Here is a 115,343-nt window from a genome sequence, read left to right as displayed (position 1 = left end):
TTCACCTCGGCGTTCGAGCAGGTCGACGCGCTGATCTCGCCGACCACCCCGTTCGTCGCGTTCCCGCTCGGGGCGCGCACCGCCGACCCGTACCAGATGTACCTGGCCGACCTGTTCACCATCCCGACGAACCTGTACGGCGGGCCGGGCATCTCGGTGCCGTGCGGGCTCTCCGACGGGCTGCCGGTCGGCTTCCAGATCATGGCCCCGACGATGGCCGACGACCGGATGTACCGGGTCGCCGCCGCGCTGGAGAGCGCCGTCGGCACCTTCACCCCACCGGCACTGTGAGGCAGGAGCTCAGATGACGACGACACTGCCCGCGTACGACGAGGTAGTCGCGCGCTACGAACCGGTGATCGGCCTGGAGACCCACGTCGAGCTGGGCACGAACACCAAGATGTTCTGCGGCTGCCCGACGGACTTCGGCGGCGAGCCGAACACCCGGGTCTGCCCGGTCTGCCTGGGCCTGCCCGGCTCGCTGCCGGTCGCCAACCGGGCCGCCATCGAGGCGACCATCCGGATCGGCCTGGCGCTGAACTGCTCGATCGCCGAGTGGTGCCGCTTCGCCCGGAAGAACTACTTCTACCCGGACATGCCGAAGGACTTCCAGATCAGCCAGTACGACGAGCCGCTGTGCTTCGAGGGCTACCTGGACGTCGAGGTCAACGGCGAGCTGGTGCGCATCGGCATCGAGCGGGTGCACCTGGAGGAGGACACCGGCAAGACGCTGCACGTCGGCGGCGCCACCGGTCGCATCCACGGCGCCACCGAGTCGCTTGTCGACTACAACCGGGCCGGCATCCCGCTGGTGGAGATCGTCACCAAGCCGGTCCCCGGCACCGGTGCGCTCGCCCCCGAGGTGGCCCGCGCGTACGTCACCGAGCTGCGCGACGTGATCCGCTCGCTGGGCGTCTCCGACGTGCGGATGGAGGAGGGGTCGCTGCGCTGCGACGTGAACACCTCCCTCAACCTGCCCGGCGAGGAGTGGGGCACCCGGACGGAGACCAAGAACGTCAACTCGCTGCGCTCGGTCGAGCGGGCGGTCCGGTCGGAGATCATCCGGCAGGCGTCCGTCCTCGACGCGGGCGGCCGGATCACCCAGGAGACCCGGCACTTCCACGAGGACACCGGCGACACCACGCCGGGCCGGTCCAAGGAGACCGCAACCGACTACCGGTACTTCCCGGAGCCCGACCTGGTGCCGCTGGCGCCGGACACCGCCTGGGTCGCCGAGCTGAAGGCCGCCCTGCCCGAGCTGCCCCGGCTGCACCGCCGGCGGCTCCAGGAACAGTGGGGCCTCTCCGACGCGGACATGCAGTCGGTGCTCAACGCCGGCGCCGTCGAGCTGATCGAGGCCACGGTCGCCGCCGGCGCCACCCCGGCCGCCGCCCGCAAGTGGTGGCTGGGCGAGCTGTCGCGGCGGGCCAACGAGACCGGCGTGGAACTGGCCGACATCGGGGCCACCCCGAGCCAGGTCGCCGAGCTCCAGGGCCTGGTCGACGCCGGCAAGCTCAACGACAAGCTGGCCCGTACCGTCCTGGAGGGCGTGGTGGCCGGTGAGGGCTCGCCGACGCAGATCATGACCAACCGGGGCCTGGAGGTCGTCTCCGACACGGGCGCGCTCACCGCCGCCGTGGACGAGGCGATCGCCGCCAACCCCGACATCGCCGAGAAGATCCGCAGCGGCAAGGTCGCCGCGGCGGGAGCCCTGGTCGGCGCGGTCATGAAGACCACCCGTGGCCAGGCCGACGCCAAGACCGTCCGCGAGCTGATCCTGGCGCGCCTCTCCGCCTGACCGGTGAGGAAGGGCACCTTTCTGACGTTTTCCGTATCGGAAGGTGCCCTTCCTGACAACCTGAGCCGCCGCGTGCGTCCGTCGTGCGCGGCGGCTGCGCACGCCGCGCAGCCCGCCCGCCCCCGACCGGCCGTCAACGGTGACTGCCGGACCCCTGGAGTCGACCGTGAACCGTACCGACCTCGACGTCCTCGACGAGATCCAGCAGCGGGTGCTCTGGCTCGCGACCCGGATCGTGGACGCGGCCAACCACGACCGGGACACCGGCGACGGGGTGAAGGTCGGCGGGCACCAGGCGTCCAGCGCCTCGCTGGTCACCGCCATGACGGCGCTGTGGTTCGCGCACCTCGACGCCGAGGACCGGGTGGCGGTCAAGCCGCACGCCTCGCCGGTCTTCCACGCCATCCAGTACCTGCTGGGCAACCTCGACCGCTCCTACCTGACGACGCTGCGCGCCCGGGGCGGGCTCCAGTCGTACCCGTCGCGCACGAAGGACCCCGACGAGGTCGACTTCTCCACCGGCTCCGTCGGGCTCGGCGCGGCGGCGCCGCTCTTCGCCGCCGCGACCCGCCGTTACGTCGACGCGCACTTCGGCGCCCGCCCGCACTCCCGGTTCGTCGCGCTGATCGGCGACGCCGAGCTGGACGAGGGCAACATCTGGGAGGCCGTCGCCGACCCGGCCACCACCGGCCTGGGCAACGTGACGTGGCTGGTCGACTTCAACCGGCAGTCGCTGGACCGGGTGGTGCCCGGGGTGCGGATCAACCAGTGGCGGGGCCAGTTCGAGGCCGCCGGCTGGCACGTGGTGGAGGTCAAGTACGGCCGCCGGCTCGCCGAGGCGTACGCCCGGCCGGGCGGCGAGGCGCTGCGCGACTGGATCGACGCGATGCCCAACGAGCAGTACCAGTCGCTGTTCGGGCTCACCGGCGCGGCGCTGCGCAAGCAGTTCCTCGACGGCGCGCCCGACGGCATCGAGGCGTTCATCGCCGACGTCGGCGACGACGAGCTGGGGCCGCTCGTCACCGACCTGGGCGGGCACGACATGGCGGCGATGCTCGACGCGTACGCCCAGTGCGACGCGGTCACCGACCGGCCCAGCGTGGTCTTCGCGTACACCGTCAAGGGGTGGGGTCTGCCGATCGCCGGCAATCCGCGCAACCACTCGGCGCTGCTCACCGCCGAGCAGGTCGACGCGCTGCGCACCGCGCACGGGCTGACGCGCGAGACCGAGTGGGACCGCCTGGACCCGGCGTCGGAGGCCGGCATCTGGGCCGGCGAGCGCCGGGAGGCGCTGTCCCGCGCGCCCCGCGAGCGGGCGCTGGGCGTCACCGTTCCGGACACGACGCGGGTACGCGCGAACAAGCCGATCTCGACGCAGGAGGTCTTCGGCCGGGTGCTGGTCGAGCTGGCCCGCAACCCGGAGGTGGGCCGCTACCTGGTGACCACCGCGCCGGACGTGGCGACCTCCACCAACCTGGCCGGGTTCATCAACAAGACCGGTGTCTTCGCCCCGACCGAGCAGCGCTCCTGGACCGAGGACCGGATGCTGCGCTGGACGGAGAGCCCCGCCGGGCAGCACATCGAGCTGGGCATCTCGGAGATGAACCTGTTCCTGCTGCTCGGGCAGCTCGGCCTCGCCTGGGACCTGTCGGCGCAGCCGCTGCTGCCGGTCGGCACGGTCTACGACCCGTTCGTGCTGCGTGGCCTGGACGCGTTCCTCTACGGCACCTACTCCGGCTCCCGGTTCGTGGTCGCCGGCACCCCGTCGGGCATCACGCTCGCCCCGGAGGGCGGCGCCCACCAGTCGACCATCACCGCCTCGGTGGGCCTGGAACTGCCCGGGGTGACGTTCCTCGAACCCGCGTACGCGGCCACCCTGGACTGGCTGCTCTGCGACGCCCTGGGGCAGATCGCCGGCGGGGCCGCCCCGTCGGCGACCGCCGCTCCGGCCGAGGACGGGGCGTACTACTTCCGGCTCAGCACCCGCCCGATCGACCAGGCGCCGTTCGAGGCGGCGCGGGCCCGCCTCGGCGACGCGGTGCTGCGCCGGCAGGCGGTCGCCGGGGCGTACCGGCTGGTGGACGCCCACGAGGCGTACCCGCACCTGGCCGACGCCCCCGTGGTGCAGCTCGCCGCCTCCGGCGCGGTGCTGCCCGAGGTGCTCGCCGCGGCGGCGGAACTGGCCGAGGAGGGCATCGCCGCGCACGTCGTCGACGTCACCTCGCTGGACCGGCTCTACCGGGCCTGGCAGCGCACCCTGCGCCAGGGCGTCCGCACGGCGACCGTGCCGAGCGTGCCGGGCGCGCTGCGCTCGGCGTTCGTGGACCGGGTGCCGGTGGTGACGGTGCACGACGCCGCCTCGCACGCCATGGCCTGGCTCGGGTCGGCGCTCGCCGCCCCGGCGGTGCCGCTGGGCGTGGACGAGTTCGGCCAGTCCGGCAGCGTCCACGAGCTGTACGACCTGCACGACCTGCTGCCCGGCAGCATCGTCAACGCCGCCCTCGCGGCCCTGTCCCTGCGCTGAGCCTGCGCTGTCCCTGCGCTGACCCGCAGGAGCCTGTCGCGGCCCGTCACCCGCCGCGCGGGCGTCCGGCACCACGGGGACTGGCACGGAGGGTCGTCCGTTGCTTCCGCATGGCCGGCAGGGCGGCGGTTGCGGCTGCTGGGCGCGGTTGCGGGTGGACGGCGGCGGCTGGGCGGGCCTGCGGCGTGGGTGCAGGAGGGCGGCCGGGACCCGGTCCCCAACCTTGTGCTGCGAGACGCTCGATCCATTGCCGAGGAGCGTCAAGGCCTCCTACGGTCATCCGGCGCAGGGCCAGCCGACGATCGCGGAGCTGATTACCGACAGTAATTCAGGCTCCGTGTGACGGAGTGTGACGGCGAGCGAGAGGTGCGGCAGTGCCGCCTTGCGCCCTTTGCTCTGCAGCCACGGATGCACCATGCCTCTGACCAGCTACGGTGCAAATCACGCCCGGCGAATGCCGACAGCGGATCGTTGCTGTCAGTCACTGGTGCATCCGTGGCTGCAGAGCAAAGCGTCCGAGGGCGTGGTTGGCCCCGAACGAGGTCGCTTACTGAGGGTGACGGCCGCAGGTGGCGGGCGGCGGCGCGGTGACGGCCAGGAACAACCGCTCGATGCCGTCGATGGCCAGCATCACGACCGCGGCCACGTCGGCGTGCGCGACGACTCGGGGACCAAGGCCGGGCGAGCAGGGCAGGGCAGGGCAGCCGGAGCCGCGGCGGTCAGGCGGGTGCGATCCCACGCGCGGCGTTCAGGGCGTGCCGGGTCGACACGGCGGCGGTCAGCGGGTCGGGGTGGGGGTGACCGGGACGGGAGCGCCGGCCTTCGGGTCCTCCACGACGTGCCGCTCCAGGTTCACCTGCGCCTGCCCCGTGCCGCCGACGGTGATGTCGTCGTACGCCTGGAGCAGCTTGTCCTTGTCGAAGTAGAGCACCGTCATCGACAGCGGGGTGGGCTTCTCGCCCTCGAGGCCGCGCAGGCCGGCGCCGCCCGTGGACCCCTGCACCATCAGCTGGGTGGGCCCCTTCCCGGGCACCTCGGGCAGCTTCGAGACCTGCCGGGAGTGGGTGTGCCCGGCGAGCACCAGCGGGCACGCGCCCGACAGGGGTCCGGCGGAGGCCGGGTCGTGCACCAGCGCGATGTTCACCAGGCGCGGCGAGCTGCGTACGGTGGCCGCGAGCTGGTCGCCGACGCCGATGAGCTGGTCCGCGGTCTGCTGGGTGAGCCCGCTGCCCGCCGGCGAGGTGTTCTTGTCGGGGGTGAAGCGCGGGTCGCCGATGCCGGCGATGGTCAGCCCCGCGACCGTGGTGGTCGTGTTGCTCAGCACGATCGCGTTCGGCTGGCGGGCCACGGCCGCCGCGGTACGCCCCGAGTCGTGGTTGCCCCGGATGTAGACGTACGGCTTTCTGAGCAGGCCGATCGAGCCGACGTACGAAGCCTCCGGCTCGGAGCCCCAGTCGGTGATGTCCCCGGTGTCGATCACCACGTCGATGCCGAACTGCTCGACGACGGTGCGGATGAGCTGCCAGCCGGTCGGGTTGAGGTGCATGTCGGAGACGTGCAGCACGCGGGTCGTGCCGGGGGCGGGCTCGTAGACCGGCAGCGACGACACGGTGGTGTAGAGCTGGCTGACGTTGCCGACGATGCGCTGGAGCTGCTCGGCGTACCGGGTGTAGTCGTTCGCGATCCGCCGGGCGTCACCGACGATCGCGGGGGCGTTGACCAGCAGCCCCTCATAGCGCGGCTCCTCGATCGACTCCGGCCGGATGGTGGTCGCGGCGGTGCCGAGGCTGGTCGCGGTGATCACCAGCGCCAACCCGCCCGCCCAGGCCGCCCGGCGGGTGTCGCGGAAGAGCAGCAGCGCCAGCAGCAGGGTGACCAGCACCGTCGAGGCGAGCGTCCGCAGGCCGAGGCGCAGCACGCCCTCGCGGACGTCGTCGACGGCCGACTGGCTGGCCCGGTTGATGCTCGCCGGATCGTCGAGCAGCGCCTCCGTGCGGCTCTGGTCCAGCGCGCCCAGCTCCACCGTCAGGTGGGTCGGCCCGTCGTGGCTGTCGAGCAGCAGCGCGCCCAGCGGCGGGATGTCGACGGTGGTGCCGCCGCCCAGCGCCGGCGCGACCGTGAGGTCGGCCTGGAACGGGCCGATGTCCGTGCTGACCCGGCCGCCGGCGAGCACGCCGATCACCACGCCGACCAGGGCGACGACGAGGACCGCCAGGGTCCACCCGGTCGCGCGGAGGGCTCGCCGGCCGGTCCGGTCGGCGCCACCCCGCCGCAGCGCCGGGCGCGGGGCGGGACCGGTCGCCGGGGCGTCCTCGCCCCGGTTCGCGTGCTGTTCGTTCTCCTGGCCGTCCATGGTGAGATTCTGACCTGCCCACTGAAGGATCTTGGGAAACCCGGACGAGCCGGTGCGTCAGCTCCGGCCGGCTCCGCCGCCCGCGAAGACCAGCCGCAGCAGCCGGTCGTCCTCGGGTTGCGGCTGGCCCCGCCCGTCGTGGTTGGAGGTGCTCACCCAGATCGAGCCGTCGGGAGCGGCGGCCACGGCACGCAGCCGCCCGAAGCGGTCGGTCAGCAGCTCGCGCGGCTGGCCGAGCACGGTGCCGGTGTCGGTCAGCTCGACCAGCCAGAGTCGCTTGCCGCGCAGGCACGCGGTGACGAGCAGCCGGTCCACGGCGGTCAGCCCGGAGCAGGACGCGTCCGACGTCGGCCACTGGGCGACGGGGTTGACGAAGCGCTTGTCGTCGCCGCGCCCCTCGACCGTCGGCCATCCGTAGTTGCGCCCCTTGGTGACCTGGTTGATCTCGTCCCAGGTGTTCTGGCCGAACTCCACGGCGTACATCCGCTTGCCGGCGTCCCAGGCGATGCCCTGGACGTTGCGGTGGCCCAGCGACCACACGGGGGAGTTCGGGAACGGGTTGCCGGGCGCCGGCTTGCCGTCCTTCGTGATCCGCAGGATCTTGCCGCCGAGGCGCTTGGCGTCCTGCGCCTGCGGCCGGTCGCCGGCGTCGCCGGTGCTCGCGTAGAGCAGGCCGTCCGGGCCGAAGGCCAGGCCGCCGCCGTTGTGGATGCCGGCCTTGGGGATGCCGGTGAGGATCGGGGCCGGCGTGCCGCCCAGCTCCAGCCGGGCGATCCGGTTGTCCCGCTCGGTCGTGTAGTAGACGAAGACCGACTTGTCGCGCTGGTAGTCGGGCGAGACGGCGATGCCCATCAGCCCGCCCTCGCCGGAGGCCGCCACGTCGGCGATGGTCTGCACCGGGGTGACCTTCAGCCCGTCGGGCCCCGACTCGGGGCCGACCCGCAGGATCCGGCCGTTGTCGCGCTCGGTGACCAGCGCGGCGCCGTCGGGCAGGAAGGCGATCCCCCACGGCACCCGCAGGCCCTTGGCCAGCACGGTGGTGACGACCTCCTGGCCGGCGCCGCCGGGGCTCGCCGTCGCCGACGGTGTCGGGAAGGTAGGCGGCTCACCGGCCGGGTCGGGCTCCGGCTCGCCGAGGCTGCAACCGGCGGTCGCCAGCAGCAGCGCCGCGCACGAGGCCGCCAGGGCCGTCCGGAGACGGTGGGTGCGGGGGTACGGGGGACGGGCGCTCACCCGGCCCAGGGTAGCCCGCCGGAACGTCCCACCGGGGTCGACGGATCGGACCGACTCCGTGGGGTGGTCAGATCGCCCGGACGGCCAGCAGCGCGACGTCGTCCTCCCGGTGGGGCGCGGCGGTCAGCAGCAGGTCGCAGAACTCGCCCAGCGGCAGCCGGTCCGTACCGCCCAGCCGGGCGACCAGCTCGGCCATCCCCTCGTCGATGGACCGGTCCCGTCGCTCGATGAGGCCGTCGGTGTAGAGCAGCAGGGTGTCCCCGGCGGCCAGGTGGGCGTGCCGGCTGGTCCGCCGCACCGGACGGTTCAGCCCGAGCAGCGGCTCCGGCGTCCCGGCGAGCACCTCCACCGTGCCGCCGGCCCGGACCACGAGCGGCGCGGGGTGGCCCGCGTTGCACCAGGTGACCCGCTGGCCGCCGGCGTCGTCGGCGTGCAGCCGCACCAGGGTCGCGGTGGCCGCGGCGGGGATGCGCAGCCCGCGGATCGTCTCGTCCAGGCGGCTCATCAGCTCGCCGACCGCGTCGGGCCGGCCGTACGCGTTGCCCCGGACGAGGTTGCGCAGCTGTCCCATGGTCGCGGCGGCCTCGATGTCGTGCCCGGCCACGTCGCCGATCGCCGCGATCAACTCCCCGCCGGGCTGACGGAAGGCGTCGTACCAGTCGCCGCCGACCTCGACCCGGTCCGCCGCCGGCTGGTAGCGGGCGGCCAGTTCGAGGTCCCGGGTGACCGGCAGTTCCGGCAGCATGCTGTGTTGCAGCACGTGCGCGACGTGCCGCTGTTCGCCGTACATCCGGCTGTTGCCGATCGCCTGACCGGCCCGGCGGCCGATGTCCTCCGCGATGAGCAGGTCGCTGTCGTCGAAGTCGCGCCGCTGCCGGCCGTTGATCAGGGTGATGCAGCCCAGCACCCGCCCGGCGTCGGTGATCGGCACGCTGAGGTGCGAGGAGAAGCCGAGGCGGGCGGCGAGTTCCGGCATCTCCGGGCCGATCGCGCCCCGGCGCACGTCGTCGAGGGTGGCCGCGGCGGCCAGTACGGGCCGGCCGGTGCGCAGCACCGCCCGGGTGATCGAGTCGGGGCTCAGCCCCGTGCGCATCAGCTCGGCGAAGCGGGCGACGTCCGGGGCGCGGGACGGGTCGCGGTGCGCGGCGGTCACGTCGCGTGGCGCCCCGTCGGGCCCGACCAGGGTCACCAGCGACCAGTCGGCCAGCAGCGGCACCATCGTGTCGCGCAGGTGGCGCAGCGCGGTGGCCACGTCGAGCGTCCCGGCCAGGGTCCCCGCCAGCCCGGCCAGCAGCTCCAGCCGCCCGTTGGCCTCCTCCGCGCGCCGCCGGGCCTGCTCGGCGCCCTCCAGCGCGATCCGCAGCCGCAGCTCCGAGGAGCAGGCGGCGGCCAGGTCGGCGAGCGTCCGTAGCTGCTCGGCGGTCCAGTCGCGCGGCTTGTCGTCGATCGCGCAGAGCGACCCGAGGACGTGTCCCTCCAGGTCGGTCAGCGGCATCCCGGCGTACGCCACCACGCCCAGCTCGGGCACGGCGAGGTTGTCCCGCAGGGCGGGGTGGAGCCGGGCGTCCGGCAGCACCATCGGGGTGCCGAGGCCGACGACGTGCTGGCAGAACGAGTGGCTCAGCGGGGTCTGCCGCCGGTCGGCCCACGGTGGGGCCAGGCCCACCTCGCCGGGGAAGAACTGGCGCTCGGCGTCGACCAGGGAGACCAGCGCGACCGGCACGTCGAGCAGGTCCCCGACCAGCCGGGCGAACCGGTCGAACGCCTCGTCGGGGGCGGCCGACAGCCGGGTCTCGGCGAGGGAGCGCAGCCGATCGGGATCGCGGAGCGCCGAGATCGGGTCGGCACGCTCCGGGGCGTCGTCGCGGGAGCCTTCGGTCATCGACCACCTGTCCGTGCCGATGGAGGCCGACCGGCACTCCGGTCCTCCCTTATACCCCCTCCGGACCGGAATCGACGCGGTCGCCGGACCGTCGCCCTGGTCACTCGCCCGCGTCGGGCGGGGGCCGTCCGGGTGTCGGGAGCCGCCCCGCCCGGCGTACGCCACCGCCGGGGGCTATCGTCGGCGGGCGTGAAGGTATGGATCCCGCACCAGGCCGGCCGGACGCTCCTCGGTGAGCTGCCGCCGGAGGTCACGGTCGAGGTGGCCGAGGACGTCTCCCGGCTCCCCTCGGAGACTGCCGGCGTCCGGTTCTGGGTGCCGCCCTTCCTCGCCGGCGGGGACGCCACCGCCCTGCTGGGCGAGCTGCCCGACCTGGCGGTGGTGCAGCTCCTCTCCGCCGGGGCGGACGCGTGGGCCGGCCGGGTCACGCCCGGCGTGACGCTCTGCGACGCCAGGGGGGTGCACGACCCGTCCACCGCCGAGTGGGTGGTCGCGGCGATCCTCTCCCAGCTGCGCGCCTTCCCCGCCCTCGCCCGGGCGCAGGCCCGGCGCGACTGGGCGTACGACGAGGTGGCCCCCACCGACGAGCTGACCGGCAAGCGGGTGCTGATCGTCGGGGCGGGCTCGATCGGCACGGCGGTACGCGACCGGCTCGCGCCGTTCGAGGTGAGCTTCACGCTGGTGGCCCGGACGGCCCGCCCGGAGCAGGGCGTGCACGGCGTGGCGGAGCTGCCGGGGCTGCTCCCCGAGGCCGACGTGGTGGTGCTGCTGGTGCCGCTGACCGAGCACACCCGGGGGCTGGTGGACGAGAAGTTCCTCGCCGCCATGCGGGACGGCGCGCTGCTGGTCAACGCCGCCCGTGGGCCGGTGGCCCGGACCGAGGCGCTGGTCGCCGAGCTGCGTACCGGCCGGATCTCGGCCGCGCTGGACGTCACCGACCCCGAGCCGCTGCCCGCCGACCACGAGCTGTGGACGATGCCGAACGTGCTGCTCACCCCGCACGTGGCCGGATCGGTGCGCGGCCTGCTGCCGCGCGCGTACCGGCTGGTCGGCGACCAGGTCCGCCGGTTCGCCGCCGGCGAGCCGCTGATCAACACGGTGGTGGACGGCTACTGAGCGGTGCCGGCGCGACGGTGCTCAGCCGGTCGCGCCGGGCAGGCTCTGGCCGGTGGCCGAGATCAGCCTGGGCAGGTCGGTGCCGCGTACGGCCGGCAGCGTGACGCGCTGGCCGTCGTCGAGCCGGGCGACCGCTCGGCCGCGCGGGTCGGCGGCCAGCTCGACGACCCGGTCCCAGCTGATCCGGCGCTGCCCGACCAGCGCCCGCAGGCGCAGCTCGCGGGCGTCCGCGTCGGTGCCGGCCCGCCACGCCCACACCGTGACGGCGAGCGGGACGAGCAGCACCGGCAGCAGGTACCACCGGGCGCCGGCCACCGGCAGGGCGCCGAAGAAGGCGACGATCGCGGCGGCCAGGATGGCCTGGTTGTGCCGGAAGTGGACGGTGTCGGAACTGCTCACCCCCCGATGATCCCACCCCCGCCGGCCCCGGTACGCGCCGGGCGGCACCGGCGTGGACCCGAGCGTCGGTGACGGGGATCACTGTCGACTCGGCGTCACCGACTTCGTGGTCCGCTCGTTGGCGACTGATGGGCAGTGGACCAACCCCGGGTCCGCGGCCCCGCACCGTCGCACCGCCCGTGCCCCCTCACGAAGGCGACCGCCGTGCCCCTCGCGTACCCGCAACGCGCGTCCATCCCCCGTCCCGCACTGCCGGACACCCTCGTCCTCGCCGCCGTCGCGCTGCTCCTGCTCGCCGGCGCGGCCGGTCGGGTGCCCGCCCTGGCCGTCGTGGCGCTGGCCGGCGCGGCCAGCTGCGCCCTGGCCGGCGCGCGGCTCTCCCGGCTCACCGCCGCGCCGCCGCCGACCCCCGCGCCGGTTGCCACCCGGTCCCGCGCCGCCCGCCGGCGTGCGGCGCCGCCCCGACGCGTCGCCGTGCTGCTCGACGCCGCGGTGGTGACGGCGGGGCTCACCGCCGCCGTGCTCCCGCTCGCCGAGCCGGGCCGACGCTCCGCCGTCGTCGTGTCGGGGCTGGCCGCCTCCGCCGCGTTGTTCGTCGCGGGTCTGCCTCCGGCGGCGCGGCAGCCCCGCCCGTCCACCCGGGTCCGGCTCCGTGGGGTCGCCGACGCGACCGCCGCCGGCCTGGGGCTGGTCCTCGCAGGCTGGCTGCTGCTGCCCCGCGACCCCCTCGACCCGCCGGTGCGGTTCGCCGTGGCCGTGGCCCTGGGCGGGCTCGCGCTCGCCGCGCTCACGGTGCTGACCGGGCCGCACCGGCGGACCGGCGCGGCCCGCTGCCGGGGCGGGGCGGCGCTCACCCTGTCCGGGCTGGTGGTGCTGGCCGCCCTGCAGACGGGCACGGCACCGGAGCGGGCGGCGCTGGTGTCCGTACCCCCGCTGGTGGGTGGGGTGCTGCTGACGGCGGCGGGGGCGCGGCGGGCGACCCGCCCCGAGCCGGCCCCGCCGGCCCCGCCGACCAGGGTGTGGCCCCGGGCCGTGGTCCCGACCGCCGCGGCCGTGGCGGCCGTCGGTTGGCAGCTCCGCGACGGCGCGCCGCCGGACCTCACCGCGGTCCTGCTCGCGCTCGCGCTGGCCCCGCCGCTGGTGCTGCGCGACCTGCTCCGGGCGGACGACCCGGCGCGGCCGACCGCTCCCGGCGACCCGCCGGCCGGGCAGCGCCCGGCGGACCCGGACCGGTCCGGCGTGCCCGTGGACCGGCCGGCGCTGCTGCGGGCCCTCGCCGCCCTCCGGGACGCGCCGGCCCCCGCCGGCGCGCTGCTCGTCGTCGACCTCGACGGACCCGGCCCCGCCCCCGACGGGCACCAGGGCCGCGAGGACGTGCTGGCCGAGGTGCTCCGCCGGGCCCGCGCGGTGGTCGGCCCCCGGGACCTGCTCGCGGACGTCACCGCCACCGGCTTCGCCGTGGTCACCGAGGTCGGGCCGGTGCTGGCGTACGCGCTGGGCACCCGGCTGCTCGCCGCGCTCACCGAGCCCTACCCCGCGGCGGGCGGCTCGCTGCGGCTGCGGGCCGGCATCGGGCTCGCCGAGATCGGCAACGGCGGCCCGGAGGACGTGCTGCGCCAGGCGGACCTGGCCCGGCGGCGGGCCGTGCAGCTCGGCCGGGACCGGGTCGAGTGGTACGACGCCTACCTGGAGGAGCAGCTCGTCCGCCGGCTCGACCTGGAACGGGAGCTGCCCGGGGCGGTCGCCCGGGGCGAGCTGGACCTCGTCTACCAGCCGGTGCTCGACCTGGCCGACCGGCAGCCGGTCGGCACGGAGGCGCTGCTGCGCTGGCGCAGCCCGGTGCTCGGCACGGTGCTTCCCGCCGAGTTCCTGCCGGTGGCCGAGGACCTCGACGTCGTGGGCGAGCTGGGCTGCTGGGTGCTGGACCGGGCCTGCCGGCAGCTCGCCGCCTGGTCGGCGGGCAGCCGGCAGCTCTGGATGGCGGTGAACGTGACCGTCCGGGAGCTGGCCTCCCCCGACTTCGTACCGCGGACGGCGGCCGTGCTCGACGCGTACGGGTTGTCGCCGGACCGGCTGGTGGTCGAGGTGGCGGAGCCCCGGGTGGGCGCCGAGTTGCCGACGGTGGTGGCCCGGCTGGCCGGGCTGCGCTCGCTGGGCGTGCGCACCGCGCTGGACGACTTTCGGGCCGAGCACGCCTCGCTGGCCCAGCTCCGGCGGTTGCCGATCGACCTGCTCAAGGTCGGCCCGCAGCTGGTGGACCCGGCGGACCCGCAGCGCCCGCTGATCGACGTGGTGGTGAACGTGGGGGACCGGCTGGGGCTGGACATCGTGGCCGAGGAGCTGGAGTCGGCGAGCCTGGTCGACGGCGCGCGGCGGGCCGGCTGCCGGTACGGGCAGGGCTTCGCGCTGGCCCGCCCGGCCACCGCCGAGCGGGTCGAGGCGTACTTCGAGGAGTTCCCGTCGGCCTCGCGCTGAGCGGGCCGGCATTCCCCGCCCTCGCCTGGTTGACTCTGACACCGTGTCAGGGCCGAACGTGTGAGGGGCCATGTTCACCATCGGAGACTTCGCCAGGCTCGGCCGCGTGTCGGTCCGCATGCTGCGTCACTACGACAGCATCGGGCTGCTCCGCCCGGCCGCCGTCGACCCGCACACCGGGTACCGGTCCTACCGGGCCGAGCAGCTCCGCCGGCTCAACCGGGTGATCGCCCTCAAGGAACTGGGACTCACCCTCGGGCAGGTGCGGGCGATCATCGACGACGCCGTCGAGGTCGCCGAACTGCGCGGCATGCTGCGGCTGCGCCGGTCCCAGCTGGAGGCTCAACTGGCGGCCGACACCGCCCGCCTGGCCGGGGTCGAGGCGAGGCTCCGCATGATCGAGACGGAGGGTCGGATGACCAGCCAGGACATCGTACTCAAGGAACTGCCCGCGGTCCGGGTGGCGGAGCTGACCGGGATGGCCCGCAGCTACGAGACGCCGGACATCTCCACCGTGATCCAGCCGCTCTACCCGGAGCTGTTCCGGCGCCTCGCCGCGGCGGGCGTCGTGCCCTCCGGCCCGGGGCTGGCCTGGTACGAGGCGACGGGGGAGGGCGAGTCCGTCGTGGTGCACGCCGGGGTGACGGTGGCCGTCGACCCCTCGGCGGCCCGGGACTTCGGCGTCGTCGACCTGCCCGCGGTGCCCACCGCGGCGACGATCATCCACCACGGGCCGATGGACGAGGTGGGGGGCAGCATCCAGGCGCTCGCCACCTGGATCGAGGCGAACGGCTGGCGGGCCGACGGGTACACCCGCGAGTTGTACCTGGACTACTGCCCGGACGAGCCCGAGAAGGGCGTCACCGAACTCCAGTTGCCGGTGGTCGCGGCGTGAGCGGCGGCCCGACCCGGGTGCGGGTCGGGCCGCCGGCGGTGGGGGGGGGGGGCGGGGCGGGGGCCCCCCCCCCCCCCCGCGCCCCCCCCCGCGGGGGGGGCGGGCCCCCCCGCCCCGCCCGGGCGCGCGCCCCCCCCCCCGGGGGGGGGGGGGGGGGGGGGGGGGCGGGGGCCCCCGGCGGGGGGGGGGGCCGCGCCCGGGGGGGGGGGGGGGGGGGGGGGGGCCGGCCCCCCCCCCACGCCGGCGTCACCGCAGGTAGGGGCCGGTGTCGCCGACCTTGCCCGGCGCCGGGTTGCCCGGCAGGTCCAGCACGTACACCCGCAGGTTGCCCTGCCCGCTGACCGTCGCCGTCAGGGTCCCGTTGGTGACCGTCCGGACGTCGCCGGTGACCGCGTCGACGTACCGGCCGTTGGGCACGCCGGTGAACGTCGCGCTCCCGGAGACCGTGACCAGCGCGAAGCTGTCCACGCCGCCGGCGGTGAAGCGCCGCTTGTACGCCATGGCGCCGCTGATCCCCTCGGTCGAGTACTGCCCCTTCTGCAGGGCCGGCACCGCCCGGCGGATCTGGTTGAGCCGCTGCACGTGCTTGACCAGCGGCTTGTCCAGGGTGCTGGCGACCGGCCCGGTGGCGGCACTGACCCGGCCGAAGTCGGCCGCGGTGACCGTGCCCTGGAGGTGGCCGCCGTAGTAGGCCCGGCCGGTGGTGGCCAGCGGGCAGGTCGGCCCGCAGTCGATCTTCGCGCCCTTCTGGAACTCGATCTCGGAGCCGTAGTAGAGCGTCGGGATGCCCCGGAACGTCCACATGAGGCTCATGTTCTCCGCCCAGGCGCCGGTGCCCCCGGTGTAGCGGGTGTTCGACTTGTTCGGGCCGTAGTCGTGGCTGTCGACGTACACGACGTTGTAGGTCGCGTCGTTGTAGCTGTCGTCGGAGTCCTTGCCGTTGCCGAAGGCGTTGTTCGCGTCGCCGAAGTTCATGTGCATGCGCATGTCGATGACGTTCATGCCGGAGAACTTCGAGTGGTCCGGCGCGTGGTAGGTGTTCCCGCGCAGGAACGCGTTGTCGCTGGTCGGCTGCCCGTTCGGGCCGAGCAGCTGCTCGTGGTCGTACTGCTCGATGGCGGCGCGCACGTCGTCGGGGCTGTACTCCTTGCGCTCCTTCCAGGTGAAGAACTGCGCCGAGTGGTTCACCGAGCCCCGGTTCCACTTGTCGTTGACGAACGCGGCGACCTCGCCGAAGACGTAGAAGTCCCGGCCCTTCTCGCCGTGCCTGGCCAGCGCGTGCTGCTGGATCGCCGGCAGGAAGCGCCGGTTCCAGGTGACCCGGGGGATGTGCACGGCCGTGTCGATGCGGAAGCCGTCGACCCCCATGTCGATGAACTTGTTGTACGTGTCGATCAGGTACTTCTGCACGGTGGCGTTCTCGGTGTTGAAGTCGGCCAGGTCCTCGTGCAGCCAGCAGCTGCGTGAGTCCTCGCCCTCCCAGTTGCCGATCCAGCACTGGTGGTACAGGTCGGCCGGGAAGAGCTTGCTGGTCGGGGTCGGCCACTGGCACTCGTAGAGGCGGAAGCCCTCGGGGCTGGTGCCGGCCGGGGCGCCCCAGCGCGGGCACTGGTTGCCGGTCGGCGCCGTGGTCGACCAGACGTCGCCGTTGTAGGGCCGCCCCTTGGCGAGGGCGTTCTGCGCCGGGGTCAGCTCCGGGTCGGTGCCGGGGTGCTCGACCATGGGGTCGTACGCGCGGCCCGGCTCCTGCTTGCTGTACATCCACTTCCACTGCTCGTCGCGGGTGCCGTACACCGTGGGGGTGAACAGGCCCTTGGCGCCCCAGCGGGAGCTGTGGTTGTAGACCACGTCCTGGAAGACCTTGATGCCCTTGGCGTGCGCGGCGTTGATCAGGTCCTGGTAGCTCGCGCCGGGGCTCTCCAGCCGCGGGTCGACCCGCTGGAAGTCCCAGCCGTGGTAGCCGTGGAAGTCGTAGTCGGACCGGTTCAGCACGACAGGGGTGATCCAGAGGGCGGAGAAGCCGAGCCCCTTGACGTAGTCGAGCTTGTCGATCAGGCCCTTGAAGTCGCCGCGGAACATCGGGTCGTCGTTGGCCGCGTTGCCCGACTTGACGTGCTGGCTGCCGCCCCGGTTGTTGGTGGCGTCGCCGTCGGCGAACCGGGCGGTCATGACGAAGTAGATGCTGTCCTCGCGGGGGTCGCCGCCGAGCGGGGTGCCGGCCGCGGGCGGGGGCGTGGTGGTGCCGGTGGTGACCGCCACGGGGGCACTGGCCGGGGAGGTGTTGCCGGCCGCGTCGTACGCCCGGACGGTGTACTCGTAGCGGGTCTGCGGGCTCAGCGCGTCGTCGACGTGGCCGGTGCCGGCGGTGGTCACCGTGACGGTGCCCTGCGACCCACCGGTGCGGGTGAGCCGGTAGCCGGTGACCCCGCGGTCGTCGGTGGCCGCGGCCCAGGAGACCGCGACGCGCAGCCCGTTCGCGGTCGCGCCCAGTCCCGTGGGAGTGGACGGCGCGGTGGTGTCCGGCGTGTCGGGCTGGCACGGTGCGGCTGCGCCGGCGGTCACCACCCCCGCCTTGACGGTGCTCACCCCGGAGCCCAGGGTGTAGTCCGCGCCGTTGTTGTTGTCCCAGGCGCCGGCGCCGTTGTTGAAGGCCGCCCGGAGCGTGGCGGCGGTGCCGAGGTCGACCACCCGGCGGGCCCATCCGGCGCAGCCCGCCTGCATCGGCACGCCGGGGACGGTGGTCCAGGCCCCGCCCGCGGGCTGGTAGTGGATGTTCGCGGCGGCCCAGCCCCTGGTCCCGACGTGGTACCACACGTCGGCCGTCCGGCCGGTCGGCGGGTCCGACGGGGTGGGCGTGGGCGAGGGGGTGCCGGCGCAGGGGTCGCCCGTGCCGACCACGCCGTCCGCGACGGTCACCGTCCCGGTGCCGGTGCGGTAGTTCGCGCCCCGGTTGTTGTCCCAGGTGACGCCGTTGTGGTTGAACACCACCTGGAGGCCGGTGGCGCTACCGGCGTCGATGGTGCGTTTGCGCCAGCCGGCGCACGCCGCCTCCATCGCCACCCCGGGCACGGCCGTCCACGCGCCGCCGTCCGGCGCGTAGTGGACGTTGACCTGGCCGGTCCAGCTGGCGGCGGGTCGGTAGTAGACGGTCACGGAGTTCGCGGCGGAGGCCGTGCTGAGCGGGGCCAGCCCGACGGCGATCCCGGCGGCCAGCGCGGCCGCGATCGTCCGTCGTCTTCGTCCGGTGCTGGGATGCATCGGAGCTCCTCGGGGGTGGTTGTCGGCGGGGGCCGAGGGGACGGGGTGCCTTGCGTGACAGTCGTTGACTGTGGGGGATTGCCCGGACCGGACAGTGACGTGACGGATTGCGTCACAGGATGACGAATGTTTCTGCAAGGTCTTGCAAGTGGCGAGAAAGTTACCACCATCAACGTCTCGACACCAGACGTTCACACTGATCGGACGAAGCCCCGCCGGCCCCGGACGTGCCGAGCCGGGCGGGCGGGTGGCCCGGGGCGCCGCAGCGCGGCCCGGAGGGATCGATCAACCGGTTAAGGTGGGCCGGTGCCTACGGCTCCTGCCGTCGCCCCGGCCGGGAGGCCGGCGGGCGGGGCGCCCGGGTCGGCGCGGTCCGGCTCAGCCCGCGCGCGGCGGGGCCGTGCTGCCCCGGGGCGTGAGGTGGGCGGTCCCGTCCTGCACCTGCCGGGCCGGCGCGCCGCCGATCACCGCCAGCAGCTCCCGGGCGGCGTGCGCGCCGTACGCCGGGATGTCCCGGCCGAGCGCGGTCAGCGGCGGGTGCACCAGCTGGCAGAGCGGCGAGTCGTCCCAGGCCACGATGGACACCTCGCCCGGCACGGCGAGGCCCATCTCCTGGGCCACCGACAGCCCCGCTATCGCCATCACGTCGTTGTCGTAGATCACGGCGGTGGGGCGGCCGGCCGAGCTGAGCAGCCGCCGGGTGGCGCGCGCCCCCTCCTCGCCGGTGTAGTCCGACGGCACCGTGACCGCGTCGGCCAGGCCGAGCCGGCGGCACACCTGGGTGAACGCCTCGGTGCGGATCTCGGTGTGCAGCAGGGCGGGCAGGCCGCCGACGCGGGCGATCCGGCGGTGGCCGAGGGCGACCAGGTACTCCACGGTCTCCACCAGCGCCGCCGCGTCGTCGGACCAGACGCTGGCCAGCCCGCCGGTGCCGCCCGGGCCGCCGATCACCACCGCGGGCAGGCCCAGCTCCTCCAGCACCGGCACCCGGCGGTCGTCGGCGCGCAGGTCGCAGACGAGGACGCCGTCGACGCGGCGCTCACCCCACCACCGGCGGTAGACCGCGACCTCCGCCTCCTGGTCGGCCACCACCTGGAGGGTGAGCGCGTACGACCGGGCGGAGAGTTCGGCCTCGACGCCGCTGATCAGCTCCATGAAGAACGGCTCGATGCCGAGCGTGCGGGCGGGGCGGCAGAGGGCGAGGCCGACCGCGTCGGCGGTGGCCCCGGAGAGGGAGCGGGCGGCGCGGCTCGGGTTGAAGCCGATCTCGGCGGCGATGGCGAGGATCCGCTGCCGGGTGGCCTCGGAGACCCCGGGCTGGCCGTTCAGCGCGTAGGAGACCGCCCCCTTGGACACCCCGGCGCGCCGGGCGACGTCGGCGATCGTGGGCCGCTTCACCGGCGTACTCCTCCACTCTCCCGCCCGGGCGGGTGTCACCACGAGGCCGGGGCGACCGGCGGCGGTCCACGCTACTGCACCGGCCCCGGAAAGGGTCGGCACGACCGGTGCGCGGCATCGGGCCGGTCGCCGGCTTTCCCGGTTAAGTGATCTGGTGTGGCTCGGCTCGGTCCCGGACCGTGCCGCAGGACCGCGCCCCGGTGTCTCGCAGGAATGCCTCCACCTCTCATGATCGCGCTCCCACGGCAGGTGCAGATTACCGCGATGCACCGATCGTGACTGCCCGTTGACAGCGCCGAAACCGGACCGTACGGTGGCGGAACTTATCCGGTTCAGTCAACGACTCTCGATGTCGGGAGCGTTCCCATCTGGCGCGGAGGATGACATGAGACGGTCCTTGACGCACTGGGCCACGGCGGCCGCCGTCGGCGCGGTCAGCCTGGTCATGGTCGCGGCGTGCAGTGGCAACAGCGGAGGTGGCGGCGACTCCCAGGCGGGCGGCCAGGTCACCCTGAAAATCAACTTCTGGGGCGACTTCGGGCTCGACGAGCTCAAGACGAAGTACGAGGACGCGAACCCGAACGTCAAGATCAGCCTGAACACCGGCGAGTACAACGCCCAGCACGAGGACCTCCAGAAGAAGCTCGTCGCCGGCTCCGGCGCGCCGGACATCGCCGCCGTCGACGAGGGCTTCGTCGTCCAGTTCCGCGGCCAGGCCGACAAGTTCGTCAACCTGCTCGACAAGGGCGCCGGCACGTACGAGCAGAAGTACCTGCCGTGGAAGTGGAAGCAGACCCTGACGCCCGACGGGAAGACCCAGATCGGCCTCGGCACCGACGTGGGCGGCCTGGCCATGTGCTACCGCACCGACCTGTTCAAGGCCGCCGGCCTGCCCACCGGGCGCGACCAGGTCTCCGCGCTCTGGCCCACCTGGGACAGGTTCATCGAGGTCGGCCAGCAGTACACGGCCCGCAGTGGCAAGAAGTTCATCGACGCCGGCACCAACATCTTCAACCCCGTCCTCGGGCAGCAGCCGGTCGGCTTCTACGACGAGAGCGAGGCGCTCAAGATGGACGGCGGCCCGAAGGTCGCCTTCGACGTGGCGGCCCGGACCATCGCCGCGGACCTCTCGGCCAACCTCACCGCGTTCTCCCCCGAGTGGAACAGCGGCTTCGTCAAGGGCAACTTCGCCGTGCTCGCCTGCCCGGCCTGGATGCAGGGGCACATCAAGAACACCGCCCCCGGCACCAGCGGCAAGTGGGACGTGGCCGCGATCCCCGGCGGGGGCGGCAACTGGGGTGGCTCGTTCCTGACCATCCCCAAGCAGGGCAGGAACGTCGACGAGGCGTACAAGTTCGTCGAGTGGCTGATCCAGCCCGAGCAGCAGATCGAGATCTTCAAGAAGGTCGGCAACCTGCCGTCCCAGCCGGCGCTCTACCAGGACCCGGCGATCAGGGACTTCACCAACCCCTTCTTCAACAACGCCCCGGTCGGCCAGATCTTCTCCAAGACGGCGGAGAGCCTGACCCCGCAGTACCTCGGCAAGCGCAACGGCCCGACCCGGGTGGCGGTGGAGAACGTGCTGAACCGGCTGGCCACCGGAAACCTGAAGGGCAAGCCCGACCAGGCGTGGACCGAGGCGGTCAAGGAAGCCGAGAAGGCCGCCAGGTCCTGACCGCCCGCCGGTCGGGGCGGGGTTCGTGCCGCGCCCCGACCGGCCCTCCCTTCGGTGCCTGGAGGTGCCCCGATGTCCACCACCCGCGCCGCCCCCACGGCGCCCCGGCCCGGCCAGAAGCCCGGCGCGACGGCCGAACGCCGGGGCCGCCGACCAGAGCCGGGCGGCTGGCGTACCCGGTTGTACCGCTTCGACGTGCGCTACGTGCCGTACCTGCTGATCGCCCCGTTCTTCCTGCTCTTCGCCGTCTTCGGGCTCTTCCCGATCGTCTTCAACGGCGTCGTCGCCCTGCGCCACTGGCGGCTCGACGACCCGATGCTCACCGGCTGGGCCGGGCTGGAGAACTTCCGCCGCCTCTTCACCGACGACGACTTCTTCAACGCGCTCGCCAACACCTTCGGCATCTTCCTGCTCTCCACGGTGCCGCAGCTGCTGCTGGCGCTGATCGTCGCGTCGCTGCTCAACCGGAAGCTGCGGGCCCAGACCTGGTTCCGGGTCGGGGTGCTGCTGCCGTACATCACCCCGGTGACGGCCTCCACGCTGATCTTCTCCGTGGTCTTCGCCCGGGACACCGGCATCGCCAACTGGGCGCTGTCGCTGCTCGGCATCGGCGAGACCGAGCCGATCGACTGGCGGTCCGCGAAGTGGTCCTCGTGGATCGCCATCGCCACCATGGTCAACTGGAAGTGGATCGGCTACAACGCGCTGCTCTACCTGGCCGCCATGCAGTCCATCCCGCGCGACGTCTACGAGGCCGCCGCCGTCGACGGGGCCGGGCCGTGGCGCCAGCTGTGGCGGATCACCGTGCCGATGATCCGGCCCGTGGTCATCTTCACCGTCGTGCTCTCCACCATCGGCGGCCTGCAACTGTTCACCGAGCCGATGCTCTTCGACGCCAATCCGGCCCTGGGCCTCGGCGGCGACGACGGGCAGTGGCAGACCGTCGCGCAGCTCATCTACAAGGTCGGGTGGCGGGACCTCAACCTCGGCTACGCCGCCGCCATGTCCTGGGCCCTCTTCCTGGTCATCCTGATCGTCGCGGCGATCAACGCCATCATCACCAACCGCCTGGGAGGTGGGAAGAAATGAGCGCCTCGACTTCCCGGCGGGGGGCGCTGACGGGTCGGGCGCCGCAGCACATGCCCGGCAGCGTCTGGACCTACCTGTTCCTGAGCGTCGTGATCGCGTTCTCGGCGTTTCCGCTCTACTGGATGTTCGTCATCGCCACGAACACCGACGAGGCGCTGGCGCAGATCCCGCCGCAGGTGCTGCCCGGCGGTCAGCTCGTCACGAACCTGCGGGAGGTCTTCTCCATGCAGGACGTGTTCTTCCTCCAGTCGCTCGGCAACAGCGTGATCGTGTCGTCGGTGGTGACGGCGTCGGTGCTCTTCTTCTGCGCGCTGGCCGGCTTCGCCTTCGCCAAGCTGCGGTTCAAGGGGCGCAACGCGCTGATGGTCATGGTCGTCCTGACCATGACGGTGCCGAACCAGCTCGGCGTCGTCGCCCTCTACATCCTGATGGGCCGGATGCCCGGCGAGGGCGGTTGGAACGGCACCCTCCTCGCGGTGATCGTGCCCGGCCTGGTCACTGCGTTCGGCGTCTTCTACATGCGGCAGTTCATCCTCGACGCGGTCCCCGACGAGCTGGTCGAGGCCGCGCGGATGGACGGCGCGAGCACCATGCGGATCTTCTGGAGCGTGGTGGTGCCGGCGGTCCGGCCCGCCATGGCGGTGCTCGGCCTGCTGACCTTCGTCGCCACCTGGAACGAGTTCCAGTGGCCGCTGATCACCCTCGGCGGCACCGACTACCCGACCTCGATGGTCGCGCTCTCCGACCTCGCGAGCGGCAACTACGTGCTGTACCGGCGGGTGCTGGCCGGCGCCCTGGTCGCCACCCTCCCGCTGCTGGTGATGCTCTTCATCGGTGGCCGTCAGATCGTCCGCGGAATCATGGAAGGTGCGGTGAAGTCGTGACCCGGCAAGCGTTGCACGAGGGCTGGACCCTGCGGGCGGTGGAGGGGCCGCAGGTGCCGGCAGGGATCGCGGGCCGCGCGGTGCCGGCCACCGTTCCCGGCTGCGTGCACACCGACCTGCTGGCCGCCGGCCTGATCCCCGACCCGTACCTGGACGACAACGAGAAGCAGCTCGCCTGGATCGGCCGCACCGACTGGGTCTACGAGACCACCTTCACCCATCGGCCGGGCGGCGACGAGCGGGTCGACCTCGTCTGCGCCGGCCTCGACACCGTCGCCACGCTCACCCTCAACGGCACCGAGGTCGGCCGCGCCGAGAACATGCACCGCGGCCACCGCTTCGACGTCCGGTCGCGGTTGGTCGCCGGGTCCAACACCCTGGTCGTACGCTTCGACTCCGCCTACGGCTACGCCGAGGCGCAGCGGGACCGGCTCGGGGACCGGCCGAACGCCTACCCGGAGCCCTTCCCGTTCATCCGCAAGATGGCCTGCAACTTCGGCTGGGACTGGGGGCCGACCCTGGTCACCGCCGGCATCTGGCAGGAGATCGGGCTGCACGCCTGGTCCACGGCGCGGCTGGCCGTCGTACGTCCCCTGGTGACCGTCGAGGCCGGCCACGGCCGGGTGGAGCTGCACGTCGAGGTCGAGCGGGCCGGGGACGCGCCGCTCACCGTGCGGGCGACCGTCGCCGGCGCGGCGGCCGAGGCGACGATCCCGGCGGGGGAGCGCACGGCCGTGCTGACCCTCACCGTCCGCGACCCGGCGCTCTGGTGGCCCAGGGGGTACGGCGACCAGCCGCTGCACCCGCTGGACGTGACCCTGCACGACGCCGACGACCACCCGCTCGACACCTGGTCGCGGCGGATCGGCTTCCGCTCCGTACGCCTCGACACCACCCCCGACGCGCACGGCACCCCGTTCGCCCTGCACGTAAACGACACCCCGGTCTTCGTCCGGGGGGTCAACTGGATCCCCGACGACGCCTTCCCCACCCGGATCACCCGGGACCGGCTGGCGCACCGGTTCCGGCAGGCCGCCGACGCGAACGTCAACCTGCTGCGCGTCTGGGGCGGCGGCCGGTACGAGTCGGACGACTTCTACGACCTCGCCGACGAGCTGGGCCTGCTCGTGCAGCAGGACTTTCTCTTCGCCTGCGCCGCCTACCCGGAGGAGGAGCCGCTGCGCGCCGAGGTGGCCGCCGAGGCCACCGAGCAGGTGCTCCGGCTCGCCCCGCACCCGTCGCTGGTGCTCTGGACCGGCAACAACGAGAACATCTGGGGCTGGCACGACTGGGACTGGCAGGAGCCCCTCGCGGGGCGCACCTGGGGACGCGGCTACTACCTGGAACTGCTGCCCCGGATCGTGGCCGAGCTGGACCCGACGCGGCCGTACTGGCCCGGCAGCCCGTGGTCCGGCCGCGAGGAGATCCACCCCAACGACCCGGCGCACGGCACCACGCACATCTGGGACGTCTGGAACACCGACGACTACACGAAGTACCGCGAGTACGTGCCGCGCTTCGTCGCCGAGTTCGGCTACCAGGCCCCACCCGCGTACGCGACGCTGCGCCGGGCACTCTCGGACGAGCCCCTCGCACCCGACTCGCCCGGGATGGCGCACCACCAGAAGGCCATCGACGGCGACGCCAAGCTCCGGCGCGGGCTCGACGCGCACCTGCCGGCCCCGGCGGACTTCGACGACTGGCACTGGCTGACCCAGCTCAACCAGGCGCGCGCGATCCAGCTCGCCGTCGAGCACTTCCGCTCCCACCGGGACGTCTGCGCGGGCACGATCGTCTGGCAGCTCAACGACTGCTGGCCGGTGACCTCCTGGTCGGCCGTCGACGGCGACGGCCGCCGCAAGCCCCTGTGGTACGCGCTGCGCCGGGCGTACGCCGACCGGCTGCTGACCGTCCAGCCCCGCGAGGGCGGCCTGGCCCTGGTCGGGGTCAACGACGGGGCGACCCCGTGGCGGGCGACGGCATCGGTGACCCGGCTGACCCTGGCCGGCGAGCCACGGGCGAAGTCCACGCTGGAGCTGGACGTCCCCGCGTACGCCAGGCTGGAGCTGGCGCTGCCGGCGGAGCTGGCGCGGCCGGAGGAGGCCCGGCGTGAGCTGCTGGTGGCCGAGGCGGGCGGGACGGCGGAGCGGGCGCTGTGGTTCTTCGCCGAGGACCGCGACGCCGACTGGCCGGCGGCCCGGTACGACGCGGCGGTCGAGCCGGTCGACGGCGGCCAGCGGGTCCGGGTCACCGCCCGCACGGTCCTGCGGGACCTGACGCTCTTCCCGGACCGCCTCGACCCGGCGGCCGAGGCCGACGGGGCGCTTGTCACCCTCCTGCCGGGTGAGTCGGCCACGTTCACGGTGCGCGCGGACGCCCCGCTGGACCCGGCGGCCCTGACCACCCGCCCCGTCCTACGCTGCGTCAACGACCTCGCCGGCTGACCCGGCGCCGGTGCGCACGACGGAGATCTTGGCAAGATCCGGCCACCGGAGGGGCCGTTCCGTACCAAGATCTCCGTCGTGCGCACCCCCGGGGGCAGGCGGCCCGGTGTCTGGGGAGCGCTGATCGACTATCCGCTGGTCCACGTGGTCGCCTCCCTGGTGACAGCGGCGGCGCTGGCGGCGCTGGCGGCGGTGCCCGCAGCGGTAGCCGCCCTTGCCGACCCTCGTCGCCCCGGATGGGGCGGGCACGGTCGACGTTGCGAGTTGAAGATTTGTGCAAGTGCTAAAGTCGGCAATCGGATGTGGCGTCGCGTGACGGAGGCTGACGTGTCGGTACCGCTCTACCAGGCGAAGGCGGAGCTGTTCCGCACCCTCGGCCACCCGGTGCGGATCCGGGTGCTGGAGCTGCTCCAGGACGGGCCGAAGCCGGTCCGCGACCTGCTGGCGGCGATCGACGTGGAGGCGTCCAACCTGTCCCAGCAGCTCGCGGTGCTGCGCCGGGCCGGCATGGTCACCTCCAGCCGCGACGGCGCCCTCGTCGTCTACGCCCTCAGCACCCCGGACGTGGCGGACCTGCTGGCCGCCGGTCGCCGCATCCTCGGCGCCGTCCTCACCGACCGCGACGCGCTGTTGGACCAGCTTCGGGCCGACGGGCGGGACCGGTGAGCACACTGTCGGTGCGTGACCGGTTCGTCGGGCTGCTGCCACCACGCGCCGACTGGCTGGCGGTGCGCCGCGCGCCCCGGCGCGACCTGCTCGCCGGGCTGACCGTGGCCGTGGTGGCGCTGCCGCTGGCCCTGGCCTTCGGCGTCACCTCCGGGCTCGGGGCCCAGGCCGGGCTGGTCACGGCGGTGGTGGCCGGCGCCGTCGCCGCCGTCTTCGGCGGCTCCCACCTCCAGGTCTCCGGGCCGACCGGGGCGATGACCGTGGTGCTGGTGCCGGTGGTCCAGCAGTTCGGCCCCACCGGGGTGCTGATGGTCGGGGTACTGGCCGGGCTGGTGCTGATCGCACTGGCCCTCGCCCGCCTCGGCCGGTACGTCCACTACCTGCCCGTCCCCGTGATCGAGGGGTTCACCGCCGGTATCGCGGTGGTCATCGCCCTGCAACAGGTGCCAGCCGCGCTCGGGGTCACCGATGCGCACGGCGACCGCGTCTGGGCCGTCGCCGCCGACGCGGTCGTCCGGTTCGTCGCGGATCCACGGCCGGTCCCTGTCGCGGTGGCCCTCGGCGTGGCGGCGATGATGCTGCTCGGTGCCCGATGGCGTCCCGGCTTGCCGTTCTCCCTGCTCGGGGTGGCCGCCGCGACCGTACTGGCCGAGACCGCTCCGGTCGACCTGGTCCGCATCGGCACCCTGCCCTCCGGCCTGCCCGCGCCCTCGCTGGGCTTTCTCGACCTCGACGCCGTCGGGGTCCTGCTGCCCTCCGCCCTCGCGGTCGCGGCGCTGGCCGCGTTGGAGAGTTTGCTCTCCGCCACCGTGGCCGACCAGATGACCGTGGGCCAGCGCCACGACCCCGATCGCGAACTCTTCGGCCAGGGGCTGGCCAATCTCGCCGCCCCCGTGTTCGGCGGGATCCCGGCCACCGCCGCCATCGCCCGTACGGCGGTGAACGTGCGCGCCGGCGCGAGTTCGAAGTTGGCCTCGCTCACCCACGCCGTCGCCCTCGCCGGGATCGTGCTGGCCGCCGCGCCCCTGGTGGGCCGGATCCCGCTCGCCGCGCTGGCCGGTGTCCTACTGGCCACCACGGTCCGGATGGTCGAGGCCGGGGTCCTGTGGGCGCTGGCCCGTGCCACCCGGGGCGACGCCCTCGTGCTGGTGCTCACCTTCGCGGTCACGGTGGCGCTGGACCTGGTCACCGCCGTGGCGGTCGGGGTGGGTGTGGCGATCGTGATCGCGCTGCGCGCGGTGGCCCGTACGGCCCGCGTGGAACAGGTTCCCCTCGACCCCGGCGAGCACAGCGCCGAGGAACAGGCCCTGCTCGCCGACCACATCGTGGCCTACCGGCTGGACGGCCCGCTCTTCTTCGCCGCCGCGCACAACTTCCTGCTCCAACTCTCCGACGTGGCCGACGTCCGCGTGGTCATCCTGCGGATGTCGCGCGTGAGCACCCTCGACGCGACCGGCGCGCAGGTGCTCGGCGACGCCATCCTCCGGCTCCAGGAACGCGGCATCACCGTCCTGCTCTCCGGCATCGTCCCCGGCCACGACCAGGTGTTGGCCACTCTCGGCGTGGCCGACCAGCTGCGCCGCGACGGCCTGGTCTTCCCCGACACCCCGGCCGCGATCCGGTACGCCCGCACCGTCGTGCTGCCCGGCAGGGAAGGCCTGGCCGGCGACGACGCTCAGGAGGCGGCCAGGGCTGGGTGAGCAGCGTCGGCACGCTCCGGCTGAGGAGGAAAGTGCGAGCGGAGGCGACGAGTTCGGGGTGGTGACCGGCGGCCCGTGCCCGCCGCTACCAGACGATCACGTCGAAGGTGAGCGTCTTCCCTGGTTCGTAGCGCTTGACGGTCAACCACGCCCAACGTTTCTCTGTTGTCCGCACACAGAAGGACTGGTCTGTCCGGAGTTGTTCGCTGAGGATGTCGTTCTGCCGGGTGACGGACGTCTCGCAGGCGCTTTCGGACGGCGTCCCGTCGACCACGACGACGTCGCCAGGGGTCCGCACCGGTGGGGACCCGCGGTTCAGATACACGTCCAGGCCCTGGCCGAGCGAATAACCGTACTGGACTTTCCAGTTCGTGACCGTGGAGTCGAGGTCGAGGGAGTAGCTCATCGAGAGGGTGACCCCCTTTTCGGTGCGACTCGGAGGCTTCACGCCGTCGGAGGTCGGGCTCGCGGTGGTGCTCGGATCGGGGGCCTCGGTCGGGTCGGTGGGACGGCCGGTCGGTGTCGCCGGGGAGGTCGGCGCTGAGGTGGGGGACGTCGGGACAGCGCTGGTCGGTCGGTCGTCGGGGGTGGGGGTCGCCGCGACCGTCGTGGGTTTACCCGTGCTCCGGCCCACGATGCGGTCGGTGGCCGCGCCGGTCACCGCCGACAGGACCACCAGGATCAGCACCACCACGGTGGCGAGTACGGGGCGGCGCTGCATCCAGAGCCACCCCAGCGCCCAGCAGGCCGCGGCGAGGCCGGCGAGCCCGACCGCCACCACGGCCCAGGCGCCGGCGCTGGTCAGCCACTGCATGACGCCCGCCACCGCGCCCACCACGCCGGCAGCCGTCGACACCAGCACGACCCGTCTGTCCGAAGGTGGTGGACTCGGCTGGTTCACCGCGCCGCTCCGGGTCGCTCACCGGTGCCGGGGCAAAGATCGGGGGACATGGCTCCATTCGACGCCGCACTCCTCAGTGGAGCCAGGGAGTGTTGCCCATCCGACAGTCCTGCTCGGGGCGCGGTCACGGGATGGACAAACATCCTTGCTGCGTCTCATTGCATCGACAGTCAACAATGACGAGGTATCGACGTCTCTCTCGGGAGGTATTACATGAGTCGTTTTCGTCGCATACTGCTCACGATGGCGCTCGTCGTCACTGCGGCGCTGCTGGTACCGGCCACACCAGCCAGTGCCGCTGGCCAACCGGTGAAGATCTGTTTCCAGGTTGGTGAGTTCGGCGGTCGGCCGATCTTCGACTGTCATGAGATCGTGCTGCCGGAGTTCGAACCGAGACCGATCGGGCCGATCGAGTGTCTGAGTTGCCCGCCGGTCTACGAGTTGTGGGACCGGATCGACCCGGAGAAGCGATTCGAATATCTGCACCTGCTGGGTCGAGGCATGTCGCTGCTGGGGGAGGCGGCGCAGGCCGCGGACCCGGTCAAGGCGGAGCGCCTGCGGGAGTTGGCGACGGAGAGCTTCTGGTCGTCGGCGAAACTGCTGGAGGGTTCAGAGGTCAAGCTCCGCCAGCTCGGCTGGGCGGACCTGAAGAACGAGAAGTTCCACGGCGACCCGGATCCGCAGCCGTCGCTGGTGGCGAGCGGGGAGAACCTGGTTGGCGGGCTCGAACTGATGCAGAAGGCGCTCGGTGATCCGCAGCCAGAGCCCAACATCGCGGCGGCGATGGCCCGCTTCGACCAGGCGTACAAGGACCTCGGAACGCTGTTCGCCGGCTGAGCCTTCGGTTGCCACGGGTGCGACGTTCCCAGGTGCGTCGCACCCGGTGCACGACACCGTTGTCCTTCTGACGGCGTGGACGACTCACCGCCGGCTGGTGGCGCGGCGCGGCCCGGACGTCACCCGCCTGATGTCACCAACGACCCAGCTCGAAAGCGTCCGCACGACCCTTCGCCCCCGGCGAAGGGCCGTACGGCGTCACCGTCCCGGGAGCACGGACACCCGCTCACGAAGACGGCCCGCCGCGGCGGCTACTCCGGGACGCGGCGGTAGGCGCCGTCGCTGGCCGAGGTGGCCATCGAGGCGTACGCGCGCAGCGCCGCGGACACCGGCCGCTGCCGGTCGACCGGCGTGTACGGCCTGTCGCGCTTCTCCTGCGCGATGCGCCGGGCCTCCAGCACGTCCGGGGCCACGTTCAACGCGATCGAACGGCCCGGGATGTCGATGACGATCTCGTCGCCGGACTCGACGAGGGCGATCAGCCCGCCGGAGGCCGCCTCCGGGGAGACGTGCCCGATGGAGAGCCCGGAGGTGCCGCCGGAGAAGCGGCCGTCGGTGAGCAGCGCGCAGGAGCGGCCCAGCCCCCGGCCCTTGAGGAACGAGGTGGGGTAGAGCATCTCCTGCATGCCGGGGCCACCCTTCGGGCCCTCGTAGCGGATCACCACCACGTCGCCGGCGACGATCCGCTTGTTGAGGATCGCCTCGACGGCGTCGTCCTGGGACTCGTAGACCTTGGCCGGGCCGCGGAAGGTCAGGCACTCCTCGGGCACCCCGGCGGTCTTCACCACGCAGCCGTCCGGCGCCAGGTTGCCGTGCAGGATCGCCAGCCCGCCGTCGGCGCTGTAGGCGTGCGCGAGGTCCCGCACGCAGCCCTCGGCGGCGTCGGTGTCCAGCGACGACCAGCGGTTGGTGGTGGAGAACGGCTCGACGGTGCGCACCCCGCCCGGGGCGGCGTGGAACAGCTCGACCGCCTCCGGCGTCGGCGAACCGCCCCGGACGTCCCAGTCGGCCAGCCAGCGCTCCAGGTTGGGGGAGTGCACCGCGTGCACGTCCCGGTGCAGCAGGCCGGCCCGGTCCAGTTCGCCGAGGATGGCCGGGATGCCGCCGGCCCGGTGCACGTCCTCCATGTGGTAGTTCGGGGAGTTCGGGGCGACCTTGGCCAGGCAGGGCACCCGGCGGGAGACGGCGTCGATGTCGGCGACGCCGAAGTCCAGCTCGGCCTCGCGGGCGGCGGCGAGCAGGTGCAGGATCGTGTTGGTCGAGCCGCCCATCGCCACGTCGAGCGCGACGGCGTTCTCGAACGCGGCCCGGCTGGCCACCGCGCGGGGCAGCACGGAGGCGTCGTCGCCGTCGTACCACCGCTTGGCGATCTCCACGGCGGTGCGGCCGGCCTCGACGAAGAGCGACCGGCGCGCGGCGTGGGTCGCCAGCGTCGAGCCGTTGCCCGGCAGCGCCAGGCCGATCGCCTCGGTGAGGCAGTTCATCGAGTTGGCGGTGAACATGCCGGAGCAGGAGCCGCAGGTCGGGCAGGCCGACCGCTCGATCTCGCCGAGCTGGTCGTCGGTGACGGCCTCGTTGGAGGAGGCGATCATCGCGTCGATCAGGTCGATCTTGGAGTGCACGACACCCTCGATCGCCACGGTCTTGCCGGCCTCCATCGGCCCGCCGGAGACGAAGACGGCCGGGATGTTCAGCCGCAGGGCGGCCAGCAGCATGCCCGGGGTGATCTTGTCGCAGTTCGAGATGCAGACCAGGGCGTCGGCGCAGTGCGCGTTGACCATGTACTCCACCGCGTCGGCGATCAGCTCCCGGCTGGGCAGGGAGTAGAGCATGCCGCCGTGGCCCATGGCGATGCCGTCGTCCACGGCGATCGTGTTGAACTCGCGGCCCACCCCGCCGGCCTCCGCCACCGCCTCGGCGACCAGCCCACCCATGTCCTTGAGGTGCACGTGACCGGGTACGAACTGGGTGAAGCTGTTGGCGATGGCGACGATCGGCTTGCCGAAGTCGTCGTCGGTCATCCCGGTGGCCCGCCAGAGGGCCCGGGCGCCGGCCATCGTCCGACCGTGCGTGGAGGTCTTCGACCGCAGCTCAGGCATGCCCACAAGTGTTACACCGCCGCCGGGACGCCCGGCCGCCGTGCGCGACGTGTCCCAAAGGTTGCACACCCGGGCCCCCACGCCGCGCGCGCATCCGGCACAGTTGGGACGTGCAGTTCCCCCCGGGCATGGTCGCGGTCGCGGTGCTGTGCGGGCTGGTCGCCGCGGCGGCCGCCGCGCTGTCGGCCGTCGGCGCCCGGCGCAGCGCCGGGCCGCACCGGCAGGCGTACGCGCTGCTCGCCGCCGCGTCCGGGGTGGCGCTGGTCACCCTGCTGGTCGGGGCGGCCGTGGCGCTCGCCACCGCCGGGCACGCGGGGCACGCCCCGGACGGGCACACCGGCTGGGCCGGCGTCGTGGCGATCGGCACGGCGACCAGCGGGCTGCTCTTCTCCGCCGGGCTGCTCCAGCTGCCGGGCGTGGCCGCCACGGCGGCGGCCACCGTCCGGCTGGCGCTCGACGGCCTGGTGATGGCGACGGCGTTCTGGTTCGTCGGCTGGGTGGTCTTCTCCGAGCCCACCCGGCTGCTCGGCGACGCCACCCCGGTGGCCTGCGTGCCGATCCTGCTCGCCACGGTCAGCGCGGTCCTGACGGCCGGGCTCGCCCTGATCGTGGCCTTCCGTGCCCCGCCGCCGCGCGGTCGCGCCGCCTGGGTCGGCGCCGGGGCCACCGCCGTGACCTGCGGCGGGCTCGGCATCGCCACCGGTCTCTGCCAGGCCGGGCCGGGCATGGCGCTGGTCGGGGCGGGAGTGCTCGCCGCCGGCCTGGTCGCCGCCGCGTCGGCCGCCCGCCGCCCGGACGCGGCGGACCGGCCGCCCCCCGACCTGATCCGCCGCGACGGCGCGTACGCGTTCGTCCCGATGTTCGCCATGGCCGCCTCGGCGATGTACCACCTGCTCCAGGACGGCCGGTTCGACGCGCTCGGCATCGTCGCCGGCAGCGTGGAGGGCTTCGCCCTGGTGACCCGGCAGTACCTCACGCTGCACGACGTGCGCGGCTATGCCCGGCGGCTGGCCGAGCGGGAGGCGCACTTCCGCGAGCTGGCACACACCGACCAGCTCACCGGGCTGGCCAACCGGCGGGGGCTGTTGCAGGCGCTGCACCGGTGTGCCGAGGCCGGCGCCCCCTGCGTGCTGCTCGGGCTCGACCTCGACGGCTTCAAGCACGTCAACGACATGCGCGGCCACGACGTGGGCGACGCGGTGCTGGCCGAGGTCGGCGAGCGGCTGCGCGCCAACCTGCGCCCCGGCGACGTGGCGGCCCGGCTCGGCGGCGACGAGTTCGCGGTGCTGATGCACGGCCAGCCGGCCGACGCGGACCGGGTCGCCGAGCGCCTGCTCGGGGTGCTCGGGCGCGCCTACGAGCAGCCGGAGGGGCCGGTCTTCCTGTCGGTGAGCATCGGGGTGGCCGGCTGGACGGGCGAGCCCGACGTGGAGCTGCTGCTGCGCCACGCCGACCTGGCACTGCGCTACGCCAAGCAGCGCGGCAAGAACCGGATCGAGCGCTACGACGCCGCGTACGACCAGCTGCTGCGCCGGCGTACCACGCTGGAGCACGAGCTGCGCGGCGCGATCGAGCGCGACGAGCTGCGCCTGGTGTTCCAGCCGGTCGCCTCGCTGCCCTCGGTCCGCCCGGTCGGCGCGGAGGCGCTGCTGCGTTGGCGGCACCCGGTGCTGGGCAAGGTCGGCCCGGACGAGTTCATCCCGCTGGCCGAGGAGTGCGGGATGATCGCCAAGCTGGGCGCCTGGGTGCTGCACCAGGCGTGCCACCAGCTCTCCCGCTGGCTGGCCGACGGCCACGACGTCTGGGTCTCGGTCAACGTGTCCCCCCGCGAGCTGCACGCCCCGGAATACGTGGTCCAGGTCGCCGAGGCGCTGCGTGCCCACCGGGTGCCGCCGCAGCGGCTGGTGCTGGAGGTCACCGAGCACGCCGTCGCGACGGACCTGGACGAGCTGATCCGGCGGCTGACGGCGCTGCGGCTGACGGGTGTCCGGATCGCGCTGGACGACTTCGGCGCCGGATACTCCTCGCTCGGCCAGTTGCGCCGTCTGCCGATCGACATCCTCAAGATCGACCACGGGCTGGTCGCGGAGCACGAGCCGGTGCGTCCGGTGGGCCGGGACGGCCCGGCGTTCGCGCCGATGGTCGACATCGTCATGCGCCTCGGCCACCAGCTCGGCCTGGAGGTCATCGCCGAGGGGGTGACCACGCCGACGGAGCTGGCCGCCGTGGTCGCCGCCGGCTGCCGGTTCGGCCAGGGAGCGCTCTTCGGCTGGGGCGTGCCGGCCGAGCACCTGGAGGCGATGCTGGAGGCGGCCACGTCCCCGGGGGCCCGCCCGGCCCCGACGCCCGCCCCGGCCGGCCCGCCCGCGGCGCCGCCGCCCCGGCGGCTGCCGACGCTGCCCGCCCCGCGCTCCTCCGGGCCGGGGTCCGCGCAGGTGGAGCAGGGTTCCTAGCGCCCCGGACGGGTGAAAGCCGGCGGTCCGTGAACCAACATGTGGGATCAGTTGACTCATCGCGTGAGATGCGTCAGGCTTGCCGCATGTCGTCGTACCGGTCGCTGCGAGTACTTACCTGAGCGCACTCTCCATGTCGAGAGTGCGCTGGCCCCGTGCAACCTGCACGAGGGCTTTTTTGTTGCCGTCGGACCCATCGACGCCGGGCGTCGCCCGCGTCACCCGCTCGAACAGCCGCACCCACTCCAGCCGAAGGCCTGAACCGCCATGACGAGACCCACGCCAGAGACACTCGCCCACTCCGCCCGGCGGGCCCGCACGATCGCCGAGCCCGCGAGCGACGCCGAGCACGCCGGCGCCGCCCGCACCGCGGCCACCCCGGCCGTCCCGGGAGTACGCACACCCGCTCCGGCCCAGGTCAGCGGCGCCGGTTCGCTCGTGCGGTCCCTCGAGGCGCTCGGCGTCGACGTCGTCTTCGGCATCCCGGGCGGCGCCATCCTGCCGGCGTACGACCCGCTCTACGACTCCACCGTCCGGCACATCCTGGTCCGCCACGAGCAGGGCGCCGGGCACGCGGCGACGGGCTACGCCCAGGCGACCGGCCGGGTGGGGGTCTGCATGGCCACCTCCGGTCCCGGCGCGACGAACCTGGTCACCCCGATCGCCGACGCGTACATGGACTCGGTGCCGATCGTGGCGATCACCGGTCAGGTCGCGCGGCCCTCGATCGGCACGGACGCCTTCCAGGAGGCGGACATCCAGGGCATCACCCTGCCGGTCACCAAGCACAACTTCCTGGTGCAGGAGGCCGAGGAGATCCCCCGGGTGCTGGCCGAGGCGTTCCACCTGGCCGCCACCGGCCGGCCCGGGCCGGTCCTGGTCGACATCCCCAAGGACGTCCTCCAGGCGCCCACCACCTTCACCTGGCCGCCGACGCTGGACCTGCCCGGCTACCGCCCGACCCTGCACCCGCACGGCAAGCAGATCCGCGAGGCGGCCCGGCTGATGGCCACCGCCCGGCGCCCGGTGCTCTACGTCGGTGGCGGCGTGCTCAAGGCCGGCGCCACGGAGGGGCTGCGCCGGCTGGCCGAGCTGACCGGGATCCCGGTGGTCACCACGCTGATGGCCCTCGGCGCGTTCCCCGACTCGCACCCGCAGCACCTGGGCATGCCCGGCATGCACGGCACGGTCTCCGCGGTCTACGGCCTGCAGAAGGCCGACCTGATCGTGGCCCTGGGCGCCCGCTTCGACGACCGGGTCACCGGCAAGCTGGACTCGTTCGCCCCGGACGCGGCGGTGGTGCACGCCGACATCGACCCGGCCGAGATCGGCAAGAACCGGCACGCGGACGTCCCGATCGTCGGCGACGCCCGGCACGTCATCGACGAGCTGATCGCGGCGGTGACCAACGAGCAGGCGGCCGGCCGGCGTGCCGATCTCGCCGACTGGTGGACCCAGCTCGACGACCTGCGCAAGCGGTACCCGCTGGGCTACGAGGAGCCGGCCGACGGCACCCTCTCCCCGCAGTACGTGATCAAGCGGCTCGGCGAGCTCGTCGGCCCGGACGCGATCTACGTCGCGGGGGTCGGCCAGCACCAGATGTGGGCCTCGCAGTTCATCTCCTACGAGAAGCCGTACACCTGGCTGAACTCCGGCGGCCTCGGCACGATGGGCTACGCGGTGCCGGCGGCGATGGGCGCCAAGGTCGGCAAGCCCGACACGGTGGTGTGGGCGATCGACGGCGACGGCTGCTTCCAGATGACCAACCAGGAGCTGGCCACCTGCGCGCTGGAGGGCATCCCGGTCAAGATCGCCGTGATCAACAACGGCAACCTCGGCATGGTGCGGCAGTGGCAGACCCTGTTCTACGGGGAGCGCTACTCCAACACCGACCTCGGCACCCACAAGCACCGCATCCCCGACTTCCTAAAGCTCGCGGAGGCGCTCGGCTGCGTGGGCCTGCGCTGCGAGAACGCCGAGGACGTCGACGCGACCATCGCCGCCGCGATGGCGATCGACGACGCCCCGGTGGTCATCGACTTCGTCGTCGGCAAGGACGCCATGGTGTGGCCGATGGTCGCCGCCGGCACCAGCAACGACGAGATCATGTTCGCCCGGGGCGTCCGCCCGGCCTTCGACGAGGATGACATCTGATGACCATGCACACCCTGAGCGTCCTGGTGGAGAACAAGCCGGGCGTCCTGGCCCGGGTCTCCGGGCTGTTCTCCCGGCGCGGCTTCAACATCGACAGTCTCGCCGTCGGGGAGACCGAGAACCCGGACGTCTCGCGGATCACCATCGTGGTCAACGCCGAGTCGTCCCCGCTGGAGCAGGTCACCAAGCAGCTCAACAAGCTGGTCAACGTGCTCAAGATCGTCGAGCTGGACCCGCAGGTCTCGGTCGCCCGCGAGCTGCTCCTGGTCAAGGTGCGCGCCGACCGCGCGGCCCGGGCCCAGGTGCTGGAGACGGTGGGCCTGTTCCGGGCCCGGGTGGTCGACGTGGCGCCGGACACGCTGACCATCGAGGCCACCGGCACCCCGGACAAGCTCGACGCGCTGCTGCGCGACCTCGAACCGTTCGGGATCAAGGAGATGGTCCAGTCCGGGCTGGTGGCGATCGGGCGCGGCTCGCGCTCCATCACCGCCGGACCCTCGCTCCGGGCCGCCTGACCCCGACCCGGCCGGCGCCCGCGCCGGCCGGGACCGCCCGACCAGTGCCGGCGCGTGGCGCCGCCTGGGACCGACACCGCACAGATCCACGACGGGCCGCCCGGGCCGCCGTACGAAAGGGAAATCATGAGCGTTGAGGTGTACTACGACGACGATGCCGACCTGGGCCTGATCCAGGGCCGCAAGGTGGCGGTGATCGGGTACGGCAGCCAGGGCCACGCCCACGCGCTGTCGCTGCGCGACTCCGGGGTCGACGTGGTGATCGGTCTGCCGGAGGCCTCCAAGAGCCGGGCCAAGGCCGAGGAGCAGGGCCTGCGGGTGCTCACGCCGGCCGACGCGGCGGCCGAGGCCGACGTCATCATGATCCTCGCGCCGGACACCGCCCAGCGCAGCATCTACGCCGAGTCGATCGCGCCGAACCTGGCCCCGGGCAAGGCGCTCTTCTTCGGCCACGGCTTCAACATCCGCTACGGCCTGATCAAGCCGCCGGCCGACGTCGACGTGGCGATGGTCGCGCCGAAGGGCCCGGGCCACCTGGTCCGCCGCCAGTACGCCGACGGCAAGGGCGTGCCCTGCCTGGTCGCCGTCGAGCAGGACGCCAGCGGCAGCGCCCTCGCGCTGGCCCTGTCGTACGCCAAGGGCATCGGCGGCACCCGGGCCGGCGTCATCCGGACCACCTTCACCGAGGAGACCGAGACCGACCTCTTCGGCGAGCAGGCGGTGCTCTGCGGCGGCGCGGCGGCGCTCGTGCAGACCGGCTTCGAGGTGCTCACCGAGGCGGGCTACGCCCCCGAGGTGGCCTACTTCGAGTGCCTGCACGAGCTGAAGCTGATCGTCGACCTCATGTACGAGGGCGGCATCGCGAAGATGCGGTACAGCATCTCCGACACGGCCGAGTACGGCGACCTCTCCCGCGGCCCGCGCGTCATCGACGCCCGGGTCAAGGAGGAGATGCGCAAGATCCTCAGCGAGGTCCAGTCCGGCGAGTTCGCCCGGGAGTGGGTGGCCGAGGACGAGGCCGGCCGGCCCAACTTCAGCAAGTGGCAGGCCGAGGGCGCGGCGCACCCGATCGAGGAGACCGGCAGCAAGCTGCGCGGCATGATGAGCTGGGTCGACCGCCCGATCACCGAGACCGCCTGACGCACACCCCCGGCGGCCCGGCCCGGGCGCTCTCCCCGGCGCCCGGACCGGGCCGCTCCCTGTGCGCACCGCCACGCCGCGCGTCGTCCACCGGCGCGTCGTCACCCGTTGTGAGGGCACTCACCCCGTAGTCCGGGACATGCCGGCCGGCCGGCCCCCTACGATCGCGGGGTAGGTGCGTAGCCGGCACCTGACGGCCATGGCCTGGATCAGCGCAGGGCGCAGCGCGGCGTCCCGCAGCCCGGCCCACCTCTGACGACAACTACGAGGACCAATGACTCCTGTCGTACTGATCGCCGAAGAACTCGCCCCCGCCGCCATCGAGGTGCTCGCCCACGACTTCGACGTCCGTCACGTCGACGGCACCGACCGTCCGGCCCTGCTCTCGGCGCTCTCCGAGGCCGACGCCGTGATCGTGCGCAGCGCCACCCAGATCGACGCCGAGGCGATCGCCGCCGCGCCCCGGCTGAAGGTCGTCGCCCGGGCGGGCGTGGGTCTGGACAACGTCGAGGTGCCGGCCGCCACCGCGCGGGGCGTCATGGTCGTCAACGCCCCCACCTCCAACATCGTCTCCGCCGCCGAGCAGGCCCTCGCGCTGCTGCTCGCCGTGGCCCGCAACACCGCCAGCGCCAGCGCGGCGCTGAAGGCGGGGGAGTGGAAGCGGTCGAAGTACACAGGCGTCGAGATCCAGGGCAAGACCGTCGGCGTGGTCGGCCTCGGCCGCATCGGCGTGCTCTTCGCCCAGCGGATCGCCGCCTTCGGCACCCGGCTGATCGCGTACGACCCCTACATCCAGCCGGCCCGCGCGGCCCAGCTCGGCGTCCGCCTGGTGGGCCTGGAGGAGCTGCTGCGGGAGAGCGACTTCATCTCGATCCACCTGCCGAAGACCCCGGAGACCGTGGGCCTGATCGGCGAGAAGGAGCTGGCCGTCGTCAAGCCCGGCGTCCGGATCGTCAACGCCGCCCGGGGCGGGCTCGTCGACGAGCAGGCCCTGGCCGACGCGATCGCCGAGGGCCGGGTCGCCGGCGCGGGCGTGGACGTCTACGCCAAGGAGCCCTGCACCTCCTCGCCGCTGTTCGCGTTCGACAACGTGGTCGCCACCCCGCACCTGGGCGCCTCCACCGGTGAGGCGCAGGACAAGGCCGGCCTGGCCGTGGCCAAGAGCGTGAAGCTGGCGTTGCAGGGCGAGTTCGTGCCGGACGCCGTGAACGTGCAGGCCGGCGGCGTGGTCGCCGAGGACGTGCGCCCGCTGCTGCCGCTGGCCGAGAAGCTCGGCCGGGCCTTCACCGCCGTCGCGGGCGGGGTGGCCGCCAGCGTCACCGTCGAGGTGCGCGGCGAGATCGTCAACCACGACGTGTCGGTGCTGAAGCTCGCCGCCACCAAGGGGCTGTTCAGCTCGGTGGTCGAGGAGCAGGTCACCTACGTCAACGCGCCGCACCTGGCCGCCGAGCGCGGCGTCGAGGTCACGCTGGTCGCCCAGTCCGACTCGGTCGACCACCCCAGCCTGGTCACCGTCCGCGGCGCGCTGCCCGACGGCCGTACGGTCAGCGTCTCCGGCACGGTGACCACCGCCGGCGGCCGCGACGTCCTCAAGCTCACCGAGGTCGACGGCTTCGACGTGGAGATCGGCGCGGAGGGCATCCTGGTCTTCCTGCGCTACGTCGACCGCCCGGGCGTGGTCGGCACGGTCGGGACGCTGCTCGGCGAGGCCGGCGTCAACATCGCGGCGATGCAGGTGGCCCGGCGCGAGGCCGGCGGCGAGACCCTGATGACCCTCACGGTCGACCAGGCGCTCGGCGCGGACCTGCTCACCTCGGCGGCGGAGTCGATCGGCGCGGGCGCGGCCAGCGCGGCGGACCTGCGCGACGAGTGACCTGAGCGTGCGACAGCAGGGGCCCGGCGATCCGCCGGGCCCCTCGTCGTCTCCGGGAAGTGGTCAGCCGGGCAGCCGCGCCGGCGGCGGGTAGACCGAGCCGTCCTGCGCGTCGAAGAGCATCAGGTCGTACGCGCCGGCCAGCCGTTCGATGTCGAGCAGCACCTGGTCCTCGCAGGTCGGGTGCAGGTTCAGCTCGACGTGGTCGCTGGCCGCGTGCAGCGGCGCCACCGCCCACGGGGTGCCGGGGCCGGCCGGCCGGTCCGGGTAGCTGCCGGTGATGGCGCGGTAGAAGGCCACCACCCGCGGGTCCGGGTACCGGTCGACGTGCTGTCCCTGCCGGCACCGCAGCACCGCCGCCCGTACGTCCTCGGGTGTCGCCCCGTCCGCCAGGGCCCACACGCTCAGGTCGAAACTCACGGCGGACAGCGTGCCATCCGACGATCTCCGCGTCGAAATCGGCCCGCCGGCCCGGATCGGCACGCTCCAGTCACGACGGTCCGCTGTGGAGACCCTTGCGTTGAGTTGCGTCGATTCGCTAGCGTATCTGTGCGGTCACTGGCCGAGCTCGCGGCGTGGGCCCGTCTTCGGGTGACGAGGTCGACGTCCGGCTGACCGGCCCGCACCCCTCGATTGCGCGAGCCACGCGCACTCGTCGCTGACCGGCCCTCACGGTCGTTGCCGAGACCGTGGGGGCCGATCGCGCGCCCGGCCCACCCGCCGGGCCGACGCGGGACCGGCTCAGCGGCGGTGGGCGAAGAGCACGCGGTAGTCCGACCCGTCGCGGAACCAGTCCAGCCCGGCCGGCCCGGCGGCGTAGAGCGCGGTGGCGTAGGCGTCGGCGACGGCGAGGTCCGGCCCGACGACCGTCGCGGCGGCCAGCTGGTCGGCGGGCTCCCCGGTGTGCGGGTCCACCACGTGGCCCTGCCGGCCGCTCACCCCCGAGGTGCCGACCGCGCCCGCGGTCATCTCCAGCACGAGCGGCGCCCGGTGCTGGTCCGTCGGGTGGTGCACCGCCACCCGCCACGGGCCGCCGTGCGCCGCGTGCCCGCGGACGACCAGGTCGGCGCCGCTGAGCACGGCGTAGTCGTGGATGCCGGCGGCGCGCAGCCGGGCGGCGGCCCGCTCCACCGCCCACCCGCCGAGCAGGCCGCCGGGGTCGAAGCCGCCGGGCACCGCCCAGGCGTCGAACCAGCCGTCGGTGGCCGCCCGCATCGCCGCGCAGCGGTCCACCAGGTCGGCCAGCGGCGGGTACGAGTCGGGGCTGATCTCGCCCCGGCGTAGCCGGGAGACCAGGCTCTCCGGCCGGCTCGGGCCGTAGGTGAGGTCGATGGCCCGCAGTTCCGCCACCGCGTCCCGCAGCGCCTCCCCGACACCGCGACGGCCCAGCCACTCGGGGGCGTTGAGCAGCAGCGAGTATTCCGCCGTGGAGGTCCGCACGGTGTGCTGGACGGCGATGCGGTCCTCGCCGACCGTGCCGGAGCGGTCCACGCGGTGACTGCGGGCGCCCAGCCGCAGGTCCGGCCGGCGCGGCTGGAAGGCCGACTGGTCCACCCATCGGGTCCGTGGCTGCTGGTCGATCCGCATGACACTGCTCCCTCGCTGACGCCGGCCGCGTCCTCGCGGCCTCCGTCACGGGCCCCCGTTGACCCGCTCGTCATCACGCTAGGCAGCGGAGATGACCTCCCCATGAATGCCACCTGGGAGGATCCTGTGCATCCTCCTTTCCCGCATTCTGGAAGGTCCGTACCGGGAGGCGGGACGGCGGCGTACGGTCGGACGAAACGGCTAGGCGAGGGAGCACAGGGACGTGGCACGGATCGCGGTGGTGGCCGGGGACGGGATCGGACCCGAGGTGGTCGCGCAGGCCCGCAAGGTCATCGACGCCGTGCTGCCGGGGGTGGACGCCACCGAGTACGACCTCGGCGCCGCCCGCTGGCACCGCACCGGCGAGGTGCTGCCCGACTCGGTGCTCACCGAGCTGGCCGGGCACGACGCGATCCTGCTCGGCGCCGTCGGCGACCCGACCGTGCCGCCGGGCGTGCTGGAGCGGGGCCTGCTGCTCAAGCTGCGCTTCGCCTTCGACCAGTACGTCAACCTGCGCCCGTCGCGGCTCTGGCCCGGCGTGCCCGGGCCGCTGGCCAGCGTCAAGCCCGGCGAGGTCGACCTGGTGGTGGTCCGCGAGGGCACCGAGGGCCTCTACGCCGGCGCCGGCGGCGCGCTGCACCGGGGCACCCCGGCGGAAGTCGCCACCGAGGAGAGCCTGAACACCCGGCACGGCGTGGAGCGGGTGATCCGCGACGCCTTCGCCCGCGCCACGCGCCGGGAGCGGCGCAAGGTCACCCTCGTGCACAAGACCAACGTGCTCACCCACGCCGGTTCGCTGTGGGCGCGCGCGTTCGAGGCCGTGGCGGCCGAGCACCCCGACGTGACCACGGAGTACCAGCACGTCGACGCCGCCGCGATGTTCCTGGTCACCCAGCCGCAGCGCTACGACGTGGTGGTCACCGACAACCTGTTCGGCGACATCCTCACCGACATCGCCGCCGCCGTCACCGGCGGGATCGGGCTGGCCGCCAGCGGCAGCATCAACCCCGAGGGGGCGTACCCCTCGATGTTCGAGCCGGTACACGGCTCCGCGCCGGACATCGCCGGGCGCGGCGTGGCCGACCCGGTGGCGGCCGTACTCTCGGCGGCCCTGCTGCTCGACCAGCTCGGGCACGCCGACGCCGCCGCCCGGGTCACCGCCGCGGTGGGCGTGGAGCTGGCCGCCCGGACCCCGGGCGCGGCACTGCGCACCGAGGAGGTCGGCGACCGGCTGGCCGGGTACGCCACCTCCTGAGGCCGCCGGCCACCCACCCCGAGGTCCCGACGACGCCGCCGGCCGCACCCCGGTCCGGCGACGCCGCCCGGCCGCACCTTGGTCCGGCGGCGCGCACCCGCCCGGCGCTGCCGGTACGCCGGGCGGCGCTACCCGCTGAACGACCGTTCGGGGTAAGTTTCTCGCACCAGTTTTCTCGGCATGCGGACCCGTGTGCCGTAGTCCCGCAGGGAGGTCAGCGCGATGAGCGGTGGTGACAAGCTCGACTTCGAGATCCGTCCGAATCCCGCGCCGGTATCCGTCGCCGACCGGGCCGCCCTGCTGGCCAACCCGGGGTTCGGGCGGGTCTTCACCGACCACATGGTCACCATCCGCTACGCCGACGGCAAGGGCTGGTACGACGCCCGGGTCGAGGCGCGGGCGCCGATCCCGATGGACCCGGCCGCCGCGGTGCTGCACTACGCGCAGGAGATCTTCGAGGGGCTGAAGGCCTACCGGACGGCCGACGGCGGGGTCACCATGTTCCGCCCGGAGGCCAACGCCGCCCGGTTCGCCGCCTCCGCCCGGCGCATGGCGATGCCGCCGCTGCCCGAGGAGACGTTCGTCGACTCGCTGCGTCAGCTCGTGGACGCCGACCAGGGCTGGATCCCCGAAGGCGAGGACGGCAGCCTCTACCTGCGGCCGTTCATGTTCGCCAGCGAGGTGTTCCTCGGCGTCCGGCCCGCCAACGAATACCTCTACGTGGTGATCGCCTCGCCGGTCGGGGCGTACTTCTCCGGCGGGGTGAAGCCGGTGACGGTCTGGGTCTCCCCGGACTACACCCGGGCCGCCCCGGGCGGCACCGGCGCCGCGAAGTGCGGCGGCAACTACGCCGCCTCGCTGGTGGCGCAGGCCGAGGCGATCGAGCACGGCTGCGACCAGGTGGTCTTCCTGGACGCGGTGGAGCGTCGCCACGTCGACGAGCTGGGCGGCATGAACGTGTTCTTCGTCTACGACGACGACACCGTGGTCACCCCGCCGCTGACCGGCACGATCCTGCCCGGCATCACCCGGGAGTCGGTGCTCACCCTGGCCGCCGACGCCGGGCACCGGATCGAGGAGCGGCCGGTGAGCTTCGCCGACTGGCAGGCGGACGCCGCGAGCGGCCGGCTCCGCGAGGTGTTCGCCTGCGGTACCGCCGCCGTCGTCACCCCGATCGGGCGGGTGCGCTTCCCCGACGGCGAGTTCCTGGTGGGCGGCGGCGAGCCCGGCCGGGTCACGACGGCCCTGCGCCAGCAGCTCGTCGACCTCCAGCGGGGCAAGGTCGACGACCCGCACGGCTGGGTCCGCCGCATCCTCTGATCCGCCCCCCGACGGCACCGTCCCGCCCCCGCGCCGCCCGGCGTGGGGGCGGCGCCGTCTCGCAGGAGGGTGGGGTCAGGCCAGCAGGTGGTCGCGCAGCGCGGCGAGCTGGGCGTCGGTGACGCCGGCGTGGCGCAGGTAGCCCTCCACCGAGCCGTGGGCCTCCCGCAGCTCGGCGAGGAAGAGCGTCATGGCCTCGGCGGGGCAGGTCAGCGCCGGCAGGGTGTGCCCCGCCCGCTGGCCGGTGGCCTCGAACCAGGCGCGGTACCGCTCGCCGGCCTCGGTGCTCAGGGCGTAGTCGGCGGCGATCTCGTCGTCGGCGACGCCGAGCACCGCGAGGGTGAGCCCGCAGACGATGCCCGTGCGGTCCTTCCCGGCGACGCAGTGCACGACCACGGGGGCGCTGGCGTCGTCGGCGATCAGCCCGATCGCCTCGGCGAGCCCGGCGGTGCCCGTCCCGGCGAGGTCGGCGTACCGGTCGGCCAGGTAACGGGCCAGGTCGGTGCCGGGACGGTAGGGCCGCTCGCCCCACTCCGCGTGCTCCGGGTGGATGTTGCGCCAGGTCAGGCCGTCGAAGTGGGGGACGCGGCCGTCGCGCTCCACCTCGTACGGGCGGCGCAGGTCGATGACCGTGCGGACGCCGAGGGCGGCGAACGCCTCCCGGTCGGTGTCGTCGATGCGGTGCAGGGAGTCGGAGCGGTAGAGCCGCCCCGGGCGCACCGTGCGACCGTCGTGGCCGACGTGGCCGCCCACGTCGCGGAAGTTGAACGTCGTGGAGAAGGGGATCCGGCGACCGACCTCGATGGAGTCCACGCTGACACGGTAACGGCCTCCCACGATCTGCGGGAGGCCGTCGCGCGCCGTGCCGGTCAGCGGGCGGTGCCGGGCGGGATGGCCGAGTACGTCTCGTCGTAGTAGCCGCCGAGGCGGTCCCGGTAGGTGGGGTCGGTGTCGGCGGTCTCGTCGTACTCCGGGGCGGCCTTGATCTGGTCCTTGCTCCGGTCGACGTGCACCTTGCGCTCGTCGTGGTCGACGTGGTTGACGGTGCCGGCCGGGATCATGACCTTCCGGCCGAAGATCCACGGCCCGGTGTCCACCACGAGGTAGCTGTCGTTGACCTCGTGACTGGCGCTGTCGATCTTGCCGATGCCGCCGTCGGTGGCCTCGACCTTGTAGCCGACCAGGTCGGCGTCGGCGACCCTCGCGGTGTCGCGGTAGCGCCACGGGTCGAACGTGCCGGCCGGGGCGCCGCCGGCGAACTCGCCCTGGCCGCCGCCGCGCAGCGGGTCCGGGCTGCCGTGGGTGCTGTGCGGGTCGAGCCTGTCCATCTGACAACTCCTGCCCCGACTGTCGCCAGTCGTCTCGCCGGTCCGGGTGTCTCTCGTCTGCTCCCGAGGAGCTACCCGGGCCGTCGCCACCGGAAACGGCGGGGCGGGCGCCGGGGACGACGCGGGGCCGGTGCCGGAGCCGACGCGGGGCCGGTGCCGGGGACGGCGCAGGGCCGGCGCCGCATCGCGGCACCGGCCCTGCGTGTGGTACCCGTCAGGCGAGCGCGGCCTGGGCGTCCAGGGTCACCGCGGCGGCGTGCACGACGGCGGCGATGCGCAGTCCCTCGTGCACCTGCTCGCGGCTGAAGCCCGCGTTGCGCAGGGTCTTCTCGTGCGACTCCAGGCACACCCCGCAGCCGGTGATCGCCGAGACCGCCAGGCACCAGAGCTCGAAGTCGGCCTTGTCCACGCCCGGCTTGGCGATGATCTGCATCCGCAGCCGCGCCGGGATCGACTGGTACTGCTCGTCGCCGATCAGGTGCTTGGCCCGGTAGTAGACGTTGTTCATCGCCATGATCGCGGCGGCGCCCTTGGCGGCCTCGACCGCCTCCGGCCCGAGGTGGGTGGCCGCCTCGGCCGCGATCTCGCGCAGCACCACCGGGTTGCGCGCCGCGACGGCACAGGCCAGGGCGGTGCCCCACGCCTGCTCCGGCTTCAGCGTGCTGGTGGCGATGGTGGAACCGAGGTTGAGCTTGATGTCCTTGGCGTACTCGGGCAGAGCCGCCTTGACCGCGTCCAGACCCATGGTCAGGCCCCGGCGCCGGCGAGGAGCTTGGTGGCGTCCAGGGTCTCGCCGCCCTTGTTCCAGTTGCACGGGCAGAGCTCGTCGGTCTGGAGGGCGTCGAGCACCCGCAGCACCTCGGAGACGTTGCGGCCGACCGAGCCGGCGGTCACCATGACGAACTGGATCTCGTTGTCCGGGTCGACGATGAAGGTCGCCCGCTGGGCCACGCCGTCCTCGCCGAGCACGCCGCAGGCGGCGGTCAGCTCACGCTTGACGTCGCTCAGCATCGGGAACGGCAGCTCGCGCAGGTCCGGGTGGTCCTTGCGCCACGCGTAGTGGACGAACTCGTTGTCCACCGACACGCCGAGGACCTGGGCGTCCCGGTCGGCGAACTCCTCGTTCAGCCGGCCGAACTCCGCGATCTCGGTCGGGCAGACGAAGGTGAAGTCCTTCGGCCAGAAGAAGACGACGCGCCACTTCCCCTGGTGCGACTTGTGGTCGATCGACTCGAACGCCTTGTCGGCGTCCAGCGACACGCAGGCGGTGAGTTCGTACTCGGGGAAGCGGTCACCGACAGTGAGCACAGGTCCTCCTTGACAGCGGCACGAGGCCGGTAACTGGATCGGTTCCAGATACTTCCGCAGCTCTGTTTCCGCCGGTCGGCGGCCGGGTGACTTGTGAAGTCGATCACCGGCGGCGGGTCGTGCCGGCGGGCCGGTCACCCGTGCGGTATCGGGACCCTCCGTCACCGTCCCGCCATGTGGATTACGCCTCCCAAAACCGGGTCCCGGATGGCAGAGTGGCGATCGTGACCAGCACCGACCTGATTATTCGCACCTAGCGCGCCGGCCTCCCCTCCGCCGAGCGCGCAGACCTCCCGCATCCGCGGGGGGTCTTTTTGTTGCTCCCCGAAAGGACTCCCTGATGACGTTCCAGGTGTACGACACCACGCTGCGCGACGGCGCCCAGCGCGAGGGGCTCAGTTACTCGGTGGTCGACAAGCTCGCGGTGGCCCGCCTGCTCGACGAGTTCGGGGTCGGCTTCATCGAGGGAGGCTGGCCGGGCGCGGTGCCGAAGGACACGGAGTTCTTCCGTCGGGCGCGCGCCGAACTCGACCTGAAGCACGCGCTGCTGGTCGCGTTCGGGGCCACCCGGCGGGCCGGGGTGCCCGTCGGCGAGGATCCGCAGGTCCGCGGCCTGCTCGACGCGCAGACGCCGGCGATCGCCCTGGTCGCCAAGGCGGACCTGCGGCACGTCGAGCGGGCGCTGCGCACCACCGGATCCGAGAACCTGGCGATGGTCCGCGACACGGTGGCGCACCTGGTGGCCGAGGGGCGCCGGGTCTTCGTCGACGGGGAGCACTTCTTCGACGGCTACCGCTCCGACCCGGCGTACACGGCCGCCGTCGTGGAGACCGCCCTCGCCGCAGGCGCCGAGCGGGTGGTGCTCTGCGACACCAACGGCGGGATGCTGCCCTCCCAGGTGACCGCCGCCATCGCCGACCTGACCGCGCGGCTCGGGGTCGGCCCGGAACTGCTCGGCATCCACTGCCAGAACGACACGGCCTGCGCGGTGGCCAACACCGTCGCCGCCGTGGAGGCGGGGGTGCGCCACTTCCAGGGCACCGCCAACGGCTACGGCGAGCGCCCCGGCAACGCCGACATCTTCGCCGTGGTCGCCAACCTCCAGCTCAAGCTCGGGCTGCCCGTCCTACCGGAGGGCTGCCTGGGGCAGATGGTGCGGGTCTCCCACGCCATCGCCGGGATCGCCAACATCGCCCCCGACACCCACCAGGCGTACGTCGGGGCCGCGGCCTTCGCCCACAAGGCGGGGCTGCACGCGAGCGCGATCAAGGTGGATCCGCTGCTCTACAACCACGTGGACCCACAGGTGGTGGGCAACGACATGCGGATCCTCGTCACCGAGATGGCCGGCCGGGCCAGCGTCGAGCTCAAGAGCCGTGAGCTCGGCCTGGACCTGGCCGGCCATCCGGAGGCGCTGTCGCGGGTCACCCGGCGGGTCAAGGAGTTGGAGGCCGACGGCTGGTCGTTCGAGGCCGCCGACGCGTCGTTCGAGCTGCTGGTCCGCTCGGAGCTGGACACCGCCCCCGCCAGGCCGTTCGCGCTGGAGTCGTACCGGGTGCTGGTCGAGCACCGGGAGGACGGCGCGGTGGTCTCGGAGGCGACCGTCAAGATCCGCGTACGCGGTGAGCGGGTGATTGCCACCGCCGAGGGCAACGGTCCGGTCAACGCCCTGGACGAGGCGCTGCGGGTCGGGCTGGCCCGGCACTACCCGGAGCTGCGCGACTTCGAGCTGGCCGACTACAAGGTGCGGATCCTGGAGGGCACCCACGGCACCGGCGCGGTGACCCGGGTGCTGCTGGAGACGGTCGACGGCAGCAACCGCGACTGGACCACGGTCGGCGTGCACCCCAACGTCGTCGAGGCGTCCTGGCACGCCCTCGTCGACGCGCTCACCTACGGCCTCGACCGCGCCCGGGTCTGAGCCGCCCCGGCCCCCGCGCACCGGCAGCCGGGGGCCTCACCCGACCGGGAGGCGCAGCTCGGCGAGGACGGCGCGGTGGTCGCTGCCCCGCAGGGGGTGCACGGTGACCGCGCGCACCGCGATCCGCCGGTCGACAAGCACGTGGTCGATGGTCACCGGCGGGATCGGGTCCCCGTCGTACGGGCCCCACGTGCCGACCAGGCCCGCGCCGACCTGGTCGGCGGCGTCGACGTAGCCGGTGTCCAGCAGGGCGCGCAGCGGGGCGTGGTCGAGGGTGGCGTTGAAGTCGCCGGCGAGGATCCGCAGCGGCCCGTCCGGGGTGGCGGGCGGCTGCGCCGCCAGGTCGGCGCGCCAGTGGCCGACCTGGTCCACCGCGTACGGGGCCGACGGGTGCGCCGACTCGACCCGGACCGCCGGCGCCCCGGGGACCGCCACCGTGCCGTAGGCCTGGTCGAAGCCCCAGCCGCCGCGGTTGTGCCGGACGCCGCCGTCGCTGATCGGGAACCGCGCGTAGAGGCCGGAGCCGACGGTGCCGGTCTGCGGGTGGAGCTGCCGGTGGGGGAGCAGGCCGGACAGGCCGAGCCGGTCCAGCTCCGCCTCGGCGTCCGGGGTGAACTCCTGAACGGAGAGCACGTCGACCCGGTGCCGCCGGACCAGGTCGACCAGTGCCCGCGCGTCGCCGGCCCCGGCGAGCAGGTTGGCGGTCAGCAGCCGCACCGTCGGCCCGCCGGCCGGGGGCTGGCCGGACGGCAGTGCCCGGGGCACCACCACGGCCACCAGGGTCGCCGTGACCAGAGCCGCGACCACCGCGGGCCACCGGCGCCGCAGGGCGAGCGCGAGCACCAGCGGCAGGAGGCTCCCGGCGGCGGCGTACGGGGTGAAGGCGAGCAGCTGCACCAGCGGCCCCCGGTCGAGACCGCCCAGTCGTACCGCCGCCCAGGCGACCCCGGGCGCGACGGCGGCCCAGCAGAGCGCGGTGCGCAGCCGCGCCGTCCGGCGGCCCGTCGCCGGCTCCGCGGTCTCGATGATCACGGCCGGAGGATAGCGCCCGAGCGCCCGGCCGGCGGTCCCGAACGCGCCCACGCGGCGGCCCCGGAGCAGTTCGCGTGGCACGCTCGTGAATGGCCCAGCGTTCGCTTCTCACAATTATGTGATCCCGATTCGAGTAATTGACGGGGCGTGATCGACTATTGACCCACGGCATTTTGTGGTGCTACCTTCCAGTGGGTTGAGACGTCGAAACTCTGAGTAGTAACACCAGCTCAGAGCCGGTGAAAATCGTTGAAGCGGCAACATCTAGGTGCGGCCTGAAGGCGTGGGCTCCAGGCGGTTGTCGCTATTTCCCGGCCCGAAAGAATGGAAGTCGACCGTCCCGCGTTCTGTGGGTCCGGTCGAATCCGCACGGTCAACAAAAGGGAGACCTGTCATGACCACACTCTTCCGACGCAAGGCGGTGGCGGTGGCGTTCGCCGCGCTGGCGCTCGCCCTGACCGGAGGCGGCATCGCCGTCGCCCAGCCGGCGGCGCAGGCGCCCGCCGAGGTCGCCCAGCCGGCCGCCCGTCAGCCCGGCTCCGGCGGCCAGCCGGCGGTGACCCCCGCCGAGGCGCGCAAGGCCAAGGCCGCGCTGGCGCAGGGCCCGTCCGCGCTGGCGAGCGCGCCGGGCACCGTCGCCTCCGCCGTCGTCGCCAGCAACGGCACACTGCTCCGCGGCTCGCCCGAGGTGGTCTCCGCCACCCGTTACGGCCCCGGGCAGTACCAGGTGCTGTTCAACTACAACGTCTCGCTGAAGGCGTTCCACGCCACCATCGGGACCACCGACCCGTACAACGTTCCCCCGGGTGGCGAGATCTCCGTCGCGCCGCGGCTCCAGACGCCGAACGCGGTCTTCGTCCAGACCCGCAGCTCGTCGGGGAACGCGTCCGACCGGCCGTTCCACCTGGTCATCGCCAACTGAGCACCGCCTGACGACGCCGGCCCCCTCACCTGGGTGCGGGGGCCGGCGCCGCCGCGCCGCCGTCGCCCGCCGACGCGGGGCTCTCAGGGGCGTGGGCGGCGCGGGCTCGGGGGGTGGGTGCCGGGTCGGGAGGGTTGTCCCGGTTCGGGCCGCTAAGGGCCGCCCCCGCGCCGATAATCCGACGTTTGTCCGACGGTCGGCACGGGAAGCAAGCACCGTGACGGACATCTCGGACACCCTGGCCAGCGTGCCCAGCCCGGCCGATCCCGATGCGACCCCGGCCGAGCTGGAACAGACGCTCTTCGAGGTCAAACGCGTGATCGTCGGGCAGGATCGGCTCGTCGAGCGCCTGCTCACCGCCCTCATCGCGGACGGGCACTGCCTCCTGGAGGGCGTGCCCGGGGTGGCCAAGACGCTCGCCGCGCAGACCCTGGCCACCGTGGTCGGCGGCACCTTCTCCCGGATCCAGTTCACCCCGGACCTGGTCCCCTCCGACATCGTCGGCACCAGGATCTACCGCGCGTCGCGCGAGGACTTCGACATCGAGCTGGGCCCGATCATGGCGAACCTGGTGCTCGCCGACGAGATCAACCGGGCCCCGGCCAAGGTGCAGTCCGCCCTGCTGGAGGCGATGGCCGAGCGGCAGGTATCCATCGGCGGGCGCAGCTTTCCCGTGCCCGAGCCGTTCCTGGTGCTGGCCACCCAGAACCCCATCGAGTCGGAGGGGGTCTACCAACTGCCGGAGGCGCAGCGCGACCGGTTCATGATGAAGGTCGTAGTCGACTACCCGAGCGACGCCGACGAACTCGCCATCCTCTACCGGATGAGCGCCGACCGGCCCGTCGCCCGGCGGGTGCTCGACCCGCAGCGGCTGCGGGACCTCCAGGCCCGCGCCGCCCACGTCTTCGTGCACCACGCGATCGCCGAGTACGTGGTCCGGCTGATCTTCGCCACCCGGGACCCCGGCCGGTTCGGCCTGCCCGAGATCGCCCCGCTGCTCGCGTACGGGGCCAGCCCCCGGGCCACCCTCGGCCTGGTCCGCGCCGCGCGGGCCCAGGCGCTGCTGCGCGGTCGCGGGTACGTGCTGCCCGAGGACGTCCGCGAACTCGCCGTCGACGTGCTCGCCCACCGGCTGGTGCTCTCCTTCGACGCGGTCGCCGACGGGGTGGCCGCCGAGGCGGTGGTCCGGCGGCTGGTGGAGGTCGTGCCGCCGCCGCGCGTCGCCACCGCCCACCCGGAACCCGCGGCCGACCTGGCGGCGGCATGAGGTGGCGCGGGGCCACCGCGCCGGCCCCCGGGCCGGCCGACCCGGGACTGGCCGACCTCACCGGGGACCGGCGGCTGCGCCGGCTGGAGCTGACCGTCACGCGCCGGCTCGACGGGCTGCTGCACGGCCGGTACCGCGGCCTGCTGCCCGGGCCCGGCAGCGAGACCGCCGGCAGCCGGGAGTACCGGCCGGGTGAGGACGAGGTGCGCCGGATGGACTGGGCGGTGACCGCCCGCACCACGGTCCCGCACGTGCGCGAGGTCGACGCAGACCGGGAGCTGACCACCTGGCTGCTGGTCGACGCGAGCCCCAGCATGGAGTACGGCACCGCCGAGCTGGACAAGCGGGAGTTGGCCGTGGCGGCGGTCGCGGCGGTCGGCTTCCTCACCGGCGGCGTGGGCAACCGCCTCGGCGCGCAGGTGCTCGGCCCGGACGGGCTGCGCCGGTTCCCGCCCCGCAGCGGACGTACCCATCTGCTCGGGCTGCTCCGGGCCCTGCTGACCGCCCCGCGCGTCGGCGGCCACGACCGGGACGAGCCAACGCCGGCGGGCCCCGACCTGGCCGACGGGCTGGCCGCCGTGCACCGGGTGGCGCTGCGCCGCGGCCTCGTCGTGGTGGTCTCGGACTTCCTCGACGGACTGCCCGACGACCCACGGCAGGCGCCGTCCTGGGAGGTGCCCCTGCGCCGCCTCGCCACGCGGCACCAGGTGCTCGCCGTGCAGGTCACCGACCCCCGGGAGCTGGAGCTGCCCGACGTCGGCCTGGTCACCCTCGTCGACCCGGAGACCGGGCGGCGGCGCGAGGTGTGGACCGGCGACCGCGCGCTGCGCGAGCGCTACGCCGCCGCCGCGACCGCCCAACGCGAGCAGGTACGCCAGGCGCTGCGCCGCAGCGGCGCCACGCACCTGCCGCTGCGCACCGACCGGGACTGGGGCGCCGACATCGTGCGGCACGTGCACGCCCAACGGCGCCTCGCCGCCGCCCCGGCGCGGACGGCCCGGGGAGGTGCGGCGTGATCTGGCAGTCGCCCGCCCGGCTCTGGCTCCTGCTCGGGGTGCTCGCCCTGGCCGTCGGCTACCTGCTCATGCAGCGCCGCCGCAGCCGGTACGCCGTCCGCTTCACCAACCTGCGGCTGCTCGACCGGGTCGCGCCGCACCGCCCGGCCTGGCGGCGGCACGTGCCGGCCGGGCTCTTCGTGGCCATGCTGGCGCTGCTGGTGGTCGGCTTCGCCCGGCCCACGGCGGAGGTCCGGGTGCCCCGCGAACGGGCCACGGTGATGGTCGCCGTGGACGTCTCCACCTCGATGCTCGCCGGCGACGTGGAACCGGACCGGCTCAGCGCCGCCAAGGAGTCCGCCCGGCGCTTCGTCGACGGCCTGCCGGACGAGTTCAACGTCGGGTTGGTCGCCTTCGCCGGTAGCGCGGCGGTGCTGGTGCCGCCGAGCACCGACCGGGAGGCGCTGCACGAGGGCGTCGAGCGGCTGGTCGAGGGGGCCACCGGGGTGCAGGGCACCGCCATCGGAGAGGCGATCAGCACCTCGCTCGGCGCGGTGAAGGGCTTCGACAGCCAGGCGGCGAAGGACCCACCGCCGGCCCGGATCATCCTGCTCTCCGACGGGGCGAACACCTCCGGCATCGACCCGATGGAGGCCGCGTCCGAGGCGATCGACATGAAGGTGCCGGTGCACACCATCTCCTTCGGCACCCCGAGTGGCACGGTGGACCGGGGCGGCCGGCCGATCCAGGTGCCCGTCGACGGGCAGACCCTGCGCGCGGTCGCCGAGGAGACCGGGGGCGTGTTCCACGAGGCCAGCACCAGCGACGAGCTGCGCGCCGTCTACGACGACATCGGCACCTCGGTCGGCTACCGCATCGAACGGCAGGACGTCTCGGCCCGGTTCATCGGTCTCGGGCTGGTGTTCGCCATGGGCGCGGCGGCCGGCTCGATGCGCTGGTTCGCCCGGCTGCCCTGACCCCGTACGGCCGCCGCCGAGAAGGACACGTGAGGAGCGTACGCATGGCAGTGCAGACCGGGCTGGGCGAACCGCGCGGCCCCTGGTTCATCTCCCCGGAGCTGGATCCGGACGGGCGGACCCGGTGGGGCGGGTCCGACCCCGACGGTGGCCCGGCTGGCCGCGGCCCGCGCGGGCGGGTGCTGGCGGCGCTTGCGGTGGTGGCCCTGTCGACCGCCTCCGGGGCGGTGGCCGGCGGCATCGTGGCCGGCCGCGACGACGCCCCGGGCCCGGCTGCGGCCTCGGCGGCCCCCGTCCCGGCGGAACTGGTGACCGCCGCCGGGAAGACCGTGCCGGGGGTGGTCTCGGTGCTGGTCGGCGGGGCCGGCGGCGCCTCGGCCTCCGGCTCCGGCTTCGCCGTCGACGACCAGCAGCACATCATCACCAACGACCACATCCTGGCCAAGGGGCGCGGCGGCTCGGTGACGGTGGAACTGCCCGACGGGCGGCGGTTCGCCGCCGAGGTCGTCGGGCGGGAGCCGCGCAGCGACCTCGCCGTGCTGCGGGTGCCGCCGTCGGCCGGCCTGGCGGCGTTGCCCCTGGCGAAGCCGGGATCCACCCGGGTGGGGGAGCCGGTGCTGGCGGTCGGCTCGCCGCTCGGGCTGTCCGGCACCGTCACCGCCGGCATCGTCAGCGCCCTCGACCGGCAGGTGCGCCTCGGCGACAACCGGCACACCGCCGTGCAGACCGACGCCTCGATCAACCCGGGCAACTCGGGCGGCCCACTGGTCAACGCGCGCGGCGAGGTGGTCGGGGTGAACACGGCCATCGCCACGATCGACGGGAACGGCTCGATCGGCATCGGCTTCGCCATTCCCATCGAACAGGTGCAGCAGACCGCCGACACGATCATCGGGAAGGGTGGCTGAGCTGCGGGCCCGCCGTCCGGGGCGGCCCGGGAATGTGAAAACTGTCGGATACCCGGCGCGGAATGATCGGCCAATGGAAATATCACGCTGAGTATGGATAACTGGCTCGGGTGGAGCGTCCTGGAATCGTGGTCCTCCTGCTGGTGGGCCTGTTGATCGGTACCGGTGTGGGGTCGGCGTACGCCCGGGCACGACGCGGGTGGGCCGACTACCAGACCGTCAAGAAGACCGTGCCCGGCGCCCGGAGCGCCGCGTGGCTGCTGATCAAGGTGGCCACCACGAAGATCGGGGTGATCGCCCTGCTGCTGGTGGGGGCGGTCGCCTATGCCGCCGCCGACCCCGACGACAGTCCCGACCCACCCGCGCAGACCCCGGGACCGTCCGCGACCCCGAGCGTCCGGCAGGGGCGCTAGCCTCGGGGGGTGGACGACGGACTGCGGGTGAACGACCGGTGGACCGTTCCCGCCGCCGAGCTGCGGGAACGGTTCTCCCGGTCGTCCGGGCCCGGTGGTCAGGGCGTCAACACCACCGACTCGCGCGTCGAGCTGAGCTACGACCTGGCCGCCTCGCCCGGCGTGCCCGAGCCGCTGCGGGCGCGGGCGCTGGAGCGACTCGCCGGCCGGCTGGTCGACGGCGTGCTCACCGTGGCCGCCAGCGAGCACCGGGCGCAGCTGGCCAACCGGGAGGCCGCCCGCGAACGGCTGGCCGCGCTGCTGCGCGAGGCCGCCGCCCCGCCGCCCCCGCCCCGCCGGCCCACCCGCCCGTCGCGGGGCGCGAAGGAGCGCCGGCTGGCCGACAAGAAGCGCCGGTCACAGCGCAAGCGCGACCGCCGCGTCGACGGCGACTAGCCCGGGAGCAGTGTCGCGCAGACACCGATGAGCCGGGCGCGTAGCTGGCCGGCACGCTGTGCGAACTCGCGTTGCCGCGCCGCGTACTCGGCCTTGCCCTCCGGCGTCTCGATGGCCACCGCGGGCTGCCCGTAGGAGGAGAAGTCGTACGGGGACGCCTGCATGTCGAGTAGCCGGATGTCCCTCGCCAGCTCGAAGCAGTCGAGCGCCAGGTCCCCCGGAACCGCGGGGCCCAACTTGGTCGCCCACTTGTGGCAGTCCATCGATGCGTGCAGGCAGCCCGGCTGGTCGAGTTCCACCTGGCTCTCCCTCGTGGGTCGGAGCCGGTTGAGGCCGACCGCGTCCGGGGTGAAGAAGCGGTACGCGTCGAAGTGCGTGCAGCGGATCTGGTGCGACTCGACGACCGCGTCGGTGCCCTCCTGCCCGAGTCGCAGGGGGAGCAGGTGTCGATGCTCCCGTTGGCGGTACACCATCGCCCATTCGTGCAGGCCGAAGCAGCCGGTGAAGGCCGGTCGCGACGCGATCGCGGACAACAGGCGGTGGATGAAGCGCACCGACTCGGCCCGGTCGACGAGGAACGCCGCGACGTCGAAGCTCACCGAGCCGTCCGCCGCCGTCGCGTACCAACGCCACTGCCGGTGCGGGGCGGAGCCGTCCGGCCCCGGCGCCAGGGAGACGCCCACGCCCGGGTGCCACCGGCGGAGCACGGAGGGCCGGGTGCCGTAGTAGTCGTACAGGAAGTCGTCGATCGCGTGGCGTTCCCCCGTGGCCCTGCGGGCGCGGTGGCCCGCGGTGAGGGCGTCCGCACGCCTCTCGTGCGCCTCCAGGAGGGCAACCCAGGTCGGCGGGGCGAGGGCGGCGGTCACGAAGCCAAGGGTACGACCGCCGCCCGGCGCCCGGTCAGGGCACGTCCACCCGGACCCCGGCGGAGAACACCCCGCTGCGCAGCTCGAGCTGCTCCGGCGGCGCCTTCCCGGCGACGGTGAAGACCAGCGGCAGCACCGTCCGGCTGCCGGCCGCCATCGGCTGGGCGAAGACGTCCCGGCCCTGGTTGGCCGCCCGGGTCGCCTGCTCGTCGGTGCTGACGAAGTTGCCGTCGGGCAGGTACGCCCGTTGCAGCCGGCCGTGCCAGCTCTGCTGCTCCGGGGTGAGGTTGCGCACCCCGACCGTCGCCTCGCACTGCCGGGCCGCGGCGCCGGGCTCGCACGCGACTCGGTACACGGTGAACTCGAACGCCGACTCGCGCAGCGGTTCGCCGACGGCGCCGTTGACCCCCTGGCCCAGCCACGCGCCGCCGGTCGGCTGGCTGTCGGTGTCGACGGCGGCGACCTGCCGGGTGGCCGTCCAGGCGGCGGTGCCCACCGTGCCGGCGAGCACGACGGCGGCCACCGGGACGATCAACCAGACGGACGGCTTGCGGCGGAGCTGTTCCGGTCGCGGGGCGGCCGGGCGCGGGTAGACCGTCCCCGGATGCTGGCCGGAGAGGGCCGCGGCGACCGGTCGGCGGCGCCGGCGCCAGGTCCAGACCCCGCCCACCGCGAGCGCCGTCACCGTGCCGAGCCCGGCCAGCAGCACCGGCGTCCGGCGCCACGGCGGCGCCTCGGAACGCTCGGGCGCGGCGGCCGGTACGCCCGCGTTCCAGGTCGCTGTCGCGCAGTCGTACGGCCGGCTGCCGTCGCGGGCGTAGGCGCAGGCCGGCGCGGTCAGCGGCCGGGCCGGGGCGGCGGCGGTGAGCGCCGTGCCCAGGGTGGTGGTGCTGCGGGCGGGCAGCTTCAGCTGCCAGGTCACCTCGGTGGCCGACTGCCCGGTGCCCCGGGTGGCCCGGCCCCCGGCGGTGATGGCGGTCGCCGAGGCCCCGGGCGGCAGCTCCTGCCGGACGGTGGTGTCCACCGGCGTGCCACCGCTGTTGCGGACCTGGATCCGGTAGCGCGGCGCCGGCGTGCTCTCCGGCACCACCGCGACCGTGACCGGCGGCTTCGCCACCGGCGGGGCGGCCCGGGTCGGGGTGGGCACGGCCGGCGGCGCCGACGGCATCGCCGGCTCCGGGGTAGGCGCGACCACCGGTGGTGGCGCGGCCGCCGCGGGTGGCGCCGCCGCCGGCAGTGCCGGCACGGCGGAGAGAATGCCGAGGCAGTGTACGAACACTGCGAGGGCCCTGTGGTGTCGTGTCGATGCAGGCATACGAACGAACCTCCGGAGCCGACGCTAGGGGCGCGACGACACCGGGCGGGTACGAAGTCGTGAACTCCGCCCCCGCGAGCGGACGGTGTCGTAGGGTGCGCCCTCCCGGCGTCCCGGGGCGCGCCTGACTGCGGCCTCGGCCGGGCCGCGGGTCGCCGGGGCTAGATTGGCCTGGTGCGTATCGCTCGTTTTGCTCATGCCAAGGGAATGTCGTTCGGGGTCGTCGAGGGCGAAGCGGAGGCGGGCCCGCAGGGCCTGACCATCGCCGAGATCGAGGGCCACCCGTTCGGCCAGATCACCTTCAGCGGTGCCCGCTGGGCGCTGTCGGACGTCCGCCTGCTCTCGCCGATCCTGCCCAGCAAGGTCGTCTGCGTCGGCCGCAACTACGCCGAGCACGCCGCCGAGCACGGCAGCGAGGTGCCGAAGGAGCCGCTGCTCTTCCTCAAACCGTCCACCTCCGTGATCGGGCCCCGCGACGCGATCCGGCTGCCGATCTTCTCGAAGCAGGTCGAGCACGAGGCCGAACTGGCCGTGGTGATCGGCGCGCCGGGCGCCCGCCGGGCCGACCGGGCCGCCGCGGAGCGGGCCATCTTCGGCTACACCTGCGCCAACGACGTCACCGCCCGGGACCTCCAGCGTTCCGACGGCCAGTGGACCCGCGCCAAGGGCTTCGACTCGTTCTGCCCGATCGGGCCGTGGATCACCACCGGGCTCGACGTCCGCGACCTGGAGATCCGCTGTGAGGTGGGTCGCAATCCGGAGGAGATGGAGGTCCGCCAGCTCGGCCGGACCCGCGACATGGTCTTCGACGTGCCGGCCCTGGTGTCGTACGTCTCGCACGTGATGACGCTGCTCCCCGGCGACGTGGTGCTCACGGGCACCCCGGCGGGGGTTAGCCCGCTGCTGGACGGGGATACGGTCACCGTGCGGATCGAGGGGATCGGAGACCTCACCAACCCGGTGGTGCCCGTCGCCTGATCCGCGTCGAGGCCCCGTTTCCGCAGTTCAGGGGCGGTTTGGGGGACTCGATTTGGCCTGCTGGCACCGGGAGGGTAAAGTTTGATCCCGGCACCGCAAGGGGCCAATGGGGTATGGGGTAATTGGCAGCCCGACTGATTCTGGTTCAGTTAGTCTAGGTTCGAGTCCTGGTACCCCAGCGCAGCCGAGGTTCGCAAGAGCTTCGAGCGCTGGATCTCGTAGGAGACGACTCCGGTTCCCGTTCAGGGGATCGGGGTTCTCTCTGATAGAGTCCAGCGGCGCCGCTCGGCAGAGCGGTGCCGCAAGTCAGGTTCTGGCCCCGTCGTCTAGCGGCCCAGGACGCCGCCCTCTCAAGGCGGTAGCGCCGGTTCGAATCCGGTCGGGGCTACATCTCAGAACGGCCCGTTCCACTCCGGTGGGGCGGGCCGTTTCGCATGTCCCGCGCCGACGCTCCTCGTTGCCGCGTGGTTGCCCGCCGCCGCGACACGGGTGGCCACGCCGACGGCTGCGCCCCGCCGTGTGCGGCTCGGTCCGCCTCTGCTGGTCGACCGGTTTCCGCCCCGCCCGGTCGTGGCATCGGCCGAAGCCTGGTCTCCGGTGGTCCGATCCTGGTCGTCCGGGTGGTGGAGTGCCGGGACGACCGTCCGGTCGCCCCGATTTCCGTCTCCGGATGGGACGCCGCTAGACTACAGCGGCACCGCTCGCAAGGGCGGTGGAAGCAGTGAAGTCTTGGCCCCGTCGTCTAGCGGCCCAGGACGCCGCCCTCTCAAGGCGGTAGCGCCGGTTCGAATCCGGTCGGGGCTACATCCCAGAACGGCCCGTTCCACTCCGGTGGAACGGGCCGTTCGGCATTCCACCCTTCCGTCCTGTCCCGCCCCGGCTGCACCCCGGCCCGGACCACGCCGCTGCCGGTCGTGTCGATCAAGAAGTTCTCGCTCGGCCCGGGGTCGAACCCGGGCGCAAACTTCTTGATCGACGCGGGGCCGATGGGTGGGGGGGGTGGGTGGAGGGGGTCAGAGGCCGGAGAGGCGTTGGCCGGCGCGGACCACGGCCATCGCGTGGCGTTCGCCGGGGCGACGTCCCAGGCGCTCGATGGGCCCGGAGATGCTGATCGCGGCGATGACCCGACCGGTGCGGTCGCGGATCGGCGCCGAGACGCTCGCCACACCGGCCTCGCGTTCGGCGACGCTCTGCGCCCAGCCCCGGCGGCGTACCTCGGCCAGGGTGCGGCCGGTGAACTTCGACCGGGGGAGCAGCGGCATCACGGCCTCAGGCGGCTCCCAGGCGAGCAGGATCTGCGCCGCGGAGCCCGCCGTCATCGGCAGCACCGAGCCGACCGGCACGGTGTCCCGCAGGCCGCTGGCCCGCTCGGCGGCGGCCACGCAGATGCGCTCGTCGGCGCGGCGCAGGTAGAGCTGGGCGCTTTCGCCCGTCGCGTCCCGCAGCGCCGCCAGCAGCGGCTCTGCCGCCGTCAGGAGCACGTCCGGGGCGGCATTGGCGAGCTCACCCAGGCGCGGGCCGGGACGCCAGCGACCCTGGGTGTCCCGGACCAGCATCCGGTGGATCTCCAGCGCCTGCGCCAGCCGGTGCGCGGTGGCCCGGGGCAGCTTGGTGCGTTCAACGAGTTCGGCCAGGCTGGCGCCGTCGACGCAGGCGGCCAGGATGACCACCGCCTTGTCGAGAACGCCGACACCGCTCATACTGTGTCCCACAAGCCGAAACTTACCTCCCAGAATTTAGGATGTCCAGATGGTGGGAGTCACTACTACCGAGCCGAGGACCCTGGCCGAGAAGGTCTGGGACGCGCACGTCGTACGGTCCGCCGAGGGCGAGCCCGATCTGCTCTTCATCGACCTGCACCTGCTGCACGAGGTGACGAGCCCGCAGGCCTTCGACGGGCTGCGCCTCGCCGGGCGCCGGGTGCGCCGCACCGACCTCACGCTCGCGACGGAGGACCACAACACCCCGACGGGGTACGCCGACCCGTCGTTCCGCCTGCGGCGCGGCGATCTGCTCACCATCGCCGACCCCACCTCGCGTACGCAGATCGAGACGCTGCGCCGCAACTGCGCCGAGTTCGGGGTGCGGCTGCACCCGCTGGGCGACGAGAACCAGGGCATCGTGCACGTCATCGGCCCACAGCTCGGCGTCACCCAGCCCGGCATGACCATCGTCTGCGGGGACTCGCACACCGCCACCCACGGCGCGTTCGGCGCGCTCGCGTTCGGCATCGGCACGAGTGAGGTCGAACACGTGCTGGCCACCCAGACGCTGCCGCAGAGCCGGCCGAAGACGATGGCGGTGAACGTGACCGGGCGGCTCGCCCCGGGGGTCACCGCCAAGGACCTGGTGCTCGCGCTGATCGCCCAGGTGGGTACGGGCGGCGGCCGCGGGCACATCGTCGAGTACCGCGGCGAGGCGATCCGGTCGCTGTCCATGGAGGGACGGATGACGATCGCCAACATGTCCATCGAGTGGGGCGCCAAGGCCGGCATGATCGCGCCGGACGAGACCACCTTCGCGTACCTGAAGGGGCGGCCGAACGCCCCCAAGGGCGCCGACTGGGACGCGGCGCTGGCCTGGTGGCGGACCCTGCCCACGGACGAGGGCGCCACCTTCGACGCCGAGGTGACCCTCGACGCCGGCGCGGTCACCCCGTTCGTGACCTGGGGCACCAACCCGGGCCAGGGCGCGCCGCTGGGCGCCGTGGTGCCGACCCCGGAGGAGTTCGTCACCGAGGCCGAGCGGACCGCCGCCCGGCGCGCGCTTGAGTACATGGACCTGCGCCCGGGCACCCCGCTGCGCGACCTCGCCGTCGACGTGGTCTTCGTCGGGTCCTGCACCAACGGCCGGCTGGAGGACCTCCGGGCCGCCGCCGACGTGCTGCGCGGGCAGCGGGTCGCCGACGGGGTGCGGATGCTGGTGGTGCCCGGTTCCGCCGCCGTGCGCGAGGCGGCCGAGTCGGAAGGGCTGGACAAGGTCTTCACCGACGCCGGCGCCGAGTGGCGCTTCGCCGGCTGCTCCATGTGCCTGGGGATGAACCCGGACACGCTCTCGCCGGGCCAGCGCTCCGCCTCCACCTCCAACCGCAACTTCGAGGGCCGCCAGGGCCGGGGCGGACGCACCCACCTGGTCTCCCCGCCGGTCGCCGCCGCCACCGCCGTGGCCGGCCGGCTGGCCGCTCCCGCCGACCTGTAGAAGGGCACCCAGATGGAGAGGTTCACCACCCACACGGGCACCGCCGTGCCGCTGCGGCGATCCAACGTGGACACCGATCAGATCATCCCCGCCGTGTACCTCAAGCGGGTGACCCGGACCGGTTTCGCGGACGGCTTGTTCAGCGCTTGGCGGGAGGACCCGGAATTCGTGCTCAACGATGTCGCCCATTCGGGTGCGTCGATTCTTGTGGCCGGTCCGGAGTTCGGCACCGGCTCCTCCCGGGAGCACGCCGTCTGGGCGCTGCGCGACTGGGGGTTCCGTGCCGTGATCGCGCCCCGTTTCGGCGACATCTTCCGGGGCAACGCCCTCAAGGAGGGGCTGCTCCCGGTCGAGCTGGAATTGAAGGCGGTCGAGGAGATCTGGGACCTGGTGGAGGCCGACCCGACCACCCCCGTCACCGTGGACCTGACCGCCCGCGAGGTGCGTGTCGGCGAGGCCACCTGGTCGTTCCCGATGGACGACTTCAGCCGTTGGCGGCTGCTGGAGGGCTTGGACGACATTGGACTCACCCTCCGCCACGAGGCGGAGATCAGCGCCTTCGAGGCCGACCGGCCGCCGTTCCTGCCCTCGGTCGCATAGCCGTACGCCCGATCCCACAGCGGTTTCCGCCCCCGCCGGTCTCACCGGTGGGGGCGAATCCGTTACGACACAAGGGCTTTTTTCGACCGAATGTTTGTGTCCCGGCAGCACAGGGCATACCGTGCGCGCAGAATGGCTCGCGTCGAGTCAGTTGCACAATCGGGAGGAAGTCGTGAACAAGGCCGAGCTCATCGAGGCGCTCGCCGTTCGCCTGGGGGACCGGAAGACGGCGACGGCCGCGCTCGACGCGGTCCTCGCTGAGGTCCAGGCGGCGGTCACCAAGGGCGAGAAGGTGGCGATCACCGGATTCGGAGCGTTCGAAAAGCGCGTCCGGGGCGCCCGAACAGCGCGCAACCCACGGACCGGCGAGGCGGTGAAGGTCAAGAAGACATCCGTCCCGACCTTCCGGCCCGGCGCCGGATTCAAGGAGATGGTGGCCAGCGGCAAGGTGCCGAAGGCCACGGCGGCGGCGAAGAAGACCACGGCTGCCGCCGCCAAGACCACGGCCGCCGCCAAGACCACCGCGGCGGCCAAGACGACGGGTGCCAAGGCCACCGGGGCGAAGGCCACGGGTGCCAAGGCGACCGGGACCAAGGCCACCGGTGCCAAGGCCACGGGCGCGAAGGCGGCCGGGACCAAGGCGACCGGGACCAAGGCGACCGCGGCGGCCAAGAAGGCCCCCGCGGCGAAGGCGACCAAGACCACCGCGGCGAAGAAGACCGCGACCACCAAGGCCGCCCCGGCGAAGAAGACCACCGCGGCGAGCAAGGCCACGGCGGCGAAGAAGACCGCCGCGACGGCGAGCAAGAGCGCGGCGGCGAAGAAGGCGCCGGCAAAGAAGGCGGCGGCGAAGAAGACCGCCACCAAGCGCTGAACCTGGCGGTACGGCAAGGGCGTCCACCGACGGTGGGCGCCCTTCGCCGTGTCCACCCCCACCCGTTGACCCCGACCGTGCCCCGCCCGCAGAATCGCCGCACCCCTTCCGGTCGGCGAAAGGCAGCCCGGTGCGCTACCGCCACCTCTCCACCGTCACCCTCGCCCTGGGCGTCGTGCTCCTCGTCGACGTGCTGCGCGTCTTCCTGCCGGCGGTCATCACCATCTTCGGGCAGGCCGCCTCGACCCCCGCCGAACTGCTGGGGGCGTTCGCTTTCGGCTGGTTCCTGCTGGCCCTGGCCGCGCCCGCGCTGATCCGTCGCGTCGGCGCCCGCCCCGTGACGCTCGTCGCCGCCGTGCTGCTGGTCGTGGCGCGGCTCGCCGTCAACGGCCAGCCGGGCGGGCGGCTCCAGCTCTGGCTCGCCACGGCCGGGCTGCTCGCCGGGCTGGTCTGGCTCGCCGGTGCCGCCGCCGGCACCGACCGCCCCGTGCCCGGGTTGGCGCTCGGGCTCGCGGTCGGGGCCGTCCTGCACACGGTGCTGGACACGTACCGCTCGGCGTTCTTCGGGGACTGGCCGGCGTGGTTGGCGGCCGTCGGGGTCGCGGGGCTCTTCCTGGCGGGGCAGGCGCGGCCCGCGCCGCCGGCCGGGGCGGGCGGCGTACGGAGCTGGCTGCTGGCCGGGCCGGCGCTGCTGCTCGCCGGCATGGTGGCGCTCTCCCCGGCGGTCGCCCGGACGGCGACGTCGTACCAGTTCGGTCTGCTGCGGTCGGATCCCGCCGACGAGGTGGGGGTGGCCACCGTGCCGCTGTTCGGCCCCGCCCCGCTCGCCGTGGCGGTCGGCGGGTTCCTGCTCGCCGCGCTGGCCCCGCCCCGCCGGGGCGCCTGGCGGTGGCTCGGGCCGGTGGCCCTGGTCGGCGGGGCCGTCCTCGTCACCCTCGGACGCGGGGAGTTGCTGCTGCCGGCCGTCCTGCTCACCGCCGTCGGTCTCGGCGCGTGCCTGGCGTCGGCCGGTGCGGCGGACGGGCGGGGCGACGACGGCGCGGACGAAGCCCGCACCCCGGTCCCCGGCGGCGCTGGGCAGGACCCGGCGCGGGCGGCCAGTGGCGCCTCGGACCCGGTGCGGGCGGCCGTCGGCGGGCAGGGTCCGGCGCTGGCGGCCGGTGACGGGCAGGACCCGGTGCGGGCGGCCGGGCGGCGCGGGTACGCCGCCGTCGCCGGGATGCTCGTCTTCGCCGTCGCGGCGGTGGCCTACTACTCCGCCTACGACCTCGGCCACCCCAACGCCGGAGTGCCGGTGGCGGTGGCGGTGCTGGTCGCCGCCGTCGCGCTGGCGAGGCGTCCCGCCCCGGGGCCGGCCCGGTCGCCGCTGCCGCCGGTGTGGACGGCCGCCACCGCCGCCGTGGTGACGCTGCTGGCCGCGGTCGCCAGCGACGAGCTGCTCTCCGCCACCAACCGGGACGGGCCGCCGGAGACGGTGCGGGTGGCGGCGTACAACGTGCGGATGGGGTTCGGGATGGACGGCCGCTTCGACCCGGACGCGCTGGCGCGGGCCGTCGCCGGGGCCGACGTCGTGGCACTCAGCGAGGTGGACCGGGGCTGGCTGCTCAACGGCGGCCACGACACGCTCGACCTGCTGGCGGAGCGGCTGGACATGCCGTACGTCTTCGCGCCGGCCGCCGACCCGCTCTGGGGTGACGCCGTGCTGAGCCGGTGGCCGCTGGACGCGGCGCGGACCCGGCCGCTGCCGGCGGTCGGCGCGCCCACCGGGGCGCAGGCCCTCGGCGTCACCGTGAACTTCAGCGAGGGCGTCCGCCTGGCGGTCGTCGCCACCCACCTGCAACCGCCGCCCGGCGAGGACCCGGTGGTCCAGGCCCGCGCGGTCGCCGACTTCGCCGTGCGGTACGCGGCCGGCCGGCCCCTGGTGGTCGCCGGCGACCTGAACACCGAGCCGGGCGACCCGGCGTTCGCCGAGTTCACCCGGGCCGGTCTGGTCGACGCGCTCGCCGCCGCCCGCCCCCTGCCGACCAGCCCGGCGGACGCCCCGCGCCAGCAGATCGACCACGTCTTCGTCACGCCCGGCCTGGCCGCCGCCGACGCGGCGGCCCCGCCCGGGACGGCCAGCGACCACCTGCCGGTCGCGGTGACGCTGACCCTGCCACCGGCCTGACCCCGCCGCCCGACGGGCCGGTCTGACCCCGCCGCCCAGCGGGCCGGTCGGGACCGGCCGGTCCCGGTGGACGCGCGGTCAGAGGCGGTCGACGGCGAGCAGGCGGTCGCCGGCGAAGGCGAGCAGCCAGCCGCCGCCCTTCGGGGTGGTGAAGTCGCCCGGCCGCCCGCTGAGCCGGGCCAGGGCGCCCGGGATCACCTTGCCCTGGCTGCACACCCCCACCGGCTCGCCGGTGGCCGCCAGCGCGGCCAGGCGGGCGGCGGCGGCCAGCGCGCACTCGTCGGGCTGCTGGCCCGGCCGCGGCTCGTCCAGGTCGCCGTCGATCTCGATCGGCAGGTCGAGCAGCGCCGCCGCCGGGTCGAGGGTCTGTACGCAGCGGCGGGCCGAGGCCGACAGCAGGCGTACCGGGCGGAGCAGCGCCACCAGCGGGGCGAGCGCGTGGGCCTGCGCCCAGCCCCGGGCGTCGAGCGGCCGGCCGGTGTCCGGGCCCGACCAGGTTGCCCGCTTGCCGGCGTGGGCGTGCCGGACCAGCGCCACCGTCCCGGTGACCGTCGGCAGGGCCGCGAACGCGGCCAGCACCTCGGCGTCGTGCGGGTAGCTGACCAGCCGGACCGCCTCGTCCACGCCGAGCCAGCGCACGTCGTCGACCTCGGTGCCCGGCTGGAAGCCGCCGGCGGCCACCGCCCGCATCGACCAGTAGTCGACCACCTTCGGGCGGCCCTCGCTGCGGTAGCGCACGGTGGGCAGCCGCACCTGCGGCACCGCCCGGACGTCGGTCTCCTCGGCCACCTCCCGCACGGCGGCGCGCAGCGGATGCTCGCCCGGCTCCAGCTTGCCCTTGGGCAGCGACCAGTCGCCGTAGCGGGGCCGGTGCACGAGGCAGACCAGCACCCCACCGCGCGGGGCGGCGCCCGTGCTCCCGGCGGCCGGCCCCCCGACCGGCCCGGGGTCGTCGGCGGGGCGCCACACGACACCACCCGCCGCCCGGATCGGGGGCGCGGCGTCGGGGAACCCGGGCGGCCGGCCCCGGCCGGGGCCGGTCGCGTCCCGCTCATCCAGCATCAGGTCAGCCTATGCGGGTACCGGTCAGCCCGCCGTGCCACCGACGCGACGCAGCAGCAACTCCTGGAGGTGGACCCGCGGTTCCTCGGCCGTGCCGGTACGCCGGCTCCAGGTGCCGTCCGCCGCCAGCTCGAACGCGTCCACGTCGGGGCTCATCGCGGCGGTCAGCACGTGGTCCAGCTCGGCCCGGGCGACGGGGTCGCTCACCCGCACCAGCGCCTCCACCCGGCGGTCCAGGTTGCGGTGCATCAGGTCGGCCGAGCCCATCCAGAACTCGGCGTCGCCGTCGTTGCCGAACCGGAAGATCCGGGAGTGCTCCAGGAACCGGCCCAGGATCGAGCGGACCCGGATGTTCTCCGACAGGCCGGGCACCCCCGGGCGCAGCGTGCACATGCCCCGGATCACCAGGTCCACGTGGACGCCGGCCCGGGAGGCCCGGTAGAGCGCGTCCGTGATCTTCTCGTCGACCAGCGAGTTCACCTTGATCTGCACGAGGCCGGGCATGCCCAGCCGGACGTGCGCGATTTCCCGCTCGATGCGTTCGATGAGGCCGCTGCGGATGCCCTGCGGCGCCACCAGCAGCCGGCGGTACGCGGTCTGCCGGCTGTAGCCGGTGAGGACGTTGAACAGGTCGGTCAGGTCGGCTCCGATCTCCGGGTCGGCGGTGAGCATGCCGAAGTCCTCGTAGAGCCGGGCGGTCTTCGGGTGGTAGTTGCCGGTGCCGATGTGGCAGTAGCGGCGGATCTGGTTGCCCTCCTGGCGTACCACCAGGGCGGTCTTGCAGTGCGTCTTGAGCCCGACCAGGCCGTAGACGACGTGGCAGCCGGCGCGCTCCAGCTTGCGCGCCCAGCCGATGTTGGCCACCTCGTCGAAGCGCGCCTTCAGCTCGACCAGCACCACCACCTGCTTGCCGGCGGCCGCCGCGTCGACGAGCGCGTCCACGATCGGGGAGTCGCCGCTGGTGCGGTAGAGGGTCTGCTTGATGGCCAGCACGTCCGGGTCCGCGGCGGCCTGCTCGATGAAGCGCTGCACGCTGGTGGCGAACGAGTGGTACGGGTGGTGGACCAGGATGTCGCCGTCGCGCAGGGTCGCGAAGACGCTGCGCGGCACCTCGCCCTCGGTGAGGCGGGGGTGGGTGGCCGGCACGAACGGCGGATCCTTCAGGTCCGGCCGGTCGGCCTCGTCGTAGAGCTGCCAGAGCGCGGAGAGGTCGAGCAGGCCGGGCACCCGCAGCACCTCCTGATCGTGCATGTCCAGCTCGCGGACGAGGAGCTCCAGCACGTGGTCGGAGACCGAGGCGGCCACCTCCAGCCGCACGGGCGGGCCGAACCGGCGCCGGGCCAGCTCCCGTTCCAGGGCCTGGAGCAGGTCCTCGTCGCGGTCCTCGTCGACCTCCACCTCGGCGTTGCGGGTGACGCGGAACAGGTGGCACTCGACCACCTGCATGCCGGAGAAGAGCTGCCCCAGGTGCACCGAGATCAGGTCCTCCACCGGCAGCATCCGCACGCCCGGCAGGTCGCGGTGCACCCGGACGAAGCGGGGCACGTTGTTCGGCACCTTCACCCGGGCGAAGAACTCCGAGCCGCCGTCCGGGTCGCGGACCGCCACCGCGAGGTTGAGCGACCGCCCGGAGATGTACGGGAAGGGGTGCGCCGGGTCCACCGCCAGCGGGGTCAGCACCGGGAAGATCTGCTCCCGGAAGTACGTGCGCAGCCGTTCCCGCTCGGGGTCGTCCAGGTCGGCCCAGCGCAGGATCCGGATGTCCTCGGCGGCCAGCTTCGGCAGCACCTCGTCGGTGAAGCAGGCCGAGTGCCGGGCCACCAGCGTCGCGGCCTTCCCGGCGACCAGTTCCAGCTGGGTGCGCAGCGGCATCCGGTCCCCGCCGCGTACCGGCAGGCCGGCCTGGAGCCGGCGCTTCAGCCCGGCGACCCGCACCATGTAGAACTCGTCGAGGTTGCTGGCGAAGATGGCCAGGAACTTGGCCCGCTCCAGCAGCGGCGTGCGCGGGTCCTCGGCGAGCGCCAACACCCGGGCGTTGAAGTCGAGCCAGGAGAGTTCCCGGTTGAGGAAGCGGTCCTCCGGCAGCGGCGGCGCCGCGGGGGGCTCGTCGACGAGGTCGGGCGCCGGCGCCTCGGCGGGCGGCGCCGCATCCAGCACCTCCTCCAGCCCGGCGGAGGCGGCCGCACCGCCGGCACCGGCGGCGTCGGCCGAACCGGTCGCTGCGGACCCTCCGCCCGGGGTCGCTGCGGACGCTCCGCCGAGGGTCGCGGCCGGCGCCGCCTCCGGGGTCGCGGCCGGCGGGTCGGCGTGGAAGCGGCCGTCGGCCCCCCGGGACCGGGTGCCGTTGCGGGGGGCGGCCGGGTCGGTGGACGGGCGGTTGGCGGGGGGCTTGCGAGGGGTGCTCACCTGCCCATAATCACCCGGATGCGGTTAACGCAAAATGAACTTCGACCAGCCGCTCAGGCCATCGTCGGCAATGTCACCCGGACCACCGCGCCGGTGTCGTCGGTCTCGACGCGCAACCGCTGGCCGAGGCGGAGCAGGCGCAGGCCGGAGGCGTCGAACGCCCGGGCCGGGAAGGCCAGCTCGGTGCCGTCGTCGAGGAGCAGCGTCCCGCTGCGGGTCGCCGCGTCGTAGGTGGCCACCGTGCCCTGCATGACCCGCACGCTACACGCCCTCAGGCCGGGCAGGAGGCGGCGGCCAACGCGGCCGTGCGGGGCCCCAGCCCGAGCCGGGCCGCCGCGGCCAGGTCGGCGGCGGTGTCCACGTCCCGGCGCAGGCTCGGCCAGTCCCCGGTGAGGGCGAGCGCCCCGCTCGCGGCGTGCGAGGCGGCCGAGCCGACCCCGAAGCGGGGATCCAGGGCCACGCCCGGCGGCGCGGCCAGCAGCACGGTGCCCTGGCCGGGGGCGTCGGCCACGTACCCGCGTACGCCCGGGGGCGCGGCCTGGGCCGCCCGCAGCGCCGCCGCCAGCTCGGCCGGGCGCAACGCGGGCAGGTCGGCGGTGAGCCCGGCCACCCAGCCGCCGCCCGCGACCGACGCGCCGTGCCGGAAGGCGGCGTTCAGCCCGGCGCCGGGGGCGTCGGCCAGTGCCCGGGCGCCCGCGCGGCGGGCGGCCTCGGCCACCCGGGCGTCGTCGGTGACGACCAGCACCCCCGCCACCGCCGGGCAGGCCCGCACCGCGGCGACCGTGTCGGCGGCCAGGGCCAGCGCCAGTTCCTCGTGCGGTACGGCCGGCAGCGCCCCCCGCAGCCGGCTCTTCGCGGCGGCCAGGCGCTTCACGGGCACCACCACGGTCCACCTCGGCTGACTCACACCGCCATCCTGCCAGCCGTCCGGCGGTACCCTCTCTGGCCGGACCCGGGTCGAGCAGGCATGATTTCCGCTGCGGGCGTCACCGGGTGCGGATCCGGTGCGGGGCGGGGTGGCACGAGGAGGCGCGGTGACACGGCGGAGGCTGGGGTTCTGGCAATGGTTCGCCGTGGTGCTGGTCAAGCCGGTGATGACCGTCTGGACCCGGCGCACCTGGCGCGGCATGGAGCACCTGCGCGGCGACGGCGGCGTGATCATCGTGCCGAACCACATCTCGCACGCCGACCCGCTCGTCGCGGCCCACTTCGTCTACGACTCCGGCCGTTGGCCGCAGTTCCTCGGCAAGGCCAGCGTGTTCCGGGTCCCGGTGATCGGCTGGATCCTGCACCGGTGCCGGCAGATCCCGGTCGAGCGCAACACCGTGGACGCGGTGCGGTCGCTGGACCACCTCGTCGCCGCGCTCGCCCAGGGCGGCGCGGTGGTGATCTACCCGGAGGGCACCATCACCCGCGAACCGGAGCTGTGGCCGATGAAGGGCAAGACCGGCGCCGCCCGCCTCGCGCTCGCCACCGGGGCGCCGGTGGTCCCGCTCGTCATGTGGGGCCCGGAGCGGATCTTCGACCCGCGCCGGTCCCGGCTGGACCCGCGCCCCCGGATCCCGGTGACCGTGGTCGCCGGACCCCCCGTCGACCTGGGCCGATGGGCCGGGTCGACCCCGACGAAGGCCGTCCTCGAGGAGATGACCGACACCATCATGCTGCGCCTTCGTGACATGCTCACCGAGATCCGGGGCGGCACCCCGCCACCACTGTGGGAACGGACGGCGCGCCCCGCCGTCGATCGGCGGCGGCCGGGGGCGGCGGCGTGAGCGGGCACGTCGCGGTCCTGGGTGCCGGCTCGTGGGGCACCGCGTTCGCCAAGATCCTCGCCGACGCCGGGCGGGACGTCACCGTCTGGGCCCGCCGCCAGGCGGTCGCCGACACGATCCGGGCCGAGCGGCGCAACCCGGAGTACCTGCCGGACGTGCTGCTGCCGGCGCGGGTCACGGCGACGGGCGACGCCGCCGAGGCGATCACCGGGGCCGAGCAGGTGGTGCTGGCCGTACCGTCGCAGACGCTGCGCGGCAACCTGGCCGAGTGGACCGCGCACCTGCACCCGGACGCCACCCTGGTCTCGCTGATGAAGGGCATCGAGCTCGGCACCACCAGGCGGATGAGCGAGGTGATCGTGGAGACCGCCGGGGTGGCGGCGGACCGGGTGGTGGTGGTCTCCGGCCCCAACCTGGCCCCGGAGATCGCCGCCGAGCAGCCCGCCGCCACCGTGGTCGCCTGCACCGACCAGGACCGGGCGACGCTGGTGCAGCGCTCCATCACCACGCCCTACTTCCGCCCGTACACCAACGACGACGTGATCGGCTGCGAGCTGGGCGGCGCGGTGAAGAACGTGATCGCCCTGGCGTACGGCATCGCCGTGGCGATGGGGTTCGGCGACAACACCCGGGCCATGCTCGTCACCCGGGGACTGGCCGAGACGGCCCGGCTCGGGGTGGCCCTGGGCGCCGACCCGCTCACCTTCGCCGGCCTGGCGGGGATGGGCGACCTCGTCGCCTCCTGCTCGTCGCCGCTGGCCCGCAACCGCACCTTCGGCGAGCACCTGGGCCGGGGCGCGACCCTGGAGGAGGCCCGCGTCGCCACCCGGCAGACCGCCGAGGGCGTCAAGAGCGCGCTGGCCCTGCGCGACCTGGCCCGGGCGCACGCGGTGGAGATGCCGATCACCGAGCAGGTCGAGCTGGTCTGCCACGAGGGGATGGACCCTCGGCTCGCCGTCGAGGCGCTGATGAGCCGCACCACCAAGCCGGAGTGAGCGACGTGACCGAGCACCACGACGGCACCCGCTGCGTCCGCGCCGGCCTGCCCGAGCCGGCTCCCGGCCAGCCGTTCCTGCCCGGTCCGGTGTTCGCCGCGCCGTACCACCTGGACCCGTGGGCGGGGCCGGCGGCGGCGCCCGACGGCTACGGCCGGCCGGACAACCCCACCCGGCGGCTGCTGGAGGCGGCCGTCGGGGAGCTGGAGGGGGGCGACTGCCGGGTCTTCGCCAGCGGGCAGGCCGCGATCACCGGGCTGCTGCTGACGCTGCTGCGGCCGGGGGACACCGTGGTGCTCCCGTCGGACGGGTACTTCGCCGTCCGGGCCTTCGCCGCCGACACGCTGGAGGGCATCGGCGTACGGGTGCTCCTCGCCCCGACCGCCGGCCCGCACCCGGCCTTCGACGGCGTACGCCTGGTGCTGCTGGAGACCCCGGCCAACCCCGGCCTGGACGTCGCCGACGTGGCGGCGCTGGCCGCCCGGGCGCACGCCGCCGGCGCCCTGGTGGCGGTCGACAACACCACGGCGACGCCGCTCGGGCAGCGCCCGCTCGACCTGGGCGCCGACATCGTGGTGGCCTCCGGGACGAAGGCCCTCACCGGGCACTCCGACCTGCTGCTCGGCTACGTCGCGACCCGCTCGACCGAGCTGCGGGACGCGGTCACCGCCTGGCGGAACGTCACCGGGGCCGTGCCGGGCGCGTTCGACGCCTGGCTCGCGCACCGGTCGCTGGCCACCCTCGACCTGCGGCTGGCCCGGCAGACCGCGAACGCGCAGGCCCTCGCCGGGCTGCTCGCGGGGCGCGACGACGTGACCGGGCTGCGCTGGCCGGGGCTGCCCGGCGACCCGGCCCACCCGGTGGCGTCGGTCCAGATGCGACGGATCCCCGGGGTGCTCTGCTTCGACCTCGGCGACGCCGGGCGGGTGGCGCGGTTCCTCGACGCGGCCCGGCTGGTGGCCGCGGCCACCTCCTTCGGTGGCCTGCACACCACCGCCGACCGGCGGGCCCAGTGGGGCGACGACACCCCGCCCGGCTTCGTCCGGCTCTCCTGCGGGGTCGAGGACGCCGTCGACCTGGTCGCCGACGTGACCGCCGCACTGGACGCCAGCCGCTGAGCACCGGACACCGGCCCGGAGGTGCGCCGTGACCGTCTTCTCCTTCCGCCCCGACCGGCCCGCCCTCGTGCACCGGCTGCGCGCCGCCGGCTGCGTCTACGCCGAGGACGAGGCGGAGCTGCTGATCGCCGCCGCCGACTCGGCCGAGGCGCTGGCCGACCTGGTCGACCGCCGGGTCGCCGGGCTGCCACTGGAGTACGTGCTCGGCTGGGCCGAGTTCTGCGGCGAACGGATCGCCATCGACCCCGGCGTGTTCGTGCCGCGTGCGCGTACCGCCCTGCTGGTCGACGTCGCCGTCGCGGTGACCGGCCCGGCGGCGGCCGTGGTGGACCTGTGCTGCGGCTCCGGCGCCACCACCGTGGCGCTGGCCCGCCGGCTCGCGCCGCGCTGGCTGGCCGCCGCCGACGTGGACCCCGCCGCCGTCGCCTGCGCCCGGCGCAACCTGGCCCCGCTGGCCGTGCCGGTCTTCGAGGGCGACCTGTACGACCCGCTGCCGGTGCGCTGGCAGGGGCGGCTGGACCTGGTGCTGGCCAACGCCCCCTACGTGCCGACGGCGGCGGTGGCGCTGATGCCGCCGGAGGCGCGGCTGCACGAGGCGCCGGTGGCCCTCGACGGCGGGCCGGACGGCCTGGCGGTGCTGCGCCGCGTCGCCGAGGGCGCGGCGCGCTGGCTGGCCCCGGGCGGGCACCTGGTGGTCGAGGCGGGGGAGGCGCAGGTGGAGGCGCTCCGCGCGGCGCTGACCGCCGTGGGCCTGCACCCCACGGTGACCCGGGACGACGACCGGGACGCCACCGCCGTCTCGGCCCGCCGCCCGGGCTGACCCTCGTTGGTCGCCGCGGCCTGGCGGGGGCGGGGAAGGGGAACTAGCCTCACGGCAGGCGTGGCGGCGGAAGGCGGTTGTCGTGGGTGGTGCGGACGTGCCGGTGGTCGTCGGGCTGGACAACGGGGGGACCAGCAACAACGCCACGGTGCTCACCGTGGACGGCCGGTTCCTGGTGGACGGCCTGGTGGAGAACCCGAGCGAGGTACGCGCCGGCCCGGCGGCGGCGATCGAGGCGCTGGCCCGCGCGTTCGACGGGGTGCTGGCGCTGACGGGGGTGCCCCGCACGGCGGTGCGCGCGGTCGGGCTGGACACGCCCGGTCCGGCGAGCGCGACCGGGGTGATCTCGTCGCGCGGGTCGACCAACTTCTCCCAGCCGGCCTGGCGCGGCTACGACGTGCGGACGGCCCTGGAACGGCGGCTCGGCCTGCCGGTGCTCTACCACAACGACGGCAACGCCGCCGCGCTCTACGCCCACCACGCGCACTTCGGCGCGGAGGCGATGCGCCGCTCGTCGGTGTCGGCCATCGTCGGCACGGGGCTGGGCGGCGGTGTGGTCGAGGCGGGCCGGGTGGTCGCCGGGGCGGCCGGGATGGCCGGCGAACTGGGGCACGTGCACATCCCGCTGACCGGGCTGCTCGCGCCGGACCAGCCGGTGCCCACGTGCGCCTGCGGCTTCGCCGGGGACGCCGAGAGCGTCGCCTCGCTGACCGCCATCGGGCGGAACCTGCTGCCGTACTGGCTGGGGCGCTTTCCGGAGCATCCGCTGGCCGCCGAGCCGCCGGAGCGGGCGGCGAAGCTGGTCCGGGGCTACGGCGAGCGCGGCGACGCGCTGGCCCGGGAGGTGTTCACCCAGCAGGCGATGGCGCTGGGTCGACTCTTCACCGTGGCGGCCAACTTCACCGATCCGCACGCGTACTTCGTCGGGGGCGGGGTGGTGGAGGCGGCCCCGGAGTTCCGGGACTGGTTCCTCGCGACGGTGCGGGAGCACACGGTGCTGCGGGAGGAGCAGGCCGCGTCGGCCACCTTCGCCCTGGTGCCCGAGCGGGACATGGCCGGCGCCCGGGGCGTGGCCATCGCGGCGCTGGAGGCGCTGCGCGCCGGCCCCGCACCCCGCCCGGTCGTCGCGGGCTGACCGCCCGCCTCCCCGCCGGGCGACGGCCCCACCGGCTCCCATCGGTGGGACCGCCGCCGGCAGAGCACCGGCGCGACGGGTCAGCGGCCGCGCCGGCGCCCCCGGAGGGAGGGGTCAGTGTCCGGGCGGTGCCCCGACGAAGGCGGCCCAGGCGGCCGGCGGGAAGAGCAGCGCGGGGCCGGACGGGTCCTTGGAGTCGCGGACGGCGACCGTGCCCGGGACCACCGCCATCTCCACGCACGCCCCCTCGTCGCCGCTGCGGCTGCTCTTGCGCCACCGCGCCACGGCCAGCGCCGCGCTGATCGTCGGTGTCATGGTCCTACCGTCCCTTCAGGAGTTGGAGGAGCTGGTCGCGGCTGTCCGCCGGGCTGAGCGCGACGGTCCGCAGGTGCTCCATGATCTTGGTGCAGGTACGCAGGTCGCCCGGCCGGTCGAGGACCATCTGCCCGGCCACCGTCTCGACCGAGGCGATGATCGGGTCCTCCGGGTCTGCGAACTCCAGGATGTGCAGCGAGCCCCGGGTGCCCCGGTGGTAGCCGGCGGCGAGCGGGATCACCTGGACCGTGATGTTGGGCAGCTCGCCCATCTTGACCAGGTGGTGCAGCTGCGACTCCATCACCGACCGGTCGCCGACGGGCCGCAGCAGTGCGCCCTCGTCGATGATGGCGTCCAGGATCGGCGGCTGGTCACTGATGAGCCGCTGCTGCCGGTCGAGCCGGAACTGGACCCGCTGCTCCACCTCGTCGTCGCGCAGGGTGTGCGGGCCGCCGCGCATCACGCCCCGGACGTAGTCGGCGGTCTGCAACAGCCCCGGCACCACCGAGGGCTCGAAGTTGGCGATGCCGGTGGCCTCGGCCTCCAGCGCGATGAAGTCGATGGTGCGCCGGTCGAGCAGGTGCGAGTACGACACCCACCAGCCGGGTTTGCGCGCGTCCTTGGCGAGCTGCACGGCGGCGGCCACCTCGTCGGCACCGACCCCGTAGAGGGTGAGCAGGGCGCGCACGGTGGCGGGGCTGACCAGCGTCTGCGCGTTCTCGTAGCGGGACAGGGTGCTGCGGGTGCTGCTGATCTCGTCCGCCGCCGCCTCCAGCGTGAGGCCGGCGGCTTCCCGGTGGGTGCGCAGCGCGATGCCCAGTCGCCGGGCACGGGCGGTCTTCGGAGCCATGCATCGATCGTCGCACATCTTCCCGGGAACGTGTAGATGAGAGAACGTCGATGAGAGTTGCATTCATGGCTGTAGACATGCCAATCTGTCATCGCGTCCTCACTGCCGGTTGTCGTGGCGACGGCGGTGGTGAGCGACCGGAGGGGAAGGGGCGCGCGGCGATCGGGTTTCTCCCCCGTACCCGATCGCCGCGTGCCACGCCCCGTGGCCCGTCAGCCGGAAGGGACCCGACGTGCGTACTGCCCGACAGGCCCACGCCGACCGCCCCGGCGGGCACCGATGACGCGGTTCCTGGTGGTGCTCACCGACGTGCGGCCGGCCGAGGGCGCCGGACGCGACGAACGCAACTGCCCCGAGCGCCGCCGTCAGGTGGTCGGGGCGAGCAGCCGCGAGGCGGCGGACCGGATCGCGGGCGCGTTCATGGCGCTGGGCATGGTGCGGGCCGGCCGGCAGCGGGTCAAGGTGATCGCCATCGGCCGGCGGCACGCGCGCGGCTGACGCCGCCGAGGGCGGTGCGGTCGCGGGAGGCGGCCCCGCCGGGTGGGAGGGCCGCCCGGCAGGCGGCCCGGCCCGGCGGGAGGCGCGGCCCGGCGCCCCGCCGGGCCGTCCGGCGTCACAGCATCCGGCGCCGCTTCAGGTAGGCGACGAGGTCGTCGTAGACGCCCCCCTCGTTGGCGAACATCGCCACGTTGCGGGCGGTGGCCATCCACGGCTTCGTCGACGGCCGGACCTCCTTGACCGCCCGCTCCAGGTCCCGGTGCTCGATCATCCGCACCTCGCCGCTGCGTACCGAGTCGGCCATCGCGAACTCGGCGGCCGTCTCGCAGAGGTGGGCCAGGTCGGCGCCCGAGTAGTCCTCGGTGGCCGCCACGATCTTCCGCAGGTCGATCCCCGCGATCGGCCGCTCCCGCAGGTGGTACTCCAGGATGGCGCGGCGCGCCTCGGCGTCCGGCGGCAGCACCAGCACCACCCGGTCGAGCCGCCCGGGACGGCGCAGCGCCGGGTCGACGTCCCACGGGGTGTTGGTGGCGGCCAGCACGAAGACCCCCTCGTTGCTGCCCTCCATCCCGTCCAGCTCCGCCAGCAGCTGGTTGCCCAGCGTCCGCATCGAGCTGGAGCCGACCTGCGAGCGCTTGTGCCCCAGCGCGTCGACCTCGTCCAGGAAGAGCACGCAGGGCGCGTTGCGGCGGGCCGCCTGGAACAGCTCGTGCAGGTTGCGCTCCGAGTTGCCCATCCACATGTCCAGCACATCCACGATGGACAGCGAGATGAACTTCGCGCCCATCTCCCCGGCGACCGCCCGGGCCAGGAACGTCTTGCCGCAGCCGGGCGGGCCGTAGAGCATCAGGCCGCCGCGGAGGCTCTTGCCGTACATCCTGCGCAGCTCCGGGTTGCGCAACGGGCCGAGGAAGGCCAGCTCGAGGCGCTCCTTGACCGCCGACATGCCGCCCACGTCGGCCAGCCGGATGCCGGAGGCCTCCACGTCGTACACCCGGTCGGAGTGGCCGGCGACCGGCTCCGGCTCGTCGCCGGCGCGGGCGAACCGCGGCGGCACCACGTCGGCCAGTTCCTGCTCGTAGGCGGCGAGGGGATCCTGGTCGGCGGTCGCGGCGGGGCCGCCGGGCCCGGCGGCGGGCGCGGGCCGCTGCGGCGTCGTCGGGGCCGGCGTGTGCGGCGGGGGTACGGCCACGCCGAGCGCCCGCTGCATCAGGGCCTGGGCCTGCTCGTTGCCCGGGTCCCGGGCGAGCGCCTGCCCGATCTGCGCGATCCCTTCCGGCCCCCGCCCGGCGTCGAGCAGCAGCCCGGCCAGGTGCAGCCGCAGCGGCAGGTCGTCGGGGCGGCCGTCGAGGGCGGCCAGCAGGCTGTCGATGAGGGCGTCGGAGCTCATAGGTGCAGCAGCGTAGCGACCGTTCCCGCCGCTCCGCTCACCCTCGTGCCCCCGCCCCGGCCGCGTCGCCCCGGCGGCCCGTCCGCCGCCGCCCTCCGTGCAGCAGCAGCGCCGTCCGGTACAGCAGCCGCACGACGACGGTCGACACCCAGCCGGTCACCAGCCCGTAGAGCCGGACCGTCAACGTGACGACGGTGATCATCACCCCGAGGATCGCGAGGTTGCCGGCGACGGAGTCCTCCGCCGGCCGGTACCCGCCGAGGACCGAGGCGACCGCTGCGGCGACCACGGCCGCCGCCCACAGCAGCACCGCCGGCTGGCGGCGGTCCGCCCGCACCTTCAGCCGGACCGCGAGCGGTTGGGCGCGCCACACCCACCGGAACAGCAGGGCGAAGGCGGCCAGGAGCAGGACCGCCGCGCCGAGGGCGAGCGGCCGTCGCCACGGCCCGAGCGTGCCCGCGACCAGCGCGAAGACCACGAGGTGCCCCACCGTGGCCGCGGCGAGGACGTCGTAGAGACGCCACAGGACCGCCCGGGCGCCCTGGCCGTGTGCCGTGCCGGTGGTCCGGTCGCCGGGGGCGAGGGCGAGCGCGGCGCTGAAGCCCCGACCCGCGCGGCCCAGGCGTTCCCGGCGCAGGTCGACCACCGCGAGGTCGTGCAGTGCCGCCTGGTTCTGCGGGTCCAGCTCCAGCGCGCGTACGCAGGCCCGCCGGGCCAGGGTCAGCTCGCCGGCCCGCAGGCACACCTGCGCGTCGACGACGTGGGCGTCTGCCTCGTCCGGCGCCAGCCGGAGCACCGTGTCCGCCGCGTTCCGGGCGAACACGAGCGCCCGGACACCGGGCTGGTGCAGCAGCACCTCGGCCAGCGTCGCGTGGGTCCGCCACTCGTGTGGCGCGGCGGCCACCGCGGCCCGCGCGCACAGCAACGCCTCCCGCCTGCGCCTCATCGCCACCAGCGCCATCGCCCGCTGCCGCAGCGCCCACTCGTGCCCGGGCGCGACCGCGAGGACGCGCCCGGTGGCGGCCACCGTGCCGGGCGGGTCCCCGGCCAGGTCGTAGCAGCGGGCCAGCAGGCAGCCCGCCTCGACGTCGTCGGGGCGCTCGCGCAGCACCCGGCTCAGCTCGTGGAACGCGTCCGGCCAGCGCCCGACCTCCAGCAGCATCCGGGCCCGCATGACACGGCCGTCCCTGGTGTCCATGGTCGCCTCTCCCGTCCGGCGCCCACCCTAACGACGCGCGACGGCGGCCGGGTGCCCGTCACCACCCGTACACGCCGTGTCGACCGGTTGCGCTGCCGCCCGCCTCTGCCCGGGTATCGGCTGTCGGCGCTCACCACGCACAGTAAGGTCAACCGGGTGAGCGCCACGACCGGAGCAGTCGCGTACGAAGAGGTGACGCAGTGACCACCCCAGGCAGGACCCGCGTGGCGATCGTCTTCGGCGGCCGCAGCCCGGAGCACGGCATCTCCTGCGTCAGCGCCGGCAGCGTCCTCGGCGCCCTCGACCCGGACGAGTTCGAGGTGGTGCCGGTGGGCATCACCCGGGCCGGCCAGTGGGTGCTGACCAGCGGCGACCCCGGTCAGTTGGCGATCAACGCGCGCCGGCTGCCGGAGATCACCGCCGAGTCCGGCACCGACATCGTGCTGCGCGCCGACCCGACCGGCAACGGGCTCATGGTGCTCGACCCCACCGAGGGGCCCCGGGCGCTCGCCGACGTCGACGTGGTCTTCCCGGTGCTGCACGGCGCGTACGGCGAGGACGGCACCATCCAGGGCATGCTGGAGATGGCCGGCATCCCGTACGTCGGGGCGAACGTCTTCGCCTCCGCCGCCGCCATGGACAAGGAGTTCACCAAGAAGCTCTGCGCCGCCGAGGGCATCCCGGTGGGCCCGTACGCGGTGCTGCGCAACGGCATGACGCTGAGCGAGGCGGACAAGGAGCGGCTCGGCCTGCCGGTCTTCGTGAAGCCGTCCCGGGCCGGTTCGTCGTTCGGCATCAGCAAGGTCGACGACTGGGCCGACCTCGACGCGGCGGTCGCCACCGCCCGGCAGATCGACCCGAAGGTGCTGATCGAGGGCGCGGTCGTCGGCCGCGAGATCGAGTGCGGCGTGCTGGAGGGCGAGGCCGGCGGCGCGCCGGAGGCGTCCGTGCTGGCCGAGGTCCGGGTGGTCGGGGACTACGACTTCTACGACTTCGAGGCGAAGTACATCGACTCCGAGTCCGCCTGCGAGTACGACATCCCCGCCGGCCTGCCGGAGCGGGTCACCCGCCAGGTCCAGGAGTACGCCGTCCGCGCCTTCACCGCGCTCGACTGCGCCGGCCTGGCCCGGGTCGACTTCTTCGTCACCCCGGAGCTGGACGTCTACCTCAACGAGATCAACACCATGCCGGGCTTCACCCCGACGTCGATGTTCCCCCGGATGTGGGCGGCTGCCGGCCTGGAGTATCCGAAGCTGGTCAACCGCCTCATCCGCACCGCCCTGCACCGCGGCGTGGGCCTGCACTGAGGTGTGAGGAAGGGCACCTTCCTCACGCCTGGTGCATGGGAAGGTGCCCTTCCTGACCGTTGCCGGCCCAAGCGAGGCGGGCCAGGGCAGGGCGGGGATCAGGTCCGGCAGCCGCTGGGGGTGTCGGCGGCGGCGACGGAGGGCACCGAGGCCACGATCGTGTCCGAGACGGGGGCGACCCACTGCAACCCCTGCCCGTAGAAGTGCGGCACGCGGACCGTGACGGCGGTCTCCCGGTCCATGGTGGTGAGCACGGTGGCGTCGCGTTCCTCGCTGGCGTACCAGCAGACCCGGTTGACCGTCCAGACGTGGTCGGTGTCGTCGACGGCCGGCTTGGCCCCGCCGCAGGCGACGGTGACCGCCGGGTCGCCGTACGCGGCGTTCTGCTCCGGGCCGGCCGTGACCGGGCGCTGGGCGAGGTCGTTGACCGTGGGCGGCAACTGGGAGAGCAGGGCGCGGCAGACCGTGGCGGGCCGTTCGGCCAGCGCCGGCGCGGCCATCTCGACCGGAGCGGTGGAGCGCGGTCCGGCGCTCGTGGCGGTCGCGCTCGGCGTGGCGGCCGGCTCGGCCCGCTCGTCGGGGGAGAGTTGGGCGAACGCGAACGCGCCCACCAGCACGGTGACCGGCAGTGCGATCAGCGTGGCGACCAGCGCCGCGCCGCGCGTCGTGCGGTCGCGGGTCGGCCGGTCGGGGGCCACCTCGTCCGGCTGGGCGGAATCGGTCACGGGAGAGTCAGTGATCTTGTCCACTTACAGGCGCACCACCGAACACGTGAGGGTGCGGGTGATGCCGGGCACCATCTGCACCTTGCTGACGATGAGTTTGCCGAGCTCGTCGACGGTGTTCGCCTCGGTGAGCACGACCACGTCGTACGGCCCGGTGACGGCGTCGACGCGTACCACGCCGGCAAGGTCCGAGATGAGACCGGCCACGTCACGCGCCCGGCCGACCTCGGTCTGGATGAGGATGTACGCCTGTACCACGACTCGACCTCCGTCCGTCGCCGCCCTGGAGCGGCCCGAAGGGAGAAAGTACCTTACGGACCAGGTCTGATCCCTATCGGTGGTCAAGGAGAAGCGGTGAGCGAGCAGCACGGCGGAGGAGCGGCATGAGTGTCGCGGGGATCGGCGAGTTCGGCCTGATCGACCGGGTGACCGCCCGGTTGTCGTACGGATCGACGGTACTGCTGGGCCCGGGGGACGACGCGGCGGTGGTGGCGGCCCCGGACGGCCGGGTCGCGGCCTCGACCGACGTGCTGGTGGAGGGGCGGCACTTCCGGCGGGACTGGTCCAGCGCGCGTGACGTCGGCCACCGGGCGGCGGCGGCGAACCTGGCCGACATCGCCGCGATGGGGGCGCAGCCGACCGCGCTGCTGGTGGCGCTCTGCATGCCGCCCGAGCTGGATCCCGGGTGGGCCGAGGAGCTCGCCGACGGGCTGGCCGCCGAGGCGGCGAAGGTCGGCGCGAGCGTGGTGGGCGGGGACATGTCGGGCAGCCCGACGCTGACCATCGCGGTCACGGCCCTCGGCGACCTGGGCGGCCGGCCGCCGGTGACGCGTTCCGGCGCGCGGCCCGGTGACGTGCTGGCCCTGGCCGGCCGCATCGGGTACGCGGCGGCCGGGCTGACCGTGCTCTCCCGGGGCTTCCGTACGCCCCGGCTGCTGGTGGAGGCCTGCCGGCGGCCCGAGGTGCCGTACGCGGCGGGGCCGCACGCCGCCCGGCTCGGCGCCACCGCCATGATCGACGTGTCGGACGGGCTCCTCGCCGACGTCGGGCACGTGGCGAAGGCGAGCGGGGTCGCCGTGGACGTGCGCCGGGACGCCTTCGAGGTGCCCCGGCAGATGCGCGACGCCGCCCAGGCGCTCGGCGTCGACCCGTACTCCTGGCTCCTCGCCGGGGGCGAGGACCACGCGCTGGCCGCGACCTTCCCGTCGGCGGTGGCGCTGCCGGCCGACTGGCGGCCGATCGGGCGGGTGACGGAGGGCTCGGGTGTCACGGTCGACGGGCAGCCGTACGACGGACCCGCTGGCTGGGACCACTTTCGGTAAGGGCCGATCGGCGTCGTACCCTTTACTCCGTGAGTGAGATCGAGATTCGGGCCGAGCGTTTCGACTCGCCGGTGGCGCAGGGCCTGATCCGCGCCGCGCTGGCCGACCTGGGTGCCCGGTACGGCGGCAGCGGCGACGAGACCCCGGTCGACCCGGGCGAGTTCGTGCCGCCCGCCGGCGCCTTCCTCGTCGCCCACCTCGGCGGCGAGCCGGTCGGCTGCGGCGGCTGGCGCAGCCACGGTGACGAGGGCGACACCGCCGAGCTGAAGCGGATGTACACCGCGCCGGCGGCCCGGGGCCGGGGCGTGGCCAGGGCGGTGCTGGCGGCGGTGGAGCGCTCCGCGCGGGAGCACGGGCGCAAGCGGATCGTCCTGGAGTGCGGCGACAAGCAGCCGGAGGCCATCGCCATGTACACGGCGGCCGGTTACGAGCGCATCCCGAACTTCGGCTTCTACCGCGACGCCCCGGGCTGCATCTCCTTCGCCCGCACGCTCTGACCCGCCTCGCGCGTGCCCTGACCCGCCTCACGCACGCGCTGACCCGTCCCGCGCGCCTTGAGCCGTCTCGCGCCGGGGCCGTCCGGGCCCCCGGCGCCGGTGCGCCGCATGCGCGGGCGGGCGTCGGAGGTGGGGAGTCGCCGGACACGACAGAGCCGGCGGACCGCAAGGGCCCGCCGGCAATGACGAGTGTGGAGCTGGGGCCTACCGCGTCAGGCGCGGGTGACCTTGCCCGCCTTGATGCAGGAGGTGCAGACCTTCAACTTCTTGGTGTTGCCGCCACCGGCCGGGGTACGCACCGACTGGATGTTCGGGTTCCAGCGGCGGTTGGTCCGCCGGTGCGAGTGGGACACGTTGTGGCCGAAGCCCGGTCCCTTGCCACAGACGTCGCACACGCTAGCCACGGGATACTCCTGGGATTGAAACGTTCATGAGGTCGCCGCCAGGCGCAGCCCGGGCAACCTGGCCAGGTTACCCGATGACCCGGGGCCCGACCAACCGGCCCCGGACGCCGGCCCAGGGTGGGGGGCGTGACCGCTTGACGCGGTCCCGGTCGCCCGGCCCGCGCCCGCCCCCGCGGCACCGCCGCACCGGGGGACACGCCACGAGGATAGTGGGTGCCGCGCGGCTGCCGGACACGCCGTGGGAGTCGCGTGGACCCCGGCGCGTGTCGGTGCGCGCCAGTAGGCTTCTCGCCGTGCTGGACACCCTCGACGCCGCCGCGGTCCGCCGTTGGTGCGCGGGCGGGCTGGTCGCGCTCAAGCGTCATCAGGGCGAGATCGACGACCTGAACGTCTACCCGGTGCCCGACGGCGACACCGGCACCAACATGGTGCTCACCCTCACCTCGGCCCAGCAGGCGCTCGCGATGGACCTCGGCACCCTCCCGGAGGACGGGCCCACCGCGCACGGGCACGCGTTGCGGCTGATGGCCCGGGGCGCGCTGCTGGGCGCGCGGGGCAACTCGGGGGTGATCCTGTCGCAGATCCTGCGCGGCTTCGCCGACGCCGTCGCCGCCGCGCCCGCCGTGCGGGGGCGCGAGCTGGCCGCCGCCCTGCGCGACGGCACCACCGCGGCCTACGCCGCGGTCGCCCGCCCGGTCGAGGGCACGCTGCTCAGCGTCGTCGCCGCGGCGGCGCACGCCGCCGAGCGGGCCGACAGCGACGACCTGCGGGCGGTCGTCCGGGCGGCGGCGGGCGGGGCGGCGCACGCGTTGGCGCGCACCCCCGAGCAGCTTCCGGCGCTGGCCCGGGCCGGCGTCGTGGACGCCGGCGGCCGGGGCCTGTGCCTGCTGCTCGACGCCCTGGTCGAGGTCGTGACCGGCGAGAGCCCCGAGCGTCCCGCGCCCGCGCCGCGCCCGGTCCGCCCGCCGGCCACCGCCGTGCGCGAGACCGGTTCCGAGGAGTACGCGTACGAGGTGCAGTTCCTGCTCGACGCCGGGCCGGAGGCGGTGGCCCGGCTGCGGGAGGAGCTGACGGCCCTGGGCGACTCGCTGGTGGTCGTCGGCGACGGCAGCGCCGGCACGGGCACGGGCACCTGGAACGTGCACGTGCACGTCAACGACGTGGGCGCGGCCATCGAGGCGGGCGTGGTGGCCGGCCGGCCGCACCGCATCTCGGTGACCCGCTTCGCCGACCAGCTCGCACCGGTGTCGCCCACCACGGCGGCGGACGGGCGGGCCGCCGTGGTGGTGGCCGCCGGCGCGGGCATCGCCGAACTGTTCGCCGGCGAGGGCGCGACGGTGGTGCCCGGCAACCCGTCGATCGGCGAGCTGCTGGACGCGATCCGCGCCACCGGGGCGGCCCGCGTGGTGGTGCTTCCCAACGACCCCGACACGCAGGCGGTGGCGAACGCCGCCGCCCGGGAGGCGCACGGGCTCGGCGTCAAGGTCAGCGTGGTGCCGACCCGCTCGCCGGTGCAGGCGCTGGCTGCCCTCGCCGTACGCGACCCGGGGCGGCGCTTCGCCGACGACGTGATCGCGATGGCCGAGGCGGCCGGCGCGTGCCGCTACGCCGAGGTCTGCTACGCCCGCCGCGAGGCGCTGACCGTCGCCGGCCCCTGCCGTCCCGGCGACGTGCTGGCGCTGGTCGAGGGGGAGGTGCACCTGATCGGGTCCGACCTGACCGACACCTGCGCCGCCATGGTCGACCGGATGCTCGGCGGCGGCGGTGAGCTGGTGACCCTGCTCTCGGGGGCGGACGCTCCCGACGGGCTGGCCGACGCGGTCCGCGAGCACGTCGGGCGGCGCTGGCCGTTCGTCGAGGTGCAGGCATATCCGGGCGGGCAGCCGCACTATCCGCTCCTGGTGGGGGTCGAATGACGTCCGAGCCGGCGACGATGGCCACGCCGCTGAAGAAGCTGGTCGGCGAGAAGACCGCGAAGGCCCTCGCCGGGCACCTCGACCTGCACACCGCCGGCGACCTCGTCTACCACTTCCCGCGCCGCTACGACGAGCGCGGCGAGCACACCGACATCCGGTCGCTCGACGTCGGCGAGCAGGCCACCGTGCTGGCCCAGGTGCAGCGCACCGCCGTACGCCCGATGCGCCAGCGCCGGGGCAACCTGCTGGAGGTGACGGTCGGCGACGGCTCGGGCGGCACCCTGACCCTGACCTTCTTCGGCAACCAGGCCTGGCGCGAGCGCGAGCTGCGCCCCGGCCGCTGGGGGCTCTTCGCCGGCAAGGTCACCGAGTTCCGGGGCAAGCGGCAGCTCAACGGCCCGGAGTACGTCCTGCTCGGCGAGGGCGGCGACGGCGAGGCGGCGGCCAACGAGGAGATCGAGGAGTTCGCGGGCGCGCTGATCCCGGTCTACCCGGCCGCCGCGGCGGTGCCCACCTGGGTGATCGCCCGCTGCGTCCGGGTGGTGCTGGACACCTTCACCGCGCCGGACGACCCGCTGCCCGCGACTTTGCGGGCGAGCCGCAACCTGGGTGGCATCGACACGGCGCTGCGCGAGATCCACCGGCCGACCAGCAAGGAGGCGCTCTACCGGGCCCGGCACCGGCTCAAGTGGGACGAGGCCTTCGCCGTGCAGCTCACCCTGGTGCAGCGCAAGCACCGCGCCGCCGCCTCGCCGGCCCGGCCCCGCCCGGCGAAGCCCGGCGGCCTGCTCGACGCCTTCGACGCCCGGCTGCCCTACGAGCTGACGCCCGGCCAGCACGACGTGGGCGTGGAGATCGCGGCGGACCTGGCCACGGCCCACCCGATGCACCGGCTGCTCCAGGGCGAGGTCGGCTCCGGCAAGACGGTGGTCGCGCTGCGCGCGATGCTCCAGGTGGTCGACGCGGGCGGGCAGGCCGCGCTGCTGGCCCCGACCGAGGTGCTCGCCGCGCAGCACCACCGGGGCATCCTCGACCTGCTGGGGCCGCTCGGGCGGGCCGGCGAGCTGGGCGCGGCCGACGACGCCACCCGGGTCGAGCTGGTCACCGGCTCGCTGGGCGCGGCGGCCCGACGGCGGGCGCTGGCCGAGGTCGCCAGCGGCGCCGCCGGCATCGTGCTCGGCACCCACGCCCTGCTCTACGAGGGCGTCGACTTCGCCGACCTCGGCCTGGTGGTGGTCGACGAGCAGCACCGCTTCGGCGTGGAGCAGCGCGACGCGCTGCGCGCCAAGGCCGAGCAGCCGCCGCACGTGCTGGTGATGACGGCCACCCCGATCCCGCGCACGGTGGCGATGACCGTCTACGGCGACCTGGAGACCTCCACGCTCTCCCAGCTGCCGCAGGGCCGATCACCGATCGCCTCGCACGTGGTCCCGGTCGCCGAGAAGCCGGCCTTCCTGGACCGGGCCTGGCGCCGGGTGCGCGAGGAGGTGGCCGCCGGGCACCAGGCGTACGTCGTCTGCCCGCGCATCGGGGAGGGGCCGGCGAGCGAGGAGGAGCCGCCGCCGGAGGACGACAACGGGCGGCGGCCGCCGATGGCGGTCACCGAGGTGGCACCGCTGCTCGCCGAGGGGCCGCTGCACGGCCTGCGCATCGGCGTGCTGCACGGCCGGCTGCCGGCCGACGAGAAGGACGCGGTGATGCGCTCCTTCGCGGCTGGCGACCTCGACGTGCTGGTCGCCACGACCGTGGTCGAGGTGGGCGTCAACGTGCCGAACGCGACCGTGATGATCGTGCTCGACGCCGACCGGTTCGGCGTCTCCCAGCTGCACCAGCTGCGCGGCCGGGTCGGCCGGGGCTCCGCCCCGGGGCTCTGCCTGCTGGTCACCGAGGCGCTGGAGGGCACGCCCGCGCGGGAGCGGCTCGACGCGGTGGCCTCCACCACCGACGGGTTCAAGCTCGCCGAGCTGGATCTGGAGCAGCGCCGGGAGGGCGACGTGCTGGGCGCCACCCAGTCGGGGCGCCGCTCGCACCTGCGGCTGCTCTCGCTGCTGCGCGACGCCGACCTGATCCGCGACGCCCGGGCCGAGGCGATCTCCCTGGTCGAGGAGGATCCGGAGCTGGCCCGGCATCCGGCGCTGGCCGCGTCGGTGGCGGCCCTGGTCGACGAGGAACGCGCCGAATACCTGGAGAAGGGCTGATCTAGGCTCCGAAGGATGTCGGCATCCTGTTTAGACAGTGGCGTGCTCCTGCTGGCCCGGGGCGACGAGATCCTGACCGAACAGGTCGCCGGGGTGGCCGATCGGAGCACCGGTGTCCACTGCGCTCCCGGGACCCGGTTCCAGATCGCCTCGATCAGCAAGCAGATGGCCGCCGCGGCGGTGCTGCTGCTCGCCGAGCGGGGTGCGCTGAGCCTGTCCGATCCGGTCGTGCGCTGGCTGCCCGGCCCGCCGCCGGAATGGTCCGGCATCACGCTGCACCACCTGCTCACCCACACCTCGGGCCTGGGCCACTGGGAGCAGTACCCGGCGGTCGATCTCGCCGACCCGGCCGAGCCGGACGACCTGCTCCGTTCGTTCGCCGCGGTGCCGCCGCTGTTCTGGCCCGGAGCCGGGTGGCACTACAGCAGCCCCGGCTACGTGCTGTTGGCCCGGGCCGTCGAGCGCGCGGCCGACCGGCCGTACGCCGAGTTCCTCGCCGAGGAGGTCTTCGCGCCGATGGGCATGACGGGCAGCTTCGCCGGCGCGGGCGACGGACGGCCGGACGTGGCGGTCGGACACGAGGGCGGCCGTCCGGTGCCGTCCTGGGACCTGGCGACCGTGAGCATGGGCGCGGGTGACGTCTGGTGCACCGGGACGGACCTGCTCACCTGGCTCGACGTGCCGCGCCGGGGCCGGCTGCTCGCCCCGGCCTCGGTGACGGCGATGACCGCCCCACACGCGCCCACCGGCCGGCCCGGGGAGGCGTACGGCTACGGGTTCTTCGTCGGCCCGCTGGCCGGCAGACGGGCGCTGCACCACTCGGGGGACAACGGCGGCTACAAGGCGTTCGCGGCCTGGCTGCCCGACTCGGACCAGCGGCTCGTGCTGCTGACCAACCAGGCCGAGGTCGACCCGGTCACGATCACGTCGGTGCTCGGTCCCCCCGAGGCGCGTTGACCGGGTGCGGACGTCGACCGGGTGGCGGACGGCGATCGTCCGGCCCTCGGTGCCGGTCTCAGCACCGTCGCGGGGCCCGGTGCGGGCCGGCGGGGCCGACGGGTCGGGGAGGGTCCGCTCGTCGCCTCGGGTGCTTCGTCCACGGCCCGGGCGGTCGCGTAGCGTCGGGGCATGGGCAGGGAGCGACGGTGACCCGGATCGTGGCCGGAACCCTTGGTGGGCGGCGGATCGCCGCGCCGCCCGGCGCGGGCACCCGACCGACGTCGGACCGGGTGCGCGAGGCGCTGTTCAGCGCCGTGCAGGCCGAGGTCGACCTGGCCGGCGTCCGCTTCGCCGACCTCTACGCCGGCTCCGGGGCGGTCGGCCTGGAGGCCCTCTCCCGGGGGGCCGCGCACGTGCTGCTGGTGGAGTCCGACCCCCGGGCGGCCCGGGTGGTCCGGGAGAACGTGGCCACGTTGCGCGCCGCGCCGGCCGCCCGGCTGGTCACCGGCAAGGTCGCCACGGTGCTGGCGGCCGGCCCGGACGGCGACCCGTACGACGTGGTCTTCGCCGACCCGCCCTACGCGGTGCCGGACGCGGAGATCACGGCGATGCTCGTCGCGCTGGTCGACGGCGGCTGGCTGGCCCCGGACGCCCTGGTGGTGGTGGAGCGGTCCAGCCGCACGGGCCCCGTCGGGTGGGTGCAGGGCATCACCGGCGAGCGCAGCCGGCGCTACGGCGAGACGACCCTTTGGTACGGTCGCCGATCATGAGACGTGCGGTGTGTCCCGGCTCGTTCGATCCGGTCACCAACGGGCACCTCGACATCGTCGGCCGGGCGAGCCGGCTGTTCGACGAGGTGATCGTGGGCGTGCTGGTCAACCAGTCGAAGAGCGGCCTGTTCACCGTCGAGGAGCGGATCGACATGCTCCGCGAGGTGACCGCCTCCTACGACAACGTCCGGGTCGAGTCGTTCCGCGGCCTGCTTGTCGACTTCTGTCGGGCGCAGCAGGCGAGCGTGCTGATCAAGGGCCTGCGGGCGGTCAGCGACTTCGACTACGAGTTGCAGATGGCGCAGATGAACATCGGCCTGGCCGGCGTCGAGACCCTGTTCATGCCGACCAATCCGCTCTACTCGTTCCTCTCCTCCAGCCTGGTCAAGGACGTGGCGAAGTGGGGCGGCGACATCTCCGCCCACGTGCCCGACCGGGTCCGCGAGGAGTTGAGCGCCCGGCTCGTCCCGCCGTCGCGCGACTGACCGCCCGGGGCCGCCACCCCCGCCGGCGCCGTGCCCGACGGAGGGACGGCGCTGTGGCGTACCGCGACGCGCCGGGCCGGGGTGAGCGGTGCGCTGTGGTCGGGGCGCGACATGATGTGTGCAGCGGGAAACCGGCCGTAGCCCGCATCATGTAGGTCGGCCCGACGAACGACAGGAGTGAGGTACCGGTGGACCCGCTCGATCGCATCGACGAACTGATCGCCATGGTGGAGCAGGCGCGCTCCGTCCCGATGTCGCGCAACAACTGCATGGTCGACCGGGGCGAGTTCATCGCGATCCTCGATGAGCTGCGCGCCGAACTCCCCGCCGACCTGCGTCGGGCCGCCGCGCTGCTGGACGAGCGGGACAAGATCATGGAGGCCGGCAAGCGCGAGGCCGACCGGATCATCAGCGAGGGTGAGGCGGAACACGCCCGGCTGGTCTCGGTGAACGAGATCACGGTCTCCGCCGAGCACGAGGGCGCGCGGATCATCGCGGAGGCCCGCGCCGAGGCGCAGCGCCTGCGCGAGGAGGTCGACGACTACGTCGACACCGCGCTTGCCAACTTCGAGCAGTTCCTCACCCGGGCGCTGGCCTCGATAGAGCGCGGGCGGGACAAGATGCACGCGCTGCGCGAGATCGGCACCTTCGGTGGGGAGGAGGCGGACCGCCCGCTACCCTTCTGAGCGGCACCTCACCAGCCGGCAGATGGGGCGGGCGCCGCCCCCGGTTCGACGGTCCGGCGGTCGCCCAGGTAACCTTTTTTGTCGGCCTCTCACCGGCCGGAGTCTGACTATGCCCAAACACACGCCTTCGACACTCAACCCCAGGTCGCCGCTGGTCCTCGACACGAGGGAGCTGCCGCGCCGACCTGGTGCGTTGCGTACGGAAAAGCGGGTGGTGCCGGCACCGGCGGACCTCGGCGGCGAGATGATCGCCGTGCCGCAGGGCGCTGACCTCGACCTCGACCTGAGGTTGGAGTCGGTGTCCGAGGGCGTGCTCGTCTCCGGGACCGTCAGCGGTCGCGTCCGGGGCGAGTGCGGTCGCTGCCTTCGCGAGATCGACGACTCGCTGGTTGTGCGGATCCAGGAGCTGTACGCGTACGAGAACAGCACCACGGACACCACGACCGACGAGGACGAGGTGGGCCGGATGCAGGACGATCTGATCGACCTGGAGCCGGCGCTGCGGGACGCGGTGGTGCTCGCGCTGCCGACCAACCCGCTCTGCCGGGAGGACTGCCCAGGCCTGTGCCCCGAATGCGGGGTGCACTTGGACGATCTGCCGGCCGACCACAGTCACGAGCAGATCGACCCGCGTTGGGCGGGCCTGTCGCAACTGAACCGTAAAGAGGAGTAGGAACCGTGGCCGTCCCCAAGCGCAAGATGTCGCGCAGCAACACCCGCGCCCGCCGGGCGAACTGGAAGGCGACCGTGGTCGCGACCGTGGCCTGCCCCCAGTGCAAGTCGGCGAAGCTGCCCCACGCCGCCTGCTCCGTCTGCGGCACCTACAACGGCCGCCAGGTCCTCGAGGTCTGACCTGGACGCCGAGTGACGCCCCCGACCCCCGGTCGGGCGGCGCGCGCACCCTGGCAATCGCCCGGTGCCCCGGCTCCCTCCGACGCCGGCCGGCCTGTTCCGGCCGGCGTTCCGATGGAGCCGGGCACCGCGCGGATCGCCGTTGACCTCCTCGGCGGGGACGACGCTCCCGCCGTCGTGGTTGACGGCGCTCTGCGGGCCGTGCGCGCCGACCCGGACCTGCATCTGCTTCTCGTCGGCCCGGCCGAGGCCGCCGGCGAGGTGATCCGTGCCCTCGACCCGGCACAGCGTGCCCGGGTCACCGTGCGGCCGGTCCGCGCCGCCGTCGGCATGGCCGACCATCCCGTGGCCGCCCGTGCCGACAGCACCGTCCGCGCGGTGGTGCACGCCGTCCGCGACGGCGTCGCCGACGCGCTCGTCTCCGCCGGGTCCACCGGCGCCACCGTCACCGCCGTCGCGCTCGGCCTCGGCCGCTGGCCGGACGTGCGCCGTCCGGCGCTGATCGCCACCCTGCCGGCCGTCGCCGGCCCCGTGGTCCTGCTGGACGTCGGCGGCTCGCTGGAGCCACGCCCGGCCACCCTGGCCCGGCACGCCGTGCTCGGCGCCGCCTACGCGGCGGTGGCGCACGCCGTCGTCGCGCCCCGGGTGGGGCTGCTCTCGGTGGGCACCGAGGCGGGCAAGGGCGACCGCGCCCGCCGGCTCGCCGATCCCGTCCTCGCCGCCGCGTCGCTGCCCTGCGACGGGCGCTACGTCGGCCTCGTCGAGGGGTACGACGTCTCCCTCGGCACGCGCGCCGATGTGGTGGTCACCGACGGGTTCACCGGTAACGTGCTGCTCAAGGCGATCGAGGGCGCGTACGCGATGGCCGGCGGGCCCCCGTCCGGCGGCGGCGCCCCGCGCGCGGCGGCCCTGCTCGGGGTCGCCGGGACTGTCGTCGTCTGCCACGGCGCCGCCCGCGCCGAGGACGTCGCCGCGGGCATCGCGCTGGCCGCCCATCTCTGGCGACGGCGCGCCACCGACCACGTCCGCGCGCTGCTCGACGGCGCCGAGGCGGGCGACCGCGAGGAACGCACCGACCGCTCCACCGACACCGAGGTACCCACATCATGAGCAACGACAAGCGGCGGCGGGCGTCCGTCGGTCACCTGGAAGCCGCGTTCGGCGTCAGCCTGGATCCGGAGCTGCTCCAGCGCGCGCTGACCCACCGCTCGTACGCGTACGAGAACGGCGGCCTGCCCACCAACGAGCGGTTGGAGTTCCTGGGCGACTCGGTGCTCGGCGTGGTGATCACCACCGCGCTCTTCCACAACCACCCCGACCTGCCCGAGGGGCAGCTGGCCAAGCTGCGGGCCAGCGTGGTCAACATGCGGGCCCTCGCCGACGTGGCCCGGGGCCTCGGCCCGGACGGGCTCGGCGCCTATCTGCTGCTCGGCAAGGGGGAGGAGACCACCGGCGGCCGGGACAAGGCGAGCATCCTCGCCGACACCCTGGAGGCGCTGCTCGGCGCGATCTACCTCCAGTACGGGCTGGACACGGCCGCCATCGTCATCCACCGGCTCTTCGACCCGCTGATGGCCGAGTCGGCCGGCCGGGGTGCGGCCCTGGACTGGAAGACCAGCCTCCAGGAGCTGACGGCGGCCCTCGGGCTCGGCGTCCCCGAGTACCGCATCGAGGGCACCGGCCCGGACCACCTCAAGACCTTCACCGCCTGGGTGGTCGTCGCCGGCAACCGCTACGGCGGGGCCGACGGCCGCAGCAAGAAGGAGGCCGAGCAGCGGGCCGCCGAGGCGGCCTGGCGGACGCTCACCGAGCAGGCGGAGCGGGAGCCGGTCGGGCCGGAGGGCCCGGTGCCCGGGGACGGGACGGCGCAGACCGCCGAGGCGGGCCTGGGCCGTGCCTGAGCTGCCGGAGGTCGAGACCGTCCGGCAGGGGCTGGCCCGGTGGGTCACCGGCCGGCGGATCTCCGCCGTCGAGGTGCGCCACCCCCGCGCGGTACGCCGGCACACCCCCGGCGGCGGGCACTTCGCCGACGTGCTGGCCGACCGGACGGTGCTGGACGTGCGCCGGCGCGGCAAGTACCTGTGGCTGCCGCTGGACAGCGGCGACGCCGTGATCGGGCACCTGGGCATGTCGGGTCAGCTGCTGGTGCAGCCGGCCGACGCCCCCGACGAGACGCACCTGCGGGTCCGCTTCCGGTTCTCCGACGACGGTCCCGAGCTGCGCTTCGTCGACCAGCGCACGTTCGGCGGCCTGTCGGTCTCGGCCGGGGGCGCGGAGTTGCCGGCGGAGATCGCGCACATCGCGCGGGACCCGATGGACCCGCAGTTCTCCGACGCGGCGTTCGCCGCCGCGTTGCGCCGGCGGCGTACGGAGGTCAAGCGGGCGCTGCTGGACCAGACGCTGATCTCCGGCGTGGGCAACATCTACGCCGACGAGGCGCTGTGGCGGGCGAGGCTGCACGGCGCCCGCCCCACCGACGCGCTGACCGGCCCGGCCGCGCTGCGGCTGCTGGGCCACGTCCGGGACGTCCTCGGCGAGGCGATCAAGTCCGGCGGCACCAGCTTCGACGCCCTCTACGTCAACGTGAACGGGGAGAGCGGCTACTTCGACCGGGCGCTGAACGTCTACGGCCGGGAGGGGCTGCCGTGCCACCGGTGCGGCGCACCGGTGCGCCGCGAGGCGTTCATGAACCGTTCGTCGTACAGCTGCCCGCGCTGCCAGCCCCGCCCCCGGGCGGCCCTGCGGGGCTGACCCCGCGCGGTCTCCGGGGCACGGGCGGCGCGTTCGCCCGGCCCGGCCCGCGAGCAGGTGCCGGTGGTCAGGGCGCCGCGCAGGGGAGCCGCCACGCGTCGAGCCGGCGTTCCTTGCGGATCGAGGAGAGGCCGTAGCCCAGCGTGGTGACGCAGAAGTCCGTCGTCGAGCCGGCGTACTCCACGTGGAACACCGGCTTGCCCGCCTCGACGAACGGCAGCAGCCGGGCGCACTGGTCCAGCCGCACGCACTCCTCGTTGACGGCGAAGTCGAAGTCGGGGGCCAGGGCGGCCACCTGCCCCAGGTCGTTGATCAGGCCGGGGGAGAGGCTCAGCGAGCGGGCCAGCTCGGCCAGCCGGCGGTTGAACCGCAGCTGGTCGTCGAAGTCGAGCGGGAAGCCGGACCGGTGCGCGTACCCGTCGGCGTCGGCCAGGGCGACCGCCCCGAAGCCCTTGCCCCGGCAGAGCCGGAACCGGTCGGCCAGCACCGGTCGCAGGGCGTCCCACTGCCGTACGTCGAGCCAGCGGCCCTGCGGCCGGCGGGACGCGGCACCCCGTACGGCGGCCGGGAGGCGGTCCGCGTCCGGGTCGGTCGGCAGGACGGAACCGACGTGCACCTGGCAGACCAGCCGGCGGTCCCGGGAACGCAGCTCGGCGGTCTGCGCGGCGGTGGTGGCGACCGGGTCGAGCAGGAAGACGTCGGCGTCGACGGTGAGGTCCAGCACGCCGCTGAGCTGCCACTGCCACTGCCACCGGCCCGCCGACGCCGCCGGCCAGGCGGTCGGGGCACCGGGCGCGGCCAGGTCCGGCCGGCAGGCGGCGAGCACGCTCAGCAGGACGAGTGCGACACAGGCCGACAGGGCCCGGCGCAGGCCCCGCCCGACGGCGCGCGTACGCGGCCGGATCCGCATCGGCAGCTCCCGGGTCGCGGGCGGCGGCACACCGCCCGGAGCGGGTACGCCGTGTCGGCGTACCTCACCCGGTCAAACGAGTACGGCCCCGGCCGCGACTCGCGTTCAGCGCGGCGCGGCGAAGACCTGCGTCCAGTACGGCCCGTTGCTGCTGGCGACGCCGACGCCGATCTCGGTGAAGGCGCAGTTCAGGATGTTGGCCCGGTGCCCGGAGCTGTTCATCCAGGCGTCCATGACGGCGGCCGGCGTCTTCTGGTTCCAGGCGACGTTCTCGCCGTAGGTGCGCCAGGAGTAGCCGACCCGGTCCAGCCGGGTCCCGACGTTGCTGCCGTCGCTGCCCGTGTGCGACATGTTGCGGTGGTCGGCCTGGTCCTGGCTGTGCCGCTGGGCGGCGGTCGTCAGCTTGTCGTCGACGCTCACCGCGCCGCAGCCGGCCTTGGCGCGCTCGGCGTTGACCAGGGCGACCACCTGGCTGGCCTGGCTGCCGGACCCGCTGCTGACCGGGGCCTTCGTGTCGCCGCCGGCCGGCGCCGTGCTCCGTTCGGCGCTGCGCCGCGAGGGCGCGGTGGTACGCGACGGCGCCGGCGTCGGCCTGGTGCTCTTCGTGGCCGACGGGGTGGGCCTGGCGGTGGTCGGCGCGGTGCTCGGGGTGCCGCTCGGGGTGGGCGGGGCGAGCGCGTCGCCGGGTGCCGACTCGCCGCCCGGCAGCACCGGGGCGGCGGCGATCGTGTCGTCGACGGCGGTGGGGTCGGTCGCCGGGCCGTCGCCGGTCAGCGCGACCGCGCCGACGCCGAGGCTCACCACCAGCGTGGCGGCCGCGGCGGCACCGCCGATCACCAGCGGGCGGGGGAACCGGCGGCGGGGGCGGTGGCGGCCCTCGGCGATGGCCGGCGCCGTGGCGGCCGGGGCGGCCCGGAGCGCGGCGAGGTCGACGGGGGCGGTCGGGTCGTCGACCGGCCAGGCGCCGGCGGTCCGGTCCGCGGGGAAGGGACGCTCCGCCGGGTACGCCCCGTCCATCGGGCTGGCGGAACCGGCGGCCCAGCGGGGGTCCGGCTCGGCCTGCCAGCGGTCGGTGGGCTCGGGCCGCCAGGTCGCGGTCGCGTCGGTGGTCTGCGGCTGCCAGGTCCCGGCCGGCGCGGCGGGCTCGGGCTGCCAGCGGGCGGTCGGCTGGTCGCGGTGCCACTCGTCGGCGGGCTGCTCCGGGTCGTCCCCGAAGAGGTAGGCGGACCTCGGCTCCGGACGGTCGGTGAGCCAGGTCTGCGGCTCCTCGCCCAGCGGCTGCTCGCGGCGCCGGTCGGCGCCGTCCGGGTGGTTCGGGTCGGTCCAGCCGTACACGCCTCTGCCTCCAAGGGGTCGGTTGCGGGCCGGGGTGACGCTACGTGGCGGGCGTGAACAGCGGCAACGTGGCTAAGGAAGAGTTAAGGGGAAGCCGGACGGCAGGGTGGGGACTTCCCGGGATCCGAGGCGTAGAGTCAAGGTGTCCGGACAGAGTGTGTCCGCGCCTTGTGGCAGCCCCCCGGCAAGTGGACAGGTCGACGTGGAAATGATCTACGGCCTGCGAGAACTTGACGAAAGAGGGGGTGTCGGCTCAATATGTAGGTGTCGCCAGTCGCGCCCGGTCATGCCCAGAATCGTCTGGGGTGACAGCCGCGTACACATTTGGGCGCGCGTTGGCCGGCCCTTCCGGCAGCGCATATCAAGGAGTCAACATGGCTAAGGCCCTGTACGGCCACGTAGGTGCGGCGCCCGATCGGCGTCTGCTCGACGAGGTCACCCGACTGCGTACCACGGTTCGGGCTCTGGAGTTCGAGATCACGCGGCTGCGTGCCGAGAACGATCGGCTCGCGGCGGCTGCGGCGGAGGCGGACGATCTGCTCCGTCTGGCCGAGCCCGCGCTGACCTGATCTCCAGATCGCAAAACTGAATCGCATCACGCAAAAAGAGCGCGCCGACACTTCTGTGCCGGCGCGCAGCTCTGTCCGCACCCCTTTTCGCCGCACCAATTCGTGATCTTGTGCGGCCCGCCGCGACGATTCCCGTACGACTCCGGCCGACGGATGGGCCGCACCCGGGCGGGCCGGCCCGCGTCACCTGGGACGGGCGCCCGGCGGTCGCCAGGCGGGTCGCGTGCCCGGCGGTTCCCGGTCCCGGGTTAGTCTGCGGGTTCACCCAGGTCCGCGCAGCCGGCGACGGTACGGCGGCCACCGGACGAGGATCGAGAAGGTGCATCTCAAGAGCCTGACGGTGAAGGGCTTCAAGTCCTTCGCCTCCGCGACGACGCTCAAGCTGGAGCCGGGGATCACCTGCGTGGTCGGCCCCAACGGCTCCGGCAAGTCCAACGTCGTCGACGCCATCGCCTGGGTGCTCGGCGAGCAGGGCGCCAAGGCGCTGCGCGGCGGCAAGATGGAGGACGTCATCTTCGCCGGCACCGCCGGCCGGGCCCCGCTGGGCCGGGCCGAGGTGACCCTCACGATCGACAACACCGACGGCGCGCTGCCGATCGAGTACACCGAGGTGTCGATCACCCGCCGGATGTTCCGCTCCGGCGAGAGCGAGTACGAGATCAACGGCGACACCTGCCGGCTGCTCGACATCCAGGAGCTGCTGTCGGACTCCGGCATCGGCCGGGAGATGCACATCATCGTCGGCCAGGGGCGACTCGACGGGATGCTGCACGCCAAGCCGGAGGACCGGCGGTCGTTCGTCGAGGAGGCGGCCGGCGTCCTCAAGCACCGCAAGCGCAAGGAGAAGGCGCTGCGGAAGCTCGACGCGATGCAGACGAACCTCAACCGGCTCACCGACCTCACCGCCGAGCTGCGCCGCCAGCTCAAGCCGCTGGGCCGGCAGGCGGAGGTGGCCCGCCGCGCCGCCGCCATCCAGGCCAACCTGCGCGACGCCCGGCTACGCCTGCTCGCCGACGACCTGGCCACCCTGCGCGCCACCCTGGACCGGGAGATCGCCGACGAGACCGCGGTGCGCGAGCGGCGCGAGCAGGTCGAGGCCGAACACAGCGAGGTGCAGGCGCGGCTGGCCGAGCTGGAGGCGGCCCTCGCCGAGGACGCGCCGCTGCTGGCCGCCGCCCAGGACACCTGGTACAAGCTCTCCGCCCTGTCCGAGCGGTTCCGCTCCATCGAGCAGCTCGCCCGGGAGCGGCTGCGGCACCTCAGCGCCACCCCCGACGACGAGCGCCCCGGTCGCGACCCCGAGCAGTTGGAGGCCGAGGCCGAGCGGATCCGCGAGCAGGAGGAGGAGCTGCGCGGCGCGCTCACCGACGACCAGATCCGGCTGGCCGAGGCCGTCGAGCACCGCCAGGAGCTGGAGCGGCAGCTCGCCGCCGCCGAACGCGAGCTCGTCGCCGCGGCCAAGGCGATCGCCGACCGGCGGGAGGGCCTGGCCCGGCTGACCGGTCAGGTCAACAGCGCCCGCGCCCGGACCACCAGCGCCGGCGAGGAGATCGAGCGGCTCGCCACCGCGCACGCCGACGCGCTCGCGCGAGCCGATCAGGCCCAGGCCGAACTCGACGCGGTCGCCGAGCAGTCCACCGAGGCGGACCGGGACAACGCCGACCTCGACGCCCGGCACGCCGAGGCGGTCGCCGCCCAGGAGCGGGCGCAGGCCACCGTGCGGTCGCTGACCGACGCGGAGCGGGCGGCGGAGAAGGACGCCGCCACCTGGAAGGCCCGGGAGGAGGCGCTCGCCCTCGGCCTGCGCCGCAAGGACGGCGCGGGCGCGCTGCTGGCCCGCGCCGACGAGGTCCCGGGCCTGTTGGGCAGCCTGGCCGGGCTGCTCACGGTCGCGCCCGGGCAGGAGGCCGCGCTCGCCGCCGCGCTCGGCGGGCTCGCCGACGCGGTCGCGGTGAGCGGCGTCGACGAGGCGGTCGAGGCCATGCGGCTGCTGAAGATCTCCGACGCCGGTCGCGCCGGCCTGTTGGTCGGCAGCCCCGCCGGGCCGGGCATGGACGGGCCCGCCGACGCGCTGCGGCCGAAGCTGCCCGACGGCGCCCGCTGGGCGCCCGACCTGGTGGAGTGCTCCCCACAGCTCCGCCCGGCGGTGCACCGGGCGCTGCGCGACGTGGTGCTTGTCGACGATCTCGCCGCCGCGGCCGAGGTGGTCGCCGGCAACCCGGAGCTGCGCGCGGTCACCCCCGACGGCGACGTGGTCGGGGCGTACGCGGCGGCCGGCGGGTCCGCCAAGGCGCCCAGCTTCATCGAGGTGCAGGCCGCCGTCGAGGAGGCCCGGTCGAACCGGCTCGCCGCCGAGCAGACCGGCGCGGAGCTGCGCGAACAGCTCGTCGACGCCCGCGCCGAGGTGGCCGCCGCCAAGGAGACGGTGCAGCACGCCGCCGCCGCCAAGCGGGAGGCGGAGAGCCACCGCAACGCCGCCGCCCGCCGGCTGGCCGAGCTGGGCGCGGCGGCCCGCTCGGCGAAGGCGGAGACCGACCGGCTCGGCGAGTCCCGGGCCCGCGCGGAGGCCGCCCGGGAGCGGGACCTGCTCACCCTCGCGGAGCTGGAGGAACGGCTGCGGCTGGCCGAGGAGACCCCCGTCGACGCGGAGCCCTCCACGGAGGACCGCGACCAGCTCGCCGCGATGGTGCCGCAGGCGCGGCAGAACGAGATGGAGGTCCGGCTCGCGGTGCGTACCGCCGAGGAGCGGGTCTCCTCGATCGCCGGCCGCGCGGACTCCCTGCGCCGGCAGGCCACCGCCGAGCGGGCCGCGCGGGAACGCGCGGCGGCGCGGCGGGCGGCGCGCACCCGGGGCGCGGGGATCGCCCGGGCCGTGGCGGGCGGGGCCCGGGAGGCCCTCACCCGGCTGGCCACCTCGATCGCCGCGGCCGAGGAGCACCGCGACGCCGTGGCGCGCGAGCGCGCCGCCCGCGAGGCCGAACTCCAGGAGGTACGCGGCGCGGCCAAGCGGCTCGGCGCGGAGCTGGAGCGGCTGACCAGCCAGGTGCACCGCGACGAGGTGGCCCGCGCCGAGCAGCGGCTGCGCATCGAGCAGCTGGAGGCGAAGGCCGCCGAGGACTTCGGCCTGGACGTGGAGACCCTCGTCGCCGAGTACGGCCCGACCCAGCCCGTCCCGCCCACCCAGGCCGACGTGGCGGCGGCCGAACGCGACGGCCAGCCGGTGCCCGAGCCGGTCCGCTACGAGCGGCCCGTGCAGGAGAAGCGGGCCGCCAAGGCGGAACGGGAACTGGCCCTGCTCGGCAAGGTGAACCCGCTGGCCCTGGAGGAGTTCGCCGCGCTGGAGGAGCGCTTCAAGTTCCTCTCCGAGCAGCTGGAGGACCTCAAGGCCACCCGCCGCGATCTGCTCACCGTGGTCAAGGACGTCGACGACCGGATCCTGGAGGTCTTCGCCAGCGCGTTCGCCGACACGGCCCGGGAGTTCCAGCAGGTCTTCACGGTGCTCTTTCCCGGTGGCGAGGGGCGGCTCGTGCTCACCGACCCCGACGACCTGCTCACCACAGGCATCGAGGTCGAGGCCCGCCCGCCGGGCAAGAAGATCAAGCGGCTGTCGCTGCTCTCCGGCGGCGAGCGTTCGCTGACGGCGGTGGCGATGCTGGTGGCCATCTTCCGGGCCCGGCCCAGCCCGTTCTACATCATGGACGAGGTCGAGGCGGCGCTCGACGACGTCAACCTGGGGCGGCTGATCACGCTGCTGGCCCAGTTGCGGGAGAAGAGCCAGCTCATCGTCATCACGCACCAGAAGCGGACGATGGAGGTCGCCGACGCCCTGTACGGCGTGACCATGCGCAACGGGGTGACCCAGGTGATCAGCCAACGGCTCAACCGGGCCGACGGGGACGAGCGGCGTGGCCGCGGCGAGGAGAACGAGTAGTGGGTCGGGAACGGGCGACGGCGCTCCTGGTGGACTTCGACGGCGTCCTGCGCCGGTGGGACCCGGCGGTGGCCGCCGGGGTGGAGCGGGAGTACGGCCTGTCCGACGGCGTACTCACCGAGATCGCCATGCAGTGGGGGCGGCTCCAGCCGGTGCTGACCGGCCGGGTCAGCCACGCCGACTGGATGGCCAGCGTGGCCGACGCGCTTGCCGACTCCGTGGGCGGCCCCGAGCGGGCCCGGGCCGCTGTGGAGCAGTGGCAGCGCTACCGGGGCGAGGTGGACCCCGAGGTGCTCGCCTTCGTCCGCGAGGCGCGGGCCGGCGGCATCCGCGTCGGGCTCGGCACGAACGCCACGGACCTGCTCGACGCCGACCTCGCCGCGCTCGACCTGACGGACGAGTTCGACGTGGTGGTCAACTCGTCCAGGGTCGGGGTGAACAAGCCGGCGAAGGAGTACTTCCAGGCGGCCTGCGCGGCGCTGGAGACCCCGGCGGCCCGGGTGCTCTTCCTCGACGACGAGGACTGGGCGATCCGGGGCGCCCGGGTCGCCGGCCTGTCGGCGCTGCGCTGGAGCGGCCCGGCCGACCTGCGCTACGCGCGGGCCGCCCTGGCGTACTGACCGGTCGCCGGCCCGCCCCGGCGGGGGCTACCGGAATGCGGGCCAGTGCTCCGGTCCTCAGGCCGGGGGTCAAGGTCGCTCGCGCTCATGCGCGGGTGGCCGATACCCGGCGGGACTGGCAGCACAAACTGTCTACGACGATCATCCGCGAGAACCAAGCGGTGTATGTCGAGGACTTGTGCGTGGTCGGTCTCGGCCGGACCCGGCTCGCCAAGAGTGTGCACGACGCCGGGTGGGCACAGTTCACCGGCATGCTGGAGTACAAGGCCGCGAGGTACGGGCGCACATTCGGCCGGGTGGACCGGTTCTTCCCGTCTACCCGCATGTGCTCACAGTGCGGCCGGGTCAACGAGAAGATGGCACTCAATGTTCGGATGTGGGACTGCCCCTGCGGGGCAGCCCACGATCGGGACGTCAACGCCGCCATCAACGTGCTCGCCGCCGGACAGGCGGAGAGTCGAAACGACCGTGGAGCGCGGGTAAGACCGGGACTCGTCCCGGCACCGCGCGGCGAAGCGGTAACCCACCCGGACGCCGCGTGTTCCACGCGCAGCGTGGAGGGAATCTCCGTCCTTTAGGGCAGAGAGGATGTCAATCGCCCGTGACGCCGTCGATGCGTTCGCGGATCAGGTCGGCGTGGCCGTTGTGCCGGGCGTACTCCTCGATCATGTGCACGTAGATCCAGCGCAGGTTGAACGTCCGGCGCTTCGGGCCGACCTCGGTGAAGGTCTCGTCGAGCGACCGGCCGGCGGCGGCGGCCCGGGCCAGCGCCACCTCCCGATGGAAGGTGGCGAAGTCGGCCTCGGCGTCGGCGGCGCTGACGTCGTGGTCGGCGTCCGGGTCGTCGGGCGTGAAGTAGGGGTAGTCGACCTGCTGGCCGGCGAGGTTCTCCCGGAACCACCAGGCCTCCACCTCGGCCAGGTGCCGGACCAGGCCGAGCAGGGTGAGCCCGGAGGGCTCGACGCTTGGCGTCTTCAGTTGTTCGGCGGTCAGCCCGGCGCACTTGAGCAGCAGGGTCTGCCGGTGGTAGTCCAGCCAGCCCTCCAGCATGGTGCGCTCGTCGCCGACGTAGGGCTCGGGGGTCCGGGTGATCTCCGGTGCTCGCCAGGTCATGCCGGTCATCCTGGCTGGCACCTCCGACAACCGGCGAGCGGTTTATCGGGGCGGCGGCGCGTGGGTGGTGGCCCGCCCGTCGCGGGCGGGCGGGCGGGCCGGGGCGCGGCGGGAGGCTCACCCGCCGGAGGTCAGGCGCTGCCGCATGACCTCGCGCAGGTGGCCGTCGCTGGTGGTGCCCTCGATCGTCACCTCGGCCGTCCGGCGGGCGTGCACCAGCGTGGCGACCGCGTTGCCGAAGTACGGCCCGGCCAGCCGCTTCCAGCGGAACGGCGGGCGGCGTACGCCGGCGGTGCGGGCCAGCGCCCGGGTGGCCCCGGACGGCCCGGACGACCAGCCCAGCTTCATCAGCGGGCGCATCCCGGCCGGGACCTGGTTGTGGATGGGCGAGCAGGTGAGCTGGTGCACCGGGGTGACCACGCTGCGGTCGTCGAACCGCGCCCGCGCCACGTACGAGTGGTGCACGTCGCCGGAGAGCACGCTGATCGACGCCGGTGGCGCGTACGCCGGGCCGGCCCCGACGCGCTCGCCGGGCTCACCGGGGGTGCCGCTGCCGAGGCGGGCGAAGAGCGCGCCGAGCGCGTCGAAGGAGCGGCGGAAGGCGGCCCAGTGCTCCAGGTCCAGCCCCCGGCGCAGCTTCTCGGCCAGCCGGGCGACCCAGGGCCGCCGCGAGTCGGCCAGCTTCTCGTTCCACGCCTCCACGTGGTGGATGCCGGGCGGCAGCAGCCACGGCAGGGACGCGCCGACCACCAGGTGGTCGTAGACGCCGTGGGCCCGGTCGAGGAACCACGACCACTCGCCCGGGGGCAGCATCGCCCGCTGGCCCGGCTCCAGCACCCGGCTGCACCGGTTGTCGAGCATGACCAGCCGGGTCCGGCCCAGGTCCAGCGCGTAGCTCCACTGGTACTGCACGGCGCGCCACCGCTCGGTGTCGTGGGCGAGGTCGGCCTCGGTGTCGACCCGCTGCCCGAACTCGCGGAGCACGCCGGTGGCGTCCTCCGCCGCGACGACCTTGGCGTAGACCGGGTCGGCGGCGATCTCGTCGGGGGAGAGGTTGCCCAGGTGCTGGTAGACCCAGTACGAGGCGAGGCCGCTGGTGATCCGCTCCGCCCACCACGGCTGCTCGCGCATGTCGGAGCGCCAGGAGGCGGAGGTGTTCCAGTCGTCGATGACCTCGTGGTCGTCGAAGATCATCACGCTCGGCACGGTGGAGAAGAGCCAGCGGATCTCCGGGTCCCGCCAGGACTCCAGGTAGAGCTTCGTGTACTCGTCGAAGCTGACCACCTGGTCACCCGGCGCGCCCTTCGGCCGGCGGCGGCGCCGCTTCAGCAGCCGCCGGACCGTGGGCGACGTCACGTCCGCGTAGACCTGGTCGCCGAGGAGCACCAGCAGGTCGGGCACGTCGGTCGCAGCCGGGTCGGCCATGAGCCGTCGGGCGTACGCGTCGAGGGCGTCCGGGGGCAGCCGCCGGGTGGTGGCGTGCTGGGTGGTCTCCCGGCAGGAACCGAAGACCAACCGGACCGGCTGGTCGAGGTCGTCGGCCGCCCGGGTGCGGATCACGCTGGGCGGGAAGTTGCTCTTCGGCACCGGCCAGGCGACCTCGTCGTCGATCAGCACCTCGTAGGTGGTGGCGCTGTCGGGGGTGAGCCCCTCCACGACGACGAGCGCGTAATGGTGGTCGTACGCCGAGAAGGTGGGCGCGGTGCCGCCCGCGCCGTCGGCGGTACGGACGGTGACCACCGCGGGCGCGCTGGTCTCCACCCAGACGGTGGCCGTCGTGCCGACCACCCTGCGGAGCAACGGGCCGATGAGCAGGTGTGCCGCGGGCATGGTCGACCTCCAGATGAGCGGACTTCATCTTTACTACCCGGCCGGCGGTCGCACCACTGCTGGCTGTGATCGAGCCTACCGCCGGCCTCCGCGGACGCGGTCGGGAGCGGTGGCTGGGACAGCTCCGCCGGCATCTGACAGGATTCCGGCATGACCGAATACCTCCTCATCGCGCTCGCCCTGCTCGGCGTGCTGATCCTTGGCGGCATCGGGCTGGTCGTGCCGCGGTTGCGCCGGCGACCGGAGCCGCCGCTGCCGAAGACGGAGGTCGACACCCGGGCCGAGGAGGACCTGGCCGGCCCGCCGGTCCAGGCACCGGAGGCCGAGTTGTCCACCGGGATCCTGGTGGAGCCGCCGGTGGTGGAGGCCCCGGCACCGGTGCTGGAGGTCCCCGAGCCGACCGCCGGCCGGCTGGTCCGGCTGCGCTCCCGGCTGTCCCGCTCGCAGAACGTCTTCGGCAAGAGCCTGCTCGGCCTGCTCAGCCGCGACCACCTCGACGAGGACACGTGGGAGGAGATCGAGGACAGCCTGATCACCGCCGACGTCGGCGTCGACGCCACCCGCGACATCGTCGACCGGCTGCGCGAGCGGACCCGGGTCCTCGGCACCCGCTCCGGCAGCGAGCTGCGCGCCCTGCTCGCCGCCGAGCTGGTCAACGCGCTCGACCCGACCCTGGACCGGTCCCTGCGGACCGCGCCCAAGGAGGGCGTGCCGGCGGTCGTGCTGGTGGTCGGCGTCAACGGCGCGGGCAAGACCACCACCTGCGGCAAGATCGCCCGGGTGCTCGTCGCCGACGGCCGCAGCGTGCTGCTCGGCGCCGCCGACACCTTCCGGGCCGCCGCCGCGGACCAGCTGGAGACCTGGGGCGGTCGGGTCGGCGCGGAGACCGTGCGGGGCCCGGAGGCGGCCGACCCGGCCAGCGTGGCCTTCGACGCCGTCAAGCGGGGCATCGACACCGGCGTGGACACCGTGCTCATCGACACCGCCGGCCGGCTGCAGAACAAGATCGGCCTGATGGACGAGCTGGGCAAGGTCAAGCGGGTGGTGGAGAAGCACGGCCCGATCGACGAGACACTGCTGATCCTCGACGCCACCACCGGGCAGAACGGGCTGGAGCAGGCCCGGGTCTTCACCGAGGCGGTCAATGTGACCGGTGTCGTGCTCAGCAAGCTCGACGGCACCGCCAAGGGCGGCATCGTGATCGCCGTGCAGCGCAAGCTGGGCATCCCGGTCAAGCTGGTCGGGCTCGGCGAGGGCAAGGACGACCTGGCCCCGTTCGACCCCGCCCAGTTCGTCGACGCGCTGCTCGGTACCGAGCCGCTCGCCCGGGACGCGTAACCTCGCAGTGACGACCGACGATCGCGCCTACGCCGGGTGGCGCGACCCCAGCCACCCGTCGACGGGCCTCGGGAGACCGTACGTGACTTCGCAGGAGATCCCGCTGCACGGCGGGAACGTCAGCACCGTCGTCCGGGTCGGCGACACGGTCCGGCGCAACGCCGGGCCGTGGACGCCCTCGGTGCACGCCCTGCTGCGCCACCTGGAGTACGTCGGGTTCACCGGCGCCCCCCGCGCGCTCGGCATGGACGAGCGCAACCGGGAGGTCCTGTCGTACCTGGAGGGGGAGTGCGGGGAGTACCCGCTGGCCCCGCACTGGGTCACCGACGAGGCGCTGGTGACCGTCGCCACCATGCTCCGGATGTTCCACGACGCCCAGTACGGCTTCGTCCCGCCGCCGGGGGCGGTGTGGCGCTCGTTCGGACCGCCGCCGCCGGACACCGAGGTGATCTGCCACCACGACGCCGCCCCGCACAACGTCATCTGGCGGCCCGACGGCACCCTGGGGCTGATCGACTTCGACCTCGCCTCGCCCGGCGCCCGGATCTACGACGTGGCGTACGCGGCCTGGACCTGGGTGCCGATCTTCTCCGACCGGGACTCGATCACGCTCGGCTGGAAGCACCCCGACCGGCCGCGCCGGCTGCGCCTCTTCGCCGACGCGTACGGGCTCATCCCCCGGGACCGGCACCGGCTGATCCGGACCATCCGCAAGCGGATCGTGGACCACGTGGAGGGCATCCGCCGGATGGCCGCCGCCGGTGAGCCGGCCTTCGTCCGGATCGTGCACAAGGGGCACCTGCGCCGGCCGATGCGGGACCTGCGGCTGCTCGACTACGAGCGCAACGCCCTGGAGTACGCGCTGCGCTGAGCGGTCCGTGCTGTCGGCCGCGCCGGCCGGCGGTGAGCTTCTCTTCACACGTCCGAAACAACCCGTCACCGTTCGGAAATCGACGGGTGACGCTGGGGGAAACAGGAAGCGAGCAGGCTTCCGCCCATCCGGCGTACGGGCGACGCTGCCCCGGAAGCCGGGAAGGAGGGAACTTCACCTTTAGGAGGCCAGCGTGCCTGAGGCACCCACGCTCGATTCCGGCAACACCGTGTGGTTGCTGGTGTCGACGGCGCTCGTGCTGCTCATGACGCCCGGACTGGCGCTGTTCTACGGCGGCCTCAACCGGTCCAAGGGTGTACTGAACATGATGATGATGAGCTTCTCCGCGATCGGGCTCATCTCTGTCTTGTGGTGGTTCTACGGTTTCAGCATCGCCTTCGGTAGCGATGTAAACGGGCTCTGGGGCGACCCGGGCGCCTACCTCGGCACCAAGACCTTCCTCGCCGAGACCGACCTCTGGGGCGCGACGGCGGAGAACCCGAGCGGCATCGGCGTGCCGCTCTACGTGTTCATGGCCTTCCAGATGATGTTCGCCGTGATCACCGTCGCGCTGATCAGCGGCGCGATCTCCGACCGGGCGAAGTTCGCCGGCTGGCTGCTCTTCGCGTTCGGCTGGGCGACGCTTGTCTACTTCCCGGTCGCGCACTGGGTGTGGGGCGGCGGCATCATCGGCGGCGACCTGCACGCGCTCGACTTCGCCGGCGGCACCGCGGTGCACATCAACGCCGGCGCGGCGGCCCTGGCCCTGGTGCTGGTGCTGGGCAAGCGGCTCGGCTGGCCCCGGGAGGGCATGAAGCCGCACAACATCCCGCTCGTCGCGCTCGGCGCCGGGCTGCTCTGGTTCGGCTGGTTCGGCTTCAACGCCGGTTCCGAGCTCACCGTCGACTCGGTCGCCGGCCTGGCCTTCATCAACACCCAGCTCGCCACGGCCGCCGCCGTGCTCGGCTGGATCGTCGTCGAATGGATCAAGGACAGGAAGCCGACCCTGGTCGGCGCCTCGTCCGGCGCCATCGCCGGCCTGGTCGCCATCACCCCGGCCTGCGGCTTCATCGCCCCCTGGGCGGCGGTGCTGCTCGGTCTCGTCGCCGGGGCGGTCTGCGCGCTGGCGATCAGCCTCAAGTACAAGCTCGGCTACGACGACTCGCTCGACGTGGTCGGCGTGCACTTCGTCGGCGGCTGGATCGGCTCGCTCTGGCTCGGTCTCTTCGCCACCAACTCGGTAAACGGCGCGATCAGCGACGTGATCGGCGCCTCCGACGGGCTCTTCTACGGCGGCGGGGTGACCCAGCTCGGCCGGCAGGCCCTGGCCGGCCTGATCGTCACCGTCTGGTCCTTCGCGGTGGCCTGGGTGCTCGCCTTCGGCATCGAGAAGACGATCGGCTTCCGCCTGCGGGCCGAGGACGAGGTCGGCGGCATCGACATCGCCGAGCACGCCGAGAGCGGCTACGACCTGTCGCCGGCCGCCGGCAGCGGCGGGGGCAGCGCGTTCGCGATGGCCGGGCTGACCGGCGCCAGGCCGGCGACGGAGCCGGCGGCAGCGCCTGCCGAGCCCACCGTGCCTGCCGCGGCTGCCGAGCCGGCCGAGCCGGCCGCCGGGTCCGCCGCCGAGAAGGTCGCCCGTTAACGTTCCTGGGATGGAGGGGTTGGACATGAAGCTGGTGACCGCGGTCATCAAGCCGTACCAGCTGGACGCGGTGAAGGAGGCCCTGCACGCCCTCGGCGTGGCCGGCCTGACCGTCAGCGAGGTCCAGGGCTACGGGCGGCAGAAGGGGCACACCGAGGTCTACCGGGGTGCCGAGTACACGGTCGAGTTCCTGCCCAAGATCCGGGTGGAGGTGCTCACCGACGAGATCGACGTCGACAAGATCGTGGACGCCGTCGTCGGCGCCGCCCGGACCGGCAAGATCGGCGACGGGAAGGTCTGGGTGACCGCCGTCGAGGAGGTCGTCCGGGTCCGTACCGGCGAGCGCGGCCTCGACGCGCTCTGACCGGCCACCCACCGACATGACCTCGTCGACCAGGAAGAACGCGTCGGGACACACCGGCAACGGCGCCGCCGCCCTCCTGGTCGACGAGGTCGTCGGCGTCGACGGCGGCATCGGGGCGACGGCGCGGGCCGCGCGGGCCGACGCGTACGACCGATGGCTGCGCGGGCTGCTCCCGCAGCGGCCCGGGGTGGCGCTGATCGCCGTCGGCGGGCTGGGCCGCCGGCAGTGCGCGCCGCACGGCGACCTCGACCTCGTCCTGCTGCACGCCGGGGTGCCCGGCGTGGACGAGCTGGCCGCCTCGGTCTGGTATCCCGTGTGGGACGCCGGACTGCGGCTGGACCACTCCGTCCGGACCGTCGCCGAGGCGCTCTCCATCGCCCAGGACGACGTGAAGGTGGCCCTCGGGCTGCTCGACGCGCGGCTGGTCGCCGGGGACGCCGCGCTTGCGGACACCCTCGTCCGCACCGCCGCCGACCACTGGCGGCGCACCGCCGTACGCCAGCTCCCGGCGCTGCGCGAGATCACCGCCGCCCGCTGGGCCGCCCACGGCGAGCTGGCGTTCCTGCTGGAGGGCGACCTGAAGGAGGCGGCCGGCGGGCTGCGCGACGTGGGCATCCTGCGGGCGATCGCCACCGCCGGGATCACCGACGCGCTGCGCCCCGCCGTCCGCGCCGCGCACCTGCGGCTGCTCGACACCCGGGACGCGCTGCACCGGCAGGCCGGCCGCCGGGTCGACCGGCTGGTCGCCCAGGAGCGCGACGGCGTCGCCGCGCTGCTCGGGCTCCGGCAGTCACCGGCTGGCGGGTCCGACACCCCGGGCCCGCTTCCGCCGCACGCCCCAGGCCCGCTTCCACCCGGCGCCCCGCGCCCGCTTTCGCCGCACGCCCCGGGCCCGCTCCCACCCGGCGCGTCCGGCGGCGCGTCGCGGGCCGGCGCCGCCGAGTCGATCGGCGACGGCGACGCGCTGCTGCGCCGGATCGCCGGGGACGCCCGGACCGTCAGCCACGCCCTCGACGACGCCTTCCGCGCCGCCGACCGACTCCGCTCCGGCCGCCGCCGGGGCGGCGACGGGCGCCCGCTGCGCCGACCGGTCGCCCGGGACGTCGTCGAGCACGACGGCGAGCTGGTGCTGGCCCGCACCGCCATCGGGGCACGCCCCGACCCGAGCCTGTCGCTGCGGGTCGCCGCCGCCGCGGCCGTCACCCGGCTGCCGATCGCCCGAGCCACCTGCGAGTGGCTGGCCGCGTACTGCCCGCCGCTGCCGGCGCCGTGGCCGGCCGAGGCCCGGGCCGCGCTGATCACCCTGCTCGGCGCCGGTCCCGGCCTGGTGCCGGCCTGGGAGACCTGCGACCGGTACGGGCTGATCGAGGGCTGGCTGCCCGAGTGGACCCGTCTGCGCAGCCTGCCGCAGCACAACCCCGTGCACCGGTTCACGCTCGACCGGCACCTCGTGCAGACCGCGTACGAGGCCAGCCGGCACACCCGCGAGGTGGACCGCCCCGACCTGCTGCTGCTCGGCGCACTCCTGCACGACGTCGGCAAGGGCCTCCCCGGCGACCACAGCACGGTCGGGGTGCCGCTGGCGGAGGCGGTGGCCGCCCGGATCGGCCTGCCCGCGCCGGAGGTGGCGCTGATCGGCACGCTGGTCCGGCTGCACCTGCTCCTGCCCGACGTGGCCACCCGGCGGGACCTCGCCGACCCGGTCACCATCGCCGGGGTGGCCGAGCGGGTCGGCGACCCGACCACGCTGGACCTGCTGCACGCACTGGTGCGGGCCGACGCCGCCGCCACCGGCCCGGCCGCCTGGTCGGACTGGAAGGGCCGGCTGGTCGCCGAACTGGTCACCCGGGTACGGACCGCGCTGGACACGGGCGCGCTGCCCGCCCCGCCCGCCCCCGACCCGGCCCTGTTGGCGGGGCCCCTGCCGGTCGTACACCTGACGGCCGACCGGGTGGCGGTGGCCGCGGCGGACCGGCGCGGCCTGCTCGCGACGGTGGCCGGCTGCCTGGCGCTGCACCGGCTGGAGGTGCTCTCCGCCGACGCCTCCACCGTCGACGGCCGGGCCCTGGTCGAGTGCCGCGTGCAGCCCCGGTACGGCCTCGCGCCCGACCCGATCGCCCTCGGCGCCGACCTGCGCCGCGCGGTGAACGGCGACGTCTCGGTCACCCAGCGGCTGCGCGGCCGGGCCCTGGCGGCGCGGTCCGATCCGGCCGCGCCCCGGGTGGTCTGGCACCGCGAGGCGGCCACCGGCGCCGTGCTGTTGGAGCTGCGCGCCGCCGACGCGGTAGGGCTGCTCTACCGGGTCACCTGCGCCCTCGACGAGGCCGGCGCCCAGGTGCGCGCGGCCCGCATCTCCACCCTCGGCGGCGACGTGGTGGACGCCTTCTACCTCGTCGGCGGCTGGCCGGACGACGCCACCCGGGCCCGTCTGGCAGCCGCGGTGCTGGCCGCCGTGTAGGGAAGGGCCCCCTGTTGACGTCGGGCGCCCGCCCTCCCGGCCCCGCGATCTTGGTGGTCCCGCCCGGACCGCCGGGGTCAGCTGCGCCCGGCCCGGAGCGGCCGTGCGGCCCGGCCGGCTACCCTAGCGGTGGCCGGACACCTCGCCCGGTCGCCGATGTGCCCGCCGGAACACTGACAAACGGGATGTTCGCGTGTTTGACACCTTGAGTGACCGCCTGTCCGGGATCTTCACCAAGCTCCGCGGCAAGGGTCGGCTCACCGACGCCGACATCGACGCCACCGCGCGCGAGATCCGCCTCGCGCTGCTGGAGGCGGACGTCGCGCTGCCGGTGGTCAAGGGCTTCATCGCCAACGTCAAGGAGCGGGCGCGCGGCTCCGAGGTCTCCCAGGCGCTCAACCCGGCGCAGCAGATCATCAAGATCGTCAACGAGGAGCTGATCAACGTCCTCGGCGGCGAGGGGCGGCGGCTCCAGTTCGCCAAGCAGCCGCCAACGGTGATCATGCTCGCCGGCCTCCAGGGTTCCGGTAAGACCACCCTCGCCGGCAAGCTGGCCCGCTGGCTCAAGGCTCAGGGCCACCAGCCGCTGCTGGTCGCCGCCGACCTCCAGCGCCCCAACGCCGTCGGGCAGCTCCAGGTGCTCGGTGGCCGCGCCGGCGTCGAGGTGTACGCCCCCGAGCCCGGCAACGGCACCGGCGACCCGGTGCAGGTGGCGCGCGCCTCGATCGAGCACGCGAAGCGGGCCGCCCGGGACATCGTCATCGTCGACACCGCCGGCCGGCTCGGCATCGACGCCGAGATGATGCAGCAGGCCGCCGACATCCGCGACGCGGTCGAGCCGGACGAGGTCATCTTCGTCATCGACGCCATGGTCGGCCAGGACGCGGTGCGCACCGCCGAGGCGTTCCGCGACGGCGTGGGCATCACCGGCGTGGTCCTCTCCAAGCTCGACGGCGACGCCCGCGGTGGTGCCGCGCTGTCGGTCCGGGAGGTCACCGGGCAGCCGATCCTCTTCGCCTCCACCGGCGAGAAGCTGGAGGACTTCGACGTCTTCCACCCCGACCGGATGGCCAGCCGGATCCTCGGCATGGGCGACGTCCTCACTCTGATCGAGCAGGCCGAGCAGGCCTTCGACACCGATCAGAAGGAGAAGATGACCGCCAAGCTGATGGGCGGCGAGCAGTTCACCCTGGAGGACTTCCTCGACCAGCTCATCGCGGTCCGGCGGATGGGCCCCATCGCCAACGTGCTGGCCATGATGCCGGGCATGGGGCAGATGAAGGACCAGCTCGCCGAGGTCGACGACAAGCACTTCGACCGGGTCACCGCGATCATCCGGTCGATGACCCCCGCCGAGCGCACCAACCCGAAGATCATCAACGGCTCGCGCCGGGCCCGCATCGCCACCGGCTCCGGCGTCACGGTGATGGACGTCAACCAGCTGCTCAACCGCTTCGCCGACGCGCAGAAGATGATGAAGCAGATGGGCGGCATGATGGGCCTGCCGGGCGGCGGCCGGCGCAAGGCGACCAAGTCGCCGAAGAACAAGCGCAAGGGCACCAAGGGCGGCAACCGGCCGCGCGCCGGGGCCGGCGCTGGGATGCCGGGCGGCTTCCCGGGCGGGATGCCGCAGCTCCCGCCGGGCATGGACCCGAACGACCTGGCCGGCGGCCAGGGCCTCCCGCCGGGCTTCAAGCTGCCGAAGATCGACTTCAACAAGCTCGGCAAGGGCGGCGACGGCCGGCCCCGCTGACGCGCGTCGGTGGCGGCGGGTGACATTATCCTTGCCTAGGGTGATGTCGCCCCTGGAAGGAGGAGTCATGACCGTGGCACCCATCCTGCCCGAACGGTCGGAGTGGACGGTCGACGACCTCGGCGACCTGCCGAAGGACCTTCCGTACGAGTTGGTCAACGGAAGGTTGATCGTGCCGTCCCCCACCGCCGTGCACCAGGACCTGTGCGTCGAGCTGCTGCTCGCGCTCCGGGTCAACTGCCCCGCCGACTACCTGGTCAGCATCGACCTGTCGATGCGCATCGATCGCCGCAACGAGCCGCGCCCCGACGTGGTCGCCATCCGCCGCGAGCACGCCGACCGTTCGCCCGTCCCCGTCGAGGACGCGCTGCTGGCCGTCGAGGTCCTCTCGCCGACCTCGACGTTCCGCGACCTCTACGACAAGGCGAAGGTCTACGCGCACGCCGGGGTGCGGACGTACTGGGTCGTCGACCCGCTGCGCGAGCGGATGACCCTCACGGAATACACGCTCGGCCCCACCGGCGAGTACGAGGCGGTGACCCACACCGAGGACCTCTTCGTCACCGAGCGGCCCTGGAAGGTCTCCGTCGACCTGCCCGCGCTGACGGCACGGCGGGCCGGGTTGCTCGACCGCGCCGGGGACTGAGCGCCCCGCGGTCCACACGGGCGGGGCCCGGCCGTCACCGGCCGGGCCCCGTTTCTCGTACGACCGTCAGGACAGCAGGTCCGGCCGGTCGGTGACGCGCAGCGCGTTCACGATCGGCACGCCGTAGCCCTTGTGCGTCACGAACCGCACGTTGAGCTGGCCGTCGATCACCCGCACCGTGTACGTCCGGCTCAGCGCGGCGTAGCTGCCCACCTCACCGGCCACGTCCAGCGACGGCAGCACCTCCTGGCCCTCGATCAGCACGTCGAAGACCCGCCGGTCCGGGGACTGCCGCTTCACCTCGGCGAAGTCCAGTTCCACCGTGTAGTAGCCGTCCGCGAGACCGTCGACGCGGTACTCGTACATCCCCTCCCGCTGGCTGGCGAAGCGGGCCGGGTCGTTGGTGCCGGTGATCGGGGTGCCGGTCGTCCGGCGGCTGGAGGTGCCGAGGTAGCCGGCGCCGCCGGCGGTCCAGGCCCGGTCCGGCGACCAGGTCTGGCCCTCGACGTCGGCCCGGGCCGACGTCGCGCCGGCGTCGATCGCCAGGGTGGTACGCGGCACCACCAGGGTGACCGGGACGTCCAGGACGGGCTGGCGCCCGCTGGCCGAGGAGATCCGCAGCTTGGCCTGGTGGAAGCTGCCGGGGGCCAGGCCGGCGGTGCTGGTCGCCACGCCGACGGTGTGCCGGCCGCCGCTGCCCAGGGTGACGGTGGCACCCGACAGGCCGAGCCAGCTGACGTCCTGCGGTGTGCCGTCGGAGTTCAGCTCGGTGACCGTGACGTCGGTGCCGAGCACCCCCGTGTTGCTGAGGGTGATCTGTCGGCTCCGGGTCTGCTCGGCCCCCGAGACGACGGTCAGCTCGCTCGTCGGGGTGCCGACGCGTGCGGTACGCAGCGCCGCCGAACGGACCTCGGCCGCGCCGGCCTGCACCGCCACGGAGCCCGACGCCGCCTCGTAGTGCTGCTTGTCGATGGTGAACTCGACCGTGCCGACGGGGGCCTGGATCAGGTACGTGCCGTCGGCCTCCGTGGTCTGGGTGGCCGTCGCGTCGCCGACCCGGGCGGTCACGGTGGCCCCGGCGACCGGGCGCCCGTCGTTGGCGTCGGTGACCACACCGGAGAGCACCCCGCTGCGGGTGGTGCGGAACGTGATCGCCGTGCCGTCGGCGACCGCCTGGGCGTTGTACGAGTACTCGAAGCCGACGGTGCCGTCGACGTTCTCCAGGCCGATCGTCGCGCCGGTGCCGGTCTCCGCGCCGTCGCCGTCGATGTCGGCGTACCGGTAGGTGATCGAGCCGTCCTCACCGATGGCGGCGCTGAAGGTCAGCCGCATCGACCGGTCGGCGAAGATCGACACGTTGCGCCACTCCACCACGAAGGTGCGGCGCGGCGCGACACCCGTGACGGCCGTGTAGACCCCCGAGTCCTCCTCCACGTAGAGGTCGTCCCAGAACGGGAAGAGCGCGAGGTCGGGGTTGGTGGTGTTCGGCAGGGCGGTGTTGAGGCGGCTGGTCGACGAGGTGCCGAAGCCGAGCACGCCGTTGGTGCTCACCCACGCCTGCCGGTAGGAGTTGCCGTAGAGCGGGACCCGGAAGGGCAGCGTGACGGGGACGGACCTGTTGTCACCGGTCAACGTCTCCAGCAGCTGGGTGCCGGCGACGAACGAGCCGCCGGCCGGGCCGCAGGCGTACCCGAAGGAGTCGACCCGGTCGGGCAGGGTGACGTCCAGGACGGTGTCCGCGCCGACCTGCGCCGACCTGGTCACTTCGTCCGAGCAGCGGTACGTGTGCGCGAAGCGGACGTCGTACGTGCCGTGCGGCACGGTCACGGCGTAGCGGCCGTCGGCGTCGGCGGTGGCGGTGAGCGGGGTGCCGAGGACAGCGACGGTGGCGCCGCCGGCCGTGCCGTTCGACGTGCGCACCGTGCCGCTGAGCGTGGCCGAGGGGGCCGCATCGAGGGCGACGTCCGCGCCGACCGTCTGGTTCTCGGTGATCGTCACCGAGGTCGTTGCCGTGGTGTAGCCGAACTTGCTCACCGAGACCGTGTAGCCGCCCACCATCAGCCGGTCGAGCGCGTACGAGCCGTCGGCGCCGGTGCTGGTGACGCGGGTCATCGGGCCGGTG

At 74.1% G+C, this 115,343-nt stretch carries 98 protein-coding genes, 3 tRNA genes and 1 pseudogene (2 of these 102 running past the window's edge); 67 read left to right on the top strand and 35 right to left on the bottom strand.

Features of this window, described 5'->3' with window-relative positions; all coding sequences use genetic code 11:
- From gatA to ACGFNF_RS04855, 3 genes are all read left to right on the top strand, one after another.
- Window positions 1-291, top strand: the 3' end of a protein-coding gene (gene gatA / locus ACGFNF_RS04865; RefSeq protein WP_393165788.1) for an Asp-tRNA(Asn)/Glu-tRNA(Gln) amidotransferase subunit GatA. The gene continues 1,185 nt to the left of window position 1, outside the view; only the last 291 of its 1,476 coding nucleotides appear in the window; its start codon lies beyond the left edge, outside the window; its stop codon occupies window positions 289-291.
- A 13-nt stretch (window positions 292-304) separates the two neighbouring features.
- Window positions 305-1,798: an Asp-tRNA(Asn)/Glu-tRNA(Gln) amidotransferase subunit GatB gene (gene gatB / locus ACGFNF_RS04860; protein ID WP_311411023.1), complete on the top strand. Its 1,494-nt coding sequence runs from the start codon at window positions 305-307 to the stop codon at window positions 1,796-1,798.
- Window positions 1,799-1,964: 166 nt separating this feature from the next.
- Complete coding sequence (locus ACGFNF_RS04855) at window positions 1,965-4,322, top strand: pyruvate dehydrogenase (protein ID WP_393165785.1); 2,358 nt, start codon at window positions 1,965-1,967, stop codon at window positions 4,320-4,322.
- Window positions 4,323-5,100: 778 nt separating this feature from the next.
- Here the strand turns inward: ACGFNF_RS04855 and ACGFNF_RS04850 are convergent.
- The 3 genes from ACGFNF_RS04850 to ACGFNF_RS04840 all read right to left on the bottom strand — a co-directional run bounded on the left by ACGFNF_RS04850 (window position 5,101) and on the right by ACGFNF_RS04840 (window position 9,790).
- Window positions 5,101-6,675 carry a metallophosphoesterase gene (locus tag ACGFNF_RS04850; RefSeq protein WP_393165782.1) on the bottom strand — a complete coding sequence of 525 codons (1,575 nt, stop codon included), beginning with the start codon at window positions 6,673-6,675 and terminating at the stop codon, window positions 5,101-5,103.
- Between the two features lie 57 nt (window positions 6,676-6,732).
- On the bottom strand, window positions 6,733-7,908 hold the full coding sequence (locus ACGFNF_RS04845) for a PQQ-dependent sugar dehydrogenase (protein WP_357580276.1): 1,176 nt from the start codon (window positions 7,906-7,908) through the stop codon (window positions 6,733-6,735).
- A gap of 67 nt (window positions 7,909-7,975) precedes the next feature.
- Window positions 7,976-9,790, bottom strand: a complete 1,815-nt coding sequence (locus ACGFNF_RS04840) for a SpoIIE family protein phosphatase (RefSeq protein ID WP_357580277.1) — start codon at window positions 9,788-9,790, stop codon at window positions 7,976-7,978.
- Between the two features lie 189 nt (window positions 9,791-9,979).
- Here ACGFNF_RS04840 and ACGFNF_RS04835 point away from each other — a divergent pair, with 189 nt between their 5' ends.
- The gene (locus ACGFNF_RS04835; protein ID WP_357580278.1) at window positions 9,980-10,906 is read left to right on the top strand and encodes a 2-hydroxyacid dehydrogenase; all 927 of its coding nucleotides are present in this window, start codon (window positions 9,980-9,982) and stop codon (window positions 10,904-10,906) included.
- A gap of 21 nt (window positions 10,907-10,927) precedes the next feature.
- On the opposite strand, the gene ACGFNF_RS04830 is transcribed toward ACGFNF_RS04835, so the two are convergent.
- Complete coding sequence (locus ACGFNF_RS04830) at window positions 10,928-11,305, bottom strand: PH domain-containing protein (protein ID WP_311411017.1); 378 nt, start codon at window positions 11,303-11,305, stop codon at window positions 10,928-10,930.
- Window positions 11,306-11,509: 204 nt separating this feature from the next.
- Between ACGFNF_RS04830 and ACGFNF_RS04825 the strand changes: the two genes are divergently transcribed.
- Together ACGFNF_RS04825 and ACGFNF_RS04820 are read left to right on the top strand one after the other, a co-directional pair.
- Entirely contained in the window at window positions 11,510-13,780 is a 2,271-nt protein-coding gene (locus ACGFNF_RS04825; protein ID WP_393165779.1) for an EAL domain-containing protein, read from the top strand.
- A gap of 70 nt (window positions 13,781-13,850) precedes the next feature.
- Complete coding sequence (locus ACGFNF_RS04820; RefSeq protein ID WP_357581006.1) at window positions 13,851-14,675, top strand: MerR family transcriptional regulator; 825 nt, start codon at window positions 13,851-13,853, stop codon at window positions 14,673-14,675.
- A gap of 246 nt (window positions 14,676-14,921) precedes the next feature.
- Here the strand turns inward: ACGFNF_RS04820 and ACGFNF_RS04815 are convergent, their stop codons facing one another.
- Both ACGFNF_RS04815 and ACGFNF_RS04810 read right to left on the bottom strand, forming a co-directional pair.
- Window positions 14,922-17,933 carry a carbohydrate binding domain-containing protein gene (locus ACGFNF_RS04815; protein WP_357578917.1) on the bottom strand — a complete coding sequence of 1,004 codons (3,012 nt, stop codon included), beginning with the start codon at window positions 17,931-17,933 and terminating at the stop codon, window positions 14,922-14,924.
- 378 nt (window positions 17,934-18,311) lie between these two features.
- On the bottom strand, window positions 18,312-19,331 hold the full coding sequence (locus tag ACGFNF_RS04810; protein WP_132232532.1) for a LacI family DNA-binding transcriptional regulator: 1,020 nt from the start codon (window positions 19,329-19,331) through the stop codon (window positions 18,312-18,314).
- 385 nt (window positions 19,332-19,716) lie between these two features.
- Here ACGFNF_RS04810 and ACGFNF_RS04805 point away from each other — a divergent pair, with 385 nt between their 5' ends.
- The 6 genes from ACGFNF_RS04805 to ACGFNF_RS04780 all read left to right on the top strand — a co-directional run bounded on the left by ACGFNF_RS04805 (window position 19,717) and on the right by ACGFNF_RS04780 (window position 27,789).
- Window positions 19,717-21,006, top strand: coding sequence for an extracellular solute-binding protein (locus tag ACGFNF_RS04805; protein WP_393165776.1), 1,290 nt, complete (start codon window positions 19,717-19,719; stop codon window positions 21,004-21,006).
- A gap of 72 nt (window positions 21,007-21,078) precedes the next feature.
- A complete protein-coding gene (locus tag ACGFNF_RS04800) occupies window positions 21,079-22,095 on the top strand; it encodes a carbohydrate ABC transporter permease (protein ID WP_393165774.1) in 1,017 nt (338 codons plus the stop codon).
- Window positions 22,092-22,979: a carbohydrate ABC transporter permease gene (locus ACGFNF_RS04795; RefSeq protein ID WP_393165772.1), complete on the top strand. Its 888-nt coding sequence runs from the start codon at window positions 22,092-22,094 to the stop codon at window positions 22,977-22,979. Before ACGFNF_RS04800 ends, ACGFNF_RS04795 begins: the two co-directional genes overlap by 4 nt.
- Window positions 22,976-25,423, top strand: coding sequence for a glycoside hydrolase family 2 protein (locus ACGFNF_RS04790; RefSeq protein WP_393165771.1), 2,448 nt, complete (start codon window positions 22,976-22,978; stop codon window positions 25,421-25,423). Before ACGFNF_RS04795 ends, ACGFNF_RS04790 begins: the two co-directional genes overlap by 4 nt.
- A 327-nt stretch (window positions 25,424-25,750) precedes the next feature.
- Window positions 25,751-26,089 carry a metalloregulator ArsR/SmtB family transcription factor gene (locus ACGFNF_RS04785; RefSeq protein ID WP_311411009.1) on the top strand — a complete coding sequence of 113 codons (339 nt, stop codon included), beginning with the start codon at window positions 25,751-25,753 and terminating at the stop codon, window positions 26,087-26,089.
- Window positions 26,086-27,789 carry a SulP family inorganic anion transporter gene (locus tag ACGFNF_RS04780; protein WP_393165768.1) on the top strand — a complete coding sequence of 568 codons (1,704 nt, stop codon included), beginning with the start codon at window positions 26,086-26,088 and terminating at the stop codon, window positions 27,787-27,789. The genes ACGFNF_RS04785 and ACGFNF_RS04780 overlap by 4 nt, the downstream gene beginning before the upstream one ends.
- A gap of 85 nt (window positions 27,790-27,874) precedes the next feature.
- Here ACGFNF_RS04780 and ACGFNF_RS04775 read toward each other — a convergent pair whose 3' ends face one another.
- Window positions 27,875-28,651: a hypothetical protein gene (locus ACGFNF_RS04775; RefSeq protein WP_393165766.1), complete on the bottom strand. Its 777-nt coding sequence runs from the start codon at window positions 28,649-28,651 to the stop codon at window positions 27,875-27,877.
- A 282-nt stretch (window positions 28,652-28,933) separates the two neighbouring features.
- Between ACGFNF_RS04775 and ACGFNF_RS04770 the strand changes: the two genes are divergently transcribed.
- The gene (locus ACGFNF_RS04770; protein ID WP_393165764.1) at window positions 28,934-29,527 is read left to right on the top strand and encodes a hypothetical protein; all 594 of its coding nucleotides are present in this window, start codon (window positions 28,934-28,936) and stop codon (window positions 29,525-29,527) included.
- Between the two features lie 251 nt (window positions 29,528-29,778).
- On the opposite strand, the gene ilvD is transcribed toward ACGFNF_RS04770, so the two are convergent.
- Window positions 29,779-31,626, bottom strand: a complete 1,848-nt coding sequence (gene ilvD / locus ACGFNF_RS04765) for a dihydroxy-acid dehydratase (protein WP_393165762.1) — start codon at window positions 31,624-31,626, stop codon at window positions 29,779-29,781.
- Window positions 31,627-31,754: 128 nt separating this feature from the next.
- Between ilvD and ACGFNF_RS04760 the strand changes: the two genes are divergently transcribed.
- The 5 genes from ACGFNF_RS04760 (at window position 31,755) to serA (ending at window position 39,761) form a co-directional block, all read left to right on the top strand.
- A complete protein-coding gene (locus ACGFNF_RS04760; protein ID WP_393165875.1) occupies window positions 31,755-34,079 on the top strand; it encodes a putative bifunctional diguanylate cyclase/phosphodiesterase in 2,325 nt (774 codons plus the stop codon).
- A 267-nt stretch (window positions 34,080-34,346) separates the two neighbouring features.
- Complete coding sequence (locus ACGFNF_RS04755; RefSeq protein WP_393165760.1) at window positions 34,347-36,233, top strand: acetolactate synthase large subunit; 1,887 nt, start codon at window positions 34,347-34,349, stop codon at window positions 36,231-36,233.
- Complete coding sequence (ilvN, locus tag ACGFNF_RS04750) at window positions 36,233-36,748, top strand: acetolactate synthase small subunit (RefSeq protein WP_089001623.1); 516 nt, start codon at window positions 36,233-36,235, stop codon at window positions 36,746-36,748. The genes ACGFNF_RS04755 and ilvN overlap by 1 nt, the downstream gene beginning before the upstream one ends.
- 126 nt (window positions 36,749-36,874) lie before the next feature.
- Window positions 36,875-37,888 (top strand): ketol-acid reductoisomerase, encoded by a 1,014-nt coding sequence (gene ilvC, locus ACGFNF_RS04745; protein ID WP_151455720.1) that lies wholly within the window; start codon window positions 36,875-36,877, stop codon window positions 37,886-37,888.
- 274 nt (window positions 37,889-38,162) lie between these two features.
- Entirely contained in the window at window positions 38,163-39,761 is a 1,599-nt protein-coding gene (gene serA, locus ACGFNF_RS04740; RefSeq protein ID WP_393165757.1) for a phosphoglycerate dehydrogenase, read from the top strand.
- Between the two features lie 63 nt (window positions 39,762-39,824).
- On the opposite strand, the gene ACGFNF_RS04735 is transcribed toward serA, so the two are convergent.
- Window positions 39,825-40,181, bottom strand: coding sequence for a hypothetical protein (locus tag ACGFNF_RS04735; RefSeq protein ID WP_121396167.1), 357 nt, complete (start codon window positions 40,179-40,181; stop codon window positions 39,825-39,827).
- 321 nt (window positions 40,182-40,502) lie between these two features.
- On the bottom strand, window positions 40,503-41,348 hold the full coding sequence (locus ACGFNF_RS04730) for an FAD:protein FMN transferase (RefSeq protein WP_393165755.1): 846 nt from the start codon (window positions 41,346-41,348) through the stop codon (window positions 40,503-40,505).
- A gap of 223 nt (window positions 41,349-41,571) precedes the next feature.
- Here ACGFNF_RS04730 and ACGFNF_RS04725 point away from each other — a divergent pair, with 223 nt between their 5' ends.
- A complete protein-coding gene (locus ACGFNF_RS04725; protein ID WP_393165753.1) occupies window positions 41,572-42,603 on the top strand; it encodes a 3-isopropylmalate dehydrogenase in 1,032 nt (343 codons plus the stop codon).
- 222 nt (window positions 42,604-42,825) lie between these two features.
- Complete coding sequence (locus tag ACGFNF_RS04720; protein WP_393165751.1) at window positions 42,826-43,923, top strand: branched-chain amino acid aminotransferase; 1,098 nt, start codon at window positions 42,826-42,828, stop codon at window positions 43,921-43,923.
- A gap of 75 nt (window positions 43,924-43,998) precedes the next feature.
- Here ACGFNF_RS04720 and ACGFNF_RS04715 read toward each other — a convergent pair whose 3' ends face one another.
- From ACGFNF_RS04715 to ACGFNF_RS04700, 4 genes are all read right to left on the bottom strand, one after another.
- A complete protein-coding gene (locus ACGFNF_RS04715) occupies window positions 43,999-44,763 on the bottom strand; it encodes a tyrosine-protein phosphatase (RefSeq protein ID WP_393165873.1) in 765 nt (254 codons plus the stop codon).
- 29 nt (window positions 44,764-44,792) lie between these two features.
- Window positions 44,793-45,251: a PRC-barrel domain-containing protein gene (locus ACGFNF_RS04710; protein ID WP_357086715.1), complete on the bottom strand. Its 459-nt coding sequence runs from the start codon at window positions 45,249-45,251 to the stop codon at window positions 44,793-44,795.
- 214 nt (window positions 45,252-45,465) lie between these two features.
- Window positions 45,466-45,996: a carboxymuconolactone decarboxylase family protein gene (locus ACGFNF_RS04705; protein ID WP_132232570.1), complete on the bottom strand. Its 531-nt coding sequence runs from the start codon at window positions 45,994-45,996 to the stop codon at window positions 45,466-45,468.
- Window positions 45,997-45,998: 2 nt separating this feature from the next.
- On the bottom strand, window positions 45,999-46,559 hold the full coding sequence (locus ACGFNF_RS04700; RefSeq protein ID WP_089001610.1) for a peroxiredoxin: 561 nt from the start codon (window positions 46,557-46,559) through the stop codon (window positions 45,999-46,001).
- A 340-nt stretch (window positions 46,560-46,899) separates the two neighbouring features.
- Between ACGFNF_RS04700 and cimA the strand changes: the two genes are divergently transcribed.
- Window positions 46,900-48,480, top strand: coding sequence for a citramalate synthase (cimA, locus tag ACGFNF_RS04695; RefSeq protein WP_393165749.1), 1,581 nt, complete (start codon window positions 46,900-46,902; stop codon window positions 48,478-48,480).
- A gap of 36 nt (window positions 48,481-48,516) precedes the next feature.
- Here cimA and ACGFNF_RS04690 read toward each other — a convergent pair whose 3' ends face one another.
- Window positions 48,517-49,506, bottom strand: a complete 990-nt coding sequence (locus ACGFNF_RS04690; protein WP_393165871.1) for an endonuclease/exonuclease/phosphatase family protein — start codon at window positions 49,504-49,506, stop codon at window positions 48,517-48,519.
- Window positions 49,507-49,906: 400 nt separating this feature from the next.
- On the opposite strand from ACGFNF_RS04690, the gene ACGFNF_RS04685 reads away from it, so the two are divergent.
- The 7 genes from ACGFNF_RS04685 to arfB all read left to right on the top strand — a co-directional run bounded on the left by ACGFNF_RS04685 (window position 49,907) and on the right by arfB (window position 55,429).
- Entirely contained in the window at window positions 49,907-50,434 is a 528-nt protein-coding gene (locus ACGFNF_RS04685) for a hypothetical protein (protein ID WP_393165747.1), read from the top strand.
- Between the two features lie 217 nt (window positions 50,435-50,651).
- Window positions 50,652-51,701 carry an AAA family ATPase gene (locus ACGFNF_RS04680; RefSeq protein ID WP_393165745.1) on the top strand — a complete coding sequence of 350 codons (1,050 nt, stop codon included), beginning with the start codon at window positions 50,652-50,654 and terminating at the stop codon, window positions 51,699-51,701.
- Window positions 51,698-52,717 (top strand): DUF58 domain-containing protein, encoded by a 1,020-nt coding sequence (locus ACGFNF_RS04675; RefSeq protein ID WP_393165743.1) that lies wholly within the window; start codon window positions 51,698-51,700, stop codon window positions 52,715-52,717. The genes ACGFNF_RS04680 and ACGFNF_RS04675 overlap by 4 nt, the downstream gene beginning before the upstream one ends.
- Complete coding sequence (locus tag ACGFNF_RS04670) at window positions 52,714-53,673, top strand: VWA domain-containing protein (protein ID WP_393165741.1); 960 nt, start codon at window positions 52,714-52,716, stop codon at window positions 53,671-53,673. Before ACGFNF_RS04675 ends, ACGFNF_RS04670 begins: the two co-directional genes overlap by 4 nt.
- 44 nt (window positions 53,674-53,717) lie before the next feature.
- The gene (locus tag ACGFNF_RS04665; RefSeq protein ID WP_393165739.1) at window positions 53,718-54,581 is read left to right on the top strand and encodes a S1C family serine protease; all 864 of its coding nucleotides are present in this window, start codon (window positions 53,718-53,720) and stop codon (window positions 54,579-54,581) included.
- A 110-nt stretch (window positions 54,582-54,691) separates the two neighbouring features.
- Window positions 54,692-54,994, top strand: a complete 303-nt coding sequence (locus ACGFNF_RS04660) for a hypothetical protein (RefSeq protein ID WP_393165737.1) — start codon at window positions 54,692-54,694, stop codon at window positions 54,992-54,994.
- Window positions 54,995-55,003: 9 nt separating this feature from the next.
- Window positions 55,004-55,429: an alternative ribosome rescue aminoacyl-tRNA hydrolase ArfB gene (gene arfB, locus ACGFNF_RS04655; protein WP_132232586.1), complete on the top strand. Its 426-nt coding sequence runs from the start codon at window positions 55,004-55,006 to the stop codon at window positions 55,427-55,429.
- On the opposite strand, the gene ACGFNF_RS04650 is transcribed toward arfB, so the two are convergent.
- Window positions 55,426-56,295 carry a 3-methyladenine DNA glycosylase gene (locus ACGFNF_RS04650; protein WP_393165735.1) on the bottom strand — a complete coding sequence of 290 codons (870 nt, stop codon included), beginning with the start codon at window positions 56,293-56,295 and terminating at the stop codon, window positions 55,426-55,428. The two genes, arfB and ACGFNF_RS04650, sit on opposite strands and share 4 nt — an antisense overlap.
- A gap of 34 nt (window positions 56,296-56,329) precedes the next feature.
- Window positions 56,330-57,610 (bottom strand): hypothetical protein, encoded by a 1,281-nt coding sequence (locus tag ACGFNF_RS04645; protein WP_393165733.1) that lies wholly within the window; start codon window positions 57,608-57,610, stop codon window positions 56,330-56,332.
- Window positions 57,611-57,784: 174 nt separating this feature from the next.
- On the opposite strand from ACGFNF_RS04645, the gene ACGFNF_RS04640 reads away from it, so the two are divergent.
- The 4 genes from ACGFNF_RS04640 to ACGFNF_RS04625 all read left to right on the top strand — a co-directional run bounded on the left by ACGFNF_RS04640 (window position 57,785) and on the right by ACGFNF_RS04625 (window position 59,392).
- Window positions 57,785-58,588: a fumarylacetoacetate hydrolase family protein gene (locus tag ACGFNF_RS04640; RefSeq protein WP_151457599.1), complete on the top strand. Its 804-nt coding sequence runs from the start codon at window positions 57,785-57,787 to the stop codon at window positions 58,586-58,588.
- A 107-nt stretch (window positions 58,589-58,695) separates the two neighbouring features.
- Window positions 58,696-58,767 (top strand) — tRNA-Gln (locus tag ACGFNF_RS04635).
- A 136-nt stretch (window positions 58,768-58,903) separates the two neighbouring features.
- Window positions 58,904-58,976, top strand: a tRNA-Glu gene (locus ACGFNF_RS04630).
- A 343-nt stretch (window positions 58,977-59,319) separates the two neighbouring features.
- Window positions 59,320-59,392 (top strand) — tRNA-Glu (locus ACGFNF_RS04625).
- Between the two features lie 209 nt (window positions 59,393-59,601).
- On the opposite strand, the gene ACGFNF_RS04620 is transcribed toward ACGFNF_RS04625, so the two are convergent.
- Window positions 59,602-60,288, bottom strand: coding sequence for an IclR family transcriptional regulator (locus tag ACGFNF_RS04620; RefSeq protein ID WP_013284529.1), 687 nt, complete (start codon window positions 60,286-60,288; stop codon window positions 59,602-59,604).
- A 49-nt stretch (window positions 60,289-60,337) separates the two neighbouring features.
- On the opposite strand from ACGFNF_RS04620, the gene leuC reads away from it, so the two are divergent.
- The 4 genes from leuC to ACGFNF_RS04600 all read left to right on the top strand — a co-directional run bounded on the left by leuC (window position 60,338) and on the right by ACGFNF_RS04600 (window position 65,427).
- Window positions 60,338-61,786, top strand: a complete 1,449-nt coding sequence (leuC, locus tag ACGFNF_RS04615; RefSeq protein WP_132232594.1) for a 3-isopropylmalate dehydratase large subunit — start codon at window positions 60,338-60,340, stop codon at window positions 61,784-61,786.
- A 12-nt stretch (window positions 61,787-61,798) separates the two neighbouring features.
- Window positions 61,799-62,386 (top strand): 3-isopropylmalate dehydratase small subunit, encoded by a 588-nt coding sequence (gene leuD, locus ACGFNF_RS04610; protein WP_393165731.1) that lies wholly within the window; start codon window positions 61,799-61,801, stop codon window positions 62,384-62,386.
- Between the two features lie 172 nt (window positions 62,387-62,558).
- Window positions 62,559-63,260, top strand: coding sequence for an HU family DNA-binding protein (locus ACGFNF_RS04605; protein WP_393165729.1), 702 nt, complete (start codon window positions 62,559-62,561; stop codon window positions 63,258-63,260).
- 130 nt (window positions 63,261-63,390) lie between these two features.
- Complete coding sequence (locus tag ACGFNF_RS04600; RefSeq protein ID WP_393165727.1) at window positions 63,391-65,427, top strand: endonuclease/exonuclease/phosphatase family protein; 2,037 nt, start codon at window positions 63,391-63,393, stop codon at window positions 65,425-65,427.
- Between the two features lie 78 nt (window positions 65,428-65,505).
- On the opposite strand, the gene ACGFNF_RS04595 is transcribed toward ACGFNF_RS04600, so the two are convergent.
- From ACGFNF_RS04595 to cofC, 4 genes are read right to left on the bottom strand one after another with little or no spacing between them, the layout of a single operon-like run.
- Window positions 65,506-66,489, bottom strand: coding sequence for an NUDIX domain-containing protein (locus ACGFNF_RS04595; RefSeq protein ID WP_393165725.1), 984 nt, complete (start codon window positions 66,487-66,489; stop codon window positions 65,506-65,508).
- A 24-nt stretch (window positions 66,490-66,513) separates the two neighbouring features.
- Window positions 66,514-68,895, bottom strand: a complete 2,382-nt coding sequence (locus ACGFNF_RS04590; protein ID WP_393165723.1) for an RNA degradosome polyphosphate kinase — start codon at window positions 68,893-68,895, stop codon at window positions 66,514-66,516.
- Between the two features lie 53 nt (window positions 68,896-68,948).
- Complete coding sequence (locus tag ACGFNF_RS04585; RefSeq protein WP_192581542.1) at window positions 68,949-69,146, bottom strand: cold-shock protein; 198 nt, start codon at window positions 69,144-69,146, stop codon at window positions 68,949-68,951.
- A 20-nt stretch (window positions 69,147-69,166) separates the two neighbouring features.
- A complete protein-coding gene (gene cofC / locus ACGFNF_RS04580; RefSeq protein WP_393165721.1) occupies window positions 69,167-69,802 on the bottom strand; it encodes a 2-phospho-L-lactate guanylyltransferase in 636 nt (211 codons plus the stop codon).
- Window positions 69,803-69,929: 127 nt separating this feature from the next.
- Between cofC and ACGFNF_RS04575 the strand changes: the two genes are divergently transcribed.
- From ACGFNF_RS04575 to ACGFNF_RS04555, 5 genes are all read left to right on the top strand, one after another.
- A complete protein-coding gene (locus tag ACGFNF_RS04575; protein WP_393165719.1) occupies window positions 69,930-70,667 on the top strand; it encodes a lysophospholipid acyltransferase family protein in 738 nt (245 codons plus the stop codon).
- Window positions 70,664-71,662 (top strand): NAD(P)H-dependent glycerol-3-phosphate dehydrogenase, encoded by a 999-nt coding sequence (locus ACGFNF_RS04570; RefSeq protein ID WP_393165717.1) that lies wholly within the window; start codon window positions 70,664-70,666, stop codon window positions 71,660-71,662. The genes ACGFNF_RS04575 and ACGFNF_RS04570 overlap by 4 nt, the downstream gene beginning before the upstream one ends.
- Window positions 71,659-72,780 (top strand): cystathionine gamma-lyase, encoded by a 1,122-nt coding sequence (locus ACGFNF_RS04565; RefSeq protein WP_393165715.1) that lies wholly within the window; start codon window positions 71,659-71,661, stop codon window positions 72,778-72,780. Before ACGFNF_RS04570 ends, ACGFNF_RS04565 begins: the two co-directional genes overlap by 4 nt.
- A gap of 28 nt (window positions 72,781-72,808) precedes the next feature.
- Window positions 72,809-73,600 (top strand): putative protein N(5)-glutamine methyltransferase, encoded by a 792-nt coding sequence (locus ACGFNF_RS04560; RefSeq protein ID WP_393165713.1) that lies wholly within the window; start codon window positions 72,809-72,811, stop codon window positions 73,598-73,600.
- A gap of 82 nt (window positions 73,601-73,682) precedes the next feature.
- On the top strand, window positions 73,683-74,735 hold the full coding sequence (locus tag ACGFNF_RS04555) for an ROK family protein (RefSeq protein ID WP_393165711.1): 1,053 nt from the start codon (window positions 73,683-73,685) through the stop codon (window positions 74,733-74,735).
- A gap of 114 nt (window positions 74,736-74,849) precedes the next feature.
- On the opposite strand, the gene ACGFNF_RS04550 is transcribed toward ACGFNF_RS04555, so the two are convergent.
- The gene (locus ACGFNF_RS04550; protein ID WP_121396135.1) at window positions 74,850-75,050 is read right to left on the bottom strand and encodes a DUF397 domain-containing protein; all 201 of its coding nucleotides are present in this window, start codon (window positions 75,048-75,050) and stop codon (window positions 74,850-74,852) included.
- Between the two features lie 4 nt (window positions 75,051-75,054).
- Complete coding sequence (locus ACGFNF_RS04545; protein WP_121396134.1) at window positions 75,055-75,900, bottom strand: helix-turn-helix transcriptional regulator; 846 nt, start codon at window positions 75,898-75,900, stop codon at window positions 75,055-75,057.
- 279 nt (window positions 75,901-76,179) lie between these two features.
- Here ACGFNF_RS04545 and ACGFNF_RS04540 point away from each other — a divergent pair, with 279 nt between their 5' ends.
- The gene (locus tag ACGFNF_RS04540; protein ID WP_121396133.1) at window positions 76,180-76,398 is read left to right on the top strand and encodes a hypothetical protein; all 219 of its coding nucleotides are present in this window, start codon (window positions 76,180-76,182) and stop codon (window positions 76,396-76,398) included.
- Between the two features lie 115 nt (window positions 76,399-76,513).
- Here ACGFNF_RS04540 and ACGFNF_RS04535 read toward each other — a convergent pair whose 3' ends face one another.
- From ACGFNF_RS04535 to ACGFNF_RS04525, 3 genes and pseudogenes are all read right to left on the bottom strand, one after another.
- Complete coding sequence (locus ACGFNF_RS04535) at window positions 76,514-77,608, bottom strand: ATP-binding protein (protein WP_393165869.1); 1,095 nt, start codon at window positions 77,606-77,608, stop codon at window positions 76,514-76,516.
- 3 nt (window positions 77,609-77,611) lie between these two features.
- Window positions 77,612-77,797: pseudogene (locus tag ACGFNF_RS04530) on the bottom strand (tetratricopeptide repeat protein); the annotation flags it as partial.
- 28 nt (window positions 77,798-77,825) lie between these two features.
- Window positions 77,826-78,986: a tetratricopeptide repeat protein gene (locus ACGFNF_RS04525; protein ID WP_393165708.1), complete on the bottom strand. Its 1,161-nt coding sequence runs from the start codon at window positions 78,984-78,986 to the stop codon at window positions 77,826-77,828.
- Window positions 78,987-79,186: 200 nt separating this feature from the next.
- Between ACGFNF_RS04525 and ACGFNF_RS04520 the strand changes: the two genes are divergently transcribed.
- The gene (locus ACGFNF_RS04520; protein ID WP_393165705.1) at window positions 79,187-80,293 is read left to right on the top strand and encodes a D-alanine--D-alanine ligase family protein; all 1,107 of its coding nucleotides are present in this window, start codon (window positions 79,187-79,189) and stop codon (window positions 80,291-80,293) included.
- Window positions 80,294-80,391: 98 nt separating this feature from the next.
- Here ACGFNF_RS04520 and ACGFNF_RS04515 read toward each other — a convergent pair whose 3' ends face one another.
- Window positions 80,392-81,042 carry a DUF3515 family protein gene (locus ACGFNF_RS04515; protein ID WP_393165703.1) on the bottom strand — a complete coding sequence of 217 codons (651 nt, stop codon included), beginning with the start codon at window positions 81,040-81,042 and terminating at the stop codon, window positions 80,392-80,394.
- The gene (locus ACGFNF_RS04510; RefSeq protein WP_089001579.1) at window positions 81,043-81,276 is read right to left on the bottom strand and encodes an Lrp/AsnC ligand binding domain-containing protein; all 234 of its coding nucleotides are present in this window, start codon (window positions 81,274-81,276) and stop codon (window positions 81,043-81,045) included.
- Window positions 81,277-81,401: 125 nt separating this feature from the next.
- On the opposite strand from ACGFNF_RS04510, the gene ACGFNF_RS04505 reads away from it, so the two are divergent.
- Together ACGFNF_RS04505 and ACGFNF_RS04500 are read left to right on the top strand one after the other, a co-directional pair.
- On the top strand, window positions 81,402-82,340 hold the full coding sequence (locus ACGFNF_RS04505; RefSeq protein ID WP_357579399.1) for a thiamine-phosphate kinase: 939 nt from the start codon (window positions 81,402-81,404) through the stop codon (window positions 82,338-82,340).
- A 29-nt stretch (window positions 82,341-82,369) separates the two neighbouring features.
- The gene (locus ACGFNF_RS04500) at window positions 82,370-82,837 is read left to right on the top strand and encodes a GNAT family N-acetyltransferase (protein ID WP_357579398.1); all 468 of its coding nucleotides are present in this window, start codon (window positions 82,370-82,372) and stop codon (window positions 82,835-82,837) included.
- Window positions 82,838-83,049: 212 nt separating this feature from the next.
- Here the strand turns inward: ACGFNF_RS04500 and rpmB are convergent, their stop codons facing one another.
- Window positions 83,050-83,241, bottom strand: a complete 192-nt coding sequence (gene rpmB, locus ACGFNF_RS04495) for a 50S ribosomal protein L28 (protein ID WP_011905179.1) — start codon at window positions 83,239-83,241, stop codon at window positions 83,050-83,052.
- Between the two features lie 293 nt (window positions 83,242-83,534).
- On the opposite strand from rpmB, the gene ACGFNF_RS04490 reads away from it, so the two are divergent.
- From ACGFNF_RS04490 to mutM, 11 genes are all read left to right on the top strand, one after another.
- Window positions 83,535-85,157, top strand: a complete 1,623-nt coding sequence (locus ACGFNF_RS04490) for a DAK2 domain-containing protein (protein WP_393165700.1) — start codon at window positions 83,535-83,537, stop codon at window positions 85,155-85,157.
- Entirely contained in the window at window positions 85,154-87,355 is a 2,202-nt protein-coding gene (gene recG, locus ACGFNF_RS04485) for an ATP-dependent DNA helicase RecG (protein WP_393165698.1), read from the top strand. Before ACGFNF_RS04490 ends, recG begins: the two co-directional genes overlap by 4 nt.
- Window positions 87,356-87,370: 15 nt before the next feature.
- Window positions 87,371-88,312 carry a serine hydrolase domain-containing protein gene (locus tag ACGFNF_RS04480; RefSeq protein ID WP_393165696.1) on the top strand — a complete coding sequence of 314 codons (942 nt, stop codon included), beginning with the start codon at window positions 87,371-87,373 and terminating at the stop codon, window positions 88,310-88,312.
- A gap of 188 nt (window positions 88,313-88,500) precedes the next feature.
- On the top strand, window positions 88,501-89,064 hold the full coding sequence (gene rsmD / locus ACGFNF_RS04475; protein ID WP_311410967.1) for a 16S rRNA (guanine(966)-N(2))-methyltransferase RsmD: 564 nt from the start codon (window positions 88,501-88,503) through the stop codon (window positions 89,062-89,064).
- Entirely contained in the window at window positions 89,061-89,549 is a 489-nt protein-coding gene (gene coaD, locus ACGFNF_RS04470; RefSeq protein ID WP_132232638.1) for a pantetheine-phosphate adenylyltransferase, read from the top strand. Before rsmD ends, coaD begins: the two co-directional genes overlap by 4 nt.
- A gap of 188 nt (window positions 89,550-89,737) precedes the next feature.
- Entirely contained in the window at window positions 89,738-90,235 is a 498-nt protein-coding gene (locus ACGFNF_RS04465) for a hypothetical protein (protein ID WP_132232640.1), read from the top strand.
- Between the two features lie 109 nt (window positions 90,236-90,344).
- Entirely contained in the window at window positions 90,345-90,908 is a 564-nt protein-coding gene (locus tag ACGFNF_RS04460; protein ID WP_393165693.1) for a YceD family protein, read from the top strand.
- A 5-nt stretch (window positions 90,909-90,913) separates the two neighbouring features.
- The gene (gene rpmF / locus ACGFNF_RS04455) at window positions 90,914-91,087 is read left to right on the top strand and encodes a 50S ribosomal protein L32 (RefSeq protein ID WP_018786309.1); all 174 of its coding nucleotides are present in this window, start codon (window positions 90,914-90,916) and stop codon (window positions 91,085-91,087) included.
- Between the two features lie 114 nt (window positions 91,088-91,201).
- Window positions 91,202-92,197, top strand: coding sequence for a phosphate acyltransferase PlsX (locus tag ACGFNF_RS04450; RefSeq protein ID WP_357579393.1), 996 nt, complete (start codon window positions 91,202-91,204; stop codon window positions 92,195-92,197).
- Window positions 92,194-92,988 (top strand): ribonuclease III, encoded by a 795-nt coding sequence (gene rnc / locus ACGFNF_RS04445; RefSeq protein ID WP_357579392.1) that lies wholly within the window; start codon window positions 92,194-92,196, stop codon window positions 92,986-92,988. Before ACGFNF_RS04450 ends, rnc begins: the two co-directional genes overlap by 4 nt.
- A complete protein-coding gene (mutM, locus tag ACGFNF_RS04440; protein ID WP_393165691.1) occupies window positions 92,981-93,838 on the top strand; it encodes a bifunctional DNA-formamidopyrimidine glycosylase/DNA-(apurinic or apyrimidinic site) lyase in 858 nt (285 codons plus the stop codon). Before rnc ends, mutM begins: the two co-directional genes overlap by 8 nt.
- 67 nt (window positions 93,839-93,905) lie before the next feature.
- Here mutM and ACGFNF_RS04435 read toward each other — a convergent pair whose 3' ends face one another.
- Together ACGFNF_RS04435 and ACGFNF_RS04430 are read right to left on the bottom strand one after the other, a co-directional pair.
- Complete coding sequence (locus ACGFNF_RS04435; RefSeq protein ID WP_393165689.1) at window positions 93,906-94,748, bottom strand: endo alpha-1,4 polygalactosaminidase; 843 nt, start codon at window positions 94,746-94,748, stop codon at window positions 93,906-93,908.
- A 105-nt stretch (window positions 94,749-94,853) separates the two neighbouring features.
- Window positions 94,854-96,083 (bottom strand): CAP domain-containing protein, encoded by a 1,230-nt coding sequence (locus ACGFNF_RS04430; RefSeq protein WP_393165687.1) that lies wholly within the window; start codon window positions 96,081-96,083, stop codon window positions 94,854-94,856.
- Between the two features lie 374 nt (window positions 96,084-96,457).
- On the opposite strand from ACGFNF_RS04430, the gene ACGFNF_RS04425 reads away from it, so the two are divergent.
- The 4 genes from ACGFNF_RS04425 to ACGFNF_RS04410 all read left to right on the top strand — a co-directional run bounded on the left by ACGFNF_RS04425 (window position 96,458) and on the right by ACGFNF_RS04410 (window position 101,781).
- Window positions 96,458-96,652, top strand: a complete 195-nt coding sequence (locus tag ACGFNF_RS04425; RefSeq protein ID WP_091621030.1) for a hypothetical protein — start codon at window positions 96,458-96,460, stop codon at window positions 96,650-96,652.
- 319 nt (window positions 96,653-96,971) lie between these two features.
- A complete protein-coding gene (gene smc, locus ACGFNF_RS04420) occupies window positions 96,972-100,583 on the top strand; it encodes a chromosome segregation protein SMC (RefSeq protein ID WP_357579388.1) in 3,612 nt (1,203 codons plus the stop codon).
- Window positions 100,583-101,203: an HAD-IA family hydrolase gene (locus ACGFNF_RS04415; RefSeq protein ID WP_132232656.1), complete on the top strand. Its 621-nt coding sequence runs from the start codon at window positions 100,583-100,585 to the stop codon at window positions 101,201-101,203. The genes smc and ACGFNF_RS04415 overlap by 1 nt, the downstream gene beginning before the upstream one ends.
- A 95-nt stretch (window positions 101,204-101,298) precedes the next feature.
- Window positions 101,299-101,781 (top strand): RNA-guided endonuclease InsQ/TnpB family protein, encoded by a 483-nt coding sequence (locus ACGFNF_RS04410; protein ID WP_393165684.1) that lies wholly within the window; start codon window positions 101,299-101,301, stop codon window positions 101,779-101,781.
- A 13-nt stretch (window positions 101,782-101,794) separates the two neighbouring features.
- Here the strand turns inward: ACGFNF_RS04410 and ACGFNF_RS04405 are convergent, their stop codons facing one another.
- Together ACGFNF_RS04405 and ACGFNF_RS04400 are read right to left on the bottom strand one after the other, a co-directional pair.
- Entirely contained in the window at window positions 101,795-102,316 is a 522-nt protein-coding gene (locus ACGFNF_RS04405; RefSeq protein WP_393165682.1) for a DinB family protein, read from the bottom strand.
- Window positions 102,317-102,433: 117 nt separating this feature from the next.
- On the bottom strand, window positions 102,434-104,146 hold the full coding sequence (locus tag ACGFNF_RS04400; protein ID WP_393165680.1) for an alkaline phosphatase D family protein: 1,713 nt from the start codon (window positions 104,144-104,146) through the stop codon (window positions 102,434-102,436).
- Window positions 104,147-104,296: 150 nt separating this feature from the next.
- On the opposite strand from ACGFNF_RS04400, the gene ftsY reads away from it, so the two are divergent.
- The 7 genes from ftsY to ACGFNF_RS04365 all read left to right on the top strand — a co-directional run bounded on the left by ftsY (window position 104,297) and on the right by ACGFNF_RS04365 (window position 113,221).
- Window positions 104,297-105,484, top strand: coding sequence for a signal recognition particle-docking protein FtsY (gene ftsY, locus ACGFNF_RS04395; RefSeq protein WP_393165677.1), 1,188 nt, complete (start codon window positions 104,297-104,299; stop codon window positions 105,482-105,484).
- A 7-nt stretch (window positions 105,485-105,491) separates the two neighbouring features.
- Entirely contained in the window at window positions 105,492-106,355 is an 864-nt protein-coding gene (locus ACGFNF_RS04390; protein ID WP_192581443.1) for an aminoglycoside phosphotransferase family protein, read from the top strand.
- Between the two features lie 193 nt (window positions 106,356-106,548).
- Window positions 106,549-108,000 carry an ammonium transporter gene (locus ACGFNF_RS04385; RefSeq protein WP_357579383.1) on the top strand — a complete coding sequence of 484 codons (1,452 nt, stop codon included), beginning with the start codon at window positions 106,549-106,551 and terminating at the stop codon, window positions 107,998-108,000.
- A gap of 25 nt (window positions 108,001-108,025) precedes the next feature.
- Window positions 108,026-108,364 carry a P-II family nitrogen regulator gene (locus tag ACGFNF_RS04380; RefSeq protein ID WP_176733926.1) on the top strand — a complete coding sequence of 113 codons (339 nt, stop codon included), beginning with the start codon at window positions 108,026-108,028 and terminating at the stop codon, window positions 108,362-108,364.
- Between the two features lie 16 nt (window positions 108,365-108,380).
- Window positions 108,381-110,822 (top strand): [protein-PII] uridylyltransferase, encoded by a 2,442-nt coding sequence (locus tag ACGFNF_RS04375; protein ID WP_393165675.1) that lies wholly within the window; start codon window positions 108,381-108,383, stop codon window positions 110,820-110,822.
- 193 nt (window positions 110,823-111,015) lie between these two features.
- Window positions 111,016-112,575, top strand: coding sequence for a signal recognition particle protein (ffh, locus tag ACGFNF_RS04370; RefSeq protein ID WP_357580797.1), 1,560 nt, complete (start codon window positions 111,016-111,018; stop codon window positions 112,573-112,575).
- A 67-nt stretch (window positions 112,576-112,642) separates the two neighbouring features.
- Entirely contained in the window at window positions 112,643-113,221 is a 579-nt protein-coding gene (locus tag ACGFNF_RS04365) for a Uma2 family endonuclease (RefSeq protein ID WP_357580796.1), read from the top strand.
- 66 nt (window positions 113,222-113,287) lie between these two features.
- Here the strand turns inward: ACGFNF_RS04365 and ACGFNF_RS04360 are convergent, their stop codons facing one another.
- On the bottom strand, window positions 113,288-115,343 hold the 3' portion of the coding sequence (locus ACGFNF_RS04360; RefSeq protein ID WP_393165671.1) for a S8 family serine peptidase. The gene runs 1,493 nt beyond the window's last position; only the last 2,056 of its 3,549 coding nucleotides appear in the window; the start codon falls outside the window, past its right edge; it ends in the stop codon at window positions 113,288-113,290.

This window comes from Micromonospora sp. NPDC048868, assembly GCF_043198195.1.
Lineage (GTDB): Bacteria > Actinomycetota > Actinomycetes > Mycobacteriales > Micromonosporaceae > Micromonospora > Micromonospora reichwaldensis.
The sequence above is the reverse complement of the archived record's forward strand: the minus strand, read 5'-3'. Positions and strand labels throughout refer to the sequence as shown.

Coding starts and splice junctions, on each gene's coding strand:
- gatB (WP_311411023.1), top strand. CDS start 305: ATGACGACGACACTGCCCGCGTACGACGAGGTAGTCGCGCGCTACGAA.
- ACGFNF_RS04850 (WP_393165782.1), bottom strand. CDS start 6,675: ATGGACGGCCAGGAGAACGAACAGCACGCGAACCGGGGCGAGGACGCC.
- ACGFNF_RS04840 (WP_357580277.1), bottom strand. CDS start 9,790: ATGACCGAAGGCTCCCGCGACGACGCCCCGGAGCGTGCCGACCCGATC.
- ACGFNF_RS04820 (WP_357581006.1), top strand. CDS start 13,851: ATGTTCACCATCGGAGACTTCGCCAGGCTCGGCCGCGTGTCGGTCCGC.
- ACGFNF_RS04815 (WP_357578917.1), bottom strand. CDS start 17,933: ATGCATCCCAGCACCGGACGAAGACGACGGACGATCGCGGCCGCGCTG.
- ACGFNF_RS04805 (WP_393165776.1), top strand. CDS start 19,717: ATGAGACGGTCCTTGACGCACTGGGCCACGGCGGCCGCCGTCGGCGCG.
- ACGFNF_RS04800 (WP_393165774.1), top strand. CDS start 21,079: ATGTCCACCACCCGCGCCGCCCCCACGGCGCCCCGGCCCGGCCAGAAG.
- ACGFNF_RS04795 (WP_393165772.1), top strand. CDS start 22,092: ATGAGCGCCTCGACTTCCCGGCGGGGGGCGCTGACGGGTCGGGCGCCG.
- ACGFNF_RS04770 (WP_393165764.1), top strand. CDS start 28,934: ATGGCGCTCGTCGTCACTGCGGCGCTGCTGGTACCGGCCACACCAGCC.
- ilvD (WP_393165762.1), bottom strand. CDS start 31,626: ATGCCTGAGCTGCGGTCGAAGACCTCCACGCACGGTCGGACGATGGCC.
- ACGFNF_RS04760 (WP_393165875.1), top strand. CDS start 31,755: ATGGTCGCGGTCGCGGTGCTGTGCGGGCTGGTCGCCGCGGCGGCCGCC.
- ACGFNF_RS04755 (WP_393165760.1), top strand. CDS start 34,347: ATGACGAGACCCACGCCAGAGACACTCGCCCACTCCGCCCGGCGGGCC.
- ilvN (WP_089001623.1), top strand. CDS start 36,233: ATGACCATGCACACCCTGAGCGTCCTGGTGGAGAACAAGCCGGGCGTC.
- ilvC (WP_151455720.1), top strand. CDS start 36,875: ATGAGCGTTGAGGTGTACTACGACGACGATGCCGACCTGGGCCTGATC.
- serA (WP_393165757.1), top strand. CDS start 38,163: ATGACTCCTGTCGTACTGATCGCCGAAGAACTCGCCCCCGCCGCCATC.
- ACGFNF_RS04730 (WP_393165755.1), bottom strand. CDS start 41,348: ATGCGGATCGACCAGCAGCCACGGACCCGATGGGTGGACCAGTCGGCC.
- ACGFNF_RS04720 (WP_393165751.1), top strand. CDS start 42,826: ATGAGCGGTGGTGACAAGCTCGACTTCGAGATCCGTCCGAATCCCGCG.
- ACGFNF_RS04710 (WP_357086715.1), bottom strand. CDS start 45,251: ATGGACAGGCTCGACCCGCACAGCACCCACGGCAGCCCGGACCCGCTG.
- ACGFNF_RS04705 (WP_132232570.1), bottom strand. CDS start 45,996: ATGGGTCTGGACGCGGTCAAGGCGGCTCTGCCCGAGTACGCCAAGGAC.
- cimA (WP_393165749.1), top strand. CDS start 46,900: ATGACGTTCCAGGTGTACGACACCACGCTGCGCGACGGCGCCCAGCGC.
- ACGFNF_RS04685 (WP_393165747.1), top strand. CDS start 49,907: ATGACCACACTCTTCCGACGCAAGGCGGTGGCGGTGGCGTTCGCCGCG.
- ACGFNF_RS04675 (WP_393165743.1), top strand. CDS start 51,698: ATGAGGTGGCGCGGGGCCACCGCGCCGGCCCCCGGGCCGGCCGACCCG.
- ACGFNF_RS04665 (WP_393165739.1), top strand. CDS start 53,718: ATGGCAGTGCAGACCGGGCTGGGCGAACCGCGCGGCCCCTGGTTCATC.
- ACGFNF_RS04645 (WP_393165733.1), bottom strand. CDS start 57,610: ATGCCTGCATCGACACGACACCACAGGGCCCTCGCAGTGTTCGTACAC.
- ACGFNF_RS04620 (WP_013284529.1), bottom strand. CDS start 60,288: ATGAGCGGTGTCGGCGTTCTCGACAAGGCGGTGGTCATCCTGGCCGCC.
- leuC (WP_132232594.1), top strand. CDS start 60,338: ATGGTGGGAGTCACTACTACCGAGCCGAGGACCCTGGCCGAGAAGGTC.
- leuD (WP_393165731.1), top strand. CDS start 61,799: ATGGAGAGGTTCACCACCCACACGGGCACCGCCGTGCCGCTGCGGCGA.
- ACGFNF_RS04595 (WP_393165725.1), bottom strand. CDS start 66,489: ATGCTGGATGAGCGGGACGCGACCGGCCCCGGCCGGGGCCGGCCGCCC.
- ACGFNF_RS04585 (WP_192581542.1), bottom strand. CDS start 69,146: ATGCAGGGCACGGTGGCCACCTACGACGCGGCGACCCGCAGCGGGACG.
- ACGFNF_RS04550 (WP_121396135.1), bottom strand. CDS start 75,050: ATGACACCGACGATCAGCGCGGCGCTGGCCGTGGCGCGGTGGCGCAAG.
- ACGFNF_RS04545 (WP_121396134.1), bottom strand. CDS start 75,900: ATGGCTCCGAAGACCGCCCGTGCCCGGCGACTGGGCATCGCGCTGCGC.
- ACGFNF_RS04540 (WP_121396133.1), top strand. CDS start 76,180: ATGACGCGGTTCCTGGTGGTGCTCACCGACGTGCGGCCGGCCGAGGGC.
- ACGFNF_RS04535 (WP_393165869.1), bottom strand. CDS start 77,608: ATGCAGCGGGCGCTCGGCGTGGCCGTACCCCCGCCGCACACGCCGGCC.
- ACGFNF_RS04525 (WP_393165708.1), bottom strand. CDS start 78,986: ATGGACACCAGGGACGGCCGTGTCATGCGGGCCCGGATGCTGCTGGAG.
- ACGFNF_RS04505 (WP_357579399.1), top strand. CDS start 81,402: ATGAGTGTCGCGGGGATCGGCGAGTTCGGCCTGATCGACCGGGTGACC.
- recG (WP_393165698.1), top strand. CDS start 85,154: ATGACGTCCGAGCCGGCGACGATGGCCACGCCGCTGAAGAAGCTGGTC.
- ACGFNF_RS04480 (WP_393165696.1), top strand. CDS start 87,371: ATGTCGGCATCCTGTTTAGACAGTGGCGTGCTCCTGCTGGCCCGGGGC.
- coaD (WP_132232638.1), top strand. CDS start 89,061: ATGAGACGTGCGGTGTGTCCCGGCTCGTTCGATCCGGTCACCAACGGG.
- ACGFNF_RS04460 (WP_393165693.1), top strand. CDS start 90,345: ATGCCCAAACACACGCCTTCGACACTCAACCCCAGGTCGCCGCTGGTC.
- ACGFNF_RS04450 (WP_357579393.1), top strand. CDS start 91,202: ATGGAGCCGGGCACCGCGCGGATCGCCGTTGACCTCCTCGGCGGGGAC.
- rnc (WP_357579392.1), top strand. CDS start 92,194: ATGAGCAACGACAAGCGGCGGCGGGCGTCCGTCGGTCACCTGGAAGCC.
- ACGFNF_RS04435 (WP_393165689.1), bottom strand. CDS start 94,748: ATGCGGATCCGGCCGCGTACGCGCGCCGTCGGGCGGGGCCTGCGCCGG.
- ACGFNF_RS04425 (WP_091621030.1), top strand. CDS start 96,458: ATGGCTAAGGCCCTGTACGGCCACGTAGGTGCGGCGCCCGATCGGCGT.
- ACGFNF_RS04405 (WP_393165682.1), bottom strand. CDS start 102,316: ATGACCTGGCGAGCACCGGAGATCACCCGGACCCCCGAGCCCTACGTC.
- ACGFNF_RS04400 (WP_393165680.1), bottom strand. CDS start 104,146: ATGCCCGCGGCACACCTGCTCATCGGCCCGTTGCTCCGCAGGGTGGTC.
- ftsY (WP_393165677.1), top strand. CDS start 104,297: ATGACCGAATACCTCCTCATCGCGCTCGCCCTGCTCGGCGTGCTGATC.
- ACGFNF_RS04380 (WP_176733926.1), top strand. CDS start 108,026: ATGAAGCTGGTGACCGCGGTCATCAAGCCGTACCAGCTGGACGCGGTG.
- ACGFNF_RS04375 (WP_393165675.1), top strand. CDS start 108,381: ATGACCTCGTCGACCAGGAAGAACGCGTCGGGACACACCGGCAACGGC.
- ACGFNF_RS04365 (WP_357580796.1), top strand. CDS start 112,643: ATGACCGTGGCACCCATCCTGCCCGAACGGTCGGAGTGGACGGTCGAC.